Origin of the sequence: Roseburia sp. 499 (assembly GCF_001940225.2) — a bacterium.
GTDB lineage: Bacteria > Bacillota > Clostridia > Lachnospirales > Lachnospiraceae > Petralouisia.
On the sequence record NZ_CP135164.1, the window covers coordinates 2,652,888 to 2,768,230 of the forward strand.

The window sequence follows — 115,343 nt, forward strand, 5'->3', positions numbered from 1 at the left end:
CAACTTTCAAAAAATGTCCAAAATATAAGGAATCCTATTCCTTTTTGATGTAAAATTAAGTCACCACAACAAAACTGTACTAAACAAAAAAAGAGGAGGATTCCCTCAATGTCATTAAGTTAGCATTGGTAATAGGCCGACTCTTTAGAAAAGAGGCTGGAGAATTTTTTCTTCGGTCTTTTTTCACATATTGGAGCCAACACAAATAGACAGATTTTCATCTGTCTCAAAAAACTATATTCACTTGCTCAAAACTATGCTACTCTATATTGGAAACCACGAAAAATCTTAACGGTTAATTTCGTTTCTGATGTCGTTCGGGACGTATAGGAACAAGATTCTTCGCAATAATGGTTTCTAAATCAGGTGATGTTGTTTTTTCACGATAGAATAATCTGCACATATGTGTTGCAACTGAGAAGTTGACCTTATATGTATATTTCCTTTGCTTTTTTTCAATGACTACGTGCGAGGTAATCATTTCTGCAAAGTTATATATTATCAGATGTGCATAGATTTCTTATTGGATACACATCACCTTTTTTGAATGTAAATTTAGCATTCCAATAGTGTATTTTAAATCTCTAAAAGATGTTTCAATTCCCCATCTTGAGGCATAAAGTTGTTTTAACTTTTCGGCTGAGTATTGTTCTTTATCAAGGTTCGTGAGAACGGTCTCATAGGTATCCTCTGATATTTGGAATCTTACAATTCTAAAAAGTAACTCATAAAATGAAGCTGGATTTTTATGATTACTTTTAGCTGATAAATAATCAAAGTTTGCGTTTGTAGGAAGAAATCTGTAATGATTTTTATCTTTTATGAGTTCCTTCCCTAAAATTCTAAACTATCTGCATTAAGAAGAAAATATTTCATCCCCATGATTACGAATCCTTCCTCATTTCTCCACGGCCTTATTGTTCCATTTACTATAACAATCTTCTTGAACGAATCCGGAATATTTCTTAATGAATTAAACTCTTGTGTTTGCTTTTCTTCTGAAGTCATATCATATGCCACTTGAATGTAATATCTTTGGCTACCTTGATTTACTACAAAATCGACCTCCAACTGCTTATGAACTCTTTTTCCTTCGTTGTTTTTTGCATACACATCTACAACGCCAACATCTACATTGTACCCCCGCACAAGTAATTCATTATATACGATGTTTTCCATGATATGGGTGGGCTCCTGCTGTCTGAAATTCAATCTTGCATTTCTCAGTCCTACATCCATGAAATAATACTTTAGGTTTGCGCCCACATATTTTCTGCCTTTAATATCATACCGGTTCGCTTTGGATATCAAAAATGCTTCTGCCAAATAATCAATATGATTCGATATGGTTTTGTTGCTGTAACTACTTCCCCTTTCACTGGCAAATGTGTTGGCAATTTTAGTGGGATTTGTTGGTGCACCTATGACAGATGCAAGAATATCTACTAAAATTCCAATCTCATCCACGTTTTGAATCTTGTTTCTTTCTACTACATCCTTGATATAAACATTCGCAAAAATATTTTTTAAGTATTCTGCTTTCTGACGTTCACTGGAAAATTGTGCAACCTGCGGAAGTCCACCATATATCATATATTCATTCCAAGCATCATCATAATCTCCGTCATAGGCAGAATAAAATTCCGCAAAAGATAACGGATATATTCTGACTTCATCTCCTCTACCTCTAAATTCCGTTACAATATCACTTGATAAAAATTTAGAGTTACTACCCGTTACATATACGTCAATATTACTTATGCGGAGTAGACTGTTAAGCACTTCTTCAAAGCGTGGCATAAACTGTACTTCATCCAAAAGCAGATAATATTTCTGTTCATCTTTCAACGCAGTTTTGATATGCTGATAACACTTTTGAGGATCTCTCAACTCCTCATTTTCAATACCATCCAACGCAATCTCAATGATGTGTTCACTATCTACTCCATTTTCCAATAAATACTTTTTAAACAACACAAATAGCAGAAATCCAATCATTACGCAATCAAACTGTATCATAACGAGAAACCGTGAAGCTGTAAACTACATATTTCAAAAAGAGTCTCCACTCTATAATTGATTTTCAAAACAACTATGAAGCGAGACTCTTCTTTATGTACTCTATAATTAGTATGTAAGTAACTTTGCTATATAATCCTTCTTAATACTATATCCATAATTCTTTGCTGTCGCCCAGCCCTTTCCATAAGGATTTTCATTAACTCCAAGCCACTCTACATAAGGTGCGGTTCCTCTTGTCACAAGCCCAAACCTTGGATCTACACATGCATTATTTAATGATGCTGTAGATGCATATGCCTTTAAATGCTGTACCTGAGCTCGAATTCCTTCCCGCACACTAGAAAATGTAGCATATGCCGTTTCATCACTATCTATCGCACCCATTCCTCCGAAATTATATGCTGTAATCGGTACTCTTCCTGTGAATCGAAGAAATCCGGTTTCCTTCATTGCCTGGCAAAAAGCAACTTCTGCCCGCACTCCTTCTGCATTACATTCCTCCATATAAATCTGACAGAACGCTTCTATCGTAGGTGCATCTGAAGACTGATAAAAAGATGGATATGCCTGGTTTGCATTATAATACCTCACCATCTGTTCTACTGTAGTATTACTTGTGCCCATGATTCCATATCTGGAATCTATGGAATAACCAATACATTTATCAGCAACAACTCCTTCATTGGTTACTGCCTGCACATATATCCAATAGGAACCTGTTTCCGGATACCAGGTAACCCAATTTGCTCCTGTCCATCCGGAAATATCATTCCATCCTCCGTTCTTCAAATCATATATGCTATATTTGAAATTCACACCAGATGCCTTTGTCTCATAAGCAACGCCAATATTGATACCTATCGGTTCTTCCACTACACAAATACCGGTAATATCCAGACTCTTCTTAGAATAATCTTTTCCTACTGCGAAGCAAACGGTATAATCCTTCACAATACCACTTGGAGTTCTTCCTTCTACATGCAACCAATAATTTCCCGGTTCCGGATACCAGTTTGTCCAATTTGCTCCACTCCAACTACTAACTTCCGCCCAATATCCTGCATCCAGATTATATGCCATCCAACGGAACTCTGCTCCTGCCTCAGTGCCCGTGTATGCTACTCCGATATCAATCTGATCCTTTTGCAAAACATAAGCAATTCCATCAATACTTAACGGCTCTGTAATATAATTCCTGTCGTTTCTGAAACATATTGTATAAGTTTCTATCTGATTAAGCGAATTTTTCACCTGAACCTGCAACCAATAGTTTCCGGTTTTCGCCTTCCATGTTGCCCAATTTCCACCATTCCAGTTCGCAATCTGTTCCCATTGCTGTGTATCCAGATTATATGCAAGCCATTGAAATTGCAAATTCTTGTCATTACTATCATATCCAACACCAATATCAACTCCTTTGTCCTGATATTGATAACAAATTCCAGATATCATTACTGCATATGGATCATAATTTTTATCCGAATGAAAACAGATTGTCTGACTCGCAGAATAACCTTCATCCGTTAATGCCTGAACTTGCAACCAGTAATTTCCCTTTTTCGGTTGCCATGTCGCCCAGTTTCCATTATACCAATCTGAAATTCCTTCCCATTGCTGAGTATCCAGATTATATGCCATCCACTTGAATCGAATATTACTTCCTCTCGTACTATAATCTACGCCAATATCGATTCCGTTATCTTTATATATGTAACAAATTCCCTTTAAATCTAAATTACTCTTACTTAATCCAAAATATTCTGCAATGGCAGTTGCATCTGCCACACCTAACTTTTTCAGTTTATCGTCGCTGTTTAAGAAATTATTTACATCATTGCTATTATTGATAAAAGCATGTTCCACAATAATAGCAGGAATTCCAGCTTCTTTGCTTCTTCGGATAACACCATAATAATCTGCCAAAGAACCATCCGGATATGTAGTACCATCTCCCGAATTTCTTATCGTAATTCCTCGCCGGTTTAAGCCCAATTCCACCAGCTTATTCTCAATTTTCTCTGCAAGTTGCCGTCCTTGTTCCCCCAAATCCGGTCTATAATTACTATTCGGATAATAAACCTGTGCACCATTAGCACTGGTCGAAGAACTAGACGTCGAGTTAATATGAATACTTACATAAACATTAGCCCCTACACTTTGCGCAAATGCCACTCGGTTTGCATTGCAGTTTGTACTAGTAGTTCCAGGATGTGGACAAGCTCCACTATCATCTCTTGTCATATACACGGTAACACCTTGGTACTGCTGTAACTCTTCTCTACAATACTGCGCAATCTTCAAATTCAATGTTTCCTCGCGAAGCCCATTTCCACCAGCTCCACCATGTGTATTATCATGTCCCGGGTCAAGAACAACAACTATATTGCCATTTGCGCCTTTCGTATCTTTCTTTAATTGTGTATCCGCATCTGACGCTGCTTCTGCCAATGCATCTTCAATGGAATCCTGTGATGTGGTATTTCCATTTTCATCGATAGTTACAATATCAAAATCAGCTGAACTATCTGTTTCCGCTTCCTCATCCACAATAACACCGTCTGGATTCGTCTCTACTTCCTTATTTACCCCATATCGAACATCGAATCCAGCTTCAGCCAAACTCTTTGTTACCTCTACACCATTACTAATATATGTAATACTTTCCAAACGATAAGTTCCGGTTTCCTCTTCCGACATGTACTGTTTGGTAAATAAAAGTGCTTCACTATCCTGACTGCTTACCGGAATCTGAAATACTGCTCCATCTTCCTCTCGTACTACATTCAGCACCGGACTCTGAATATCCATACCTTCCTGGCCAAGTCCGACCAAAATATTCTGTGTTCCATTTAATTCTATGTATGATTCTGTTACTACAACGTAACTGATTACAGCATCTTCTGTTAAAATATCTTCTGCGTCAGAACTCTCTTGTTCCACTTCCGGCTCCACAGTTGTCTCCTGTTGAATTTCCTCTGGCTCCGCAATTGACTCTTGCTGCGTCTCCTCTGATTCTGCCAGCAACTCTTGTTGCATTTCCCCTAACTCCGCAGTTGACTCTTGCTGCATTTCCTCTGATTCTACAGTCACTTCTTGCTGTGATTCCTCTGGTTCTACGCCTACTTCTTGCTGCATTTTCTCCGGTTCTGCTGCCATAACCGACTGTACCGGAATCGTCGTTGTAACAACCAACGCAGCCAACATTATTGATAGTAACTTCTTTGCTCTTCTCTTCATGCTTACTTACTTCCTTCTCTACCCTTCTCTCGCTTATTAGGTTCATATCATTATTAAAAAATTACTACATTAGTATACCATTCCTTTTTTTTACATTCAACCAACTTCCATAAATTTACAATTTTCTTACAAAAAAATAAGATTTCCAACGATTTTTAACCGTCAGAAACCTTATTGTCAAATGTTTTTTGTTTAATTTACCGGAAAACTTCCCAAATAATGTCCATCTGTCGTATCCATGCTATAATACCACACACCATCTGTGATAAGTCCGCGGGCTACCATTCCATTCCAGTGATAGAATACTACTCTTCCCCATGGATCATAAGAGAAACCACCTGTATTCAGGCTTCCATCCCAATTTGCAAATCCGAAGTCCATGCCGTTTGCAAACTGGAACCATCCGCTATTCTGCATCCTACCAGTTGCATCTAAGTAATATACCTTGTCATTGTAGAATGTAATCACATCCTTATAGATATATCCCTGAGAATCAAAGTAGCAAGTATATCCTACGCTTGGGCAATATTGGAATGCATTAAATACTTCGTGTCCATTACTATCTAAGTAGATAATATGTACTCCATCCGGATGATAAGTTAATCTATCTGTCATCGGAGTTCCATCTGCCTGCATAAAATAAGTGTAGGAACCATCAAATACAAACTGATTCACCACTAAGTTTCCATTTTGATCATAACATCTTACCTGCTCATCCTCTTCACGCTTAAATGTATTACCATTGTATTGTGCAATTGTACCAAGATAGTCAGAATAACATCCTGGTCTGTAGGCTGTCAGATAAGCTTCTACCTCATGATATCCTTCGTTTATTGCTGACTCAGACTTACAAAAATAATTATAATCCCAAGAATTTGGTGTATCTGAATCATCCCAAGTACAGTCAACTACATACCAACTGCCACTTAAATATACCTGATTCCACTCATGATCTTCACTTGTTACACAAATTGTCTGAACTCCTGAAGCATTACACAACAAAGCGTACAACTGAGCATATCCTGCACATACTGTGCTACCATTAAATACAGCTGTGGCACTACTTTGATGTGGAGTCCGATCGCCATAATCATATGCAACATTGGCACATACAATATCATGTGCAGCCTTCGCCTTCTTATATGCAGTAGGTTGTGTATTTATCGTACTTATCCATCCATTTACTTTATTTGCAAACTGTGATGTACAGTTTGCACGTGTTGCACCGGAAATATAATCATTATACACCACCAAGGCAACGTGTGTGATATTATCATATGAATCTTTTACCGTCAATGCTGTCGTTCCACGCAAAAAATAGAACTGTGGATTTGATATCGTGAATAAATTTGCCACCTTCATCACGTCTTCCTCGGACATTCCTGCACAATCCAAACGATTTGTACGAGCATATGTATTCCCTTGCACAACAGATGTTTTTAGATCCAGCTGTGTAGTCAAAATTGTCATACACTCACTATACATACTATCATATAATAATCTTTCCTGTGTTGACAACATATTATAGTAATATCTGGATTCATAATCAGACCATAATACACCATAATCTTTGGTCTCGACTGACTGTTGATCCTCTAAATCCTGTTCATCCTCTAAATCCTGCTCGGTAATTTCCTCTTCCACAAGTTCAAGCGGCATATATCCTGTCTTCTCTGCCAAATTTTCTACTGGCTCAGTTGCAAATACTTTCATTGGAAATACCTGAATAAACATAGACATTACCAACATGATTAAAAAACTGTTTCTAATTCTTTTTTTCATTCCCTTTATTCTCCTCTTTTATTTATAGTAGCTTTTGTACCATGCTACAAATTTTTCAAGCCCTTCTTCAATCGAAGTACTAGGCTTAAAATCAAAATCCTCTATCAGATCTGTTACATCCGCATAGGTCTGATATACATCTCCCGGCTGCATCGGATAAAATTCCTTTTTTGCTTCTTTTCCCAAACACTTTTCCAATGTTTCTACAAAATGCATTAATTTCTCCGGTTGATTGTTTCCAATATTATATATTTTGTATCTAACCCCATTCTCATTCTCTCTTGGTGGATTATTGAGCATATTTTCAATTCCCTTCACAATGTCATCCACATAGGTGAAGTCACGATACATATCACCATTGTTAAAAATCTTAATGGGTTCTCCTGCCATAATCTTCTGTGTAAAAGAGAAATATGCCATATCCGGTCTTCCATAAGGACCATACACGGTAAAGAAACGCAATCCCGTGGTTGGTATTCCATAAAGCTTGCTATAACAATGTGCCATAAGCTCATTTGACTTCTTGGTTGCAGCATAAAGACTTACCGGATTATCCACCTTATCTTCCGTAGAAAAAGGTACTTTCTTATTCGCACCATATACCGAACTGGATGAAGCATATACTAGATGTTTTACGGGATAATGGCGGCAACATTCCAGAATATTAAAAAATCCTATCATATTAGACTGCATATACGCGTCCGGATTCTCAATACTATAACGAACTCCCGCCTGTGCACCAAGATTTACTACTACATCCGGTCTTTCCTGCTCAAACAAAGCACATAAAGCTTCCTTATCTGCTAAATCACCTTTCACAAAATGAAACTTCTCAAACTCTTTTAAAATCTCAAGGCGATCGTACTTCAACTGAACGTCATAATATTCATTCAAATTATCGAAGCCGATAATACTGCATCCTTCTTCCAACAATTTTCTACTCAGATGAAATCCAATAAATCCAGCCCCACCGGTAATTAAAATCTTCTGCTCTGTATCTAACGGCTTATAATTTTCTAACATATCTTTTCTCCACTACACAAACATTATTGATACTATTTTACCAATTGTTGTATTAACTTTCAACATCTTTTTATTTTTGATTTTCTCTATGGTCCTAAATATGTAATATATGCATTCCATGTAGTCAATAGCTGTCCTTCAGACACTCTTACAGTTACACATTCACCGGTATAATCAAAATAATAACTGTCTGCCACATCGCTCAAAAAGGAAGCATCAGTCCATAATTCGTAATATGCATTTCCACTGTAATAAGAACCGGCTGACATTATCTGATATACCCCCGGCTGTAAATGCACTCCTATTTTGGCATTCAACCACCGCTGCGTCGTATCCACCTGTTGTGACGCTAAATCAGCCGTTGCAATCCCATCATTAATATATAATATTTGACCTTCTGATACTGTGAAAATCAGATTCTGTCCCCCTCTATCTTCTCTTATCTTCTTTCCATTCTCCGCGAAAATTGCAAACTCTACACCTTCACCATTGTTGAAAAGAAAATACTCGCCCACCGGAATATTCACACCCACAATATATGTATTGGGTCCATATAGCGGATTCGGATTTCCCGTTGGAAACTTTCCCAGATAATGACCATCATTAATATCAAAACTATAATAGTCATTACCATCCGTAATTAATCCACGCGCCACCATTCCATTCCAATGATAATATACTATTCTCCCCCATGTATCCCAACTAAATCCATTACTCTCTAATACTCCATTCCAATTTGCAAAACCGTAATCTCTACCATTCGCAAATTGGAACCAACCTGACTGCTCCATTGCACCATTCGCATTCAAATAATACACTTTATCATCAACAAATGTAATCTGATCCTTATAGATATATCCCTGACAATCAAAATAACAAGTATATTCTACCTCAGAACAATACTGAAAATATGAAAATACTTCATGTCCATACTCATCAAAATAAATAATGTGTTCCCCATCCGGATGATAAGTCAATCTATCCTTCATTGGCGTTCCATCTGCCTGTGCATAATAGGTATAAGTTCCATCAAACACAAAATCATTGATAACCTTCTGTCCATCTGAATACAAATACTGCTTACCATCTTCCTCCACTAGTTGTCCTGTTGTATGCGCTTCTGCTGACAACTTTGTGGCAAAACACAAGGCAAGAACCACCCCGAAGAACGTAATTGTCTGCATTACTTGTTTTTTCATAATTCCCTCTCCTTATTCATACCACTTAATATACCGGAAAAGATCCCAGATAATGTCCATCTGTTTGGTCCATACTATAATAATACTTACCATCTGAAATCAGACCACGTGCCACCATTCCATTCCAATGATAAAAGACCACTCTGCCATATGGATCATATCCCCATCCATCATCCATCAAAGTACCATCGGCATTGGCATAACCAAAATCCCTGCCATTCATATACTGAAACCAGCCATTCTGCTCCATCGCTCCATTGCCATTCAAATAGTAAGTTTTATCTCCTACAAAAGTAATCATATCTTTATACAAATATCCCTGTGAATCAAAATAACAGATATATCCTACACTTGGACAATACTGGAATGCATTAAACACCTCATGTCCATTGCTATCCAGATAAATAATATGTTCCCCATCCGGATGATAAGTCAATCTATCCTTCATTGGTGTTCCATCTGCCTGCAAATAGTAAGTATAAGCACCATCAAAGGCAAACTGATTCTTCACCGTATTTCCATTACTATCTAAAAGCCGCAGTTCCCCGTCTGTTCCTTTCACCCAACCATTGCCAACATAATCATAATTTGAAACAGGAATTACCCCCACAAGACTTTTATATGCGGTATGATTCTGATACAATGTGTTGTCCGAAATGCAGAAATAATCATACCGTACCGGTGGATATCCCCCATCCGGATCATCCCATGTAACATCTACGTTATACCAGACGTTGTCAATTAATACCTTGTTCCATGCATGCGACATACCACTTGGGCTTACAGTGCCTTCTATTCTGATACACTCTAGTCCGGCAGCATTACATAACAGTGTAAAAGTATGTGCATATCCTGAACATACCGTTCTTCGGTCCCCAGTCATAGCACTCACACACTGCTGATCCCATCCGTTATCCAAACTTGTACTGTACTCAATCTTATTGCACATCAGGTCATGCATTACTTTTACTTTATCATAATCTCGGCTCACACCTGCTACTGCATTTAAATACTCATCCAATTCATTCGATAATTGAGCTGTATATCCTGCTCTTTGTGTTCCACTTGCAAACTCATCATATACTTGTATAGAAACAATATAGGTAGTCCCCGTAATAGAATCCACAATTTGACTCCGATCTACGGACTTCAAAAAATAATATTGCGGATTTTCCCATTTAAAATATGTTGCTACCTTGCTTACTTCATCCGATGTCAGTCCATTCCCATCCAGTTCATCAGCAATATAACTACAATTAAGATAATTCTCAATAACAGCATCTTCTGTTGAGGTCAAAAAACGATTACACACACCATCCAGTTCATCATATAATTCCTTTTCTCTTTCTGATAACTGATTATAGTAATACCGTGTTTCTCCACACTCTGACCAGTCTCTGGTCTGCCATTTTTCTGCTGCCCGGACATGCATTTTCCCACAAAAGCATAACATTAACAGAAATACCCCAAACAATAATATCCCTTTTCTAACGCCTATGCTTTTCCTCATATGTTTTCTCCTATATTCTCTATCTACTAATGAACATCTGCACCCAGTGTTTTTTATACATACTATCCGCCTTATAGTAATATCCTATTCCCATCTCAGTATAGCTTTTCTTTAAAATATTCGCTTTATGTCCCGGTGAATTCATCCATGCATTCATTACCTCTTGCGGGGATGCCTGTCCTGCTGCAATATTCTCTCCGGCACCCCAATATCCATCTGTTACATATTCATCCAATGCACTAAAACAACTTCTTCCATCCGGACGTGTATGGCTAAAATAACTGCATATTTCCACCGCTCTCACCTGTGCCGCCTGCTGTACTTGTGTGTTTAACTTAAGAGGCGCAATATTTCTGCTAAGCCGTTCCTCATTCACTAAATCCAAAACCTGCAATTCATAAGTATCAGAACTTGCTACTCCTGCTGCCTTAAAACGTCCCAGATAATGTCCGTCTCCCGTATCAAGACTGTAATACCACAAACCATCCGATATTAAACCTCTCGCCACCATACCATTCCAGTGGTAATATACCACTCTTCCTGAGGCATCATAATCAAACCGACTATTCTTCAAGGTCCCATCCTCATTCGCATAACCATAGTCTACACCATTGGCAAACTGAAACCAACCGGAATCCTCCACTTTACCATTCGCATTCAGATATACTACATCTCCATCAACAAATGTAATCTGATCCTTGTAGATATATCCCTGTGAATCAAAGTAACAGGTATATCCTACGCTTTCACAATACTGAAATGCACTAAATACCTCATGTCCATACTCATCAAAATAAATAATGTGTTCCCCATCCGGATGATAAGTCAAACGGTCCTTCATTGGCGTTCCATCTGCTTGCGCATAATACGTATATTCACCATCAAATACAAAATCATTGATAACTAAGTTTCCATTTGCATCATACAAATGATACGCTCCATCTCTCCATTGCAAACTTCCCGTAGTATGCGCCTCTGCCGGCATTTTCACTCCTAAGGAAAGTGCAACTATCATTCCCAGAATCCCAATTGCATGTAAAAAACCCTTCTTCATAACCTACCTCCTATATCTCTTCTCAAATAATAAATTATTTATCTTCCAACAGAATAATATTCCACTCCTGCTTCTATCATTTCCTCCGGACGATATATATTTCTTCCGTCATATACAAGTGGTGTACGCATCAGTTCTGCATATTTTCGAGGTTCTACCATCTTTATCTCATTCCACTCTGTAAAAATAAAGCACACATTTGCCTCTTTCAATGCTTTCTCCGGAGTACTTACATATGTAATTCCATCCGGAAAACGCTTTTTAAAATTATCTACTCCCACCGGATCATATGCATAAATATCTGCTCCTGCCTGCAATAAAAGAGGAATATTTTCTAATGACGGTGCTTCTCGCAAATCATCGGTTCCAGGCTTAAATGTCAGTCCAAGCACTGCTACCTTTAATCCCTGAAAGGTAATCAAACGCTTCATTGCCTTATGCAAAAGCAATGTCTTTTGCGCCTTATTGACTTCAATTGCCGCCTTTACCGTACGCAATTCATATCCGTTCTGTCTTGCAAGATATTCCAACGCCTTGGTATCCTTCGGGAAACAACTTCCGCCATAGCCTATTCCTGCGTTTAAGAATTTCTCTCCAATTCTCTCATCATAGGACATTCCCTTTGCCACATCTTCAATATCTGCACCTACCAACTCACACAAATTCGCAATGTCATTCATATAAGAAATTTTTAATGCCAAAAAGTCATTACTTGCATACTTAATCATTTCTGCACTTCTACGATTTACAGATACGATTGGAATATCAAATGGCTCATAAATCTCCATCAACTTCTTCTCTGCCTCTTTCGATTCTGTTCCAATAATAATTCTGGCTGCATGCAGCGTATCTCTTACCGCTGTTCCCTGAGCTAAAAACTCCGGATTACTTGCCACTTCAATCTTAATCTCCTTATTTTTCTGGAAATCATGAATAAACTGCTCTACCTTATCATTCGTTCCTACCGGAACCGTAGACTTAACTACTACTAAGCAGTCCCGTTCCACATTCTCAGCAATCTGTCTTGCTACGGTTGCTATATAAGAAAGGTTAGCTGAACCATCCGGCTGCTCCGGAGTACCTACTCCGATAAAAATTGCTTCTGCATCCCGATAAGCTGCCTGATAATCTGTGGTATAGTCCAATCGTCCTTCTTTATAATTCTTCTGCATTAGTTCTTCCAAATCCTGTTCATAAATTGGACTAATGCCAGACTTCATTATTTCTACCTTTTTTTCATCTACATCGACACACATTACATCATGTCCCTTTTCGGCAAAGCACACCCCTGCTACTAAGCCTACATATCCCGTTCCTGCTACTGCTATTCTCATTTGTTATCTCCTTTGTAAATTTTATCCTACTTAATACTATAACATTAATACTTTTAAATGAAAAGCAACAAATGATAGTAAAATCAAGGGAAACCACGAATGGTCTCCCTTGATTTCATCTACCTACTCTGCATTTGTAAACCCATAACACTGCTGATCTATCAGATTTCCGGATGCGTCATATAAATTAAATAATGTCCAATAATATCCCGGTACCGGCTTCCATGTTGTCCACAAGGTCGTATCCTGTGCTCCACACTTTCCGGTTGTGTAAATCCATGCATCTAATCCCTGTACATACAAGTTACAATCTAAAATCTGCATCTCGTAATAATATCCCGGATTATTAAAACTCTGAATACCAATCAAATATCCGTTTCCATTTGGATCCGGCATCTGGCAGATTGCCTTGATTGCATGACGGTAGTTCACTCCTACCGTTGTATTGACTGTTCTGCCTGCATTATCCCTTACCTCACAGTAAACTAAATAGTCACCACTGGTACTCGGTCTATAATGAATTCCATAATCTCCTGACCAGTCACTTGCCTGAATCCACTGTCCATTTTTCACATCATACACTAGCCAGCGATAAGATAATCCTGAAGTATCTACACCATCATTTACAACAGCTCCTCCTTCAATCAAACCATTCTCATACTGCCAGAGATAAATTCCTACGGAAGACAGTGTTGATACTGTTCCATACTGATATCCCGTTGCTGCAGTAAGTATAGAGCTTGGGTTTCCTGCCACACGAACTTCACCTTGTACAAGATAATTCCCCTGTTTTGCCGGATACCAGTTTAAAATATTCTGGTTTAACTGCCAACCGCTCACAACTTCCCATACACAGGTACTCTGGTCATATACCAACCATCTGTATTCCAAATCTGTACTGCTGGACGTTGTAGCACTCATGGCCATCTGAACACACGGTCCGGTCTGTCCATCCGGAATATAAAGCTGTGCTGATGTCAACGTAGCACTTGTCGGTGTTGCCTTCCAGATAATATCATCCGTCCAACTTGTAATCGGTGTCCCACTATCATTTGGCGTAATATAACGCATATATGGGTCTACCACGGAAGCTGCCTGTGGCGTATCCATGTATTTGAATACATTATATGCCTGTCGTCCGGTACCATCTGCATTCACCAATCCCTGATAAAGTCCCGCACCGGTAGCTCCCAGGTTATCCTTGTACTGAACATACATCATGGCATCTACCATATCATTTCTTGCTGCTGCATAATACAGATATGCCAGGCTGGCTGCCTGTGCTTCCTCTCCAAGAGTTGCTGAATCAAATCCCTGTTCAGAAAGAATGATACGATGTGAGCTTCCATATGTATTCTTGATATAATCTGTCAGAACCTCTAAATTAGCAGCACACACAAAGTTGGAAGTTATATCATGTGACATATCTGCTGCTGCGTCTTTACTCCACATGGTCTTATCCATCTTTCTAGGATACGCATGATATGCAATATTCCAGTTCTTTCCCTGCTCTCTTGCTGCAAATCCATCAATAAATGTTTTCGTTGGAATACCTGTTCCTACTAAATTATCATACCAGTTATGTGTCGGACAAACATATGCCTTTGAATAAGGACTGTTGTCCTGGATTGCATTATACAAAAGATCAAAAGATTTTACCGCTATATCAATATTCGTATTAACATCATATGTTCCACAATAATTATAATGCTGTGGTGCTGTAATCTCATTTCCTAAAATCCAATTCTGAATAAAACAGTCAGACTGTCCAAAAACATCTGTTAAATAATGAAATGTTGCATTTAATGTTTCAACCGCTTCCGCATCCTGAACATTTAACGCATAATAGAAATGTCCAGCTTCTCGTCCGCCAGGATAAATCAATTTCTGTAACTGTGGGTCTTCCGTCCACCCCATCAATATTTCAGCCGTAATGACTTTTCCTGCCGCACGTAATTCTCTAATTCTCCACTCAAAAATTTTTACATAATTTTCATAATTGAAATAGTATGTTTTTCCGTTGTATACATATGGAGTTCCGGTTCCATCTGTATTGATGATACTGGTAAGTTCTAAATTCATGTAAACATGCGTTACAGAATTTTTGAATTCCGTATCACTGCTATCCGTCCAAAACTCAGTGCCTTGAATGCCTTTCTTATTTGTAGATGTAGCCGCTACCACATCAGCTGCTGTTGCTCTTGTTCCCATTAATCCTGTTGCTGCCTTTGCCTGCATTGGAACCAATAATGGAAAAATCAGAAGAAATGAAAGTAAAAAAGCTCCAAAGCATCTCAACATACGACTAGAAACTAAATTTTTTTTCATAGAATTCCTCCTTCGCATTTTGTGAAACATTTCTTATATGTTTTATATTATAGCATATCGCTTTGGTTGGATTCAACAAAAACATTGTATAGAATTCTTTTCTCCTAATTCTTCAAACTACGCTTCTTTCTTATTCTCTGCATGCTTGTAAGTATTACCCATACAAGCATCACCACTACCGAAACAACAAACTTATCCTTCCAAAAATTCTTCTGATAAATGGCCTCCATCTGATGTGTTCCCGCTGGCAGATATAGGCCTGTAAAAGCCATGTTCACTCTTTCCTTCCGTACCTCCTCTCCGTCCAGATAATATTTAAAATTAGCACTGTACGGAATGGAAAGAAATAACAGTTGGTCCTTTTCACTCTCAATTGTACCGCAAATATATTCATCCGAATATTCCTGAATATCTAAAACATTTCTCTTTCTTGCACTAACATCATTTTCAAACTCTTCATAATATTCTGCCGATGAAAAAATACTAATCTTAACCTTATCTATATTTTCCACTGTGTTATCCATATTATCATATATAGTAATATACTTTATTCCATCCTGCCCACTGAATTCTGTCTTAGTCTTACCATTTTTTTCATAACAGCTGGCATATTGATAACCATTCCTTCCATCATTTGTCGCCCAGCAGACATGAACACTTGCCTCCTCCTCATTTTGTAATTCCACTACTATTGTCTCATCTGATGTAATTTCTACTGGCAACTCAATCACTGAACCCACTGCATAGTCTGCCACTTCATCTTTATATATCGACTTCATTTCCTTTTGTTCTTCCTTCAAGCCAGTATTCCATTTCTTAAACTCCTCATTTTTATCCTCTACTACGGCATATTTCAGAAGACTCTCTGCTCTCTCCAATGGATCCATTTCTTCAAACATACTACTTGAAATCACCTTATCATAACAGAATCCAAGCGGCAATGAATTGTTATTCTGATACAAATACTTATTGTCAAGCGTATTCTCCAAATAAAATCCATAGTTTGAACAATTATCACTGCCTGAAATCAACTTATCCACCGAGAACATTGACTCAAGATAGATATTTCCAGTTATCCCCAAACACCATCCCGGCATTTTTCTTAACGTTGGAATAGAAGTTGCCGTCACCAAATCCGTGAATTCACTATTTCCAACCCCACCAATATAATACGAGGTTCCATTATATCCCTGCACAGGTGCATCATTCATCTGAACACTCAAATATGTTTTATCCACTCGTTCAAATATTTCTTTCTCATTCGTCTGTTCCAATATTTCCGTTGTTCCGTCATTGTAATATCCGGTAATCCAATCATCTTTCTTAACAGCATCATCATTATTTATGAACTTATAATTAAATGAAACGGCTTCTATCATTGTCAAAATTATAAATCCACATTGCAGAACTTTCTCATTTATAATTTTTTTTCTATTGTATAAACATAATCCCAAAACTTCCAACATGGAAATAAGCAGATACATAAAAATGTCATAGTAATAAATACGTTCTCGTAACTTGAAACATACAATTCCTATCGCTATTACTGTTATCCCCCAGGTTATCAGAAGGCGTTTTTCCTTAATTCTCCTTTTCTTCGTTATTATCTCATTGAACGCAGTGGCGCTTGTCATCAGCATAATTATAATTACCCACACCCTGGATAACTTATAGATGTCATTAGCAAATCCATTAATAAGTAAACGAAAAACCGGACAAGTGGCAATCATACCACAAATTGTCAATTCTGTTGCAACCACAATATTTCTTTTTTGGGTATCACGATGAAAAACTTGCGGAATTAGCAAAAGAGCTAAAATTCCACAATAATATGAACCATCTCCTATATACCAACCTGTATCTCTTCCATAATATTCATTTGCTCCCGGAATCCCCATTACATTTGGTGCAAGAGTCCTCATCATCATAGTGGCAATTATCTTTATATTTTCATAGGAAAAAGTCTTCTTCCATTCTGTTCCAAAGCTTTGCACTCCTGTTTGAAAACGATAACTATGAAAAATGTCAGTTAACTCTTGATATAATATTCCTGCAACCACAACAAGGAATACAATGCTACAGATAACAATTACTTTTTTCTGAATGGTCGAAAAATGTTTTTTCGATTTATATCCACTCTGATAAACTTCTGCTATAACATATAATAGTAAAAATACCGCTAACATTAACTGAAAGTATAAACTAAGGCATAATATAGATAAAACAACTCCAATTGCAAAAAGTAGCAAACTCCTCTTCTTTTTCCACCTTTCAATTGCCCATAAAAATATTGCTGCAATCATTGCCACTTCGGCCTGTGTTTTCCAACATCCTCCCCCAATTACCTGAATAGAGAATGCATAACAGCAACCAAATACAATGCAGGTTACTCTTTCCATTCCCTTTTCTCTTAAAAAAGCATAAAAAACATAGCCGGAAAGCGCACATTTTATCATCATAACTATGCCCATCATATATGCCACATGTCTACTTCCAAATATACCTATTAGTATGACAAAAGGATCATAATTCGAACTGGCACTTCCCCAAGAAGATGAAAAAGAAAACGAATTTCCTATACCATTCTGAGCCTTTTGGTAATATTCCGGGTAAAACTGCACCACACCATCCTCAACTACATTGGAAAACAAAAAATACTTTTCTCCCCAAATATAGTTATGAAATAATATAATAAGCACAATTCCAATAATTCCACAAAACAGTGTTGTATCAATAATCCTTTTCCGCATTTAAACTCCTTTTACTTTTTTCGATAATAAAATTCTACTGCCTTTCACCATTTTTAACTTAGTTCAAATCAAATATATCAGTTTACTTACTCTGTATACAACAGATTCCTCATATAATGATTTATCCATTGCAAACACCTCAGTATACTACCGTAATGTGAATCAAAATAATTATTCTTACCCCTCTTTTTTCGGCATTATTTCATCTACCTTTTCCTCGCTATTGCACTACGTTTCTTTTTTCTGTATCTATACATTTCTACTACAATTTCCGCAAATACATATCCCAAAAAAGCGCCACATGAATAAAGGATATACGGGTCGTCTTTTTCAAAACGTATTTCTACATCATGTTCTCCCTTCGGGATACGGCATCCTATAAATGCTATGTTCAACTTTTCGACCATTACCTCTCGCCCATCTACATAAATATGCCAATCTTCGTCGTAAGGAATAGAAAGAAATAAAACATCTGAACTTGTATTAGTAATTTTCCCCTTAATCCTGTCCCCTTCCATTTCTACTATTTCTAACACATCTTTTCTTCTATCCTGACAATTTTGTTCATAAGAAGCATAAACACTATCATCCATATAGGTAGTGGATAAATTATCTACTTCAAACTCAACAGCCCTTTCTGTTCGAATCACAATTTGACTCAAATTTTCCATATCTATATCAAGTCGAACATGATTTTTACCTATCTGCAAATAAAGAATTCTTGTAATATCTTCATAAGAACCATCTTCCATTTTATACCGATAAGTAACATATGTGTTACTTCTTGTAGAGCAATTAACATCTGTAAAAATAATCAAATTTCCACTTTCTGTATCCTCTACGTCAAAAACTGCTTTCCCTTGATGTGGAATCTGAAGTATCTTATTCTCAAATAAATTTGCATATGATTCTGTATCATTAAATTTTAATACATTGGAACTCCTATCTGCAATTGTTTCATATTCATTATAGCTCGATATTTTTTCTATTCCACTAGTTTCCAACCAATCACTATCATTTTTCACTACTACACTATTCAGCAAAACCTCTCTGCGGTCATAAACATTCAGTTCATAATAATTTTCTTCTGATATTACAGAATCATACCCGAACCCCAATGGCAAGCTGTTCTTATTCTCTGAAAGCCACAAATGACCTTCATTCTTAACCATTTCATATCCATATGGTTGTTTTTCATCCCGCGCTAAATTATATTTAACTCCGAGCATGGTATTAACAGAATTCAATCCATCAAACCCTAGCAAATATGAAGTTGAGGAATACATATTTTTTACGCCAATTGATTCAGTAAAATCCAGCAAATCATTTGAATGCGTAGTCCCGCCCAAATAAGACCTAGTTCCTGAATAGTTCTGATACAAAGCATCATTTAATCCTACCGACTGGTATGTTTTATTCACTCTGTAAAAACTATTATCATTTATTTCACTTAGCAGCTCTGTTGTTCCATCTTCATAGGCATTGTTCAACTCATCTTTTGTAACAACATATCTGTCATTTACAGCAGGATACGAAATTAAAACAATCTCAAAAGCACTCAAACAAATAATTAATCCATTTGCCGTTTTCTGATTTATCCATTTATGTAAAAAACAAAGTAATACACTTGTTAATAACAAAAGGAATATAACTGCTTTTATACATTCTTTTTGGGCATCAACACTACCTAATTTCCATGCACTCAAAATAAGAAATACACTTTCCATTACCATTGTTAGTATAAGAAGCCACTCTACACATTTTTTCTCCCTTATGATGTGATTCAATGTATGGACTCCAATATAAATTAATACAACATTTATCCAAAAGGAACTCATTCTTGAATTATACCTATCAGAAAATGCATTTACAATACTTCTAATAGTAGGAAAGCAAATATAATATACACATATTAAGTACAGAACAAGATTCCATTTTTTCTCCTTTTTTGTTCCTATTACCAATGCTTGTGGTGCCAACAATATTGTAAACAAACCACTATATAATGGTATATCTGCCAGATAATTTTGAACTCCCCTATAATTGTTCACCCCCAAAATATTATTGGAAAATGCACGCAATACAGATTTTGCAATTTCACGCCACGTATAGGGAATAAAATATTGAATCATATTGCTTTCTGTTCCACCTATACTACTTACCATAGAATGTACCCTGTTACTATTTACCATTTCCAAAATTGCAGGAATTAATTTATATCCTGCAATCAGGCCTCCTACTCCAATAAATATAGCCCAAATCCCAATACTTTTCCCAATTTCAGAAACGCAAGTTCCATTCTGTAATGACCTTCTCATAATATAGTATCCGCAACCCACCACTATCCAAATTATCGTTACAAAAATACCACTATAGCAAAACAGCAGCGCATATGCGAGTGGTATCCATTGCCACTTGCTATCCTTTGCCCACTTTTCAATTGCAAAAATAAGAAAAGCAACAAATATTACCTCCTTTGAGTATCCAAACCACCCACTTCTTACAATCATGTGTCCACAAAATGCATATGACATAGCCGCAACATATTTCAGACTATTTGAAATATCCAACAAACGTGTATATTGAAAGAAAATCATTCCCGCTAAAATACACTTTAAAACAGTTGCTGCTCCTAACATATATAATACATTTTTGCTTCCAAAAACAGTTATCATATAATTAAATATATCACATTGTGCCTCTCCACCTAATCCATATTCAAATGACCAGGGACACACTTCTCCTATATTTTCCAGTTCTCTTGCCTGTTGCATTGTTATTGGCACAATCTGATTAATTGAATCACTTGCTATATCCGACATTGTAAACGCAAAATACTTCTCTCCTGTCAAATATGAGAAAAAAATCAGACCACTTACTACAACTAACAGTCCTAACATAACTATGTTCGGATTTAGACATTTTTTTTGAGTCGTCCACATACCTGCTCTCTTATTTATCTCAATTATCAGTACACTAATAAAACATACAATAACCAGAAGTTGAAACGCTTTCATTCCTTGTATTATATGTATCATTTTTAACTCTTGTCCGTAATTTCTCCATAGCAAAATTGGAGCACTCTCTCCGGCATTCTCCAAAGTAATGTTTTTCTCTGATAATTCTGCTACTTTCGCATTTTCCAGTCCAAATTCTCTTGTAACCTCTTCTCCTGCAATTTCACTTATCTTAATCTGGTTATAATAAAGAGAAATATTATTAATTTTAACTTTTTCAGTTATAGGGTTTAAATAAATATTTACATTTAAATCCTCATCAAATCCTAATGGAAACTTTTCTCTTACACTCTTCTCATATATTCCCCCACTCTTTTCTTCCCTATAATTCGTAACCCCATCATACGCTATAATACTATAGCTATCACTTTTTTCGCTTCTCTCACAGCTTTCAAAATTTATAGCCAGATACATATTCTGTCCGTACAAAATATATAAAAAAAAGGTAAACCAAAGACAAGTTATTATTATCCCACATTTTATCATCTGGCTCTTCTTCAGCTGCATATTCTCATTCTCCCGTTCTTCCTATTTATATTAAAATCCACTTTTCATCATTTAACTCCGAATCATATCTGTCATTAATCCATTTCTTCGGTGAAATTACTACCTTCTCCACATTATCACTAAGGTACTGGGCCCACCAAGAAAAGGTACTGTTAGATAAAACAAAGTGTTTGCATGAGTACATCAATCTTAATTTCTCCCATACCGGATCATTCCCCGTTTCAAAATAAACCGGATACTTAAATTCAATGTTATTCCTTACCCATTCGATATCATCCGAAAAAATAATAAAGATAGGATTTTCAACTTTCTGTGCCATAATATCCATCGCCGTTAAAAAGTATGAATCTTCATACACATGAAAATACTTTCTGGTCTCAGCTACTTTTACATGATCCCCTTTTCGGATTGAAATACAAACTGAATTATTTTCGTTAATTATCTTATATAATTCCTCATTCTCCACTCTCGGTGGCTCAATTGGTGTAAATTCTTTCTTTAATAAGTTTCTAATATCATCAAAAAACTTCGGATTCTCAAAATTTCCTTTTACAATTGCACCTTTCTTGAAATAGTTATAATCATACTGGTAAAAACCCTTATTCATCCAACAGATTCCTGCTTTATTCAATAACGGCTGTTTTTTTATCTGATACCGTCTTACGTCCTCATAATCTTTACACATTTTTTTATAATAAAAAAAATAACTATAACCAACTACTTTCTGCCAAAGACTTGTATCTTTTAATAATACATTATGCTTATTTCCTAAATCAACAAATGGAACTATCTGAAAAAATCTCAGATCGTTTTCCCCCCAATTATCTTTTGCTACTGTATATGAACTAATAGCAATTTCATCGCCTGTCTCAACCTGTATCCGTCTTGCCATGGCATATTGAAACATCTGATTTCCTAACCTACCACACATATCAACATATATCATTCTCTTTTCTCCTATTTTTGTACTTTTTGAATATAACAAGATTACTTCTAAACGTTAAAACTGCATACGGAATTACCGATACGATTGTTGCAATTGTCGCTCCTACGGAGTTCCACCTAGGAATTAATGTAAAATTCAAAACAAAATTAATAACTATAGTAATCCAAAAATAATAGCTTCTTTCCTTTGCCATACTCTGAAAATCCATAATACTTGCAAAAAAATGTGATAATGCTGTAATAATATAATATGGCATCAACATCAGTAATAACACAGATGCATATTGATACTCTAATCCATACATATAAGTAATTAAAACAGGTCCCAACACTATCATTCCAATTGTTATTATTAACGTCAACAACGTATTTTCTTTAATCAGTTTTTTATATTCTCTTTCTTTTTCCAAAACATTTTCTGGCGTAATAACTGCAAAAGTTACTATAACTCCTGCACAAAACGCGTCATTTACACTAACCGCTTTACTTACAATCTTCTTCGCTATCGAATAAAGTGCAATATCCTCCTTGTCTCCAAGCATACCTATCATGAGCGTATCCATTTCCAGCAAAATCAATGCACCAAAGCTGATGATTAAAATAGGAAGTGCATACTTAATTACTTCTTTTGCCTTTTTCCTTGCTTCCAATTTATCAATGGCAACTTCCCTATCATACTCATCTCTTAACATGAAATTTCCAATTACGCTCGACATAATAAGTGCTACCAGATATCCCAACGCAACTCCTAATGAATTTCTAAAAATTAAAATTCCAATATAACTAAATAGAACATACCCACCATATTCAGCTACTGCCAAAACCGTAATTTTCTTGAATTTATTTAATCCCAAAAACTGCTCTTTATAATACTCATTCATTGAATTTGCAAACGTTAAAAAGCATCCAATAAATAGCAATGACTTTAAATTTATGTATTTTTGTGGATACCCAAGTTGCAATGCCAACGGTGAAGTTATTAGCAAAAATATTAGAAAAAAAATACTTGATACAAATACTCTCACTTTTAGCGTCACTTTAATATACTTCGAACGCAACTTTTCATTTTCTCCACATTTTGCTACATAAATTTTAGATGAAATATTTAATCCAAACCACGCAATCCAAAATAAAATACTTATAATAGAGTAGAAGAAAGCCCACTCTCCATACTCACTTAAACTCAACATTCTTGCAATAAGAATGTCTCCTATAAAATACAGTATCGTAATAATAGCTTTAGAAAGCATACTCCAGAAAATATTACGATATTTGTTTTGTGACATTAAATCTAACACTTTCTTTTTCATTTTCCTTTTCAATTCCATAAATCCTCAACATACTCCTGATACCACTTTTGAAACACATAAAAAACAAAGTACCGAATTGTAGACCGATTTATTTGATTTTTCTTTTAACAAATCTTCTCCCCCCTTGATTTCCACTTTATACTTCTTGCTAATACAGATTAATTCCACAAATCCTCAACATACTCCTGATACCATTTCTGAAATACATAAAATGACCAAAGAACTGAATTATAAACAGACTTATTCGACTTTGAAACCATATTAATAAATTTCCATATTTCTTCACTCCTAAAAATTCCTTGTTTTTCTAATTTTTCTGGTTCAGCATATCTGCATAAGTCTTCATATAAAATTGTTCTCATCCATAAAGCAAGCGGAACACCAAATCCTTGTTTTGGTCTATCTAATAATTCCTTTGGCACATAATCATATGTAATATCCTTTAATATATATTTCTTACACCCACTCTTGTATTTAAACTCATGTGGTATACGAAAAGAATATTCTACTAAACGATAGTCTACAAGTGGTACACGCGCTTCCAGTGAATATTTCATAGATGCTCTATCCGTCTTACATAAAATTTCATCTGGCAAATAAGTTTTCATATCTATCAACATACGTCGAATTTGCCAATCAGATTCCGTCATTTTCTCCTCAAAATTGTATTTAGCAGATTCGCTTATTCCTTCCACTATATTTCTTGTATATCTCTGTCGTACATCAGTAAATAATTGTGCTTTATATTTTGCATCTCTATTTTTCACCAAAGCATATAGTTTGTCTGGCATCATATTAATCATCTTTTCGCCACACATATGATATGCAATATTGCCAAACACATCTAATTTTTGTGCCCAATGTGCCCAATCATACATTTTGTAACCACAAAACAACTCATCACCACCATCACCTGCCAATGTAACAGTAACATCTTGACGTGCAAGCTTAGAAACCAACATTGTCGGAATCTGTGACGAATCAGCAAATGGTTCATCAAAATATTTAGGCATCTCTTCTAACATATCTATTAAATCTTTTTGAGTGATATATAGTTCTGTATGGTCTGTCCCTATATGTTTTGCAATTTCCTTTGCATATATAGCCTCATTCTCCTCTTTTGTTTCAAAACCAATAGTATATGTCCTTATTTTACTCCCTTTGATTTCCTGCGCCATTGCAGTAATTAAAGTGGAGTCAATTCCGCCACTCAAAAAAGTTCCAACAGGAACATCAGCATTCATTCTCAATTTTACAGAATCATATATAAGTTCTTTCACACCTTTTCTGACTTCAAAATAGTCTTCAATTAAATTAGTGGAATTCTCCTCATACTTTTCTATAATGTCCCAGTATTTTCTCTTTTCAATTTTCCCATCATGATAAATAATATACTGTCCTGGTTCTAGTTTATATGTATCTTCAAATATAGTATCAGGAGAACAAATAAATTTGTGGCACAAATATTTTGAAATAATATCTCTTCGGACTTCTTTATGAAAGTCTGGGTGAGTCATAATAGGTTTCAATTCTGATCCCCATATCATTGTTTTACCATTCCAATAATAATATAATGGTTTCTCTCCAATTCTATCTCTTGCCAAAATCACAAGATTATTTTTCTTATCATAAAGAGAAAACGCAAACATTCCATTAAGCTTATCCAGCATAGATATTCCATATTCTTCATATGCTTGTAATAATACCTCTGTGTCACATTTAGAAATAAATTTTCTGCCATTTTTTTCTAATTCTTCTCGAATATCCATAAAATTATATATTTCACCATTATATGCAATAACAACATCTTTATTAGTGCCATACATAGGCTGGTGTCCATTTTCACTTAAGTCGATAATTGACAATCTTCTTTGACCTAATCCAATATATGCACCATCACTCATTCTTTCAATAATTTCACCACTATCATTAGGTCCTCTATGTACCATAGTGTCATTCATCTTTTTTAATATTTTAATTGGATACTCATGTTTTGATATATATCCACAAATACCACACATTTTTCAGCACCACCTTCCTAATCTATACATGTACTATCCGTTCTATTGCTACAATTAACTACATTATACAACCAAAAGATTATCTACATCTATACCAAGACTTTCTTCCAGTCTTCAATACACTTTTCTATTGAAAAACGCTCTACACACTCTTTCAATTTATCTTTTTCATACTTATTATCATTACTATTTTTCAAAAAATTTATCATTGCACTAGCCATTAACTCTTCTTCTTTTTCTAATGGTTCTTGCCATGTATAATGTTTTCCAGAACAAACTGGAATCAAAATGCCATATTCAGCCTCTATAATAGAATCCTTATTCTCTTCAGTGATATCCAACGATGGCGCTAAAATTTCCCTGGCGCCATATCTAAAATCACTCGCAATAACAGGCAAACCTGCAATCAAGGCTTCAATTAATGAATTCCCAAATCCCTCAAATAATGATGGAAATACAAAGCAATCTGCTTTTTCAAGTTCACTTTGTGGATTCTTTATAAATCCTTCTAACAAAACTATATCTTCCAACTGATAGCCCTTTATAAGTTCTTTCAAATAATCTTCAAGATTTCCCTGCCCAAGAATTTTCAATCTTGCATTCGGGTATTCCTTTACCACCTGACTAAAAGCCCTTATCAGATGCCACTGTCCTTTCTGTTCTACATTTCTTCCCATAGTAATAAATGTGAACTCTGCTTTGTCACTTTCTTTACTTTTGTGTCCCATCTTAGAAATATCATAACCATTATAGATAGTAATATTTTTCTTTGGATTCAACTTTAAGTTTTCTGTCAAATCCTTTTCTACTCCTTTTGATAGCGAAACCACCTTATCTGCACGATTATACAATAGCCTTACAATTAAATTTATAATATGTCGGTAGCTTGTATTATTTTCTTGCGAAATAACATTTCGAACAGATACGATGGTCTTACACTTCTTGTTCTTTGTCAAAATATTTACTATATTAGCACTTTCCAAAAAGCTAATCACTGCACAATACTGACCACTTTTCTTCAATTTTTTTAACTTCCAAAATCTCAACCACATTGCCTTCAATTGATAACTAAAGCTTTTTGTTACTTGCGGTTTCATTCCTAATTCTATGATTTTCCCATCAAATCTATAATCTTTCTCAGAACACGAATTCAATAACACATCCGTTGATATCTCCTCCGGAAAATACTGAGAAAGGGTAGAAACTACCCTTTCTGCTCCCCCTCCAGTTAGTGTTGGAATTACAAATAAAACTTTCTGCATTACGCTCTCCTATCATATACCAGCCGCATTGTTATAACTTTCTTTTGCTTTTTTCAAAATTTCTTCATATTGAGGAATAATATTGTTCCAACTATATTTATCCAAATTATGCTGAAATTCCACTATTCCCATGTTCATTCTTTTCATTAATTTCGTTGCTAAATCATTTGCATCATTCGTATCAAAAAAGAATCTATCTTCTTCTATCAACTGTCTATGTGCCGGAATATCAGATAAAATTGGATAACATCCAGACAATGTTGCCTCTATAACCGACATTGGGCAATTTTCAAATTGACTGGCAGATACATAGATTGAAGCTTCTTTTAAAAACTCAAATTGTTCTTGACTATTATTTCGAATCCATCCATGAAATGCTACAACATCTGCAATTCCTAATGTTTCAGTCAATTCTTCCAATTGCTGACGATATGGTCCATCACCAATAACTTCCACCCGCCAATCTCCCATATCTATTTTTGAAATTGCTTCTAATATAGTTTGGACATTTTTGAATCTCTGCAAACGTCCCATAACCAGAATCTTTTTCTTTTTGCTTTCTATATCATTTAATTCCGTGTATTTTTGTATTTCAATTCCATTTGGAATCATCACATAATTTCCCTCACTATTATTTCTTTCCATAAGCTTTTTCAAATAAATAGATGGTGAGACCACACGATATGAGTTGTTAACGATTCTTTTCCATGAATTTCTTAATATTCTATGCATAATAATCATTGATTTTTTCTTATTATGCCCTTCTACATCACTTCCATGTGCAGTAATGATATATGGAATATTATATTTTCTAGAAATATAATAAGCCACTTCTCCTGTAGGGATTACAAAATGAGTATGACATACATCATACTCTTGCAATTCTGGATGTCTTTTCATAAATTTACGAACCGCTAACAAATATGATAATTGCTCCCATGGTTGACATGCATCCGACCTTTTTCTTATACACTTTAATCGATATATCTCAACACCGTTTTCTACTTCATACTCTGGTAAATCCTTAAATCCCATTGTAAGTAATGTTACCCTATGTCCATGTGCTTTTAACTGTGCTGCAATATCTCTAGACACTGGCGCCGCCCCTCCACCTAATGGTGGATACTCATAATTAAGTACAAGTATTTTCATAACCCTCTACTCTTCTTCCTTATTCTCAACCACTTCTTTTATACTATAAGAACTATCAATCCCACAACCATAATATGTCTTACTCATCATATCACTCATTAGACCAAAAATAAACATCAGTAATCCTGTAATGATAAAGAATACAGTTAACAATGGCGGCATAAGATTATCAGACATTTTTCTTCCCATCGCAAAAAGAACGATAGACCAGACACCGCAAGCACCACCTAAAAAGATACTGAACATTCCTCCAGTTCCTAAAATATGTAATGGTCTGACTGCATATTTACTCCAGAACCACAAAGATATCATATCGACGAATCCTTTGAAAGTACGTTTCCAGTTATATTTTGTTACACCAGCAGTACGCGGTCTATGATTTACTACCACTTCACCTACTCGAAATCCTTTGATTTTTAATAATGCCGGAATAAAACGATGCATTTCGCCATATAAATTAATATGATTAAAGCATTCCTTCCGATATATTTTTAAAGAACATCCACTATCATGAATATTATCTTTTACAATAATTCCACGAAGAAAATTCGCTACTCTTGAAGTAAACTTTTTCATCACAGTGTCTTTTCGATTCTTTCTCCAACCGGAAACAATATCCAAATCATTTTCTTCCAGATAATTTACCAGTTTTGGAATATCTGCCGGATCATTCTGTCTGTCTCCATCCATTGTCACAATATAATCATACTTTGCAGCTTTAATTCCCGCATCCATAGCAGCTGTCTGTCCGAAATTCTTGCGCATACGGATATACTTTAGCGGATACAACTCCTTACACAATTCTGGCGTTTTATCCCTAGAGCCATCATCCACAAATATAATTTCAAAATTATATTTTTCTCTTGTGCACACTTCATAAATCTCTCTGTGAAGTTCTTTTACACTTCCCTCTTCATTAAAAACCGGTACTACTACTGAAATTCCCTCCATACGCTCTTCCTTCCTTTGTACTTAATACAAACTATACTTCTTCTTTCATTATTTTCTCAACACTCTCGCTTTTATGCTTCTATACTTAGATAATAGTTTCCAACTTCTGCTTCCTTTAATTTCCTGTAGTTCATTCTCTAAATTTATTATCTTGTTTTGCACCTCTTCTTTCGTGCTCTGCAACTCCTCTTTTATATTCTTTAACTCTTCTTCTGTGTTCTCTAACTCTTCTTTTTTGCTTCTCAGCTCTTCTCTCACATTCTGAACATCCTGCTCTTTTTGTTTTTTCTCTTCCTCTTGTTCTTGATATGCATAAGTTAGATGATGTACAGCATTTGCCAATTCTCCCTTCTCCTGAAAAATCTTATCCATTTCATCTTTCAGTCCATTTTCACTCCAAAAGATAGACATATAATCAATAGTAATTGTCAATTTCTCAATATTAGAAAAATCGCCTTCCAAAATATATTGTGGGTCTTTTGTCAAGAATAAATCTTCTTTTCCAAAATGAATACCATTTATGTTATGAATTTTCACGCCATCCAAATCTGTCTTTATTTCAGAGCAAACACACATGAACTTTTCGCAAGGATCAAATCTGATATACTTACATCCCTTTGGAATTTCTATCTCAAACTCTATCTTTTCTTTCTTACCAATTTTCAATATATACTCTATTGTATATACCTTTGACACATCAAATCCTTTGCCAATATCATAGTACACTTCACATTTCAACTTCATAATGGGTTGAAAATATTGTACTTTATTAGGCATTACTGCCCCATATCCCAAAATATTATTTGCCACCATTTCATGTTCCATACAGTAGCCCGGCAAATAACCCTGACTTTGTATATACAAAGATAATAAATAGCAAATAAACTGTGAATCAAATTCTTCACATTTAAGTTCTTCAAATCCTCTTATAGCACTAGTTCGAATAATTGCACATCCGCCTTCTGATATTATTGGTGCTTTTCTTTCATCAGTACTTACATTAAGCTGATTTTCCCCTACTGCCTTTACCACCTTAGTATAGTAGTCTTCCCATCCTAAATAATCTTCCCCATTGCATACTTTTACATAATCTATAACAGGCACTAACATTCCTTCGTACCGAGACTGTTCCAGAATATCAATTTCACGTTCTAAATAAGAAATATTCTTTAATACACTCTTCAAATAATAGGTCTGGCGTTGTAATCGAACACTTTGAGCTTCTCTGGTACTTTCTTTAAACGGATTAATCATAACTACATAATCATAATCATAAAAATTTGCTGAAATATCAATTCCCAGATTATGCAATGATTCACTGCTCTGATTTCCAACAAATATTTCTGCTACTGTCTCAAATTTCCGACACTCTGCTAATACTTTTTCCGGTTCCATTATGTTCTGGGTATTTATGAATATTGCTATTCTTCTATCACGAATCAACATGCTTCATCTCCTATACAATGTGAAACAACAAAAAATTCTCTACTAAATCCCTCTGGTTGCAAGTACGAATCAAATTGCAGTATATCATAGAAGTGTCATAGGAAGTTTCCTGTTCCAAAAAATCTAAAAACTCTTTTGCCATCGGTACTGATTGTTCATAATCCAGTTTCGTGGTAAAAAATGTTCTTCTTTTAAAGAAGGGAGATCGTCTCTTTTTTACCACTTCCAGCGGTGCCACAATTAACGGACAAGATGTAAAACTTTTCTCATCCATATCATCATAGTTTGTGTAACAATCCCATTGAAAACCATTTTCTTCAAAATATTTCGTAATAAACTGTTCATGTTTTCCACCTGATTCATGGTATGTTTTTATCATTGGCATCTCATCCCAGTATTTTTGAAACACCGTGGATGATACAATACTTCTTCGAAATGACATAAAGCTAGACTGGATATGCTGTGGAATATGTCCATAGGGACACTGCCATAATTCTTGTGCAATAGCTGAATCTAAACTAAAACTTTTTGTAATTCCCCAAAAATCTAATTCTGTTCTCTGATCCATGGTATCGAACATTTCCTGCAATGGATAGACCGGTCCCATTATAGTATAATTCATTAGAATCACTTCATCATAGGTGACCAATTTGTCCCATCCCTCACTATCCAGTGCCGTTTTATATGCCCATACATCAAATCCTTTATTTTCTCTTACAATAATATCTGATGTATATTTTTCGAATAACTTTCTTCCTTCTTCATTCAATTCACCATTACATACAACAATCAGCTTTTCTACATGCTGGTGAAAATCCTGCAATACATAATCTACATATCTATCTACAATTCCTTGTTTATCAAAGAAAAAATAAATTCCTAATCTCTTCATTATCTGCTCAATCCCCATTTCTCATTCGGACACTATTACGCTTCCCTTTTCCGAAACCTATTCACCAACATAGATGTACCTTTTCTAATTCTGTTATCAATAAAATATATCAGCATAGATACCGGAATAATTACAGCTACACAAATCCCAAACACACCATAACTTCCTGCGGTAGAAATCGACTGAAAATCTACTCTTTCCGCAACCCTATAAATAATAAAATGGTGTGTCAGAAAAATTGCATAAGAATATTTGCTTAGGAAACTACATATTGCCTTAACCCAGCCGAACTCTATAAACTTTGCTATATAGGTCAATACTAAAAATGCCATAATACCTACATAAGTGGTCTGAATATTGCTATTAAATGCTGGTGCAAATACCGTATTCAAAACCAACACTGCCAATGCCAATAATGCTGCTTTCCAATTTGTTTTCTTAAAATACTTTATATAAAGCATTCCAAAAAAGAATTCCGGAATTCTCGTCGCAACAAGAACCGACTTATCTAATGGCGTAGAATAACAAAAAATTGCCAATAAATACACTAACGCAATTACTGCTGTAAAATACCCCGGATGCTTATTCACTCCCCAGCGCAACAGCGGGAATATAATGTAAATTAAAATAATACATCCCAAGAACCATTCCCCAATCAAATAAAAAGTCGGCATAATTCCGGAATAATAACTGTCAAATCCTAAGACTGTCAGAACAAAATTTTCTTTAGGAATTCCGGAAAAATCTACATGATAGACCATTTTTTGAATCAAAAAAGCTATTATGTAAGTAAGCCAGAACATAGGATAAATAGAAATTAAACGTTTTTTATAAAATTTGAAAAGTTCACACTTCTGCTCATACACATACATAAGAGCTGCACCTGAAATAATAAAGAACAATGACACTCCAAAATCTCCAATATATATATTGCAGACTCTAAGCGTAATCACCACTTTATCCAACAACTTCGGCTCCATAAACCAAAACAATGCATTATAGTGAGTCAGCAGAATTGCGACGACTGCAAATGCCCTTATAAAATCCAGGTAAAAGATTCTTTCTTTTTTCATAACTATTTTCTTATTTTTCCTTCCGCTTTTTATGATTTCCGTTCTGTTCCTTTAAGTCAAGGTACGCAACCCGCATTTTGTTCAATTCCTCTAAGTTCTCTTTGTACAAATTAATGTATTTCTGGTTTTCTTCCTGTAACTGTTCCAGTCTTTCCGAATTTTCGTCATAAAATGCTTTATAATGCTGTAACTCTTCGTCAAGTTCTGTAGCATGTTTCTGCAATTCTTTCAAATAATTCTCCGTTGAGGCTATATATTCCTGCAATCCTGTCACATTTTCTTGCAGACTTTTTTCTTTTTCCTCAGAAGCTTTCATCTGACTCTGCATGGAAGAAAGTAACTGTTGTATACTATTCTGCGCTTCACCGTTCTTTGTACTATATTCGCAGTATGCCTCAACTCCTATTTCTTGAGCCACTTTTCCCACGCTGATATACTCACGGTAGCACATAATCGCTTCCATCTGTTGTTCGATTCCTTTCAAACGTTCCAACATCCACTGCTCTAGCTTATCATTTTTCTGAATCACTAACAAATATTCTCTATCCCAACTATTCTCCAGATTAGCACTGATATCTTCCATAACTTCTTCCGGGATTTCCCACACAACATCTTCCGCGTTTTCCTTCACAAGAGAAGCATATTCCTTCGAAGCTATGATGTGTCCTCCTGTACTCCGGTACACTTCTACCATATGCAAAAATTCTTCTTTATATTTTGCCTCTTTATTTGTATCAATTTCAATAAAAAATGAAATATACATATTTCTACCTCAACTCTTTAACGAAAAATCTTATTTACAACTCTTTTGAAAATATTTCTTTTTCTCATTTTCTTATAGATATGTTCTGCTTTTTCCATTGTAATATGGTCAACAATATCTGCTTCTACTATAATTTTCTTCACCGGAAGAATTTCCTTCCACTTAAAGTACAACTGTGGATCTGGTCCTAAAAATACCAATTCATTATCTAGGAAAATTCCATTGTGAACAGCATCTTTCAAGGATAACTCCAATTCACTTTCATTTTGAAGTATCACTTTCATGCTCAAATCACGAATGATGACTCCCGCTTTTTCTCCCGGATCCCACCGTACTTCATTGATGTCTCCATATTTCTCTAATCCTTCATATGCATAAAGGTTCTCATCTGACTCATTTGCTACAACAACACTATTCTCTTCCGAATACTCCATATCCTTTTTCAGATATAATTTGGCATTGATAATGCTTCCTTCTGTATATCCTAACGCAGAACGACACATTCTCCATTCAATGAAGGACTTTTTGGTATTTCGAACAACTTCTTCATATTTTCCAGCTCCAGGTCCTGCATTAAATACTTCATTATTGAGACCTCGCAGCATATAATTCAGGTTGGTAATCTCCATTGCTGCTCCGTGTGATGAGAATACCCATCCCGGATAATAGCCTTCCTGCTGAACAACATAGCTGTAAATCCGCTCTACTGCATGCAAAAGTGTTCCATCAATATTGTTTGGTTCCGGCGGGAAATCCTTATATTCCCAATCCTGATCAAATAACAACTTCATTGCATTTGGACGGAACCAGAACATAGTTCCAAGTGGAGCAATCGGTTCCTTTTCCCTAGAAATTGGCACTGTAATATCCAACTTCTCTGCCAATTCCTTTGTCACCTCGTAATTCATTCCCCACTCTAATCCAAGTGTAATATAGTAATCTCCATGACATGGTGGTGGAGGAGTTAAAAGCCCGATTCGTGGATTTCTTTCAAATGTATCTATTACATTTTCTACAAATTCCTTGGTAGGCAATAAGTTTTCAAAACATTTATACGAAAAACTTGCTCCAACTGTTTCCGGTTTGAGCTGAGTTACTTTCTTATCATGCACAAAGCACACATAATCATAATCCATAATGAATTCTTTGGTTCCAACTAATAATGCACTCACATCACGTCCACGGTTTTCAATTAAAATTACAGTTACTTTGTTCGGAAGAACTGAGAATTTTTCTTCAACCAGTTTCTTCTTTTTCTCACTTCCCACTGTTACATAAATATCTGCTTCCTTTGGCATTGATTTCATATAATGCAAACAGTAATCCGCTAAATCTTCAAAATAAAAATGTAGAACTAATGCTATTTTTCTTTTCGAAAGGATACCCGAAATATCCTTTCCGTTCGCCTCATCCATCACATAATTCAACTGCATATTTTTCTTGATGTCAGCCTGATTTTCCAATCTTAGGATGTTGTCCCAAATCATATTGGCATCATAATCCGTACATTCGTCGATATACTTATATGTCTCAAATGCATTTTCACCCATGGTATCATTGATAATATTGGTATAATCCTGGAAAAAGGAACGTCTCTTAAATATCGGGCAACGTTTTTCCTCCAGCATTTGTTTTGTTGCACACAAAATAGGATGGTTATTATACCCTTCTCCCATATCTGCATAAACATCCCAGGCAAATCCTGCTTCCGAGAACTTCTTGGTGAAAATTGCCTCATGACATCCCACTGCTTCCCGGTAGTCCTTAATTTCCTGCATATTATTCCAATATTCTTGAAATTCAATACTCTTTAGCATTCTACTGCGCACAGCAATAAAATGCGACTGAATATGTTCCGGGATATATCCATATTCAATGGTTCCAAAAGGATCTCCGTCCTTATATTCATGGTATTTTGTAATTCCCCAGAAGTCTAAGTCCTTTTTATCCATCGTTTCGAACATTTCCTGTAACGGATAAACAGGACCCATGATGGTAAAATTCATCATAATTACTTCATCGTAAGTACAAAGTTTCTCCCAGCCGTAATAATCTAATACCGTTTTATACGCCCAAACATCCAGACCTTTGTTCTCCCTTACAATAATGACCGGAGTTATTTTCTCTAATTTCTTTCTTCCTTCAACATTGAGCTTTCCATTACATACTACTGCTATTTCTGTAGAATTTTTCTTTAATTCTTCCAACATATACGGAATATAATCATCTATAATACCGTCCTTATCAAAAACAAAATATATAATTAAACGCTTTACATTATTACTCTGTAATACCATGTATTCTCTCCTTATAACCTTGTATATAAATCGCAGACTTCATCCACGTTACCTTCTATAAGCATGTTTCCTTTGTACAATAACACTGCTTTGTCACATACTCTTCGCACCTGTTCCGTACTATGGGAAACCAGTAAAAGTGTTGTTCCTTTTCCCAACATTTCCTGAATTCTTTCTTCACACTTGTTTTGGAATTTAAAATCTCCCACGGATAATATCTCATCCACAATCAGAATATCCGGTTGATAAATTGTTGCAATGGAAAATCCTAATCTGGTTACCATACCGGAAGAAAAATTCTTAACCGGAACATCTATAAAGTCTTCCAACTCTGCAAACTCAATAATATTGTGTACATTTTCCTCAAGCATCTCTCTCGGATATCCCAGAATTGCACCATTCAAAAAAATATTTTCCCTAGCTGTCAGGTCAAAGTCAAATCCGGCCCCTAATTCAATCATAGGTGCTATGGTTCCTGCAATCCTTACATTTCCCATCGTAGGTTTCAAAACTCCGGCAATTACCTTAAGCATGGTACTTTTCCCGGATCCATTTCTTCCTACCAATCCAACAGCTTCTCCCTTTTTCACCTGAAAGCTTACGTTCTTTAATGCCCAAAAGTTATCATATTCTAATTCTCTTTTTATTTTTTTTATTGCAAATTCCTTAAGACTGTCCACTTTCTCCTTGTACAGTCGAAATTGCATAGAGACATCATTTACCTCAATTACATTTTCCGCCATCTAACTTTCCTTCCTATAACTTAAGTATAAAGGTATCTTGCTTCTTCTTGAATAACCCAAATCCGAGAACTACAACAATGCCACATATAATCCAACATTTGAAATGCATGATAAATGGTGGGACCTTATTATACAACACGGTCATTCTCATCATATCCACAAAAATAGTAAGTGGATTCTTCTGTATAATTGCTGCGAGATTTGGCGGCAACATACTCATCGGATAAAAAATAGGTGTTAAATACATCCATGCCGTAATGATAACACCATACAAATGCTTAATATCACGAAATGATACTGTTAACACTGATAATATCATACCGGCTCCAAGGGAAAAAAGCAGTGTGTAAAAAATTGGAAATACTGACAAGAAAATTGTCCAATTAATCGTTGTTCTTGTAATCAAAATTACTATCAGCAATGCCACAAAAGATGTTATCACATTAATTAACGCAGAACATACACGCGATACCGGAAATAAATACTTTGGCAAATATACTTTTTTTATCAATGCTGCATTATCCACAATGGAATTCATCGCCATATTACTTGCTTCATTATAAAAATTAAAAACAAGCTGACCACACATTAAATACACTGGGAAGTTATCTATGCTCTGTTGGAATACCGTAGAAAAGACTACGGTAAGTACCAACATCATTCCCAGTGGATTTAAAACTGTCCATAAAAATCCCAAAGCAGAACGCCTGTATTTTGTTTTTAAATCTCTACTTACCAATTCCTGAAGTAATGGAAGATATTTTTTAAAATTTTGAATATACTGCATGCCTACTCCTATTTTTTCAGGGAACTAATTCCTGGCCAAACCTTGTCCTTATCAGATAAAATTAAATCTGCTTCTGTAAATCCTTCCGGCATTGGCCATTCTACACCGATTTCCGGGTCTTTCCATAATAATCCGCCTTCATCGTTTGGATGATAGAAGTCTGTTACTTTATAACAGAACTCTGCGTAATCGGATAATACAACAAATCCATGTGCAAATCCCTTTGGAATAAAGAACTGCTTTTTATTCTCAGCAGATAAAGTCACACCAAACCATTTTCCGTAAGTTTCAGAACCTTCTCTTAAGTCAACTGCAACGTCGAAAACTTCTCCATTTACTACACGAACAAGCTTGTCCTGTGGAAAATTAATCTGGAAATGAAGTCCACGTAAAACACCCTTTTTAGATGCAGACTGGTTGTCCTGGACGAATTCACAGTCAATTCCTGCTTCTTTAAAGTCATTATAGTTATATGTCTCCATAAAATATCCACGCTCATCACCAAATACAGATGGCTCGATGACCTTTAATCCTTCGATTCCGTTACAATTATCTGTTACTTTAATCTTTCCCATTTTTCTTTCTCCATTCTATTTATTTATAATTCTTCATAATTTCGTTAATTTCTGCTGCATCTCCCCATACTCCCGGTGAGTCGTATGGTCTATCCGGAAATGCACCATATTCCGGTCGAATCTTATAATGATTTTCCTTAATAAATTCTTCTACCTTTTCTGCAAGAGAAACCGGATTTCCGGTACAGCAATTAATAATTCCCTTCACTTCTGTCTGGCAGGCTGTCTTTGCAATCTGTTCTGCCAATACATCCACTGAAATAAAATCAAACTTATTCTTACCACTGGTAAACGGAAATGTTTCTTTCCCTTCGCTTTCCATCTTTACAATTTTAGAGAAAATAGAATTGTTTTTCAAGTCATCACCTAAAATGTAGTAAGCTCGTACCCACTGCACACAAACATTTTCAATTTCAGGCATAGAAAATATAGCTTGTCGCAATGCATTCTTAGAAATACCATATAATGACTTTGGATTACATGGAGTATCAGCAGTAATTGCTCCTTCCCAATATCCAACTTCATGCATGCTTCCCATAACTACAATTTGTTTCAATCCGCCTTCTATCATATTTTTGACGAATTCAAAATGCTGTGGCAAATCTTCAATATGAGAGTCTGCATTATGCACAAATCCATTCCGCCATGCCATATGAATACAAACATCCGGCTCACCCAGTTTCTGAAACAACTTTTCATCCTTCTCAAAAATTGGAACTGTTACTCTTGTAGCTCTTTCGTCTACGCCATCAAAGTTAAAATCTGAAGCATACACTTCACATCCCAAATCAAGTAGTTTTTCAACTACATGTCTTCCTATATACCCATTCGCCCCAGTCACTAACACTCTTTTCATTCTTGTTCCTCCATATTTATAATCCGTTGGCAATATCCATCAGATACTGACCATATGCGGTCTTCATCAATGGCTCGGCCAGTTTCTTCAACTGTTCTGCATCAATAAATCCTCTCTTGTATGCAATTTCTTCAATACAAGAAATATACAATCCCTGACGTTTCTGAAATGCAGATACGAAATCTGCCGCTGCCAAAAGCATATCGTGATTTCCGGTATCCAGCCATGCAAATCCACGTCCTAGTGTCTCTACTTTCAGATTACCCCTCTTCAAGTATTCGTTATTTACACTGGTAATTTCAATTTCACCACGCGCAGATGGCTTTACATTCTTCGCAATTTCTACCACATCATTATCGTAGAAGTATAATCCAGGCACAGCATAGTTTGACTTTGGTTCCGCCGGTTTTTCTTCAATAGAAATAGCAGTTCCTTCTTCATCAAACTCTACTACTCCATATTCTCTTGGATCCTTTACATAATAACCGAAAATAGTTGCTCCCGGCTGACTTTCTGTTCTATCCGCAGCTCTTTTCAACACTTTTGAAAAGCTCTGACCATAAAAGATATTATCGCCTAATACCAACGCTACTGCATCTTTTCCAATGAATTTTTCTCCAATGATAAAAGCATCTGCCAGTCCTCTCGGTTCCTCCTGTACTGCATATTCCAAATGCATTCCCAACTGGCTTCCATCACCTAACAATTCCTGAAACACCGGCAAATCTCTTGGAGTGGAAATAATCAGTATTTCACGAATTCCTGCCAGCATTAATGTGGATAACGGATAATAAATCATCGGTTTATCATATACCGGCATAATCTGTTTGGAAATTGCCTTTGTTAATGGATACAGTCTTGTTCCGGAACCCCCGGCTAATATAATACCTTTCATCGTAAATCCTCCTAATTATACACGCTTATACATAATCGTCTTATTTTACCACTTTTCTTCTAAATATTCAAGTTTTGCTCCGCTTAGCTGCCTTTCTTAAGAAAAAACTAAGAAAAGGAAGACATTTGCCTTCCTTTTCTCATATGCACATTTCTATATTTCTTACGATATTATTTATTCTTATACATATCCTCGTAATACTTCTGATAATCTCCGCTGGTTACATTCTTCATCCAGTCTTCATGCTCAAAGAACCATGCGATTGTCTTCTTAATTCCTTCTGCAAACATGGTTTCCGGCTCCCAGCCAATTTCTTCCTTAATTTTATCCGGAGCAATTGCATAACGTCTGTCATGACCTTTTCTATCCTCTACATAAGTAATCAGGTCTTTGCTTACATTTGCTCTTCTTGGATCATTTTCCGGAAGCATTTCCAATAAAGTATCGATGATAATATTGATAATTTCAATATTACGTTTCTCATTATGTCCACCGATATTGTAAGTTTCGCCAAGACGTCCCTTTTCCTGTACCATATCGATTCCCTTCGCATGGTCATCTACATATAACCAGTCACGAATGTTCATACCATCACCGTATACCGGTAATTTCTTTCCCTGTAATGCATTGTTAATAATCAATGGAATCAATTTCTCTGGGAACTGATAAGGTCCATAGTTATTAGAACAGTTTGTAATATTTGCAGGGAAATGGTAAGTATCAATATATGCTTTTACTAAAAAGTCTGAACTTGCCTTACTTGCAGAGTATGGGCTATGTGGGGAATATGGGGTTGTCTCATAGAAATAGCTTGTTCCATCATCCTCTAAAGAACCATACACTTCATCTGTAGATACATGAAGGAATTTCTTTCCTTCCTTGAAGCTTCCGTCCGGTAATTCCCATGCATCCTTTGCACAGTTCAGCATAACTGCTGTTCCAAGTACGTTTGTCTGAACAAATACTTCCGGATTCTTAATACTTCTGTCTACATGACTTTCTGCCGCAAAGTGTACGACACGGTCAATATCATTTTCTGCAAAAATCTTTGCAATAGCGTCTTTATCACAGATATCTGCTTTTACGAATGTGTAATTTTCTCTGTTCTCAACATCTTTTAAGTTTTCCAGATTACCTGCATAAGTCAGTTTGTCCACATTGATAATTCTGATTTCGTTATCATATTTGCGGAACATATAGTGAATATAGTTAGAACCGATGAATCCGGCTCCTCCAGTTACTAAATAGGTTCTCATTGTAAGAGTTCCTCCTTTACATACGTTATCATTTTACTTAAAATCGATTTATTATAGCACTTTTTCCGTTATAATGCAAATCATAGATTATTTCTTTAAGCATTGAAAGGTAAATTTGTTTTATAGCCTACCATTTCCGTAAAATGCTTATCTTCGACATTTCGTGTGAAAATGTCTTAAGTTATCCACATTGCATACTTACACAAATTCCTGTCAAAAAAAATTGTGAATAAATTTTGCATTTTCCTCTTGGCAGGCATCACCTTCTTTGCTACAATTAATTCAGTTTTGAACTGAGTTATTCAGTTGAACTGGTATATCTTCTGTTTCTGTTAGTTGCCGTCCAAAGCTGGCTAACAATTCAGGAGATATATTTTTTTGCAGCTTTTTTATTCCATTTTTTTCAAGATAGAAATACTCATATAGCTGCTTCACAAAATCCGCTATCTGTTCCATCAGATAGTGATTCTTCTGTGCCCGCTCATTCCAACTACATGCGTGCTCTATATCTCCCTGCCAATGCTTCTGGCGGTTAAATCCCTGATTTTCTATTTTCCATCTGTTACGTCCGGCACGTACGATTTTTTTTGCATTACTTTTCGTAATCTCGATGCTTGTAATCCAGGCAAACTCTCTTTCTTTCTCTTCACCTTTTACAATCCACCTTTCCCGATAATAGATTAGATTCACGTCAAAGTCATTGAACATGATTTTATTCTGATACTCTATATCAGTTCCAATTGTTTCTTTTTCCGGAAGTGCACGGTATTCTTTAGCTATTGATGAAGCGCAGCCTTCTTTATATCGGATAATGTAATCCCAATGATAATCTTTACATATCTGTAAAACTGTTTTTGTAACATACAGTCCATCTGCCGTAATGATAATTGGCAGCCTCGGGAATTTCTGTTTGATTTTGGCAGCAAGTCTTACAAAAGCTTTACTTTCGCAATCCTGTTTTACTGCTTCATCACTTTGATTTATATATTTCTCCGAATTTTCTATTGTTTCTGATGCAATACTGCATACAAGATTTTCTCCAAAGTATATTTTTGCCTCAAGTATGCTTCTGTGATACTTAATGTACTCTTTATCTGAGCCTCTGTTGTAACACCGGCTCAGATAATGCTCATTCTTCTTTTGGTATCCTTCGTCCAATTCGGTTGCATCTACAATAATCTGCCATTTCTTTAACACCTTGGCATTATCAAAGGTCTTTCGACGAATCATGGAATATACGATATTCTGCTGAACATTCTCTAACTCCCTTGGATCTAATCTTTCCAGAAATTCATTTTCTGTCACACCATGGGGCATATAATCTTTTACTTCTTCTCCCATGAATCTGTATAAATTTCTGCAGATTTTCTCATCATTAAAGGTTCTTGTCATTTCCTGCATGCTCGAAATCCCTGCAATACTTTTATAGTACATAGTTCCAAGCATGACTCTTGAAGAATAATCAATGTAACTCTGATTACGGGGATCTTTTACTCTGCCGAACATCGAAAATAGTTCCGGACAAAATCTGTTCTGAATCTTATTACATTCAGCAATGGGATTGTTTTCAAGTTTCTTTCTGATTCTTTCCTGCTCTCAGCTCATTTTGCACCTCTGCGATAAAGTTTTTCTTCTATTTTACCTTATTACAGAGAAAACCACAGTAATTTCATATGATTTAGTGCGAATTATTTTTACCTTTCAATGCTGTATTTCTTTCCACTAATCCATTTTACCCTTCCTTATTAAAATCTTTTTTAAGACACTCCTTGATTTCAAATCCGGATCCTTCCTTTGGCATATAAAAAGCTTCTTGTATCAGTTGTTCCCTTTTTTCTTTCAAATCATCCTGTCCTTTTTCCAACTTAACAAGAACTTCTTCCATCTCCTGCCAATCCTTTACCCAATAAAATCCTTTTGCTATTCTCCTTGCAAACTCATTAAGATGGGTCTCTTTATATGTAAATATCACAGGCTTTCCTGTCAAAAAATATTCCGGAATAATAGAGGATTCATCTGTAATCAACACATCAGAAGAATAAAAGCTCGGAAGATATTCTCTCTGGGGATCCATAAACGCATTTTCCATACTCTCATATCTCTGTTTATAGCTTTCTACTTCTGCTTCCGTCATTTCTTTCTTTTCAACAAATTCTGCAAATGCCTGTGGGTGCGGACGGAATAAAAATTCTATTTCTTTTTTGTTTTCTATATAATCCAACAACTTATCTTTAAATTCAAAGAAAGTACAATTATTCTCGCCGGTACTCCATCTTGGAGTCCACATAATACGAAATCTTCTGTCTGCTCCCTGAAAATGCCATGATTTACTTTCACAACCTATATACTTTTCTACTCCATCTAGTTTGGGATATCCGGTCAGAACCACACGCTCATGCTTGTGCACTGAATTTTCTGCCACTCTATCAACATAAAACTTCTGCATTTCCTGAAACTCTGCAAAATGAAAATAGGTATGCTTCAAAAAGTTACGTGGAAAAGATTCTTCTGCAATATAACCATCCATAAACGGCATTCCATAATGTACATAACAAAGTTTTGTATACAAAGAAACTACATCACTCTTGTATTGTGGTGGACGACACACATCATAAGGTGTCTGAAAAAACAAATAATCCGGCTGTAAATTTCTCAAATCCAGCCACTCTCTCTTCTCGTAGTCATAGCCTTGGACTACTTGGCATGGATATCCACTAAAAAATTCTTCTGCCCCTTCCGAAGCATATTCTTCATGATTCAATCCCAGCTTGGGTAATTGCTTTTTATTTGGTATCGTCACAATTGTTACATCAAATTGTTCATCCGCAATGCATGCTTCACATACACTTTTCAAGGCATCCCACACTTGTGCTCTATGACATACAAACACCACGCGAATTTTTTCCTGTCTCAATAGTTTTATCTGTCGCTTTACTTCTATGTTTTCCTGTGCCTGAAGTAATATTTTTTCTTCATACTGCTCATCAATATAAGATTTCAAAAATTTATTAAATAATTTTTTTCCTATGTCCATAACGAACCTCCGGTCGTCTTTATGCTCTTATTTCCAAATCAAAATTGTTTTTCCAAAAGATTTCTGAATGTCTAGTTCAAAAGCTTTTTTCATATCTTCAATTGCCTGTACCGGAACTATATTTGTTACAAGGTTCCCCAGATAAGTAATTACCTCCGGATTTTTTCTGTACACTTCTACTGTCTGAAGAAAATCTTCTCTCCCACTTCTACTGCTTCCAAACAATCGAAGTCCCTTTTCTAGTACCATTCTTGTATTGATAGGAACAGGATATTCTGATACTCCTAACAATGCAATGGTTCCCTCCGGACTAATATAATCTATCATCTGATTTATGGCTTTCTGGGAACCTTCCCCGCCGACACATTCAAAAGCATGATCTATTTGGAAATCCTGCGGAATATCCTTTACATTAATTACTTCGTCTGCAAAAGTAAAATCCTCAAGTTTATCATCGTTAACTCCCAATACATATACCGTACTTTCCGGGATCATGAACTTAAGCAACATTGCCGTAATATAGCCAAGGTTTCCATCTCCCCAGATTCCAATCCGATTCCGACGTTTATGGGCAAATTTTTCAAATCTGCTAATAGCATGAACACTCACACTGATTATTTCCGTAAAAGCACCAATCTCATCACTAATCTCGTCTGGAAGTGAAATAAGCCTGTCCTGTTTAAGTGCAACATATTCCTGCATAAATCCATCAAAACCACTGGCTCGGAATTTACTGCTACGCAGATAATTCTCTTTTACAATCTCATCCTGCTCTACCGGAGTATTCGGAATCATAATAACACGTTCACCTTCATGAAAAGTTCCCATTGGATCAAATACAACTTTTCCAATTCCTTCATGAATCAGTGCCATTGGCAGCTTCTGTGCTAATACCTTTGCATCTCTTTTTCCCTGATAGTAACGCTGGTCTGCATGGCAAATAGACAAATGTGTAGGCCTTACTAATACATCACCGCCCGCCAAGTCAATATCCTGAAACATTATTTCGAATTTTCTTGGAGCGACCAGCCGGTATACTGTATTTAACATATTTCACACCCACCAATCAAAGTTTCTGCTACTTTCAAATCATATGGATAAGTAATTTTGATATTGAATACCTCACCGTCTACAAGATATACCTTTTCTCCCCTGAGCACAAATATCTTTGCGGCATCTGTCAGAATATTTTTTTCCTCTTCTGTCAGAGAATAATACAATTCCTTCAATTTCTTAACATTAAAAGACTGTGGAGTCTGTCCCTGATAAATTCTGCTTCTGTCCGGAATCTCGCTTATTACTGTCTTGTCTTCGCTCTTCACAATCGTATCGGTTGCCTGTATTACAGTATCACATGCTCCATATTTCTGCGCCATTTGAATGTTGTCTTCAATAATCCTGTGAGTTACAAACGGTCTTACTGCATCATGTGTCACAATGACCGTATCATCCTCCACCTGATATTCTGATTCTATATAAGAAACTGCATTCATAATAGTCTCATTTCTAGTACTGCCCCCTTCCAGAACAATTACTTTTTCCAACTCATCCCTGATATATTTCTTCACAAGATTTTTCGTATGCATTACCCATTCCTTTGGACATAACACTAATATCTTTTCAAATTTACTATTGACATAAAATTTCTCAATTGTATGTACGATAATAGGTTTATTCCCAAGCTGCATATACTGCTTGGGTTTCTCCGTACTGCCCATTCTACTTCCAATTCCACCTGCTAATATTACACCAAAAATCATTTTCTTACCTCCATTTCCATATTGATATAACTTTCCAACATTTCACTACCAAAAATCTACATGTCTGCCAAGCAAGCCAAAGTGTCATTTTACAACGTTCACTCCAACTACTCTTATCATAGTTCAACCACTTTTTACTTTCTATAAGTTGGTCTTTTTCCACCTGCTTCTCATACTTTTCCAAAATCTCCTCTGGTATCTTTCCTGCATACCTCCAAACAAATAGCAAGGAATATATATGGCGTATCAATGATGCCTGTCTCATATCCGGATTGATTTGTTCTTCAATATCTAAATCCAACAAATTAATAATATTTTTTTCATAATCTGTCACTGTATTCCATGATGAATTTTCTAGTTGCCTGTAATTCACCATGGCATCCGGCATATAATAAATTTTTCCATATTCTAACAAACTAAAAACAATAATATTATCATCAAAATAATCCTGATTAATTACTTCCGGAAAACCCTTTCGAAAAACATTTCGAAACATTACTGTATCACTGTGAAAATATTTTCCATATTCCCAGTATTTTTTTCCACTAATCTTAAACGTACCGGTTTCTTTGTTTAGCAGATATTTCTTTTCCTCATCCCAATACACAAATATATTATGGGCACATGCTACACAATCTGAATTTTGGGGATTATCTAATATCTCTACCTGTTTTTGGAGCTTCTTTTCATCAATATAAACATCATCTCCATCCAAAAAAATCACATACTCTCCTGTCGCATGATGTAATAAATTAATTCGGTTTCTAGATGCTCTGGCAATCCGGTTATATTTTCGATTTTGTTCCCTATCCATTACAAACAACTTTATGCTCTCCGGATACTTCTTCTGCCATTTTTCCACTATCTGAATAGTTCCATCAGAAGATCCATCATCACCTACAAGAATCTCAAAGGCGAAATCTATTTTCTGGTTTAAGACACTTTGTAGCGTTTCCTCAATATAATCTTTCAGGTTGTAAGTAGTAATCAATACGCTTAATTTCATGTTACCTTCCACCTATACTTTCTTTTCCTTCATTTGTTGGAATTTTTCCAAAATCACTTTATGTTTCCAAAGGAAAATAACTATCATAACAATTGCAATACTATATCTAATCAGAATCTTATCATAGACCATATTTACCACTAAAGTCATTGCAAACATAACTCCAGCTAGTAACAGAATCCATCGCTCATCATAAACGTGATGCTTCTCCATACACTTTCTACATATAATCCGGTAAAAGAAATAATGTCCTACTGCATAGGAAAAATAACAGAACAGTGTTGTGTATCCTGCTGCATAATATCCATATTGTGGAATAAAAATGCGGTTTAATGCCACATTTAAAATTGCTGCAACCACAGACGCAATCATAACAAAAATATTTTTCCCATAATAAAACTCTACCGTTGAAAACAGTTCATATAGGAACATAAAAAATACACTTAATGCAATTGGGGGGATTACATATACTGCATCTGCATATTTATCTCCTGCAAAAAGATAAATGATTTCAGGAACAAACATCATAGCCATAAAAATAAGACCTGCCATCAATACCATAAGCAGATTTGACATTTTTCTGATATCTCCATACTTCTTCTGTTTCAGGCATTCATAAGACCATGGTAAAAAGGAAGCACTGACAGCTGACATGACCATCTGCATCAGCATAACGATACTATATGCAATACTATAATTGGCCGTTGCCGTATTTCCATCATACTTTGATATCATAATTCGATCCGACTGGTTCAGTATCATTTCAGATAAGTAATGTGGAATCAATGGAATGTTAAATGCCAATGCATATTTCCAGAATTTCGGAATACATATCTTTCTTCCTTTAATAAAATGATATACCAGAAAAAATCCGCAAAATACAACATTTACAAACACACCGGAAGCAATTCTTGCTACATCCTTATGCTCGCTAACAAGAACCGCTCCTATTCCTGCCGCAATGTTTGCAACTGTCATCAAAATTGTTACTACAACTAACCATTTATATTTAAACTCATATCGTTGTCTGCCGCTCCAGAATAAAAGAGCTGGATAACATAACAAATCTAAAAACAGCAACAATACCACCGTTGTGGGCATTTCCAACATTTGGTTCCACCACTCTCTGGTACATAAATAGAACACAAAAAACGCACCGGTAATCAAACAATATAACCCCTGCATGCTGGAAACATATTGATCCCTTGTCTTGCTATCCTCGTACCGAACCATGGCATTGTTAAATACTCCATAAGACAGATTTAATGAAGTAAAAATCATCAAAATACTCCGCCATGAAATATACGTATTCACTACTCCATACTCTTCTGTACTCATAATACGCGTAAATATTGGTGTAGAAATTACATTTAACCCCATTTGCAATATGTTGCAAAACAAAAACCAGATAGAAGCCTTCGCTGGTGTAGATAAACTATTATAAATATCTAATAATCTTGCTACTAATTTCTTCATATTTTGCTCCATTTTTTACAATACACAATAATATGTCAGATTGTTACAGTAAGAACTTCCAAAGTCCTCTTTGCTGGTAATCAATCCCATGTTCAGCACTCTTCCTAAATCTTCGGTTGCTGTTCCCCATGAAATATTCTTATATCCTCTTTCTTTCATTTCTACAATCATAGAATAATACATAAATGTCATCGGACTCAGCTTGTTATATGCCTGCTTTGCTGCCAGATACTGAGTATGTGCACATCCGACTTTATCAAAATAAAACATCATGGAACCTGCTATCATCTCTTCCTGCATATAAACACCAAAAAATCCGCATTCTTTTGTCAGACGTTCGTTCTTAAATTCCAATAATTCTTCTAATGTGTGCACCGGCTTGGTATCATACTTTTCCAGATTCTCGCAAAGGATTGCATAAAACTCTCCTATCTGTGTGTCCTCTGTCAGTTCCTTTACTACCAGTCCCTCTTTCATGCAATTATGCACATTGGTCCGCTTTCCCTGTGCAAAATTAGAGAGAATCTCTTCCTTATAGGATGCATAATTTACATAGGTGCTCAGTTCCTTAAATTCCTGAAAACCATTGTACTGAAATGCATATTGAAATAAATCGCTTTCCACGCTGGAAAAAATATCCGAGGTCATCTTAAGATATGCTTCAGCATATCCTGCTTCCTTCAAATACTCCTTCAGTTTCTGAATCAAAGCAGTGATATACTTCGCATTATGATGCTTCTTATCTACAACGATTCCTCCAAAAGTAGTTCCTTTGTGAGAGAAAAATGTTCTCTTTCCCTCGTTGACAATCTCACAGGCAGGACAGAGTCCTGCCAGATTATTCTTTGCATTATAGATTAATAGAGAGCAATCCTTAAAACGTCCCTCCGGATGATAATTCAAAAATCTTCTGCTCTGCAAAAATGTACCATTTACGGATTTTTCTTCTATAAACTTGTCCCATTCTGCCTCATGCTCGCTACTATATAACTCAAATCGAAACATAATATCCTCCTATTTCCATTGGTTAATGGCATCAATCACATAGGAAATCTCATCCTCTGTCATACCATAATACATTGGAATACTCAACTGGGTAGCAGAAATTTCTTCTGCAATTGGCAATGCCCCCTTAGAAATCTGTAATTCTTCATAAGCTCCCTGCAAATGCATTGGAATAGGATAATGCTTATTGGTTCCGATTCCCTTGTCATTCAGATATTTCTCTAATTCATCTCGTTTGTCACAACGAATTCCAAAAATATGGTACACATGAGTACAATTTTTCTCAATAGTTGGGAGAATCACTCGTGGATTGTCAATCTCTGTCAGATAACGATTTGCAATACGAACACGTTCCTTATTCCATTTTTCTAACTGACGCAACTTAATTCTTAAGAAAGCTGCCTGCACTTCATCCAATCTGGAGTTATTTCCCTGATAAATATGGTGATACTTATAATCAGAACCATAGTTACCAAGGGCTCTTACCTTGTCTGCCAATTCTTTATCGTTTGTCACCATAGCTCCTGCATCTCCCAGAGCTCCCAGATTCTTTCCCGGATAAAAACTAAACCCTGCTGCATCAGCTAACCCTCCAGTTCTTTTTCCCTTATAGGTTGCTCCATGAGCCTGTGCTGAGTCTTCTATTACTTTCAGATCATACTTCTTGGCAATTTCAAGAATAGGCTCCATCTCAGCCGGCTGTCCATATAAATGCACTGCCATGATTGCCTTTGTCTTACTCGTAATCTTCTTCTCTATTTCTTCCGGATTAATATTAAAAGTACTTATTTTCGGTTCAACAAATACAGGTGTTGCACCTGTATAAGATACTGCCAATGCTGTGGCGATATAAGTATTAGAAGGAACAATTACTTCATCCTCAGACTTGATCCCATATGCTTTTAATGGCAAAAATAACGCATCCAGGCCATTTCCACAGCCTACACAATATTTTACACCACAATATTCTGCATATTCCTCTTCAAACTTCTTTACTTCTTCTCCCTGAATGAACCAGTTCTTCTCATATACTTCCTTAAACTTTTCTAAAATCTCCGCTTCAATTTCTTTATGCATTACCTCAAACGACACAAATGGTATATTCACTTCTATCTCTCCTTTGCCTCTTCATTTTGCTCTTTTACATATTTCAAAAACTCATCATAATTTCTTATGTAATCCTCTTCCTTATAGTAATCGGAAGCCAGCACCATAAGCACGGCATCTGGTGAAAAATCAAACATTTCTCTCCACATACTGTTAGATACATATAAGCCTTCATATGGTGATTCTAAAGATACAATTTTCTTTTCTGTTCCATTATCCAGCAAAATCTTGCAGGAACCATGAATACAAATCAAAATCTGTTCTAGAGATTTATGTGCATGAAATCCCCTGCGTACCCCTTCTTTCGTATCGTACATATAATACACCCTTTTTATTTCAAAAGGAATATCCTTAAATTCTTCTAATGCCACTAACTGTCCACGGTCATCTCCGTGCTGCTGGAATGCATACTTAATCACCTGCATAATCTTCTCTCCTTATATCGCTTTCCAAAATTCCGGCTGTTCTAAAAATCCCTTTACTTCCGTTTCTTTTGTATGGGATCCTCTCTTTCTTTGAAGCATGGAACTGCACAGATATGGTATTGCATCCGGATTCACAAAAAACCTCAATATTGTCCTGATATATAAGTTCTTGATCTTATAAAAAACAGAAAGCTGCTTTCTCTTCTTTATATACTTGTTATCGCCATACCGGTCATACAACATATTGTAAAAACGCTCCACATCCTGACGCAGCAGTTCTTCAAATTTCGTATGCTTTTTGGTCGAAACACCATCTCCTACCTCATACCATACCATATACTCGTCAAATAAATGCAGTCTTCTTCCTTCCGCTGCCGCTAATACCTGAAAAATATCTTCTTCATAAACAACATAATCCTTGATTTTCTCCAGATATTCCAGATAAAATTCCCTTCTATAACAAGTCGCAGCTCCTGACACATTGTCACTGTACAGAGCCAAATTCTTCAAGATACGCTTGTCTGATTCTTTTGTGCGATAAGCTTCAATATCAAAAGGATGATAATATCCCTTCACTTCTACTTCTCCTGATTGGTTCAGGCTGTATGCCCGAATCAAACCAAAACAGCCCTCATATTGATTTTCTTCCATAAAATCATATAAATGCTGCATGGTATCTTCTGCAAAAAAAGTATCTCCCGGTCCAAAATCCCTGACATATTTTCCTGTGGCATACTGCAATCCTACAATCAGATTCTTTACCGTTCCCTGATTTTTCTCGTTTGCAATCAATTTATAGTTTATAAAACCCTTTTTCTTAAAATATTCTTCTATCTCTTTAAAATGATTGTCCTCTGAACCATCATCTGAAATCACAATTTCAAAATCCTCAAATCGCTGTCTTAAGATTGACTCCAGAGTAATCAATACTTTCTCTATTTCCGAATTATATGTTACTACTAATATTGAAAACTTCATAAGATGTCTCCTTTTATATCCACTCATATAACAATTTCATTCTATTCTATCATATAGAAAAAGAAAAGTCCATGTAGACTTTCCCCTTTCTTTCTCCGATACATTATGCTCGCTTTTTCCATATTGCCCAAAGTTTTTCCACGCACTTTGTAATTGCCAACAGTGCTGCTAAATCCAACAGTGGATATGCTGCACTTAAATACATATAACTAATTGCCGGACAATTTTCCAGATGTGTCACTGCCACACCAAAATAAAGAACCAGTAAACTCAATAAAATACCGGTAATAACCAGCCATGCATTGACATTTTCATAATGTTTATTTTTCCATTCCCAGACAAATAATATGGTAGCTATTACATAGGCAATAATTCCTGCCCATACGAGAACTTTTCCCAGAGTTTCATAAATGGAAGCTACTGTATTACATCTTTTCACCACTTTTTCTGCCATACTATATTTTGCAGTCTGATCTGCCTGTGACAGAAATCCATCAATAGAACCGATGCACTCTTCTTCTGTAGTATCCTGTAATCCAAGAGAAGTAATCCTTGCCCTAACAACCTGACGCCCTTCGCTATACGCGACAATATAAAATTCCGGTTCTTCCGCCTCTCCATCATAATCCCATTCTGCTACAAAACGACATTTATCCGTGCCTTTGACATTTTCATACGCCGCCTTCACATCTTCACTTTCTTTAAATTTTATTTGTTTCAGCTGATTTCCTTGAAAATCCTCAATATACACCTGTAATTTGTCTAAATCATATTGTGGATACGCCACCCATCCTACACAGTAGTAATCCTTTTCGAACAAATCATAAATAGCCTTCTCGTTGGTTATCATTTCAAAACTCTGACTCCCCGGAATATTATCTCCAGATGCGATGTAAAGTTCTGATTTCAAGTCATAATGGCTAGCTACATAATTCCAAATCTGTCCCACTGTTCTCATCAATTCTTTTCGCTTTTCTGCCGTGTCCATATGGTATGCTCCTAGTGTTGAAGATTCTACCCGTTTAATCTCACCAGCGGCATATGCGGCTTCCAATTCTTCATATACTTTTTTATAGAACTCATTTGCTGTCTGACAATCTTCATAATACCCAGCCTCATCAAATGCTCCTATCAGTACCCAACCAATCCATCCATCCTCTACATTTCCATCTGACGGATTGGTATCATAGGCATTATATAACTCCATTTGCTCCTCAACTTCCTCTTTGGCTGTTGCAAGTGTAGGCGATAATTCGCATAGTCTTTGAAACGTATCCAGGGAAAGACTAATGCTTTCAGTCCGCTCCTCTGAATCAACACTAGTGAGCGCTGACATAGCAGCTCCATAATATTCCACATTTTTGTAACCATAAGTATGAATATTCGCCAGTTCTACTGCCTTTGATACAAACACAATCCCAACCATCGGAAGAATCAGTACAATCAGTCTAGGAACTACCTTTATTTCTCTTCGCTTTTTCATCACAACAACGGCAGCAACCAACAAAACTACAACTGTAAAGGGTAAAAGCCATATGGTATCACTCTTTGTCTCCCATAGAACTCCCAGACTTCCTGCTGCAAGGATTGCCCAGATACAATTCCTCTTCCATGATTTTTCTGTGATTTCAAAGTATAGGTTCAACAAGCAGCCAAATACCCAGATTGTCAATGCGACAGCAAAACTATTACGATATACACGCTGTCCGGTCTGAAGAGCCGTCATAATTGGATTAAATAACATGACAACATAAATCACACATAAAACCCATTTTTTCTTAACTATATGACTGATTGCATATAGGAGAACCAGACATCCCACCATGTATAACACATTAGTGGTAAGTATATAAGGCAAATGCAACCGATAAAGTACAGCTAGGTAAAAGGCAAATCCCACTTCCTTTATAAACGTATAGCAATTAAAGGCTCCTGTCCAATTACCGGCAGCTATCTCCATTGCCCAATGTTCCAACAATCCATCATCACATGCTGCTGTTGGTATTGGATAGATAACCAACCCTTTTACTATAAAAATTTTTATTATGGAGATAGCAGCCAAAACCAGTAAAAACCAGTTTGCCTGCTTGATTCCTTTTATTTTATTCATTTTTCTCCCCTTTAGTTGTGCTTAATATGTAAGATACCAATAAAGAAACTTCCAAAAATCACCTCAATACCAATTACAATTAACAACATTGCAGGTATCGTAATCCGCATCATCTCTTCCGGTGCCAGACCTCCAAAACCGCCATGTCCCCAGATACAGAAAGCCACAATTGTAGCTATAATTCCTGCAAGGAATAGTAATAGTCCAATTACAACACCCTTTTCTGTAGAGGTTTCTTCCAACCATTTATCCAACTTTCCCTCCGTTGGAATAAATCCTGTCACGCTTGCATAAGATCTTGTAAACAACGAAAACATTACAAGGTTAACACCTACCATCATAGCAGCAGCTGAATACATCAATGTATGCACTCCAAGTCCTACAGAACCAATATGAATATTTCCGAAACTCAATACCACGGTCAAAATAAGTCCTATAAAGAAAAGGATTAATCCCGGATACATAAATAACCAGTTTGGACTATGCATCAACAAAAACTTCAGATGTCTCCATCCATCAGACCAACTTCTCAAATGAGGTGCATGAGAACGTCCATCTTTTTTCAATGTAGTTGGAACTTCTGCAATTTTTAAATGGTTTAAAGTTGCTTTTACAACCATTTCACTTGCATATTCCATTCCTGTTGTTACCAGACCAAGCTTTAAAATAGATTCTCTATTATATCCTCTTAATCCGCAATGGTAATCTCCAATTTTACATGGGAAAAATAATCTTGCAATGAATGAAAGTACAGGATTTCCTAAATATCTATGTAATGGTGGCATAGCGCCCTTTTCAATTCCGCCCTTGAATCGGTTTCCCATAACCAAATCATAGCCTTCTCGAAGTTTTTCTATAAAAGGCATCAGATGCAGGAAATCATAACTGTCATCTGCATCTCCCATAATAACATATTTACCAAGAGCTCCATTACATCCACCGATCAAAGCTGCTCCGTATCCTTTTTCCGGAACATTCACTACTCTAGCTCCGTTTTCTATCGCAATCTGTTGAGACCCATCGGTACTACCATTATCTGCAACAACGATTTCTCCGTTGACACCACTCTCATCCAAAAAGGTTCTTGCCTTTTTTATACATGTTGCTAGTGTTTCTGCCTCATTAAGACATGGCATCAATATCGTAAGTTCATACTGTTCGTTCATATACAGTCTCCTTTTCCTCATATATTTCTATTTAACTTCGTTTAATTTCTCGCTTTTGATATAAAAGTGCATAATAAATCTTGCAATACATTTTGGCCAGAACTTCAAAAACATAGTATAATCTTCTTTTGCCCGGATATTTCCATTATTAATTGTGTTTGATGTTTCTGAACCTTCATGTACTCGATGATAAGTAAGCCGCTTTGGTGAATAGACAAATTCTCCCTTTTCTTTAGACAGTTTTTCCCATTCTTCCCAATCCAGATTGCTTCGAAACTCTGACTCAAAAACTGTTTGCGGAAGATTTTCTTTGATATACGCCACTGACCAACAAGATACCGGATTTCCCAAAGCTAACACGCATCTCTTAAAAAATTTTATACCGTGAAACTTTTGAATCTTCAGTGGAAACAACATCAACCTTTTTATTTTTAACATGGTACTCTGCTCTACAACTTGTCCATTACGCAATTCATTATATCCTGTAAAATAAATAAGTGGATGTTTCGCTTTATTCACCTGTTGTAACATATCTGCCACATATTCGGGATGATAGCGGTCATCCTGATGTGCCAAGGTAACTAATTTTGTCTTAGCACAGTGATATCCAAAATTCCAATCATTCGCAATTCCTCCCTCTCCTGTATTAACAAAAAGAGGAAGTCCATATTCTTCTGAAATCGCACGAATATATGCATTATCCGTGGATGTTGTCATAATAATATTGGTTTCAACCGTTTGCTTTAAAAGTGACTCCACACATTCTCTTAAATAAGGACTTTCTTTATATGCACACACTGCAAATGTATGATCTTTCGCTTCAAATTTCATTTTCTAATCCTTTTTATTTTTCTGTTAATTCTTTTAAATACACATCTAACGCATCATGCCAATCCGCCATACGATAATCACTAGTCAAACGCAACATGTAATTATCTAAAATACCATAGGCCGGACGGTTTGCAGATGCAGGATTCATTTCTTTATACTGTGCACTGGTCACATGATTTACCTTTGTGTTCTTGCCAGTCTTCTTAAAAATCTCTTCTGTAAAATCTGCCCAGTTGGTATCACCTTCACAAGTAGCATGGAACAATCCATAATTTTCTGTTCTTTCTAAATAATGAATCATCTTTGCAAGTTCTGCTGCACTGGTAGGAGAACCAAGTTGATCACACACTACGCTCACCTCATCATGATTTTCCGAAAGCTTAAGCATTGTCTTTACAAAGTTCTTTCCATCTCCATAAAGCCAAGCAGTTCTCAAAATAAAATGCTTTGGTGCAAATTCTTTTACAAATTTCTCACCTTCTAATTTTGTCTTTCCATATGCACTTACCGGATTAGGCTCATCAAACTCTGTATAAGGTCTTGTTTCGTTCCCTTCAAATACATAATCTGTAGATACATGTATCATTTTAGCATCTAGTTCTCTTGCTGCAATACTTAAATTCCTTGGTCCTAACGCATTGATTTTATAGGCAAGATCCCACTGTTCCTCACATTTATCTACGTTGGTATGGGCTGCGCAGTTAATGATGACATCCGGTTTTTTCTCTCTTGCCAAATTCAATACTGCATCTACATCTGTAATATCCAGAGAAACAACTCCTTCCCCTTCTACTACATCTGTGTTTATAAATTCTACATTTTCACCTGCATATTCTTTACGAATTGCTCTTCCCAATTGACCATTGCATCCGGTTACTAATACTTTCTTCATATTTGCCTCCATGAATCATAACATTCTATTTATCAAAAACAAAATTCGTGTTATAAGATTATCTAGTTTTTCTTGCCGATAAAAAGTACGTCCAAACACCACTTTTGCCTTAGCAGGCATTTTTTCTGATGACAGCAAAAGTTGTACTAGATTATCTTTTTCACTATCCTGTCGATATAGTTGTGCAAAATCTCCCAACTGTCCCTTTAATTTCCCTTTATTTTTTTTTACATATTCTGCCTTTGCGCAAATTGTTCCAAATAAAGTTGGACTTGCACCTATCACATTACCACCATGTTGACGATACCATATATATGAATTATCGTCAAATATGACCTTTCCCAGATAGGATGCCACTAAATAACACCACCAGTCATGAATAATCGCTCTCTTTGGGATATGTTCTTTTATATTCTCCGCAAGAGAACGATTCATCATGCTAGTACAGCCGGTACATATACACTCAACAACTGCATTTTCAAATCCGGGTATTAATTTTTTATGATTATTTTCTGCAATTATATTAAGCTCACTGTCTACCAGTATCTTATTACTACAATACAATGCCGGTTCTTCTAATATCTTAAGTTTCTCTACAGCTTTTTCCACTTTTTCTTCTAACCAAACATCATCCTGATCTGAAAAAGCAATATAATCTGCATCACTCTTTTTCAATAATTCGAAAAAACTTTTCGTAACACCTACGTTATCTTCCAGATATACATGCACGTTAGAATACTTTTTTTCATATTCCCTTAAGATTTCACAAGTACCATCTTTCGACCCATCATCTCGCACGAGTATCTCAAGATTTTGGTACGTCTGCCGAAGCAAACTTTCCAGCTGTTCTTTCAGAAATTTTTCTCCATTATAGGTAGACATCAGAATCTGTACTTTTCCCTTTTCCATACAGCCTACTTCTATTCTCCTAACCCACTTTCCACAGCTTCTACCACTGCTTTCAGTGCTTCTTTCTCATCTTCTCCCTCACATACAAATTCTATTGTATCACCAGACTTAATGCATGCACCAAGCACACTCAGTACACTCTTTGCATTTGCGGTACCACCTTTAAAAGCAAAGGTGATTGATGATTGATATTTTACAGCTTCTTTACACAATTCTCCCGCAGGTCTTAAGTGAAGCCCTGTAGGATTCTTAACAACTACTTTTTGGCTTACCATATACTTTCCTCCAATATATCTCTAACACTCTTTCCTAGAGTATTGTTTTCATAATCAAATCTGCCAATTGTTCTGCTTCACGCTCAATTACAGACTGGTCTTTTCCTTCTATCATAACACGTACCAATGGTTCTGTACCAGATGGACGTATCAACACTCTTCCTTCTCCTGCAAAACGTTTTTCCAACGCTTCTACTGCCAGCGCAATTTCCGGATAATCCATGAAATTTTCCTTTTTATGATTTGGCACTTTGGCATTTACCAATGCCTGTGGCAATACTTCCATTACCTCAGCCAACTCAGACAGCTTCTTTTGTGTTTTTACCATTACCTCTAACAAATGTAATGCACTAAGCAGTCCATCTCCTGTGGTATTTTCATCCAAAAAGATAATATGACCAGATTGTTCTCCTCCGATATTATAACCGTTTTCTCTCATATTTTCCAGTACATATCGGTCTCCCACCTTGGTCTGCTCTATATGAATTCCATTTTTCTGTCCCATGATAGTAAATCCAAGATTACTCATAACAGTGCCTACAATGGTATTTTTCCTAAGAGTTCCATTCTCTTTCATGTAATTTCCGATAATTGCCATTACCTGATCGCCATCTATTACATTTCCTTTTTCATCTACTGCAAGCATACGGTCCGCATCTCCATCAAATGCAAGCCCCACATCCGCCTTTTCATATACGACTCTTGCTCGTAATTCATCCATATGGGTAGAACCACAATTAGCATTGATATTCGTACCATCCGGCTCTACATGAATTGCTATCAGATTAGCTCCCAATCCCTTCAGCGTTTCTACCGCAGTATAATGAGACGCTCCTTCTGCACAATCAACTACTATTTTCAATCCACTCAAATCAATTGGAACCGTCTGCTTCATAAAAGAAATGTATTCTTCTCTGGCATCAAAACGATAAGAAACTCTTCCTATTCCGGAACCAATTGGCATTGTCACATCTTTCATATCATTTTTTATGAGACTTTCAATTTCATCTTCTAATGCATCAGAAAGTTTATATCCTTCTCCATTAAAAAACTTAATTCCATTAAATTCCATTGGATTATGAGAAGCAGAAATTACAACTCCCGCATCCACCTTATGTTTTCTAGTCAAATATGCAATTGCAGGGGTAGGAATCACTCCCATATATACGGCATTTGCTCCAACAGAACAAATCCCTGCCATTAATGCATTTGCCAACATTCCTCCTGAGATTCTGGTATCACACCCCACAATAATTGTAGGCTGATGTTCCTTTTCCTTTGTAAGAACATAGGCTCCCGCCTGCCCAAGCTTCATTGCCAATTCAATGGTCAATTCTGCTCCTGCCACACCGCGTACTCCATCTGTTCCAAACATTCTTGCCATGTCATTTACCTCTTCTATTACCTTCCACTTGTGGAATTATTTCTATCATTTTCTTCGCTATCTGAAATGTTCCCATTTTCAGAATTCGAGTTATCTGCTTCATTCTGACTTTCCGCTTCTTTATCTTTTATATTAATTTGTACACTGACATTCTCTACCACTTCGTACTTATCATTATTGATGGTAATTTCCACCTGAACGGTATGAAGTCCCGGTTCTAGATTCTTCACATCAATCGAAGCCTGAACACTTCCAATATCAAAAGCATCGATATCCTCCTGAGATGCACGTATGGTAAGAGGAAGCGCTGTTACATTCGCGTTATACGTAAGTTCATAACTGTCACGCAATCCCTCGACGTTTATATTGGCTACAGGGAAATTGAATACTCGGCTCTGCTTTTGCACAATTAACGCCTTTACAGCAACCTGGTTTCCCTCTTCATCCACCAATGAAACTCCCTCCGGCAGATATTGCTCAATGTATATGGTATTCTCAACATTCCCCGTCGCTCCGGTAATGTTAATTACCTCTGACGGAATCGTAATTGCATTCATGGTATTAAGGACTTCCGGTTCTCCCTTTACCGTTATCGTCTGAGGCGCATATTCCAGACCTTTATACTCATATCCATCTGCCGGTTCTCCTGTAACATCGCAGTGTATCGTCAAGCTCTTAGTTCCTAAAATATTCGCCTTGATATTCACCATAGACTGATTCATCTCAAGCAAATCAGAAGAAATCACATTTCCCTCTTCATCATATAGTACCGGTACTACGCTATCTGTTACATCACCGGAAATTCCATTTACATTGATTGTTGCTGTTACCTTACTGATTTTAGACACAATAGATTCCGGTCCGGAAACAGCAAGAAGATTCGGTGTTACTTCCACTTCTCCAATCGCACAGCCTTCTGCCGGTGTTCCTGTTGTAACCGGAGATATTACAAAATTCTTTTCTGCCAATTCTTCCAATGTTATTTGCATATTTACCGTCTTCTGATGCACTGTAATATACTTATCATTTTTCTTCGGAGTAACTTCAATACGAACCAATTTTTTTTCATCTGCATTTGTCAAATCTACCTGACTTAAGTCTGCTGTCACATTAAAATCATCTGCGTCCATATCCTCGACATAGTTTCTAGGTCCCGTAATATAGAACGAAGCAATATCCGTATCTCCTACTACATCCGGTACTTTTCCCATCTCTTCAATAACCTCTTTGTTTTGGATAGTGACCGGAATAGAAAAGTTCTTTGTTGCCTCTGGATTCGCTATATTTACTACTACCAACCATAGCATAACGGAAAACAAAACGGACAAAAGCTTCAAGCCTAAATTATTTGTCAGATGCTTCATTAGTTTCTTGAACATTCTTCATCCTCCTTTTCCATATTCTAAATCGCGCCACATCCATGGAACCTTTTCGGATAAAATTCAACTTTCCTCTTAGATAGTCTGCATCTATATTGCGATACAATTCTCCACCAATGGCAATTGATACATTTCCCGTTTCTTCTGAAACTACAATTGTCAACGCGTCACTTACTTCACTAATTCCAACCGCTGCACGATGTCTTGTTCCAAGTTCCTTGCTCAATCCCATATTATCAGAAAGAGGCAAATAACAAGTCGCAGAAACAATTCTTTCTCCACGTATGATAATAGCACCATCATGCAATGGTGTGTTATGTTCAAATATATTAATTAGTAACTGGCTAGACACCACGGAATCCAAACGTATCCCGGTTCGTTCATACTCTGACAGTACTACATCCTGTTCGATTACAATCAATGCTCCCGTTTTTACCTTTGCCATCTCATAGGAAGCCTTTACAATCTCATTTACAGTTCGTTCACTAAAACGATCCTGATTCTTCTGTGAATCAAAAGAAAACAGAGAGGTAAGAAAATTCTTCTGTCCAAGCTGTTCCAATGCCCTGCGCAATTCCGGTTGAAATACTATAACAACAGCAATTACCGCTACATTAATAATTCTACTAACAATCCATAAAATTGTATTCATTTGGAACATAGCTGCAAGTAGAATAAATACTATTACAACAATAATTCCCTTCAACAAATTCCATGCACGGGTTTTCTTGAACCATACTAAAATATTGTACACCAGGAATGAAATAATGATTATCTCTGCAATATCCGTCATTCCAATCTGCGGACTATCAATCCAAAACAGATATTTTGATGCAAATGTATTCAAAGCTGCAAATAAATTATCTATCATACTTTCATCCCCTTTCTCTGTCATCTCTTTAAAATATTTTTAGTCTAACAAGTCTTGATCGATATCTAATTCTTCTGCTAATTCCCTTCGAGTAAAAGTATCTTTTTTCGGTGTAATTTGTTTCACCCTTTTATTTTTTTCCGCCATATATATCTTTGGTACTGCTTTCACATAATAATAGTATTCATCATCTTCGAACTGTACCCGTTCCACTCTGGAATAATCCAAATTATATAAGAAAAATTCCAACAATAATGCCACAATTATAGATACCGCAATTCCTCCAATAGCCCATGGAATCTCTTCATTATTCCCTAACATGACATAACCTATCACCAGAATCGCCAATTCTATTCCATTTCCTACCAATCCGGCAATTCTCCATGCATGATTAATATTCATTCGACGTATCACATACACCACCAATGCAGTAACACACATCGCCACAATTACCAGAAACATCTCATAATTCTTAACCAATAACTCTAGTGCCATTGTCACCTTGGATACTTTTTCATCCTCAAATACTGCTGCAAAATTTGTAATATTCTCTTGCACCCCTTTTACATAATAAAAGGTGATTACTCCACAAACCATAGACAAATAAGAAGCTGGTTCTTTCAACAATCCCATAGAAACCGGCATCACCTGAGGTATTTTTAAAGCGCACATAATCGGTGTTGCCACAGTACAGTATCCGTTTTTTGGCGCAAACTTATAATACATAAAGAACATCAAAATGAACAACGCCAGTGCCACTACACATACCTCTATAGCCACTGACCATAAATGAAGTAAAATCAGCAATGCTCCCAACAATGCACTTGCATTGATAGGTAAAAAAGCACACAAAAGCGCCAGCAGCAATGAAACTGCCGGATTGTCCAACCTCTCCATATATCCCATTCCGCTATTGATTAACCAAAATGCAATAAATGCCAATACAAATTTTACTCCGGTAACTACATACACCTCATATTTTCCATAAAACTCTCGTAATTTTTCGCGTAATTCTAAAATACTTGTCATTTTTAGTCCTCCGACAGCTGTAATTTTTCTTCCTTCTCCTGAAGTTTCATTATTTTCTTTATATCAGCATGGTATTTTTTCACGCCTGCTGTTGCCTTAGTATATTTACGATTGTATACAATTACAGCAATCACCTGATATATCACAACAAAAATAGCATACTTAATCAATATAGAGATTCCAAACTGAATCAAATCCATTTTTGCCAGCTGTTCCATTATTGTTTCCATGCGGTACATTCCCCAGAACAAAAATAAAATACCAAAGGATATCGTAGATGATATAAAAGTCCTTATCATCTGATAGCTCACATAATCCCTTCGGTAATACTGTTTCACCGGCATATCTTCTCTTCCTTCGCCAGTTTCATAGGATGCCATTCTGGTCATAATCCGAATACGTTCTTCATCTAACATTGGTCTCACCGTCCATCTTTTTGAAGTCACTCTTTTTTATTATAGCACACATTACTATATTAGGAAAGCAAATTTCATATGATATGAAAAAACTGCCGTTGCTACGGCAGTTTTCCTTAGTTGTCAAGAAATCTCATTCTTTCACGTTCTCGTGTTGGTTTCTGAGGCTCTATTTTCTTTGGACGATTAATTGCTCCGCTGAAATCATTCTGTAAAGCCGCTCTACACTTATCGCAGAATCTTCCGGTAAGAATAGATGCCCCGCAGTTCTCACAATCCAAGGTAATCTGTGATTCTTCTGTAAAAGTCAAACGTTCTTCTCTTACCCACTGTTTTATCTGCTTTACACTTACCTCATTATCCTCCGCAATCTTAGTTAATGGAGCCTTAGGATTCTCACGCAGATATTCCTTCACCTGCTGAAACTTATTTTCCAAATCAGCCACACATGCCGGACATAATGGCGGTCCCTGCAAATAGTTAAAAAGTCTTCCGCACCCTTTACAATTTTTTACTTCCATATCTCTTCCTCCTAATATCCTCTTCCGATACAGACACTAATACAATATACGCGTTCTATACCAGCTTTCTGTAATTCTAATGCAGCTTCGTTCATCGTACTGCCTGTGGTATATATATCATCCACCAATAATATCTGACTTAATTGTACCTTATTTTCCTTTGTTTTAAAAGCCTTTTTCAAATTATTTTTACGTTCTGCATCATCTAGATTTTTCTGCGCCTTTGTTTTCCTTACTCGCTTTAGCAAATCAGGATATATCGGAAGGTTCATTTGCTTCCCAATTTCTCGTGCCAGCAACTCTGCCTGATTATATCCACGCTGACGCTTTCGTGTTCGGTGAAGCGGGATTGGAATAATTGCTTCTATCTGATTTCTCTGTATCCATGTTCCATACACTCGCACAATTTCACTGCCGTAATAACGAGCGTATTCCCGACGATTCTGATATTTAAATCGATACATGGATTGTTTCACTTTTCCCTTATACAGCCACAACGCCTTTCCCTGCACAAAATTTCTAGGATGTTTCTGACAATCATAGCAGTATTCTTCCCGTTCATTCTCAATAGGCTTTCCACACTTTTTACATACAGGTTCCTGTACATACTCCGGTATACTTCTGCAAGTCGGACAGCACAACTCTGTTTTCAAAAATATGGAAGAAAACATTGCCCGGTCACAAACGGGACATCTTCGAGGAAATAGTAAATGTCCAATATTCTCTTTTTCAAATTTCATGCTTTTTCCAAAGCTCTCTCAAACATTTTTCATACTAGCACATTTTTTTGTGATATTCTATAAAATTTTTCTTAAGATTTCTTATTTTTCCTGCAATCGCATTTTTAATCCTGTATATCGCTTCTGCTCACTAATATTTCCAATCATCTCTTGAAATGTCACATCATTTCCTACCAGCGTAACACACTTTTTTGCACGGGTCACTGCTGTATACAACAAATTTCGATTCATTAGCATTCGCGGTCCACTCAAAAGCGGAATAACTACTGCCGGATACTCGCTTCCTTGAGACTTATGTATGGTAATAGCATACGCCAATTCTAACTCATCTAGCTGTTTAAAGGAATATTCCACCATTCTTCCTTCATCAAATTCAATGGTCATGTTTTCCTGATAGCTGTTGATGCTGCGAATAACTCCCATATCACCATTAAAAATTCCAAGTCCCTTATCTATCGCCAAACCATACTTACTACGTATTTCCCATTCAATCTGATAATTATTTTTTACTTGCATGACTTTGTCTCCCTCTCGGAAAACAATACCACCATGCTCTTTTTCCTTCTTTTTCCCATCTGCCGGATTGAGGTACTGTTGCAAAATCCCATTTAAGCGTTCTACGCCCAGCAGTCCCTTTCGCATAGGAGTAAGTACCTGTATGTCATAAGGAGTCGCATCCACAAACTTTGGTAGTTTCTGCTGAATCAACTGAATTACCACACTAATAATTACATTAGCGTCATATCTTTTCAAGAAAAAGAAATCCATACTCTTGTTATCCAGTACTACTTCCTCACCTCTGTTTATCTTATGTGCATTGACAATAATATCGCTCTGAGCTGCCTGACGGAAAATTTTATTCAAGCGCACCACATGAAACCGTTTAGATTCAATAATATCTTTCAGAACACTTCCGGGTCCTACACTTGGGAGCTGGTTCACATCTCCAACCAAAACCAAACGTGTTCCGGCCGCCACTGCTTTCAGCAGCGCGCACATCAATGTTATGTCAACCATAGACATTTCATCAATAATAATAACATCTGTTTCTAATGGATTCTGCTCATTTCGCTCAAATCCGGCATTTCCTTCCATACCACCATTCAATTCCAGCATCCGGTGAATGGTTCTTGCTTCGAATCCAGTCGTCTCACTCATTCGTTTTGCAGCTCTTCCGGTAGGTGCAGCCAGAAAAATATCCATACCTTCCATCTCAAAATATCGAATAATAGTATTGATTGTGGTTGTTTTTCCGGTTCCCGGTCCTCCGGTAATCACCACCAAGCCATTTCTTACCGCTTCTTTTACCGCCTCTACCTGCAGTTCATCTAATTCCATTCCTGTACTTTGTTCTATTTTCCGTATCCTGTCATTAATTTCAATTTCAGGAACATCATAAGAAATGTCCAATTGTTCCAACATAGAAGCTGTATTGGCCTCCATATAATAATAGGTCGCTGCATAGACGTATTGTTGTCCTTCCGTCTCCTTAATCACCAACTTTTTATCTATGGCAAGATTCATATAATGTTTTTCAATATGCTCAGGCTCCACATCTAACAATTCACTGGCACGAATTGTTAGTTCGCGTGTGGGCAGACAAGTATGCCCTTCCGCTGCTGCCTGTAATAAAGTATAGAGGATACCACTTCGGATACGGAAGTCGGAATCTGTATGAATTCCTACTCTGGATGCAATTTCGTCTGCAATTCGAAATCCTACTCCTTGAATATCATCTGCCAGACGATATGGATTCTCCTTCAAAACCCCATACAGTTCCTGCCCATAAGTCTGATATATTTTAACTGCCAGGGTTTGAGAAATTCCATACTGTTGCAGGAAAATCATTGCCTGACGCAGTTCTCTCTTTTCCTCTACCTGTTCTGCAATTTCCATTGCCTTTCGTTCACTAATTCCCTTAACTTCCACCAGACGTTCCGGTTCTTCTTCAATAATGCGAAAAGTATCTTCCTTAAATCTTCGTACAATTCTGGCTGCCAAGGCAACACCTACCCCTTTTATTGCGCCAGATCCTAAATACCGTTCAATAGACATCAAATCTTCCGGTGCTTTCACCTCAAAAGATTCCATTTTTAACTGCACTCCATAGGAAGGATGGGTAGTATATTCTCCCTTTACTTCTATACTTTCTCCTTCTGAAATTCCATGAAAAATTCCCACACATGTAATTTCACCATCTTCACATGCCAGATTCAACACGGTATAGCCATTATCCTTATTCTGATATACAATATGTTCCACATATCCCGTTAATACTTCCAAAGTATAATCTCCATTTCATAAAAAAAGAATCCCGCATGCGGAATTCTTTTTCTCATATTTTATTCCAATCCATAATTACGTTTCATCTGCTCATACAGTATCTGGGCAATTCCAAGCCCCTCACCTTCCGCTGAAGTCTCTGCCATGGACTGAACCATCATGTCTGTATAATAATCTTTCATCTGCTTTGTGTAAGAAGAAGTATCATCATCAGACTCTGGCACCATTTTCTGCATTGCTTTGAACATCTGCTCTGTAAAATAAGATTCAAAGTCTTTGCACACTTCCATCAATTCATCCTCTGTCGCACTATTTAAATCTGACTTCAGTGTTTCTTCCAGCTTATTGGTATTTTCAGAAACATTATTGGTATTATATAACGCACTTATATTATCTATTGTAAGACTCATATGTACCATTTCCTTTCAGTTACGCCAAATTATCGTTTTAACTGATTTGCCTGACCTAGCATATCATCTGCTGCCTGAATCGCTTTGGAATTCATTTCATATGCTCGCTGCGCCACAATCAAATTTACCATCTCGTCCGCAACCTGTACGTTAGAACCTTCTAAATACCCTGCAATAACATTACTTTTCTTGATATTGACTGCTGTTGCCTCATTAATTGCTACTCCAGACGCATCTGTAACTGCCAGCAAACTACTGGACAACTTCTCAAGTCCTGCCGGGTTATTAAACTGAAATACTCCTAACTGCTGATTCAAAGAAATATAATTTCCTTCTGCATCCTGATAACCAAACTGTCCATCGGTAGAAACAACCAATTTGCTGGTATTTACACCTGCCGGGATATTAATCGGATTACCGTTAGTGTCTAACACAGCATATCCATCTGAAGTTACAAGCGTTACTGAATTATCTGCATTTACACTTAATTTAAAATCTCCATTACGAGTATAATATGTTTCTCCATCCGCACCTCTTACTGCAAAAAATCCGTCTCCGTCAATTGCAAAGGCAGTATCACTTTGACTTTCCTGCCTTGAACCTTGCTTGAAACTAGAGGTAATCGATGCAATTCTGGTTCCAAGTCCTACCTGTGCCGGAATTGGCTTTTCCTCTCCATTTGCAGATGTTGTTCTCGTCTGAAGTGTTTGATACAACAAGGACTTAAATTCTGCCTTCTCACTCTTATACCCCGTAGTATTTACATTTGCAAGATTATTTGCGATAGTATCTACTGCTGTCTGTTGGGAAATCATTCCGGATGCTGCAGACCATAATGATCTCATCATATTACTTCAACCCCTTTCTATATCTTACCAATACTATTTGCTGCTTTTTCTAGTGTTCCATCAATCGTCTGAATAATCTTCTGATTACTTTCATATGCTCTGGATATGGTTATCATTTCTACCATTTCAGAAACCACATTTACATTAGACATTTCCAGAGAACCCTGTACTACCTTCGCTTCAGATGGCTGTATCTGTCCGCCTTCCTCTAAATCGTACATATTCTCACCATATTTCTTTAAATAGTCATAATCTGCAACGTCTACTACACCAAGCTGACCAAGCTGTATACCATTCTGATATAGATTTCCTGCTTCATCAATCACAAGTTCCACATTTGGGTCTACCTGAATATATCCTGCCTGTCCAGGATTTCCGGCATTAGCTGCCGCCTGATTCAAAACAAAATCTCCATCCTTTGTTACCAGATATCCCTCTTTGTTTACAGTAAAAGCTCCATCTCTGGTATACTTTACAGATGTTTCTCCATTCTTGTTGGTAAAGGAAATAGCAAAAAATCCATCTCCATCTAATGCTACGTCATATACATTATCGGTCACTCGGAAAGAACCTTGATTATAATCCGTATAATTTTCTCCGATTTTTACTCCCATACTAATTTCTCCTAATTTCTTAGGTAAATTGTAATCAGAAGTATCCTTAATCTTAATTGCCAATGTGTCCGCAAAAGACTGCGATGTCGTTCCCTCTTTTTTGTACCCATTTGTCGCAGAATTCGCCAGATTATTTGTCAATACATCTAATCTGTTCTGCTGATTTATCATTCCTGTGTACGCTGTGTATAACCCTTTTACCATTTGAAACTCCTTTCTCCTTGAAAAAGATATTTATTCGTCTCTTTTGCCTGATAAAAACTCTACATATTTACCTGTTCCAATTGCAACACATGTCATTGGTTCTTCTGCAGTCATTGTATTAATTCCAGTCTTATCTTCAATTAATTCTTCCAGTCCGCGAAGCAATGCTCCTCCTCCTGTCAATACAATTCCTCTGTCTGCAACGTCTGCCGCCAACTCTGGTGGAGTCTTTTCCAATACGCTATGAACTGCTTCTACAATCTGAAGTGTTGCCTCTCTCAATGCTTCTTCTGTTTCCTCGGAAGACACTGTTACGGTTTTCGGAAGACCTGTAACCAGATTACGGCCTCTTACATCCATAGTATCATTCTGTGCAAGCGGAAAACAGGTTCCAATTTTTATCTTAATATCTTCTGCAGTTCTTTCACCAATCAGAAGATTATGTTTCTTTCTCATATAACGTACAATTGCTTCATCAAAATCATCACCGGCAATTTTAATGGAAGTACTTACAACTGTTCCTCCCAAAGAGATGACTGCAATATCAGCAGTACCTCCTCCGATATCTACTATCATATTTCCACAAGGCTTTGCAATATCAATACCTGCACCAATTGCTGCTGCAATCGGTTCTTCAATAATCTCTACTTCTCTTGCACCTGCCTGGAATGTTGCATCTTCTACCGCTTTCTTCTCAACTTCTGTTACTCCACTTGGAACACAAACGCTGATACGTGGCTTACGAAAACTTCTCTTTCCCAGAGCCTTCTGAATGAAATATCTCAGCATCTGCTCTGTCACTCTATAATCGGAAATAACACCTTGACGCAGTGGTCTTACCGCTACAATATTTCCAGGTGTTCTTCCTAACATTAATCTTGCTTCTTCACCAATTGCCTTAATCTTATTGGTGTCTCTATCAAACGCTACAACTGACGGTTCTTTCAATACAACGCCTTTGCCTTTTATATATACAAGGATACTTGCTGTACCTAAGTCAATTCCAATATCTGTCGAAATCATGATGGTTCCCCTTTCATCTCTATCTGAACATAATAATTCTATTTTTCCATATATAACTACATTATATACAATAACAGGAAATTTTTAAAGCATTTTTTTCTAAAATGTAAAAAAACGTCTATTTTTAAATTTTAGGAAATAAAACCTTAAAAAAATTTATGGTTTTTTTATACTTTTTCTAATTTTTTTTCTGTTTTTTCACACATACGTCACATTCATCATTTATACTAATAACCGTACTAGCTAATAAGCTAATATAATTTTTCATAACTCATGCTTCCTGGGTTCGTTAGAATCCAGGAGGTACTCCCCGAAAATAAGGCTGTCCGCTCGGACAGCCATTTTTTAAGGGTGCGTTTCTGTCAACGCACCCTTTCTTTGATTAAACGATTATTCCAAATACTTTTTAATATATTTTCCGGTATAAGACTCCGGTACTTTTGCTACCTCTTCCGGTGTTCCCTTAGCTACAACGGTTCCACCACCATCTCCACCTTCCGGCCCCATATCAATAATATAATCTGCCGTCTTAATCACATCCAGATTATGTTCAATTACTACTACGGTATTTCCTCCCTCTGCCAGACGCTGTAAAATTTCTGTCAATTTGTGAACATCCGCAAAATGAAGTCCCGTAGTTGGTTCATCCAGAATGTAGATGGTCTTCCCTGTACTGCGCTTACTCAGCTCTGTTGCCAGCTTAATACGCTGTGCCTCTCCTCCTGATAATTCTGTAGAAGGTTGTCCCAGTCTGATATAGCCCAATCCAACATCATTCAATGTTTCTATTTTTCTTCGTATGGACGGAACGTTTTCAAAAAATATCATCGCTTCTTCCACCGTCATGTTCAACACGTCATAAATACTCTTTCCCTTATACTTCACTTCCAAAGTTTCCCGGTTATACCGCTGTCCATGACACACTTCACAAGGTACATACACATCCGGCAGAAAATGCATCTCAATCTTTAGAATTCCGTCTCCGGAACATGCTTCACATCGTCCACCTTTTACATTAAAACTAAATCTACCCTTGGCATATCCTTTCGCCTTAGCGTCCGGTGTTGCTGCAAATAAATCACGAATCTGGTCGAATACACCTGTATAAGTCGCCGGATTGGAACGAGGAGTTCTACCAATTGGTGACTGGTCAATATCAATGACTTTATCCAACTGTTCTAATCCTTCTATCGACTTATGTTTTCCCGGAATAGTTCTTGCACGGTTTAAATCTCTCGCCAATCGTTTATACAAAATCTCATTAGTGAGAGAAGATTTTCCGGAACCGGATACTCCGGTAATACAAGTCATAACTCCCAATGGAATATTCACATTAACATTTTTTAGATTATTTTCCTGCGCTCCCTTTATCTTTAACCAACCGGTTGGCTTTCTTCTCTTCTCCGGAACTGGAATCTTGATTCTTCCACTCAGATAAGCACCGGTAATCGAATCCGGATTCTTCATAATCTCTTCTGCCGTTCCCTGTGCCACTAGTTGTCCACCATGTTCTCCTGCTCCCGGTCCGATATCCACAATGTAATCTGCTTCACGCATGGTATCTTCATCGTGTTCTACCACAATCAAGGTATTTCCTAAATCTCGAAGATTCTTCAACGCCCCCAGCAACTTATCGTTATCCCGCTGATGTAATCCAATACTTGGTTCATCCAAAATATAGGCAACTCCAACTAATCCGGAGCCAATCTGTGTTGCCAGACGGATTCTCTGCGCTTCTCCCCCGGACAATGTTCCGGTTGCCCGGGATAACGTCAGATATTCCAGACCCACTTCTGCCAAAAACCCTACTCTTGCCTTGATTTCTTTTAGTATCTGGTCTCCGATTAAGTGCTGCTGTTTTGTCAGTTCCATATTTTCCAAAAATACCTTAAGATTCTTAATGGACATAGAAGTCACTTCATGAATATTTTTTCCCGAAACAGTTACTGCCAGAGACTCCTTTTTCAAACGCTGTCCTCCGCAATCCGGACATGGCGTAATCCGCATAAAAGTCTCATATTCCTGTTTTATGGTATCGGAACTGGTTTCACGATATTTTCTCTGCACATTGCGAATCAGTCCTTCAAACGCCACATCATAGACGCCTTCTCCACGTTGTCCCTTATAATGCACCTTTACTACTTTTCCATTGGTTCCGTGAATCAGCATATGACGTATTTTCTCCGGTAAGTCCTGATAAGGTGTATTCAAGTCAAACTTATATTCCTCGGACAACGCTTTCAGCGTTGCATAGGTGTAACTGGATGGGTCTGTACAGGATTGCCAGCCCATAACCTGAATAGCTCCTCCTGCAATACTTAATGACTTGTCCGGTATCATCAGCTCTTCGTCAAATTCCATCCTATATCCTAAGCCAAAACATTCCGGACAGGCACCAAAAGGATTGTTGAAGGAAAAGCTTCTTGGCTCAATTTCATCAATACTAATACCACAATCCGGACAGGAAAAGCTCTGTGAAAAATGGATTGGCTCTCCATCTATGACATCCACTGTCATAAGTCCTTCTGCCAGTTCTAGTACACTTTCAATAGAATCTGTCAGACGTTTTTCAATTCCTTCCTTTATTACCAGACGGTCTACTACAATATCAATATTGTGCTTGATATTTTTCTCCAACGGAATCTCTTCTGTCAACTCATAAGTATTTCCATCTACCTGCACCCGGACGTAACCACTGCGTTTTGCCTGCTCTAAAAGTTTCTGATGAGTTCCCTTTCTTCCCCGTACCACAGGGGCAAGTAACTGAATCTTTGTACGCTCCGGTAATGTCATAATCTGGTCTACCATCTGGTCTACGGTCTGCCGCTTTATCTCTTTTCCACAATTCGGACAATGTGGAATTCCTACTCTTGCATACAACAAACGAAAATAGTCGTATATCTCCGTTACGGTTCCTACCGTCGAACGTGGATTACGATTGGTAGACTTCTGATCAATGGAAATTGCCGGAGATAATCCTTCGATTTTCTCCACATTAGGCTTTTCCATCTGTCCCAAGAACTGTCTTGCATAGGAAGACAAAGATTCCATGTAACGTCTCTGACCTTCCGCATATATGGTATCAAATGCCAGGGAAGACTTACCGGAACCGCTCAAGCCGGTCAACACCACCAACTCATTTCTTGGAATATCTACATCTATATTTTTCAGATTATGTTCATTGGCTCCTCGTATCTTAATATATTTTCTTTCTGCCATCTTGCAACTCCTTCTTTTCTATGATATCCGGTAATTCTTCTTACATATCACGCAGATTCTTTTTTAATTCCACCATTTTGTCACGCAATTCTGCAGCTGCCTCGAAATTCAATTCTGCGGCTGCCGCCTGCATCTTCTTCTGAACCTCCGCAATCAACTTCTCTAATTCCTTCTTGCTCATGGATTCCGGATCCTTCTTAAGCTCATATTCTTCCTTGGCAACCTTCTTAGATATACTAATCAAATCTCTCACAGACTTTTGAATCGTCTTCGGCGTAATGCCATGTTCTTCATTATATTTTTGCTGAATACTACGACGTCGGTTGGTCTCGTCGATTGCCACACGCATAGAATCTGTAATGGAATCCGCATACATAATAACATGTCCCTCAGAATTTCGCGCCGCACGCCCAATGGTCTGTATCAAAGATGTCTCAGAACGTAAAAATCCTTCTTTGTCCGCATCCAAAATAGCCACCAAAGTAATCTCCGGAATGTCCAGGCCTTCTCGCAAAAGGTTGATTCCTACCAACACATCAAAAACATCCAGACGCAAATCTCGGATAATCTCTGCACGTTCCAGCGTATCGATATCGGAATGAAGATACTTTACCCGAATTCCTACTTCACGCATATAATCGGTCAAATCCTCTGCCATCTTCTTGGTAAGAGTAGTAATAAGCACCTTGTGTTTCTTCGCAATCTCCTTATTCACTTCCCCAATCAAATCATCAATCTGACCTTCTACCGGTCTGACATCAACTTCCGGGTCGAGCAGCCCCGTAGGACGAATAATCTGTTCTGCCCTCAACAACTCGTGTTCTTTCTCATAAACATTTGGTGTAGCAGATACAAACAGCATCTGGTCTATTTTGCTCTCAAATTCTTCAAAATTCAAAGGACGATTATCCTTTGCGGAAGGCAGACGGAATCCATAGTCTACCAATGTATTCTTTCTGGATTGGTCTCCCGCATACATTCCGCGTATCTGTGGAATTGTGATATGCGACTCATCTACAATAATAAGAAATTCCTCCGGGAAATAATCCAACAGCGTATTTGGCGGAGTTCCCGGTGCAAGTCCTGCCAAATGTCTGGAATAGTTTTCAATTCCGCTACAAAATCCTGTCTCCTTCAACATTTCTATATCAAAATTGGTACGTTCTGCAATTCGTTGTGCTTCCAACAGCTTATCTTCGCTTTTAAAATACTTTACACGCTCTTCTAATTCTTTTTCAATTTCAACGGCTGCCTGATTGATTTTCTCCTGTGGCACCACATAATGAGATGCCGGAAAAATACTGATATGCTCCAATCGGTTCTTTACGTCTCCGGTCAACACATCAATCTCCGTAATCCGGTCAATCTCATCTCCGAAAAATTCCACGCGGATAGCAGTCTCTCCACGGTCTGCCGGGAAAATCTCTAATACATCCCCTCTTACCCGGAAGGTTCCTCGCTGGAAGTCCATGTCATTTCTGGTATACTGTGTATCTATCAACGCTCTTATCACTTCGTCGCGATCCTTTTCCATTCCCGGTCGCAAAGATACCATCATTTTTTCAAAGTTCTCCGGCTCTCCTAAACCATAAATACATGATACACTGGATATGATAATTACATCCTTACGCTCTATCAATGCTGCTGTCGCCGAAAGACGCAGCTTATCAATCTCTTCATTCACAGAGGAGTCCTTAGCTATATAGGTGTCACTGGAAGGTACATATGCCTCCGGTTGATAATAATCGTAATAGGACACAAAATACTCTACTGCATTTTCGGGGAAAAACTCCTTAAATTCTGAGTATAATTGTCCTGCGAGGGTCTTATTATGAGCAATGATAAGTGTTGGCTTATTAAGCTGTGCTATCACATTAGCCATTGTAAAGGTCTTGCCCGAACCTGTAACTCCTAGTAAAGTCTGGAATTGATTGCCTTCCTTAAAGCCTTTTACAAGCTCCTCAATTGCCTGTGGCTGGTCTCCAGTCGGTTGGTATTTTGAATGTAATTTAAACTCCATCTCTGCCTCTTTTCTCTTAGTCTTTATGCTCTTCTATATTCGCAAATAATATGCACAAAAATAGACAATCGGATCACATTTCATTTATAAAATCTTCTGCAAATTATTGCATATTTTATCATGAAATGTTCCGATTGTCCATAGATTTTAGAACATTTGTTCTATTTGTTATACGCACTAATTTCCTACACAGTAAAAAGCGGCTGCAATTCCCCTACTAATGGATACCGCAGCCGTTTTACCTTAGCAGTATTTATTTTTGTTTGATTCTAAATACCTTTAGTCCCTCAGAAAGTTCTGCTGAAATCTGTGCAAGCTCACTGATTTCTTCTTTCACACGATACATCATATCACTCTGCTCATTTACCGCATCAGATATGTTTTCTGTATTCTCACTCACCTCACCAGCTATCTCCTCAATGTTTTCTATAGCTGCCTGCAATGAATCAACTCCATCAGAGGTTTCCTGTACGACATCAGCAATACTTCTAATCTCATTAGAAATCTCATTAATTTTCTCATTGATGCCCTCAAAGTTTACCATTGTATCCTCAGCCAAATCTACACCTTCCTGAGCTGAGTCAACACCTTCCTCCATAAGAGAAACACATGCCTTTATGCATTCCTGAATCTCACGAATCATGTCAGCTATCTTCTCTGCAGACTCACTTGACTGAACTGCAAGTGCACCAACTTCTGTTGCAACCACTGCAAAGCCTTTACCTTGCTCGCCAGCACGCGCTGCCTCAATTGATGCATTAAGAGAAAGAAGATTTGTCTGTGATGCTATATCAGCAATCATCTTAATAACACTTTCAATCTCACTTGACATGCTCTCAAGCTCGCCAATCTGTTTTCTCGTCTCATGTACATTTGCACCAATTTTCTGAACCTGATTAACTACGTTGTTCAGCTTCTCTGCTCCCAACTCTGCTGCTGATGCCGTTTCCTGAGCCGCAAGACTAATATTTGAAATATTATCAGATACGCCTTTCACGCCTTCACTTATATCCTTTGCACGATTCATGTTATCAGCTGACAAAGACTTCTGCTCTGCTGTATGCCCCACAGCATTATCTGTAATTGAAACAATAAATGATGACTTATTTCTAGTATCATCAATTCTCTCTGTAAGATTTTTCTGCATCTGGGAGAGAACCTCAACCTCTTTGTTGGTTCTTCCAATAAGTCTCGCCAGATTTTCTTTCATATTCTCTGCTGATTTTGCAATTATACCAATTTCATCATTGCGCTCTACATACTTTGGGTCTATTTCTACAGTAAAATCTCCCTCTCCCATAATATCAAAAACAGCTGCTAGCTTGCCAAAATCCTTCAACTCACGTTTTAACACTATTACCAGCAAAGCACCTACTATAAGTGATAAAACCACTGCAGAAATTATCTCTGTCTTTTTTACTTCAGATGAAACATCACTCACTGTATTATCGTATATTCCAATATCCATAGATGCAACAAGCTCTCCATTTTGATAAATAGGATACATTACATCATATGTCCACGCCTGCTGTACATCTGCCCAGAATTCACTTGTCTTTACTTCCCCCTGTGTAGCCGCCGGTACCGTATATGATGTGTCATCAGAATAATTTTTCCCAATTTTTTCAGTATCAGAATGAGCAATCGCAGTAACTGTAGTATCTATCACAACTGCATAAGCAATATTTTGATTCTTCTGTGTAAGATTTTGTACAAAAGTTTGTAGCTCCTCTGTTCCGCCTCCCTTTTCCAAAATAATTTCTGCTTGTGCAGCAATTTGCTTGTCCTCTTCTACAAATTGCTTTATCATCGAATGTTTGATTCCAGATTCCATAGTTTTGACTGAACTCATTACTAATAATAAGATCCCAATCCAAAAAATCACAAGCGATATTATGATTATTCTTGTTTTCATTGCCAGTTTCTTCATGTAATACCCTCCAAAATCATTGTAATTTTCCCTTTAAACCAATTTGATGTCTAGTTAGCAACCACCACTTCAAGTGGTGGTTTATTATTAGCCCTCCAAAGGGCTATGTTACTGCTCGCCCTAAAGGGCGGTATCGCAAGCACTTTTACTGGTCCGCTATAAAGCGGTACTTCGAGAATCTTCTTTTCTTGACTCTTCTGCTTGCTCTTTTATATATATCTGTACGGCTTCATCGGTAACATTACCAATTGTTTCAACATAATATCCTCGCGCCCAAAATGCTTTATCCCATTTACTTTGCAGCTCGGGATGTCTATCATAAATCATCAATGTACTTTTTCCCTTTAAGTATCCCATAAAATTCGAAATACTCAACTTTGTTGGAATCGCCACACTTAAATGCACATGGTCTATGCAAACTGCTCCAGCTATAATCTCCACATCCTTATACTTGCAGAGTACACTGATTATCTCTCTTACATCATCTCGTACTTTCCCATACAATACCTTTTTGCGGTACTTCGGAATAAATACGATATGATATTGGCATTTCCATCGAGTATGTGATATGCTTCTATTGTCCATTAGGACCACCTCCTATGTTTGAGTTTGGCTTGCGACACCATTCTCAATATAACATAGGAGGTTTTTTATTGATATCCTCACCGTTTCCACTTACACTATTCTCCCCAGCATAGCTGGGGGATTAGACTTTTCATTTAGTATTATATTACTATCACCTTATACAGTCAATACCACTATTCTTATTTTATTGCACACACAATTTTCCTTATTCTCTATAATTAATCTCAAAAACGTTTCAGTGATTGTAAAAAAATACGCATGATACATGGAACACCTTCCCACGAAAATTGATAACAAGGCTATAATTCCATAACGCAAAACCTCACCACATAAAGTGAGAAGGTCTTCGATAATCTACTATTTAATTAAACTTTCCACAGCACTGCTTGTACTTCTTTCCTGATCCACATGGACATGGCTCATTTGGAAATACCTTTTTGCTTGCTCGTTTTTTAGGTGCATTTGCTGCTGACTCATCCTTATTGGTTCCTGTAACCTTTGCTACCTGCTCACGCTCAACCTTCTGCTGAACCTGTACATGATAGAGAAGTCTGATTGTGTCTTCCTGAATTGCAGAAATCATTGCGTCAAACATGTCAAATCCAGCCATCTTATATTCTACAAGAAGATCTCTCTGTCCATATGCCTGCAGACCAATTCCCTGACGAAGCTGTGTCATATCATCGATATCCTTTGCATGAATTTTCTCAAGTGGAATAATTGGGTCACCAGCGAAATACTGTCTATATAGTCCGTATAGTCTGTGAGAGTATTACGGACACAATATATAGATTAAAAAACCGCACTTTCCCCAATATTTTGTGGTACATATTTTCTAAGCATAATAGGACACAAAATATTCCACCGCATTTTCCGGAAAAAACTCTTTGAACTCCCCATAAAGCTGTGCCGCCAAAGTCTTATTATGCGCAATAATCAAAGTTGGTTTATTTAATTGTTGAATCACATTTGCCATAGTAAAGGTCTTACCGGAACCGGTAACACCCAGCAATGTCTCAAACTGATTTCCTTCTTTGAATCCCTTTACCAACTGTTCGATTGCCTGTGGCTGATCACCGGTAGGCTGGTACTGGGAATGTAATTTGAAATGATCCATGAAAGTTCCTCCTTTATGAATTCATTTTCCTTTATACTTAGTTTGCCTTATCTGTTCCCCATTATAACAGAAGACAAATAAAAAGTACAGAACAAATCGAATGTTTGTTCTGTACTTTTTCATCTTATTTTCTTCCACAACACTGTTTGTACTTTTTACCACTTCCACATGGGCAAGGATCGTTCGGATATACCTTTGCTGCCTCACGCTTCTTCGGTCCACGTTGTGTAGATTCATCACGGTTGGTTCCTGTTACCTTAGCAACCTGTTCTCTTTCAACCTTCTGCTCAATTCTTACATGGAACAGTAATCGCACGGTATCTTCCTGAATATTGGAAATCATGTCATCAAACATGTCATAACCTGCCATCTTGTATTCTACCAATGGATCTCTCTGTCCGTATGCCTGCAATCCGATTCCCTGACGAAGCTGATCCATATCATCAATATGATCCATCCACTTACGGTCAATCACTTTTAGCAGAACTACACGTTCTAACTCTCGTACTGCTTCCGGTTCCGGAAATTCTGATTCCTTTGCCTCATACAGTTTTACTGCCTGCTCTTTCAAACGATGTTTCAGTTCATTTGCCTTGATACCCTTTACGTCCTCCGGTGTTACCGGTTTCAAAGGTACAATCGGAATTAACAATTCATTTAGTTCATGTAAATCCCATTCGTTGCTTTCCTGATCTGCTGAAATACAGGTATCTACTGTATTTTCTACTCGATCTGTAATCATCTTGTAGATAACATCGCGCATACTTTCACCATCTAATACCCGACGTCTTTCTGCATAGATAATCTCTCTTTGTTCATTCATAACTTGGTCATATTCCAACAGGTTTTTACGAATTCCAAAGTTATTGCTCTCTATCTTCATCTGCGCTTTTTCAATAGCATTTGTCAGCATCTTGTGCTGAATCTGCTCATTTTCCGGAACACCCAGAGCATCAAACATACTCATAAGCTTTTCGGAACCAAACAAACGAAGTAAATCATCTTCCAAAGAAATGAAGAACTGTGACTGTCCCGGGTCTCCCTGACGTCCGGAACGTCCACGCAACTGATTGTCAATACGTCTGGATTCATGACGCTCTGTACCTATAATCTTAAGACCACCGGCTGCTTTGGCATCATCATCCAACTTAATATCTGTACCACGTCCTGCCATATTCGTTGCAATTGTAACTGCGCCATGACGTCCTGCTTCTGCTACAATTTCAGCTTCCAATTCATGGAACTTCGCATTCAAAACTTTATGAGGAATACCACGTTTTTTCAACATACCACTGATAAGTTCAGAAGTTTCAATGGTAATCGTACCAACCAATACCGGTTGTCCCTTTGCGTGTGCTTCTTCAATTTCCTGTATTACTGCATGGAATTTTTCCTTCTTGGTCTTATATACTGCATCCTGTAAGTCCTGACGAAGCACTGGTTTATTGGTAGGAATCTCAATAACGTCCATTCCATAGATATCACGAAATTCCTTTTCTTCTGTCAATGCGGTACCGGTCATACCACATTTTTTAGCATATTTATTAAAGAAGTTCTGGAAGGTAATGTTTGCCAGAGTCTTGCTCTCACGTTTTACCTTTACATGCTCTTTTGCTTCAATTGCCTGATGCAAACCATCGGAGTAACGACGTCCCGGCATAATACGTCCGGTAAATTCGTCTACGATCATAACCTTGTCATCCTGAACCACATAGTCCTGATCACGGAACATCAAATTGTGTGCACGCAATGCCAGAATAACATTATGCTGAATCTCCAAGTTTTCAGCATCGGCAAGGTTTTCAATCTTAAAGAACTGCTCTACTTTTTTAACACCCTGTTCTGTCAGGTTTACTACCTTATCCTTTTCATTTACAACAAAATCTCCGGTCTCTTCGTGTTCGATACCCATGATAGCATCCATTTTGGAAAACTCCGGCATATCCTCACCACGTTCCATCTGTCTTGCCAAAACGTCACACGCCTCATAAAGACTGGTAGATTTTCCACTCTGTCCGGAAATAATAAGCGGTGTTCTTGCTTCATCGATTAAAACAGAGTCAACTTCGTCGATGATTGCATAGTGCAAATCACGCTGTACCAACTGCTCTTTATAAATAACCATATTATCACGCAGATAATCGAAACCAAGTTCGTTGTTAGTAACATAGGTAATATCACATGCATATGCTTCTCTACGTTCCTTATTGTCCATAGAATTCAAAACAACACCTACGGTAAGTCCTAAAAACTCATGTACTTTTCCCATCCACTCAGCATCACGCTGTGCCAAATAATCATTTACCGTTACGACATGCACGCCTTTTCCTTCCAACGCGTTTAAGTATGCCGGCAATGTAGATACCAATGTCTTACCTTCACCAGTCCTCATTTCAGAAATACGTCCCTGATGCAGGATAACACCACCTATCAACTGTACACGATAGTGTTCCATTCCTATGGCTCTTCTTGCTGCTTCGCGCACGGTAGCATAAGCTTCCGGTAGCAACTGATCCAGAGTTTCTCCTTCTTCCAGTCTCTTCTTATATTCTTTCGTCTTGTCTCTCAACTGCTCATCAGTCAACTCCACCATGGACGGACGTAAAGCCTCTATCTTATCTACAATAGGATAGACCCTCTTCAACTCCCTTTCACTATGTGTTCCGAACATCTTACTTACAATACCCATATATTCGCTCCTATTTCTATCCGGTAAAACTTATCACCGCTCTATTCTGCCCATAAGGGCAACTTCGTTTATTGTACCACTTTATCCCAGTAGAAACAATACTTAATCCAATGAACGAATTGTGAATTTTTTATTAATTGCCCTTTTCTGTTTGTACTTTTTGTGCTATAATGCCAATCTAGAAAACATTTTTCTTTATGTATACATATCAGAAAGGAGATTGTACATGAGTTACTTATATAAAACAAAAGGCACTTGCTCCACTCTTATTGAAGTAGAGTTGGATGGCAATATCGTAAAAAATGTAAAGTTTACCGGTGGTTGCAACGGCAATCTTCAGGCAATCCCAAAGCTGGTAGAAGGTCTTACTGTAGAACAAGTAGAACAAAAGATTGGAGGCATCCGCTGCAATGGCAGACCAACCTCCTGTGGCGATCAGCTGGCAAAAGCCTGTCGTGAAGCATATGAAGCACAGAATTAACGAAAAGCAGGAAAGCGATAAAAATCGCTTTTTCCTGCTTTTTCATTCGTTGCTTTCTATTTTATTCCATGATCTAACAAGAACTCTCTCCAGACTTCAATATATTTTGCCTGCAAATGTACCCCATCAAAGGAATACTCTTCTTTCAGCATTCCGGTTCCCGGCTCATCCATAACTTCATTTTCATCAATATAAAATACTGTCTGGTTATCTGCCAACTCCTTTAACTTTTCATTCCTTGCATTAATTTCCTGATTATTAATATAAGTATTCTCCGCATCCTTGCTCTGAGTCACATGCATAATTGACTCTACAAAAATAACAGCATTGGGTTGAAACTGCCGCACCTGTTCCACTACGCTCCCAAACTGCGCTGCAAAGCTTTCCGGTGTTCCAACCCCAAGTTCATTGATTCCAAGCATAATGTATATTTTTCCATACTGCTTGCTCGTCAGCATCTGTTCCAGTGTAACTCCATCCATATCATTCTCCCACACATCCCAGACCATTTGACCATATTTTACAAAAAAATCCGTATTCTCCCATCCTGCATATTCATACAAAGTAGAAGTACGAGAATCTCCAATAAACAATGCATCATCCAAATAATCCATTTCTACTCGCTGGAACTCGCGCTTTTCCGGTATCGTCTGCATTTCCACCGGTATTTCTGTTGGCTCCACTGCTTCTGCTGCTGGCACCACTTCTTCCGGAGACATATCGGGAATTGCACTTTCCTGTGGCACATTCTCTTTCTCTGTTTTTTGTACTGTTTTTATTTCTTTTTTTCCTTCCATAGCCGCATTTTCCTTCGACACCTGACTTACAAATACATTCTGCGGTTCCGGCTCCTTCTCCGCTCCCAGTAACTGACTTCCACCATATATCAGACTACTTATCACTATCATAAAAAAGAAAGGATATTTTCTCCACTGTTTCATACATTTACTCTCCAACCAAAATTTGTTAAAACCTAAAATACAGAAATGGGTTGCTTTCCGCTGTCACTATCTGGTAAACACTTGCCCAGAAGATTCCCAGTAACATAATCGAAAACCAGATACGATTCTGATACTTTTTATATATTTTCTCTGGGAAATAAGTAGACAATAAAATTGCCGCCAAGAAAAATATTCCGTATCTTTGTAACGCGTCTACCGTAACATGCCAATTCAAAGTCCATGCATGCTCTGTTCCCATCCAGCAAAACATCTTTTTCAGACATATCCCGATACTTCCCATATCTTCCAACGAAAATATTACCCAACCGGCTACCACTAATATCATGGTATATACTCTACCGATTCCATGATGTTTTTCCAAAAATTTTCCCAAAATTACTTTTTCCAATACTAATAAGAGAAAATAGTAAATTCCCCACATTGCAAAATTCCAGCCTGCTCCATGCCAGATTCCAGTCAATGCCCATACGATAAACAAGTTACAAATCGTACGATATTTTCCCTTTCGATTTCCTCCCAGAGGAATATATAAATAATCTCGAAACCAGGTACTTAAAGTAATATGCCATCTACGCCAAAAATCTGTTATGGACACTGCAATATATGGGTGATTAAAGTTTCTTGGGATAGAAAATCCCAACATTTTTCCGAGTCCCATTGCCATCAAAGAATATCCGTTAAAATCAAAATACAACTGCAAAGAATACGCAAAAGCTCCCAGCCACGCCATGCTGGTGGAAACACTTTCGATGCCTACCACGCGAACCTCGTTCCACAGCCGCCCCAATACATTGGCAATCAACATCTTGTAAGCAAGTCCTACCGTGAATATCTTCAGTCCTTCTTCCAGCCCCTGCAGATTTACTTGCCGTTTTTTTATTTGAGCCGCTACATCTCGAAATAACACAATCGGACCGGCAATCAACTGTGGGAACATACACAAATAAGTTCCCAAACCTACGAAATCCTTCTCATATTCCTCTGGTCTGCGGTATACATCAATCGCATAAGCTGCTATCTGAAAGGTGTAAAAACTAATTCCCAAAGGAAGCGTCAACTTTATGTTTTCTTCCCCCGCCAAAAAGGGCAGATATTTAAACACAAACAGACTTCCGAAATCATATATCAATAGCAGAATCAATATTCCCTTTCGCTGCTTCTTTCCCCTTCCTTGCATACAAGAAGTTCCAAGAAAATGCATCACTAAAGAAACAATGATCAGAAAAAACCAGGTACGTTCTCCTACAAAATAAAACCAAAGGCTCCCCAGAAACAGTACCAGATTTCTCCATCGTTCCGGGGTAATATAATAAACCAGCATAAACACCGGCAAAAATACAAATATAAATGCTTCACTACAAAATAACATCTTTCGTTCCTTTTCTTACTTCTCTCCGTCTTACGCCGCTCATTGGCCGCTCGCCTATTATATCACTCTTTTTCTTTTTAGATGAAACAAAATCCCTAAATCTTGTTACATTTTGATTACATTAATATAAACTTTCTTTTTCGCTATTTATTATTTTCAGAATATTCTAATGCTTATACTTTTTATTTCAGTTATAAGCATTGCTAATCTATTTTTTTCAAAATAATTGTTGACATTTATTATTTTGTCGTATATAATTAAATCATCAAAAGAAAACAAAAACAAAGAAAGAGAGGTACAGTCCACCAGAAACTTAATTTTATCTCCCTAAAAGACTCAACAAATGATTGAGCACTTAGGTACAAGAAAAAGAACATCCAGATTTTTATAAAAGATTTGGAAAACAGAAGAAATCAAAAAGATTTTCCGTAGAAGCCTTGAATCGAAGAATAAAAAGAAAAATAGTGTGATAATCCAGCTGCTATATTCAGATATGGATACATACTAACAGAATTCAAAGGTAGCAAAATTTCAAAAGAAAAGAATTGAGATTTCGAAAACTCAAGAAAGTTGAGGTAATGGTCCAATGGACAACATAGTTTAGAAGGCGACATCAGATAAGTAAATCGGATGTCGCCTTCTTTGTTATTTATTTTATTATTTTCTTTAATATGCTTTTCCCCAATATACCAGTTTATGTGCAGGCTTTCCACAGCAAACACATACATCTGAAATTGGTTCCTGATCCTCTAACGGTATGCAACGAGAGGTTGCTGTTGTATCTTCTTTTATCTTATCCTCACATGCCATATCGCCACACCACATTGCACGAATGAATCCCGGTTTATTCTCAACCGCATCCTTAAATGCAGGATATGATTTTGCATCTGTAATATGAGAATCTCTATGTGCTTTCGCGCGTTCAAACATATTCTTTTGAATTGCTTCTAACAACTCCGGTACAACCTTTGTCACATCTTCAAGAGCACATTCTGTCTTCTCTCCGGTGTCACGACGTACCAATACACATTTTCCTGCCTCAATATCCTTCGGTCCTAATTCTACACGAACTGGAATACCACGCATTTCCTGTTCTGAGAACTTCCATCCCGGACTCTTATCACTTTCATCTGTCTTTACACGGATTCCAGCCTTAGCCAATGCCTCTTTCACTTCTGCTGCTTTTTCCAAAACGCCTTCTTTATGCTGCTGAATTGGAATTACCATAACCTGTACCGGTGCAATTTTCGGTGGCAGTACCAATCCGGAATCATCACCATGTACCATAATGATTGCTCCAATCAGACGTGTGGTCATTCCCCAGGAAGTCTGGTGTACATATTGAAGTTTATTATCCTTGTCTGTATACTGAATACCAAATGCTTTTGCAAATCCATCTCCAAAGTTGTGACTGGTACCGGACTGCAATGCTTTTCCGTCATGCATTAAGGCTTCAATGGTATAAGTTGCTTCTGCCCCTGCAAATTTCTCTTTTTCTGTCTTTCTACCACGAATTACAGGCATTGCCAGAACTTCTTCACAGAAATCTGCATACAGATTCAACATCTGAAGTGTTCTTGCTTCTGACTCTTCCGCCGTAGCATGAGCAGTATGTCCTTCCTGCCACAAAAATTCTCTGGAACGTAAGAAAGGTCTTGTCTCCTTTTCCCAACGTACGACAGAGCACCACTGATTATAACATTTTGGCAAATCACGATATGACTGCACTTCATTTGCATAGAAATCACAGAATAATGTCTCAGAAGTTGGTCTGACACAAAGTTTTTCCTGCAATTCATTTAATCCACCCTGGGTTACCCATGCAACTTCCGGTGCAAATCCTTCTACATGATCCTTTTCTTTTTCCAAGAGGCTTTCCGGTATAAACATTGGCATATATACATTTTCCACACCGGTTTCCTTAAATCTTGCATCCAACTCTTTCTGAATATTTTCCCAGATCGCATATCCTGCCGGCTTAATTATCATACAACCTTTCACGCTAGAATAAGCAATCAATTCTGCTTTCTTTACTACATCTGTATACCACTGTGCAAAGTCAGTATCCATAGATGTAATGGCTTCTACTAATTTTTTGTCCTTTGCCATTTTATTTTCTCCTTTTCTTAAAATATAAAAAGTGTTTCCTATGATATCAAAAAACGCCAGAGCTCCAATCCCTACTAGGGACCGGAATTCCGGCGGTACCACCCTGATTAAGTGATGCAAAGCATTACTTCTCTCATTCTCTTTATCGCAGAGATACGGCATACTTTCATATGCAGCTCCAAGGTAGGTTCTAGATGTTCTCATGAGGAATCTTCCACCAACCGATTCCCTCTCTGTACATGTTCCAATCTGTACTAATCCTCTTCTTCACTTTTACTTATCTATCAGTAACAGTTATTCTATTCCAATTCCATTCACTTGTCAAGAACTTACCCTAAAGAACGGAAACCTCTTTCCATATAATACTGTCTTATATTGCCCGCTACTCTTGTTCTAGCATGACATTCTCCATCCATATAAACACAAGCTCTTCCGCTTTCTTTTGCTTCATAAAGAGCCTCATCTGCCTTTTTTCGCATTTGTTCAAAGTCAGCACTCCGTCTTGCATATCCACAAACTACACCCACGCTTACCGATACAAAAGGCAAGAAATTTTCTTCAGCCTGTGGAATATTCAAACTCTCTACATTTTCTTTCAATTTAATTGCCCAGTTCAGTGCCTCTCCCTTTTCCATTCCAGGGAGACAGACTACAAATTCTTCACCGCCTACTCTGGCAGCAAGGTCTGACTTTTTGCCCGTCATCTTATGAATTTCCGCAGTAACTCTACGAATACAAGTGTCTCCCTCTAAATGTCCGAAATGATCATTATATTTTTTAAAATTATCAATATCAATCATAATAACCGCAACCATCCTATTGTTGCGTACGCATCCTGTCCAAACTCGCTCGAGACTACGCTCCAACCCCCTCCGGTTCAACAGATTCGTCATTGGGTCTGTCTCCGATAAGGTCTTTGCTGTATCAATCGCAGTAGCATCCGCTGCTCGCTGAAGAAAATTATAATATCCCTGCCTGGAAATAACACAACACATCAGCTGATTCGCCGATAAATAAATAACGTTCTCTATACCAAGTTTCTGATAGAAAATTAGAAACAAAAGAGCTGCTATCTGAATGCCCTGGCTCACTAAAAACTCCTTATTATTCCACAACGGAACAACAGCCAATACTGTTGTCATAATCCAATATACTGACAATTTGAAAAAGGTACGTTCAGACATGAAAGTTGCTGTAAGCATCAGCGTTGCAAAAATCAGCCAAAACAAATAAAGTTGTAAACGCATATCCCACTTTTTCCGACTAGAAAGCCACCGATAGGATCTTAGGATATATACTCCTGCGTACAACTCCGCCAGCACCATAAACGGTGCCATAATATAAGGTTTTATTGTTCCTGCTGTCTGAATTTGCAGAACAAGGGAATTCACGAAAAAAAGTATAAAAAAGCAGACCGATGCTATCAACATCCGCCGAACGTTTTCCTTTTGTACTCGCCTTGTATAAACAAAACGTCCTTTTTTCTCCCTCTCCTGTCCTTTCACGTTTCCACCTGCACTTTTCTGATTAGCACATTTTACCACATTTTTCCTTACTATTATATCAATATTCACGAAAACTTACAACAATAAATTTCTCTTATCAAAATGTAAGAAAAAGGTCCTAATGCAAATCCCCAAATTCCGTACAGATTTAATCCCACATAAATACTAGCAATGACTAGCAACGGATGCATTCCCAGCTTATCACCTACCAGTTTGGGTTCCAGACTCTCTCTCAAAAGGCTGCATATAGCATAAATAGCCGCACAAATGGCTGCCATCATATATTTCCCCTGAACAATCTCAAATATCGCCCAAGGAATCAGTATCGTCCCTGTCCCCAGAAATGGCATAGCATCACACAATCCAATTCCGCACCCTATCAACAGTGCATATCTATTTTTCGCAAAATATAATCCTACCACACAAGCAGTGGAAACAATCAGCATAATAACCAGTTGCGCCCGAATGTAAGCTCCTCCTGCTTCATAGGTCCGACGGCACACCTTAAGCCCCACCTTTCCCACCGGATGTTCCTCCAAGCCCTTTCTGATTTTATGATAATCCCGCAAAATCAGTATCGTACTTATAATTACGATGAAACAAACTCCACTCACCACTAATAAATTCTTAGCATAACCAAAAGTACCATCCATGAGAGACGGAAGAATCTTTTCTTCTACCTGCCTCTGAAACTTTGGAATATAAACATCCACATTTCTTTGTAATTCCTCTGCCCGAATCCCGGTAATTGCCTCCATTTGTCCACAACAATTCTCCCATATCATACCTGCTTTCCTTTGGTAGTACTCCAGATTGGAAATTATATGCCGTACCTGTTCCAGAAGACTCCACAAAAACATCACCAAGACCGAACCTATAAGTACTACCAGACTTCCTACAATAACAACAGAAGCTATTCCACGCTTTATTTTCATTTTCTGATTTAGTTTTTCTACCACTGGATTCAGCAGCTTTGCAAAAAGAAACGCAATAAAAAAAGGAACCACCAACGGCAGTAACCAGCGGACACACGCATATACTGCAATGGTAATTCCCAATATTCTGCCAATTCTACACATACTTTTTCTCATTTCATCTTTCATATTTTTAGTATGTGTCAGATGACATTTTTTATTCTTAATTTTTAAACAGGCTACCCTGAGGCTCCACTTCAAATTCCATCTGCTTACCGGTAACCGGATGCACAAATGCTGTTTTCACCGAGCACAGTCCAACCGGTTGATATCCCGCCGAACAATTAGAATTATACTTTTTATCACCCACTAGTGGATGTCCCGCATACGCCATTTGTACTCGTATTTGATGATGTCTGCCTGTATCTAATTGGACTTTCACCAGGGAATTATCTTCCATTTCCCGTTCTACCTTATAAGTAAGTCTTGCACGCTTAGCCCCCTTTGTTCCTTCCATTACTACCTTAGAAGTGTTCGTTCTGCCATCACGCAACAAATAATTCTCCAGTACGCCAGACTTTTCCTTCCATTTTCCTTCTACCACCGCAAGATACTGCTTGTCCATCTGTCTTTCTTGTACCTGACGGTTTAAATTTGCCGCCGCTTCTTTTGTCCTCGCAAATACCATAACCCCTTCCACCGGCTGATCCAACCGATGCACAATAAATATCTGATTATTCTCTTTTTTTCTAGTGTAATAATTCCGCAGTAAACTCACCATATCCTGTTGTCCCACTTTGGGAGTTTGAACCGGAATTCCCGGCAGTTTATGACACACTACAACTGTCTCATCCTCATATATAATCTGTATTTGTTCCTTCATAATCACACCTTGAACCGATATCCTACACCCCAGATTGTCTCGATATATTGTGGTTTTGCTGTATTAAACTCGATTTTTTCACGAATCTTTTTTATATGCACTGTAACTGTTGCAATGTCTCCTACCGATTCCAAATCCCATATTTCGCTAAATAATTCTTCTTTCGTAAACACTCTGTTGGGATTCTGCGCCAAAAAGGCCAACAAATCAAATTCTTTGGTCGTAAACTGCTTCTCTTCCTCATTGACCCACACTCTTCTTGCCGTTTTATCAATCTTCAGGCCACGAATCTCAATGATATCATTATCCTTTACATTGCTATTAATTAATCTTTCATACCGTGAAAGATGTGCCTTCACTCTTGCCACCAGCTCACTTGGCGAAAATGGTTTGGTAATATAGTCATCTGCCCCTAATCCCAGACCGCGTATCTTATCTATATCATCCTTTTTGGCTGATACCATAAGAATTGGTGTATTTTTGGCCTCGCGAATTCTCTTGCATATCTCAAACCCATCCACGCCCGGTAACATCAAATCCAAAATATACATATCGAATTCTTCGCTTAATGCTCTTGCAAGTCCTCTGTTTCCATCGTTTTCGATTTCAACCTCAAACCCACTCAATTCCAGATAATCTTTTTCCAAGTCTGCAATTGCCACTTCATCTTCAATAATCAATACTTTACTCAATTTATAACCTCCTGATATTTTCGTATTACAAAGTACATAATCGTTCCAGAGCCTTCCTTACTGTTCGCCCATATTTTGCCCCCATGATCCTCTATAATCTTCCTTACAATAGAAAGGCCGATTCCACTGCCACCGGTGGCAGAATTACGCGAAGCGTCTGTCCGATAAAATCGGTCAAAAATATACGGTAAATCCTTTGCTGCGATGCCTTTTCCGTTATCCTCTAATTCTACCTGGATAAAATCACCTACATCTCGAATGCGAATATTAATAAAACCTTGTCGCTTGTCCAAATATTTAACAGAATTACTAATAATATTGTTGATTACTCTGCGCAACTGCTCCGGATCTGCAATAATCTGTACATCCGCATCTACATAATCGATATAAGTAAGCTTGATGTTTTCTGCTTCCAGTTCCACCCCTACTTCTTCTACACAGTCATTAAAATAATCCGCCACATTAATCCGCTTAAAATTATAAGGAATCTTATTTGCATCTATCTTAGAATACAAGGTCAACTCATTGATTAATGTATCCATCTCGTTTGCCTTATTATATATAGTCCGAATATACTTGTCCTGTTTTTCCGGTGTATCCGCTACCCCATCGATAATTCCTTCTACATATCCCTTAATAGCAGTAATCGGAGTCTTCAAATCATGGGAAATATTGCTAATTAATACTTTACTCTCTTTTTCACTGGCAATCTTCTCCTCCGCAGACTCTTTCAGCCGCAAACGCATATCCTCAAAGTTACGGCATAACTCTCCAATCTCATCATTTCCCTCTGCCTCAATCGTAAAATCCAGATTCCCCGCCTTAATATTCTGTGCTGCACCTTGGAGCTTCCGAATCGGATTAATAATTCCCCGATAAATCCAGATTGTCAACATTCCACCGGTAAATATCAGAATCAAAATAACCGATATTCCCATATCAATTACCATCTTCTTCACTTCGGGAACAATCTTCTCCATACTGGTAACAATGAATGCCGTTCCTTCACTGTCATCGGAATAGGTAAAATCAATCTGTTTTAGCAGTACCTGGGCTTCTCCCTCTATATAGATCCCAGATGCACTTTCTGCTGATTCATTGGCATATTCCGGCAACTTTTCCGATACCTCCGGATTTATATCTTTCCCATATATGATATTGTCTTCTTTCCGAACAATCAGATAAGAATACTTTCCTGCAAGTTCCTGATTTATTTTTTCCAGATACGCCTGCTCCTCCAGCTTCTCCGGTTCTTCCTTCGCAACCTTCTGCAACGCTTCATAATCTGCTTTTGTAAAATGACTTAATACCTTAATGGAATTTGTCAGATACTCATACGCGCCGCCATCTATATTATATGCCTGCCGGACTGTTCGCATCTGAAACTCTCCAAACCCCCAGATAGTAGCTCCTGCCAATAACACAGGCACAAATATGATAATGCAAAAAGAAATGATCAATCTGGTTCTAAGTTTCATAAAAAATCCTTTCTTTCCATTTTTGTATTTTAATATCATTATATCAATGTTTTCGATAAAATCCTATGCAATTTTTCTAAACTTTTATAAAAAATGTATAAACTGCCAAAATATAAACTTTTTATAAACAATGTAGAAAAAGCATCCTTTTTGTCATTCAAATATGCTATACTGTGAATATATATACCAACAGGAGGATGAACCTATGAATCTAAAAAATTCCAGATTTGAATGGGTGTGTAAAAAAACAGAATCTACCGGCCAGAAATTTCTACGCCTTGTTGCTCAATGGGGCTGTATCCTTTTTGGTTTTCTGACTCTGCTTTTTATGTATTATATTCCTTTTCTTATTGTTACAGTTATCTGTGCGATTGCCTGGTTTGTATTATTCCGCAATCGCAAAACAGAATACGAATTTGATTATTTATCCGGAGACCTGGCTATTTTCAAAATATCTAACGGTATTCGCAGAAAAAAGAAATTCACTTGTAACTTGGATAACATTCAGTATATAAAAAAGGGAATCGATAATCAAAATTCTGTCAAAAAATTCTACTTTGACCCGGAACTCGTATATAGTGTGCAGGTATCTATTCCAGACGGAACCTATACACTGCTCATCGAAACAGACGAACGCTTTCTTCAAATACTGGACCAAGAACAAAAATTACGTAAATAATACAGAAGCCTTATGACATCAATCAACTGTCATAAGGCTTTTATATTTTCAATATTATATAATCTTTGTGATAGAAAGGTCGGTATGCTGTGTTAAATCCATAATCTTTCCATCATCCATCTGAATCATCGGTTGTGTCAAATGACTCGAATTAATCATAACAATTGTGCCACTCTGCCCATTACTTAACAATACTCTGTTGTGCTGATAAGAGTTGGCTATATGACTCAAAAATGTAAGAATATACTGCGGATGATACTTCTGCAATCCTTCCTTTTCAAACGCGTCAATTACCTGGAACGGACACAACGGTGCACGATAGGAACGTGCTGCTGTCATAGCATCATATACATCTGCAATCGCTATAATCTGTGCAAAAGAATCAATCTCATCATCTTTCAATCCCTGAGGATAACCACTTCCGTCGCAACGTTCATGGTGCTGCAATGCCGCACGTTTTACACGAACATCTAAAGGAAGATCTTTTAATATCTTATATCCCAGTAATGTATGCTGTTGCACTCTTGCATACTCTTCATCTGTATATTTTCCCGGTTTATTCAATAATTCCGCAGGCAATACTGTTTTGCCAATATCATGCAAAATTCCACACAGTGTAATCATTTCCAGGTCTTCTTTTGAAAAATGCAACCATTCTCCCAATGTTCTGGCTATCAATGCTACATTCATACTGTGGGCATAAATACTATCATCAATCTGGCGCATATTATGCAACATATCCAATAATCCCATGGTAGTAGATGCCTTGGACAGCAATTCTGAAGCTCCTGCTAAAAGTCCATCTGTATTTACTGTCCCATCCGACTGACAGATAGTAGCAAAAGAATCCTTTACCATCCCCAGATTCTTAGTATAATCAATCTGAAAGTTCATAAATTCCGGTCGACGTTTCACCTGCTGTGAATAAGAGGTTCTTGGAATAAATACCTGTTCTTCCGATGACTTCTCTTCTGTCGTTTTTTCTTCTTCTACTCCTGCTGATGTAATACCGTAAAAAAATAATCGTGATATCAATGCTGTTGTTAACATCGTTCCTTCTTCTATAATAAGTTGTCCACGATTACTATACACCGGCTTTGCTGTTTTCATTCCCGGACGCAGGTCCTCCACGGCGTATGTTTTCATTCTCCAATTCCCCCTATCACGCAGTCTAAAACTGCATAATAACTACTCAATATACATTTTAGTATAAAAATAAAAGTTATCTTTGTCAATAGTTTCCAGTATTTTACCCTTGACTTTGTATATCAAACGTAGTATGTTATCTATAGAAGATTTGAAAATTCCATATTGTATAAATTTCTCTTATTCAGAGTGGTGGAGGTACATAGGACCTGTGAAGCCACGGCAACCCCTATTCGGAAGGTGCCAACCTGAGCGAGCAATCGAACAATAAGAGGATTTGATTATCTTTATTAACTATCGAGTCCGCTTATTTTAAGCGGATTTTTTTATATCATAGGAAAGACCTTGTTGCATTAAAGTACGAAAGAATATGACTTCCTTATGATATAAAAAACGTTCTTATACAAAAAGGAGGAAACAACAAATGGAAAAAAGATTATTTACATCTGAATCCGTAACAGAAGGACATCCTGACAAAGTCTGCGATGCAGTATCCGATGCAATCTTAGACGCGTTAATGGAACAAGACCCTATGAGCCGTGTGGCATGTGAAACTGCTGCCTGCACCGGTTTCGTATTAGTAACAGGTGAAATTACTACCAGCGCTTATGTAGATATTCCTAAAATTGTGCGTGACACCGTAAAGGAAATCGGCTATGACCGTTCCGAATATGGATTTGACGGAAATACATGTGCTGTATTTACTGCTATTGACGAACAATCTTCCGATATCGCAATGGGTGTAGACAAGGCTCTGGAAGCAAAGGAAAACAAAATGTCTGATGCAGAACTGGAAGCTATTGGTGCCGGAGACCAGGGTATGATGTTCGGTTATGCAACCAACGAAACACCGGAACTGATGCCATACCCAATTTCTCTGGCTCACAAATTATCACGCCAGCTGACTAAAGTTCGCAAAGACGGTACTTTAAAATATTTAAGACCAGATGGAAAAACTCAGGTTTCCGTAGAATATGATGAAAATGATAAGCCAATCCGCTTAGAAGCAGTTGTATTATCTACTCAGCATGACCCGGATGTAACCCAGGAACAGATTCACGCTGACATCAAAAAATATGTATTTGACCCAATTCTTCCAGCTGAACTGATTGACGATAATACCAAGTTCTTCATCAATCCAACCGGACGTTTTGTAATTGGTGGACCTCACGGAGATGCAGGTCTTACCGGACGTAAGATTATCGTAGATACATACGGCGGATATGCACGTCACGGCGGCGGAGCTTTTTCCGGAAAAGACTGCACTAAGGTAGACCGTTCCGCAGCTTACGCAGCACGTTATGTTGCTAAAAATATCGTTGCTGCCGGACTTGCTGATAAGTGTGAAATTCAGCTTTCTTATGCAATCGGTGTTGCACAGCCTACCTCCATCATGGTTGATACCTTTGGAACAGGCAAAGTTTCTGACGAGAAGTTAGTAGACATCATCCGCGAAAACTTTGATTTGCGTCCAGCCGGAATTATCAAGATGTTAGACTTAAGAAGACCAATTTACAAGCAGACTGCTGCTTATGGTCACTTTGGACGTAATGATTTAAATCTTCCATGGGAAGCAACAGATAAAGTAGATTTGTTGAAAAAATACTTATAAAATAATTCTTTTAGATTATCAACAGAGGCAGTTGCTAAAGCAACTGCCTCTGTTCTATACATTCGATATACGATTCTAACCTACCTTCAGTTGAAACTTCTGAATCTCCTTCTCAGAACTTACACGTTCCATCTGTGCTCCCAGACTTGCAAGCTTTTCTTCAAAGGCTTCATAGCCACGCTGAATATAATGAATATCATCTACTACGGTAATTCCTTCTGCGGAAAGTCCTGCAATTACCAATGCTGCTCCCGCTCTCAAATCCGGTGCACTTACTCTCGCTCCGGTATATCCTTCTACACCATTAATAATGGCAATATTACTCTCCACTTTAATATCTGCTCCCATACGGGTCAATTCATCTACATATTTAAAACGATTTTCAAAAATACTTTCTGTTACCGTACTGGTTCCCTGTGCAATACCTAATACCACGGACATCTGCGGCTGCATATCTGTTGGGAATCCCGGATATGGAAGTGTCGTAACCTGTGTATGGCGCAATGGTTTAGATGCCACTACACGTACTGCATCATCAAATTCTTCAACTTCACATCCTATTTCCAACAACTTAGCAGTAGTTGCTTCCAAATGCTTTGGAATTACATTTTTAACTGTAACATCACCCTTTGTCGCTGCTGCCGCAAACATAAAGGTTCCTGCCTCAATCTGATCCGGAATAATGGAGTATTCTGTTTTATGAAGCTTCTCTACTCCGGAAATACGAATCACATCTGTTCCTGCACCACGAATATTAGCTCCCATGCTGTTAAGGAAGTTGGCTACGTCTACGACATGTGGCTCTTTTGCTGCATTTTCAATAATCGTTTTTCCTTCTGCCATGGACGCTGCCATCATAATATTAATAGTAGCACCTACGGATACCTTATCCAAATAAATATGGCTTCCTACCAATTTTTCTGCCTCTGCCGCTACCGCACCATTACGAATCTCTACATTGGCTCCCAAAGCACGGAATCCCTTAATATGCAAGTCCATAGGACGACTTCCAATATTACAGCCACCAGGAAGTGTTACTTCCGCCCTCTTATATTTACCAAGTAAAGATCCTAGCAAATAATAGGATGCACGTATCTTCTTCATGGAATCATAATCCACCGGTACATCCTTTACAAAAGCTCCATTAATCTTTACTGTATGCGCATCTATTCTATCTATCTTCGCTCCAATGTCCCCCATTGCCTGAAGCAAAGCATTTATATCCCGTACATCGGGTAAATTATCTATTGTCACGGTCTCATCCGTCATAATTGCCGCTGCAAGAATTGCCAACGCAGCATTCTTCGCTCCGCCAATTTCCACTTCTCCAACTAACGGATTGCCTCCCTTAATAACATATTGTTCCATATCGCACCTCTATGCTTCATTTTTCGTACAAAAAGTTATTATAGTAATACGGTCCTTTCCTGTCAAGGACTTGCCAAAAAATCTTTATGTATTATTATAACATACTTTGCCAATTTGTAAATGCTTGCTTTCCTATGCTTTTAAGGCCTCTATTTGTCTTTATTGTATGCCAAAATTCTCTTTCGGTGTATGTCCTACCGTTTCTCCGGAAAGCACTTGTTTATTAGTATAAGCTTTTTTCTTCAAATCATTCTGCTTTTTTTAACTCTTCTACTATTCTCTGAATTGTTTCTTCCACATTTAAATCTGTTTCATCCACAATCACATCTGCATATTTTTCGTACAGAACTACCCTTTCTTCATACAAATCATGTAGGGTTTGTCCATCTCTTAACACCACGCCACGTCCCTGAATATTATGAAGACGCTTTTCCAACTGTTCATAGGGAAGTTTCAGGTAAACCACGGTTCCAATCTCTTTTAAATGCTCCATGGCCTCCTTTCCATATACTACACTTCCTCCTGTTGCTATAACAGACTGTTCTACATCAATACTTGCATTGACACGATTTTCTATTTCAATAAATCCATCTGTTCCTTCGTCTCTGATAATTTCATGCAAGAGGCGTTTTTCTTCCTCCTGAATCACGAGATCTGCATCAAGGAACTGATATCCCAATACTTTTGCAAGAATAACGCCTGCCGTGCTCTTTCCTACACCAGGCATTCCGATTAAAACAATATTTTTCATAATTGCTCCTATTATCCTCTAAATTACTACAAGCAAAAGCACCTCACAAAAACCATATGGTTTCTGAGGTGCTTTGCACACTTTTTTTATTTTATCATACTTTTTTCATCATGCCTACTATTTTTTCTTTAAATCTTTGTATTTCCTTTAATTTCCAGCACTTTCATATACACTCAGTCCCTTTTGAAACAAAGCATACGCAATTACCCAGAATACTGCTGCAATTCCACATTCGATTCCAATGACTGCCGCTGTACTTCCACTAATAAGAAAATACTTCGCCGGTAGATATGCCACAAAGGCAAATGGTATTACCCAGGTAATAACGAAACGAATTCCTTTTGCATAGATTTCAGTCGGATATTTCGCAAAATCCGCCATTTCATAAGCAGCCTGAAGAAATGGTCCACTTATTTTCACCCAAAAAGCAATGGATGCAAAAAATAGCTTAATCGATGTATAAATCACAGCTCCCGCCAATATGGAAACCACAAACATCAGAACATGAAATCCATCTACCGCAACTACTCCCTTAGAAATAGAATAAACCACCAAAATACTTCCCACCAGAAGTTCTCCTACGGCATCCGGCTGTAATTTCTCGCTGATGACTTGAAAGAAAACATTCATAGGGCGCAACATATAACGGTCAAATTCTCCATTTACCACAGTATGCCATGCTACCATCCAGATATTATCTGTAAACAAATGGTCAATTCCCCTTGGAATCTGAGCAAATCCGTAAATAAAAATTAACTGGTTCAGCGTCCACCCATTCAAGCTTGGAATCTGCTGAAATACCAAAAACAAAAATACGATTCCAAATATCTGGGTAAGAAAAAATCCCAACAATCCCATAAAAAAGTCTACTTTTGACTGTAGAATCACTTTAAAAAACTGTGATATTAGTATGCGGTACAACCGCAGATATCTTTTTATTGTCTTCATATTATCCTCCCAATACTACCAGACGACTAGTAACTTTCTTCCATATCAGACTTCCCAAAGCATACAACAGAACTACCCAGACTGCCTGACGTAACAACACAAATCCCAACTCACTTCCGGAATATTTTCCCAGATATATCATAACGGGTGTATATATCATAGAAGAAAATGGTAGAAAATCAAACACCTTCTGCACTCCTGCCGGAAAGAAACTGAGCGGAATCAACTGTCCCGTTAGAAAACTTAACAGTGCTTCCTTCGCCATTAACATACCAAATATGTAAGTAGTAAAAAATGCTATCATACCAAAGCAAAAATCAAACAGCACAAAAATCAAAAAACTCATTGCCGCGCTTATGATATAAGTCAGAATGGTAAGAATTCCCGTTACCTTCATTCCAAGCACTTGTACCTTATATATTTCCAGCCCGATCCATATGATGACACCCGGAAATAGAAAACGATAAATCATATCTCCCATTGCCCTTGCAATCAGACTCATGCGGTAATCAATAGGCTTGATTAAATTCATAGATACCGTACCTTTTACAATATCTTCACTAACCCAATCCGAAATCGAAATGGTAACAATAGTGCTTGTTACATAGGTCATAAAGATATAAACTACCATTTCATTTTGCGTCAATCCTCCCAGCACTGCGCTTTCAGAACTTCCATACACCGCCATCCACAGATAGTAACTAATAAAAGAACCAAAGGTGCTGATAAGGATAAACAGATAAAACGCTCCTTTATATGCCATCTGCCGTTTCAATTCATTGATGGAAAAAGGCGCATAAATCTTTATCGCTTTTCTCATTTGTTTTCCTCCCCATTTTCGTGACGGTAAATCGCTTTTACTATCTCCGCCAGTTCTGTTTCCTGTATCTGCACATCCTTGACCTCTGTAAGCTCCATAATACGGGATAATATCTGTGGAACCTGTATCTGATGCTTGTCAAACATTACCAGACAGGTGTTATTTTCTCGATCAAGTTCCAGACTACACTGTTCCGTTGTAGTGCCAAATTCCTGTGCCAGATTTAACTCCTGCAATTTTTCTACAGATTTTACTTCCATAGTAACCGTCCGCATCGTTCCATATTCTTCTTTTAAATCTATGAGGGAACCATCGTAAATCTTCTTTCCTTCATCAATAATGATAATTCTACTGCATAATTCTTCAATATCCTCAATATCATGAGTCGTCAAAATAACCGTTGTATTATACTTCTGATTAATCTCACGGATTGCATCCCTGATATTATCCTTTACTACCAGATCCAATCCAATCGTTGGCTCATCTAAGTAAAGTACCTTAGGATTATGCAATAATGCTGCCCCCAAATCGGCACGCATACGCTGTCCCAAGGACAATGTACGAACCGGTGAATGAAAAAACTTATCAAGCTCCAATACACGGTTCAAAAATTCCATTCGTTCCTGATAATCCTCATCTGAGACATTATAAATCTCCTTCAAAATAGCAAAAGACTCACTTAACGGTAAATCCCACCACAACTGGGTTCGCTGCCCAAATACAACTCCGATATTCTGTGCATTTGCTTTTCGATTCTTACTGGGATTCACTCCATTTACCAAACATTCCCCATCGGTTGGATTCAGAATTCCCGTCATCATTTTAATGGTGGTTGACTTCCCTGCCCCATTACTCCCTATGTACCCTACAATTTCTCCATCTGCAATAGAAAAGGAAATTCCTTTCACTGCATTCTTTACTACTTTTTCATTTGAAAATAATCCCTTTATCGCACCCTTAAGTCCCGGATACTTTTTGGCAGACACAAAGTCCTTTGAAATATTTTTTACCTCAATCATATACTTCTCCTTCTCTTATACATTACTGCTCTCTATACTATCATACTTATTCTTATAGTGCAAACATTTGTTCTTTTTTTGTTGTCGTTTTTCTGCAAGCTGATTTCGGGCCGCCCTCATCCGATTTTCTTTTTCCAGCTTTTGATAACGAATCCAACGTTTTTTATCAAGACTTCCATCTTCTAATGCCGCATGCACTGCGCATCCCGGCTCATTCCCATGGCTGCAATTCGAAAAACGACACCTCGAAATCAACTCTTCAATTTCTGAAAAAGCCTGACTCATCCCATCCTGGGCTTCCCAAATTCCAAGTTCCCGCATTCCGGGTGTATCAATGATTATCGCTCCCTGTGGTAATTCTATCATTTGCCTGTGAGTAGTGGTATGTTTTCCCTTATCATCCGCCAGACGAATCTCGCCCGTTTCCATAACTTCTTCTCCGGCTAAAACATTAACCAAGGTGGACTTTCCAACTCCTGAAGAACCTAGAAGCACAACACTTTTTCCCACTTTTAAATATGCCTGTACCTCTTCCATCCCTTTTCCTGTAACAGAACTCACTGCGTGAATATCAACCCCAGGTGCTATTTTTTCCACCTGCATCATTTTTTCCTGCAAATCTTCACACAAATCTGCCTTTGTAAGAATCACTACCGGAGTTCCTCCACTTTGCCATGCTTGCGCCAGATAACGCTCCAATCTATCCAGATTAAAATTCTGATTAAGCGACATAACCAGAAAAACATAATCAAAATTTGCAGCAACTACCTGTTCTCCCATACCAACATCAGGGTCCTGTCTGGAAAAATATGATTTACGCTCCAGTGTTTTCGTTATCATACTATCTCCATTTGGATAAAATTGAAGTTCTACTCTATCTCCTACTGTTGGAAATTTTTCTGTTCCCTGATTATAATAAACTCCACTTTTTAACCTTGCATATAATTTTTGTTCTTCTGTTTTTACTTCGTACCGTTCTCTATGTACTGCAATTACAATCCCGTTCATTCATTTCTCCTTTAAAATCGGGCATAAAAATACCATAGCATGCAGCCTGAATGACAGATGCTATGGTATTTTCTAAAAAAGGGTACAAAAAAAGACACACCCAATGCGTCTTGCTTCAATCAAAAATATAGCATGATTCATAAAGGATACAAAACCGGCACCTACGCCCATTATTTAGTTATCAGTTACCTCTCTTCTATTAACGAACATACGCATTTCCTCCTTTACAAATATTTAGAGCAGATAAGTCTAATACTCATCCGCTCCACTAGTTTAACATTGAGACTATAGATGTGTCAACACTAAATTATCTTAAAATTGTTTTAATTGTTTTAAAATTGTTTTAAAATTTCTTCCACTTCCGCTTTGGTTGCCAAACGTTCTGAAAATGCACTTGCACTTCCCGTTGCTATTCCCATACGGAAAGCTTCTTCGTATTCTCCCGTAGTAAGGAATCCCGCAAGAAATCCTGCCACCATGGAATCTCCTGCTCCCACAGAATTCACTACCTTTCCCTTTGGTGCCGGACTTTGTCTTACTTCTCCATCTTCAGATATCAGAATCGCCCCATCTCCCGCCAAGGAAATCAATACATTTCGAGCCCCCATTTCTTGTAACTTCCTTGCATAAATAATAATGGTGTCATTACCATCCATAGGGACATGAAAAATTTCTTCCAACTCATGGTTATTGGGCTTAATCAAAAACGGGTGATATTTCAATACGTTTAACAGTAAATCTCCCGTAGCATCCACTGCCACTTTCATTTTCTTTTTCGCTACCCGTTCCATAATCAATTCATAACCGGAAGTCGGCATACTGCCCGGAATACTTCCAGCCAATACCAATACATCCTCAGATGTCATAGCATCCAATTTTTGGTACAGTTGTTCCAATGCTTCCTTGGAAATCTCAGGCCCCTGCCCGTTAATCTCTGTTTCCTCCTTGGCCCGAAGTTTTATATTAATACGAGACGTTCCATCCGGAATCCTTATAAAATCCGTATGACATCCCCAGCGCTGTAATGCCTGCTCAATTTCCATTCCGGTAAATCCTGCCGTAAATCCAAGAGCCGTACTTTCCATCCCAAGATTTTTAAGCACCAGAGAAACATTGATTCCCTTTCCGCCTGGGTATATCAATTCCTTTGAAGTTCGATTTACCTTTCCCAAAATAAAATCATCTACACTTACGATATAATCCAAAGATGGATTAAATGTAACAGTATATATCATCTCTATCTCCTCGTTTTTCTCTAGTCAATTCCCTTTAGTTCCTGATACAGGCGTTTCGCATAACTATCTGTCATACCACAAATATGATCTGTCACCAATAACAACCGCAGATACAGTTTTTCCTCTTCACTTACATCTTGAGAAAAATGACGATAAATTGCAATATAATTATCGGAAACTAACGCCATCATTTTTTGCTGTACATCTGTCAGTTCCCGTTCCGTATCAAAATAAATTGCCGCATCTGTAAATTTGTCTAATAAGAAATCAAAAATAGACTGTGCTGCTATCTCCAATTTCAGAATAGGCTTCGTCTGAAAAGCATAGCGGAATGCAATATCTCCCAGCGCTTTCATCATATATTCCCCGTCTGTACCGAAAAACAAATCTTCTCCGCTCGCACCATACGTTCCATTCATAATTTCCTCATAATGTTCTATGAAACAATTGGTTGCAGCATTTATCATCCATCCCTGCACAAATATAATCCAGTTCTGAACTGCATTACTTTTCGCATTCTGAAGTCCACGTTTCTGTGCTCGATCATACTTGGATTTTAAGCTTTCCACCATTTTATGAAAAGCCTCTTTTCGGCTGTCTTCTGTTATTTTTTCTTCTGCAAGCCCTAATTCTTCTACTAATTGTTCATATGTAATACATCCCTTTTTCACAGCATCTTCAATATCTGCTGTTTTATAAGCAATATCGTCTGCTGCTTCCAACACAAAAGCCAATGGATGACGATTTCCATTGGTTCCAAGGCTTTGCTGCAAATCTTCGAATAATTCCCGTTCTGCATAATAATAGCCCATTTTTTTGTTTTTAATGTGAGGTGTGGCTTTTATCTCCAAAGAAGATACCGGATATTTTATAATTGTCCCCAGCAATGCTTTTGTAAGATTCATACCATTCTCATCCACAAGATAATGAAGTTTCGTTACCAGCCGTAGCGCTTGCGTATTTCCTTCAAAATGATAAAAATCCTGCTTCATCTGCTCTTTTAACATCTCGCTTACCGGCACCGGTCTTTCCATTTCCGGTAATTGAAACATTTTCTTAGGGAGATTTTCTCGAAACCAGTCACGAATCGCAGTTTCCCCAAAATGTCCAAATGGCGGATTGCCAATATCGTGCAAAAGCCCGGCACACTGCAAAATATCACAGATGTACCCTTGATATTCCGGCAAAAATCCTTCATCCTTCTGCTCTTTTAAAATCCGCTGGCTGATATTCTGTCCCAAAGACTTTCCGAAGGAGGATACTTCCATGGAATGTGTCAATCTGGTTCGAATAAAATCACTCTTATCCAGCGGAAACACCTGCGTCTTATCCTGAAGTCTACGAAAAGACGCACTTCCAATAATGCGATGATAATCCTTTTCATATTCAGAACGCAAATCATTCGATCCATTCTTCTTAAAACTGCGCATACGTTCCTCACAAAGCAGTTGTTTCCATTCCATGCTTATTCCCCCTTCCCATGCATTTTTTCATGTTCCTCTTTGATTTCTTTGAAAAGCTGTACCGGATTCCAATGCTGATTGGTTGGTGTCATAGACGCCTTATATGGAATACTTCCCGCACCACTTCTTCGAAGTGCCTTTAATACCATATCGATTCTGGCACTGGTAAGTCCTGCCATTACCAACATTTCACCTTCTAACTCTTCTCCCTCATATTCCCCTTCGGAAGGAGAAATCTCTTTATTTCCTGCCAGATATCCAATGGGCTGCAGGTAATCCTTTTTCTCTATTTCTTTTATCTTTAACTTCAAAGGGAATAAGGCCCTTGTGACCTTATTCCGCTTCTCTCTGTCTGTAAAATTGAACAACAGTACAGTTTCTCTCATATCTGCCTCTTTCTTTAAATGTAATAGATTTCCAGTGCTCCAAAGGACACATCTCCATTTATCATCAATACATTTTCATCACTCATGGAACAAGTTCCATGTTCTTTACAGCCACCAAAGGAACTATCCAAATTCATAACTACCTTCCAAGACTTTGGAATATATAACTTCATATCTCCAAAAGAAACATCTACACTTACAGCTGCTCTTCCTCCGTCTAAGATTGCATTATCAAAATATACCATTAAGCTACCAAAACTACTCTCTAAATCTGCTTTTTTAAAGTTCGTGCTATTAATATACTTGGTTGCAGAACTAAAACTTACCTCACAGCGTACCCATTCATCACTTTCTTCATCTATAATATCTTTGTATGTCTCGTTGTCCCATTCGAAGTGTTTCTCACATTTCCAATTTCTTTTTTTTTCCTTAAAAATCATGTTAAGTCCAATGGTTCCACATAATGCTGCTGCTAATACAGGCCATGGAGTCAGATTTTCAATTCCTAATGGCTCATCATAAAGAATACATAAGAATGCTAAACTGAACAAAATTCCTCCAAAGCTTCTGTGAAAAATGCCGTCAATCAATGCCCCTGCTATTATAATTGTAAAAATTACTGTAACAATACTGATTCCTTCAAAATATCCTAACTTATTTACAAGAATAAATACTGCACCAAGGATAAATAATAGTCCCCAAAAAATATTTTTTCCTTTTCTCATAACTTTTTCCTCTTTTCTGCCAGTCTTTCCACCAGCGGTTTATAGTAATTTCTGGATACATAAATCTGTTTGTGGCTGTGCACAAATTCCACAACACTGGATGCGGTCAGATTCCGGGTAATAGAATAAATCGGTTCAAGATTAACAATTGCAGACTTTGAAATTCGCATAAAGGAACCGGGAAGTAATTCTTCTAATTCGTACAACTTATATTCCGTTTCCAGCATCTTGTCTCTGGTATGGGCAAATACCGTTTTATTTTCCGTTTCAAAAAATAGAATTTCTTCTAAAGGCAGATAATATTCGGTATCACCATTTTTCAAAGCTATTTGTTGTTTTCCTCTGGTCTGTTCCATGATTGCAGCCTGTATTTTTAAAATCTGTTCATCCATTCTGCTACATCGGATTACAACCTCTTCTTCCTGCAATTCTTCTTCAATCTCGATTCTGACTTTCATCACTCGTTCCTCCCATGAGACCATTATAGCAAGCCCTTAAAAGATGTAAATAGAAAAATACCAAGTGGTTTGTTTTCCAAACCAACAGGTAAATTTTTCATCCCAAAATTTCACTATTCTGTTTCCATTGCATATTATGTTAAGAACCACGCAGTTTGGAGGAACCCTATGTCAATATCGCAGATTACCATTTTGGGCGGTGACCTTCGTCAAGCCTATGCTGCAGAGTATCTCTCTCTTTGCGGTTATCAGATTACTTGCTTTCAAACACCGGATTTCCCTTATAACAGTAACATATACCTTGGAGAATCTTTGAAACAAGCCCTAGATACCCAGGTTCTCTTCCTGCCCACACCTTTTTCCCAGGATGGCGTTCATCTGTTTCAGAAAAATTCATCCTCTCCCCCTATTACAATCGAAAAATTGTTTCAACAAATTTCCCAGCATATGATCGTTTTTCACAATGGTATCCCTCTCCCCCTTCAGGAACAGTTGAAGGCACGGGACTGTAGACTGTATTCTCTTTCCGACTCCTCAGAATTTACGGAAATAAATGCACGGCTCACTGCAGAAGGACTTCTTTCAGAGGTTATCCGTTACACGCCTTTTTCTCTGCAAAACACCGCTACTTTGTTATTGGGATATGGCAAATGCGGAAACGCCATTGGTCCACTGTTTTCTGCCTTGGGCACGCGTGTTTACGTACTGGAACGTGAAGTCGCAAAACAGCTACAAGCTGAAGAAAATGGGTTATTAGCGCTTTCTGATTCTGAAAAAACTACAATCCTTCCACACTGTGACCTGGTCATCAATACCATCCCGCAACAAGTACTAAGTGAACAGGAATTGAAACTTTTACCCGGAGACTGCCATATCTTCGACATTGCTTCCGCCCCATTCGGCTTCTCTGCAGATATTACTGTTACATTCTCTCTGCCCTGTTTTCGCCTGCCGGGACTTCCCGGAAAGTTCCATCCAAAGACAGCAGGTATTACAGCCGGCAAAGCCATAGAAAGGATGATACATCATGATTTATAATTTTCAAGGCAAATCCATCGGAATTGGATTTACCGGTTCTTTCTGTACTTACGAAAAAGTTTTTCACGCGTTAGAAGAACTAAAACAAACAGGAGCCAGCCTTCTTCCGGTATTTTCGGTTCATGCTGCTACATTAGATTCACGCTTTGGAACCAGTCTTGAATTTCTGGAGCGCGCACGAAAATTAACAGGAAAAGACCCTATTACTACGATTCCACAAGCAGAACCTATCGGCCCAAAAGGTCTTATGGATATTATGGTCATTGCTCCTTGCACCGGAAACACTCTTTCCAAGTTAGCAAACGGTATCTCCGATACCCCTGTGCTAATGGCCGCCAAATCACACCTTCGAAATAATCGTCCTCTGGTTATCTCTCTTTCCACCAATGACGCTCTGGGCATGAACCTGAAAAATATCGGTATTCTCCTAAATACAAAAAATATCTATTTTGTTCCCTTTGGACAGGACAATTTTAAGGCAAAACCGAACTCCATGACCGCCTTTACGGAACTTCTGCCGGAAACCATTGCACATGCCTTGAATCATCAACAGATTCAGCCCGTTATCCGAAGTCCGCACTAGTCTTTGGGAAACCAGATATTAAGGTCTACATTCCCCTCGATTCCATCTACCTGCCCTGTTTCTGTGTACTGCCACATTTCAAAGGTATATGGATACAGGGGATTTTCCTGATAATCTGCATACCATATGGAATAATCGCCAAGACGCTCTAACTGTAATTTAGTCGTAAGCCATTTTGCATTGGCATAAATCATTGGTTCATATCCGTATTCCTTAATCTTTTCGCAAAAGGCAATGGTAATATCTGTAAGCTCCTCCGGCTTTATATTGTCCGTTCTTGCCGCATCTCCTTTTATTTTTTCCGTGTCAAAAGCAACAGGACAAGTCAACTCATATTCCTTACACTCTTGATATACAAAGTCTGCTTCTTCCCTTGCCTCTTCTTCACTTACTGCCTGGGAAAAGAAATAAACGCCCGTGTCCAGCCCTGCTGCCTGTGCTTCCTGTATGTACTGGTGAAACTTTTCATCCACCACAAGTTTTCCTTCTTCACTGTAGCCACGGAATCCCAAACGAAGCATAACAAAATCAATTCCAGAGTTTTTTACTTTTGCCCAATCAATATCACCCTGAAAATAAGATACATCTATACCAATTCGTGATACCTTCCCTTCTCCATCAATATAGTATTTGTATCCATCCTTTTCATGAAGATTATTCCAATCGTAAATATGATTGGGAACATTTGCAAGATAAGGAACCTGCATATAGCCATCTTCAATATCATAAATCAACAACGGACTTGCTGTTCCTGCCTCTTTCTGTTTCTCCGTTTTCTCTACCGATTCTCCACCTGTTTTTACAGATTCCTCTGCGGAAGAAACATTTGTTTCTTCTCTCTTTTCTCCCTCTTCTTTCGTAAAAATTTCCTTCCCCATAAAGATTCCGGTTACCAATGCAAATAACGCTATTCCGGACATTAACATTGCATATTTTTTCCTCATAGACACCCTCTGATTCTATTCTCCCTGCTTCACTTCTTTTGCCAGCGAAACAATATCTGCAATCTCTTCCTCCGGAATCTTGGTATATTCGGCAAGCTGACGAATGGACGGTTCTGTTCCAAGCTCTTTTGCCAACGCTTCCTTTGCCTCATGCACCAAGCTTACCTTAGCAAGAATAGAATTCTCCTGCTCTCCTTCTCCGCTTTCTCCGTCTACATATTCTTCAATGGATTTTTTTACTAACTGTTCTAATGCATTTTTCGGATCTGACTCTTTCTTTCCCAAAAGAGATTGTAATCCCATCAAAAGACCAATATTTCCCTCCTGTACCATATCATCCAACAGTACATCATCTACATTATATTCTGAAGCAATCTCTACTACCTTTTTCAACCACTGGTTAGAAATCTCTGCTATTACCTGTTCTTCACCGTTTGCTAGTCTTTCATACAGTACAGCCTCCTGCGCTTCGCTTATCTTTGGTATATCACCAAGCTCATCTAAATACATCTGAAAACGAGGAGAAACCTGTTTTTCCTCTGAGGAATCTTCCTTCTTGGATTCTTCTACTACTTCCGGTTCTGTTTCTTCAGTGGAGCTATTTTCCTCCTGCGGGTGCAATAAATACTGGTATACCATTTCTTCCTGTTCCTTGGTCAACTCCATATCCTTGAAGTAAGTCTGTATCTCTTCCTTTGATAAAGGCGTAAGAGAGGTTCTTGCCACCTCCTGTACGGAATGAAGTGTTTCCATAAATGCTATTTTGTCTAACATAAATCTATTTCCTTTTCTTTCTATTTTTGCATAAACGCTCTTTATTATTATATTTCATCTTGTTTGAAAACATGTCCTAATTCTATCATAAAAAGGGGGATTTTTCCATAAAAAGCTAGTCACAACCCAAACATATAAAATCTATTTTAAAAAGAAGGTAACAAATTACACATATTCGTTACCTTCCACTTTAGCAATAAAATTTTATTTCATCTACCAAGAAGAATTTTTTCCACTCTGAACAAATCAAAAAAAACTGTGCTGCCACAAAATCCAACAATTCATTTAACTCTTTCGTTGGAATATTACTTCCGTTATTAGCCAATATACAACCACCAGCTTTTGTGAGCCAGACCTTTGTTCCATTGGAAGCAGGCTTTCCCTTGGTTATATGAACATGAATTGGTTCTCCATTTTCATTTGACCAAAAATATATTTTATATCCTGCAACAGTAAATAAATTAGGCAATATTGATTCCTCCATTTGCTGCATATTTATATAACAGATGTGCATTGTTTTGTAATAGTTGTTCAAAAACATGTATCTCTTCGTCAGAGTAACCTTCTCTAAAAATCCATTTATAATCAGGAAGTTCACACCTAGCAGAATCAAATCCATTCTCTGTTGGACGCTCAAAATTTACTACTACCTTTTGTCTGCCATCCTCTTCAATAATTTGGGAATGCACAATCTCCGTTTCATCGGCTAAAGTCATATATGGGTACATCATAACACATTACCTCCTCATTTACTTTCTTTCTATTCTTATTATACTATCCTTTCCTCTAAAAAAAAATCATATTTTTTAATGTCTATTATCTTTCTTTAACTAATGAATTTTTCTAAATTTTCTCCAAAAACATATCTACTTCGCTTTATCGTTCCTTTCCCATGCTGCACTGCCTGCCTTGGGCAACTATGGATACACTTTAAACAAAAAGAACAATTCTCTTTCCACACCGGTTTATTATTTTCCATAACAATAGCCTGACACGGACAATTTTTCTCGCAATATCCACATCCTGTACATTCTTCTGTTACATAAAATTTTTTTCTATGATCTGTACATTTATATGCCTTATGAACAATTGGTTTTATAGTTGTTCCAATTATATCTCCTATTTTTGTTTGCTTTTGTTCCTCTATATCATGAATGATTTTTTCTGTCTTTGCTCTTGCTTTTTGACAAATTTCCTCCTGTTTTTCTTTTCCTGCAATATCATAACCCACCACATAATTGTCTACCATCTTGACTTCATAGGTTGCATCCAAATACATATCTTTTTTTAATAAAAGTTTTTCTAAATCCTTAAGACCATTATGCGCTTCCAGTCCATAAGTAGAAACTCCATAAATATAATTGTTATCTTTCACCTTTATCTTCATTTTCCGTACAAACTCTTCCACCAGCATCGGCATCCCCCACCAATAAATTGGAAAAACAAAGCCTAAATTTTCCCCTTCTCTCAATATGTATTCTGTGTTCTTGTTTATTTCAGACTTGGTTATGTTAATTGTTATATCGTTAGTTGCATCCCCAATTGCTTTTGCTACATACTGAGAATTTCCTGTTCCGCTAAAATAAAAAATCATGACTTTTTACCTTTCTTACATATAATGTGTTTAAAACTTATTTTCTCTTTCAACGCGTCCATAAGACTTTTACCCAAAAGTGCTCCGCCTGCATAAAATAAAATCTCACTACTCCCCCACATTACAGCTGTAATTCCCGTAATCACACAAGCAGAAAGTGGTAAACACACATTGAACGGCAATAGGGCAAACAAAACACAAGAAACTATAACCATTCCTAATCCCACTTTTTGGATTCCTGTATATTTTTTATTTTTCATCTTATGTTACTCCTTCTTTTCTTCCATTTTTTCCACTAACATCTGTAATACATTTTCTATAAATTGTTGTTCTTCTTTTGTTTTGCAAAAATTCCCTATCGCTTCTGTTACACCACGATACACCTCCCGATCCCCATTCAGAATATCCTTCCCCTTTTGTGTCAGTGATACAAAATATACCCTCTTGTCCTCTTCTGACTGATTTTTTACAACTAATCCCATATTACACAGCTTTCGTACAATCGCTGTGACTCCCGGCTTTGTAAGATTTAGTGCTGATGCTATCGTGGAAAAATTAGGTTCTCCCAAGGATTCGATTACATACAAATAATAATAATCATTATTGGTAAACTTACTCTGTTCTGTCTCGCCCAGTGTTTTACCCAAATTACGAATGCATTCTCCCCATAGTAAATTAACCAGAAGCGCAAACTTTTCCTCCATACTTTCCGCCTTTCCTTTTCGTTAACTATATTTAATTAAATTATTTTAACTAAATATAGTTAACCATTTTTCTCCAATATTGTCAACATTTTTTTCAAATAGAAAAAAGTGCAATAGAATCACCTTTTCTACTGCACTTCTCTTATATTACATATCTAATTTTCAAAATAATCTCAAATAAATTCCCACCGGGAAAAAGCATCCAAGATACCCTAACGCCGGAACATACTCTGCCACATTCATAAATACCGGACAAAGCAACAAGTTGCCAACCACTAACGTCATAATCCAAGAGGCATATGTCGTTCCATTTCGGAAAAGTTTTCCAACAAAAAGCATCCAAATTCCTAAGACAACTACAAACAACATCATTCCTAAAATCTCTTTTAGAATAAATGCTCCATTTCCTGTTGAAAAAATCAAAATCAGGCAGGCAAGCGCCGGCACCGTAGCTGCCGATACATACCGAAGAAATTCAAAACATATTTCCTCTCTTTTCGTCAAGGCTTTTTCAAACATACAATCCCGCTGTTCAAACTTCTTCCCATGTTCAATCAATATCATTACAAAAATAAGCAATACTGCCATTCCACGAACAGGAAAGGTAGATGATGTATTCTCTGTTCCCTTTGCATTCCCTGCAACTTCTTCAAAGTCAATGCGAAATAGCTCATCACTGTTCAAAAATTCTTGATTTTTTTCTAACAAAGCCTCGGAAATCTCTTCGCTTTCTCTTCCAAAAACCTGTTCTTCCTGCTCTAGCAGAATCTCTTCACTATATCGTTCCAAAAATGCCGCAAACACGGTTTCCCGCGCAACTGCTCCCTTCGTCGTGAGCGGTGTTGTAATTGATGTAATCAGTTTCTTCTTTTTCCCTTTTTTCAGGTCTTGTTCCAGCCCTTTTTCAAAAATGAAGCCACTCTCCAACTTTCCGGTAAGTACCTCCTGCTGCATCTCTTCCTCGTTTTCATAAACTTCGAATTGAAATACGCTTTCCCCATTCTGAAGCTCATCTACGATATCTTGTGCAAATTTCCCATCTTTATTACAAAGACCAATCACCGTATTATTGATGTCCGGAATTCTAATTTGCCCAATCAAAAGCACTACCAACACCATTCCCGCAAGTTGCAACCAGCTACTTTTCCTTTTTTCCCAGGTCTTCAACAAGAGCCGATACCAAGTTATGTATTTTTCCATGACGCTACCGCTCCTATCCCTGTTGCAGCCAGCACAATCACTGCCTGTACCAATAATAATTCTGCATTAATTTGCCCGAAAACTGCTTGAGCAGCATACTGATTCCAAAAGGATAAAGGCAAATATTTTCCTATTTTTCCTGCAATCTCAGGTAGATAGGCTACCGGTATCACAGAACCAGAACACAAAATCATAAAAACATTAACTGCAAAAACAATCACTGCCCCTTGTCCATTTTTACCTGAAACAGCATACAACATATGAAAATATGCCGCAATAGCAAGACACTGCGGAATCAAATATAACAACGTCTGCCCATCAAACAGAAAAAGAGAGACATTCATTTTTTCCGAAATAAAACATGCCACTCCATAAAAGACCACACTAAGCAACCACAAAAGATTTGCCATTATCACAATCTTTATGATAGAAATCTTCCATGGTCCCACACCGGATATTTTCAATTTATCCTCGACAGCCTTGGTCTTTTTCCGATATAAAAAGCTGCAATTCAAACCGGTCATCAGAAGAAATAAGGTAATAGCCGCACTGAAATAGTATTCATGAAGTTCCATTTCCCCCAATGCAGAACACACATTCAAAGCAAAAACGCGTCCACGGTAAAAAGCTTCCTCTATGTATATTTCAGAAATCACATCACCAATTTTACGCTGAGACAATTCTGCCGAATATTCCTTACCTACATGAAGCATGGAGTAAACCCCCGCTTCTGATGTACGAAGCAGTGAAACTCCATCTGTCAGCAATTCCTGAAACACCTTTTGGTTCAACGAAGCCTCTTCTGAAACATATACCGTAACCGGAGTATTATAACCATTATCTACATCTTCATAAAAATCTTCCGGCAAAACAATGGCTGCTGCAAGCTCATTCTGTGCTAAAAGTTTCTTTGCCTCTGTCTCATCCACATACACAAAATCACAGATACTTTCTACGCTCTCCATAGTTGAAACTACTTTGGTAATTATCTTTACCTTTTCGTCTTCTTCATCAACTACCATTCCGACCTTTACCGGCTCAAATATACGGGACTGAAATACAAAATGACTCACTGCACATGTACCGGCAATTATCAGTATTAGCATCATCAAGGTACTGCCGAATGACTTCAACAGTACCTTGATGCTTTTTTTATATTCAAGTAAAAAATAGGTGAAAAATGTTCTCATTTTAGTATAAACTATCTTCAATCTCCTTCATCAAATCAACTACTTCATCTTCAGATGCATTTCCAATGTCAAACTTCTCTCCATCCAACTCCTGGAAATCTGCACCTTTCATCAGAGAAATGCTTCCCTCAAAATCATAAGTGTCATATTCATCGCTGTATTCATCAATAGTAAAAGTAAATCCATTCTTATCAGATTCGATGCTTCCGCTTAAGCTGAATTCTTCACTAGAAAGACTAAGTTCACCACTCTTGCTATCATAAACAAGGCTCAAAACACTCTCTCCGATTACCAAGAACTCAATTGTTTCTTCTGAACCGTCAGTCTCTCCTACCACCTCAAAGATTGCATTTCCTTCTTCATCTACAATACGCATATTCTGCGCTCTTCTGTCTCCACCTAAGAACTGAATCTGAATAGCTTCCTCTCCCTTAGGCTGCAATTCAATACATGCTAATTTATTATCATACAGATAGAATGTGGTTGCCATATCCGGCATTTCCTCTAATATTTCTCTTAATTCATCAAATGAATCTGCATAACTTCCCATCGTATAAGTAGGATCCAAATCTACCATTAACTCTTCCATTTCGTCTAAGCTGTCACTGGTAGCTTCTTCATATGCATCTATCAAATTCTGCATATTCTCTTTGGTAATAACAGTTTTATATCCTTTACATTCTCTGTCTTTTCCGTCTACTTCAAATTCTTCTTTTCCTGCATCTTCGAATTCCAGGCTCTTATACTCGTCTAATACAGCATCCTTCAGCTTTTCTGTTGCTTTGTCATTAGACTCCGCGCTATACAAATATTCTAATACCTTATTGAACGCTTCTACTTCATCCGACGTCATCTCTTCCATCAGATAACCGGTATTCTCTCCGGTATAGTTATATGTGAAAATTTTATCAGTAATATAAGGAATCTGTACCTGAAGTTCCTCTTCTGTCAGGTTCAATGCAAAATCAATATTTGTAGAGTATGCATTCACATTTCCTGTCAACTGTTTTCCAGATTTTCCAGACAAATAAGAACATTCCATACCCACGCCTTCTGCTTCCATGGAGAATCCCATCGTGTATTCGTTAGACTCAACAATATCGCTGAAATCAAAAGCCTTGGTCAATTCGCCCTTGTCTTCTAAAGTGTTTGTAATTGCTTTTAACACCTTATCAGATTTACTTCCCAATATGCCACAATTAAATGCAACTGCTGTTACTCCACATGCAATCACTGCAATAATCGCAATTGCCAAAACAACCTTAGAAGCTGTACTCTTTAAAAATCCTTTCTTCTTCGGTTTTGCTCCAACCGGCTGTCCTGTCATTGGGTCAAAACTCATTGTCGGTTGCTGCTCTGACATATTGTTAGTCAACACCTGCGTAGGTGCTTCTGTAGCACTCTCTACAACTGGCTCTGTTGATTCTATCGGCGCCTCTGCCACCTGTTCAGTAACTTCTACCGGCGCCTCTGCTACCTGTTCAGTAACTTCTACCGGTGCCTCTGCTGTCTGTGCAGTTGCTTCTACCTCTGGCTCATTGTTAATTGGTTCTCCCGTCATCGGGTCAAAATTTTTCTTAATTGGTTCTCCTGTCATTGGATCAAAATTCATTTTTCTCTCTCCTCTTTCTATTCACAGTATTACTTACAAATGTATGCTTTTACCTTTTCTATGGTTCGCTCCTTTTTCGGTAATTCTGTAATTTTTCCTTCCTTCATTACAAGACATCTGTCACATTCCATAATCTCTTGTTCGTCATGAGTCGTCATAATAATAATGCCATTCATTTTCTGATAGCTTTCCATCCACTTATGTATTCCTTCTTTGTAATACAAGTCCAATGCTGTGGTTGGCTCATCCATCAAAATCACAGGTGGCATATTCATCAATGCGCAGGCAATACTTACTCTACGCTTCATTCCGCCCGAAAGTTTTTCTACAGGTATATGCATCATATCCTGTAATTGCAAAAGTTCTGTCAGCTTTTCCGTTATTTCTCTATTCCCTTTCCCCCACAACCTCAGATTATCCTTTACCGATAATTCTTCAATCAATGGATTC

General features: G+C 37.4%; 96 protein-coding genes, 4 pseudogenes, 1 riboswitch and 1 other annotated feature (1 of these 102 only partly in view). Of the genes and pseudogenes, 5 read left to right on the top strand and 95 right to left on the bottom strand.

The genetic code is table 11. The features are described 5' to 3' along the window. Nucleotides 1-559 precede the first annotated feature (559 nt). The 64 genes and pseudogenes from BIV20_RS16715 to secA all read right to left on the bottom strand — a co-directional run. Nucleotides 560-841, bottom strand: a pseudogene (locus tag BIV20_RS16715) (transposase); the annotation flags it as partial. Further along, nucleotides 835-1,989, bottom strand: a pseudogene (locus tag BIV20_RS13065) (ATP-binding protein); the annotation flags it as partial. The pseudogenes BIV20_RS13065 and BIV20_RS16715, both read right to left, overlap by 7 nt. Before the next feature lie 138 nt (nt 1,990-2,127). After that, nucleotides 2,128-5,259, bottom strand: coding sequence for an N-acetylmuramoyl-L-alanine amidase (locus tag BIV20_RS13070; RefSeq protein ID WP_075721226.1), 3,132 nt, complete (start codon nt 5,257-5,259; stop codon nt 2,128-2,130). A gap of 192 nt (nt 5,260-5,451) precedes the next feature. Continuing rightward, nucleotides 5,452-7,041: a transglutaminase domain-containing protein gene (locus tag BIV20_RS13075; protein ID WP_075721225.1), complete on the bottom strand. Its 1,590-nt coding sequence runs from the start codon at nt 7,039-7,041 to the stop codon at nt 5,452-5,454. 18 nt (nt 7,042-7,059) lie between these two features. After that, on the bottom strand, nt 7,060-8,064 hold the full coding sequence (locus BIV20_RS13080) for an NAD-dependent epimerase (RefSeq protein ID WP_075721224.1): 1,005 nt from the start codon (nt 8,062-8,064) through the stop codon (nt 7,060-7,062). Between the two features lie 86 nt (nt 8,065-8,150). After that, nucleotides 8,151-9,263, bottom strand: coding sequence for a hypothetical protein (locus tag BIV20_RS13085; RefSeq protein ID WP_075721223.1), 1,113 nt, complete (start codon nt 9,261-9,263; stop codon nt 8,151-8,153). 25 nt (nt 9,264-9,288) lie between these two features. Beyond that, entirely contained in the window at nt 9,289-10,773 is a 1,485-nt protein-coding gene (locus BIV20_RS13090; protein ID WP_075721222.1) for a transglutaminase domain-containing protein, read from the bottom strand. 19 nt (nt 10,774-10,792) lie between these two features. Next, nucleotides 10,793-11,827 carry a CAP domain-containing protein gene (locus BIV20_RS13095; RefSeq protein ID WP_075721221.1) on the bottom strand — a complete coding sequence of 345 codons (1,035 nt, stop codon included), beginning with the start codon at nt 11,825-11,827 and terminating at the stop codon, nt 10,793-10,795. A 38-nt stretch (nt 11,828-11,865) separates the two neighbouring features. Continuing rightward, nucleotides 11,866-13,161 (bottom strand): UDP-glucose dehydrogenase family protein, encoded by a 1,296-nt coding sequence (locus BIV20_RS13100; protein ID WP_075721220.1) that lies wholly within the window; start codon nt 13,159-13,161, stop codon nt 11,866-11,868. A gap of 123 nt (nt 13,162-13,284) precedes the next feature. Beyond that, nucleotides 13,285-15,489, bottom strand: coding sequence for a DUF5722 domain-containing protein (locus tag BIV20_RS13105; protein ID WP_075721219.1), 2,205 nt, complete (start codon nt 15,487-15,489; stop codon nt 13,285-13,287). A 104-nt stretch (nt 15,490-15,593) separates the two neighbouring features. Then, entirely contained in the window at nt 15,594-18,239 is a 2,646-nt protein-coding gene (locus BIV20_RS13110; RefSeq protein WP_075721218.1) for a YfhO family protein, read from the bottom strand. Between the two features lie 206 nt (nt 18,240-18,445). After that, nucleotides 18,446-21,763, bottom strand: a complete 3,318-nt coding sequence (locus BIV20_RS13115) for a YfhO family protein (protein WP_075721217.1) — start codon at nt 21,761-21,763, stop codon at nt 18,446-18,448. 25 nt (nt 21,764-21,788) lie between these two features. Further along, nucleotides 21,789-22,709, bottom strand: a complete 921-nt coding sequence (locus BIV20_RS13120) for an alpha-1,2-fucosyltransferase (protein WP_075721216.1) — start codon at nt 22,707-22,709, stop codon at nt 21,789-21,791. After that, on the bottom strand, nt 22,696-24,036 hold the full coding sequence (locus BIV20_RS13125) for a lipopolysaccharide biosynthesis protein (protein ID WP_075721215.1): 1,341 nt from the start codon (nt 24,034-24,036) through the stop codon (nt 22,696-22,698). The genes BIV20_RS13120 and BIV20_RS13125 overlap by 14 nt, the downstream gene beginning before the upstream one ends. Before the next feature lie 140 nt (nt 24,037-24,176). Beyond that, entirely contained in the window at nt 24,177-26,039 is a 1,863-nt protein-coding gene (gene asnB, locus BIV20_RS13130) for an asparagine synthase (glutamine-hydrolyzing) (RefSeq protein ID WP_075721214.1), read from the bottom strand. Nucleotides 26,040-26,128: 89 nt separating this feature from the next. Then, a complete protein-coding gene (locus tag BIV20_RS13135) occupies nt 26,129-27,301 on the bottom strand; it encodes a glycosyltransferase (RefSeq protein WP_075721213.1) in 1,173 nt (390 codons plus the stop codon). Nucleotides 27,302-27,313: 12 nt separating this feature from the next. After that, nucleotides 27,314-28,453, bottom strand: coding sequence for a glycosyltransferase family 4 protein (locus BIV20_RS13140; protein WP_075721212.1), 1,140 nt, complete (start codon nt 28,451-28,453; stop codon nt 27,314-27,316). A gap of 6 nt (nt 28,454-28,459) precedes the next feature. Continuing rightward, nucleotides 28,460-29,404, bottom strand: coding sequence for a glycosyltransferase family 2 protein (locus tag BIV20_RS13145; RefSeq protein ID WP_075721211.1), 945 nt, complete (start codon nt 29,402-29,404; stop codon nt 28,460-28,462). A 48-nt stretch (nt 29,405-29,452) separates the two neighbouring features. Next, nucleotides 29,453-30,850 (bottom strand): hypothetical protein, encoded by a 1,398-nt coding sequence (locus BIV20_RS13150; RefSeq protein WP_075721210.1) that lies wholly within the window; start codon nt 30,848-30,850, stop codon nt 29,453-29,455. Between the two features lie 10 nt (nt 30,851-30,860). Beyond that, the gene (locus BIV20_RS13155; RefSeq protein ID WP_158024941.1) at nt 30,861-31,742 is read right to left on the bottom strand and encodes a rhamnan synthesis F family protein; all 882 of its coding nucleotides are present in this window, start codon (nt 31,740-31,742) and stop codon (nt 30,861-30,863) included. A gap of 35 nt (nt 31,743-31,777) precedes the next feature. Then, the gene (locus BIV20_RS13160; RefSeq protein ID WP_075721208.1) at nt 31,778-32,815 is read right to left on the bottom strand and encodes an acyltransferase family protein; all 1,038 of its coding nucleotides are present in this window, start codon (nt 32,813-32,815) and stop codon (nt 31,778-31,780) included. Between the two features lie 10 nt (nt 32,816-32,825). After that, nucleotides 32,826-33,578, bottom strand: coding sequence for a hypothetical protein (locus tag BIV20_RS13165; protein ID WP_075721207.1), 753 nt, complete (start codon nt 33,576-33,578; stop codon nt 32,826-32,828). Between the two features lie 17 nt (nt 33,579-33,595). After that, nucleotides 33,596-35,875 carry a rhamnan synthesis F family protein gene (locus BIV20_RS13170; protein ID WP_075721206.1) on the bottom strand — a complete coding sequence of 760 codons (2,280 nt, stop codon included), beginning with the start codon at nt 35,873-35,875 and terminating at the stop codon, nt 33,596-33,598. Between the two features lie 11 nt (nt 35,876-35,886). Next, nucleotides 35,887-36,618, bottom strand: coding sequence for an ABC transporter ATP-binding protein (locus tag BIV20_RS13175; protein ID WP_075721205.1), 732 nt, complete (start codon nt 36,616-36,618; stop codon nt 35,887-35,889). Nucleotides 36,619-36,631: 13 nt separating this feature from the next. Next, nucleotides 36,632-37,405, bottom strand: coding sequence for an ABC transporter permease (locus BIV20_RS13180; RefSeq protein ID WP_075721204.1), 774 nt, complete (start codon nt 37,403-37,405; stop codon nt 36,632-36,634). An 8-nt stretch (nt 37,406-37,413) separates the two neighbouring features. Next, on the bottom strand, nt 37,414-37,980 hold the full coding sequence (gene rfbC, locus BIV20_RS13185) for a dTDP-4-dehydrorhamnose 3,5-epimerase (RefSeq protein WP_075721203.1): 567 nt from the start codon (nt 37,978-37,980) through the stop codon (nt 37,414-37,416). A 19-nt stretch (nt 37,981-37,999) separates the two neighbouring features. Further along, nucleotides 38,000-38,836, bottom strand: a complete 837-nt coding sequence (locus BIV20_RS13190; protein ID WP_075721202.1) for an NAD-dependent epimerase/dehydratase family protein — start codon at nt 38,834-38,836, stop codon at nt 38,000-38,002. A gap of 16 nt (nt 38,837-38,852) precedes the next feature. After that, nucleotides 38,853-39,731 carry a glucose-1-phosphate thymidylyltransferase RfbA gene (gene rfbA, locus BIV20_RS13195; protein ID WP_075721201.1) on the bottom strand — a complete coding sequence of 293 codons (879 nt, stop codon included), beginning with the start codon at nt 39,729-39,731 and terminating at the stop codon, nt 38,853-38,855. 170 nt (nt 39,732-39,901) lie between these two features. Then, entirely contained in the window at nt 39,902-40,987 is a 1,086-nt protein-coding gene (gene rfbB / locus BIV20_RS13200; protein WP_075721200.1) for a dTDP-glucose 4,6-dehydratase, read from the bottom strand. A 282-nt stretch (nt 40,988-41,269) separates the two neighbouring features. Next, nucleotides 41,270-42,493, bottom strand: coding sequence for a transposase family protein (locus BIV20_RS13205; RefSeq protein ID WP_075721199.1), 1,224 nt, complete (start codon nt 42,491-42,493; stop codon nt 41,270-41,272). Nucleotides 42,494-42,719: 226 nt separating this feature from the next. Continuing rightward, nucleotides 42,720-44,021, bottom strand: a complete 1,302-nt coding sequence (locus BIV20_RS13210) for a CDP-glycerol glycerophosphotransferase family protein (RefSeq protein WP_083655231.1) — start codon at nt 44,019-44,021, stop codon at nt 42,720-42,722. A gap of 27 nt (nt 44,022-44,048) precedes the next feature. Beyond that, nucleotides 44,049-45,071: a ribitol-5-phosphate dehydrogenase gene (locus tag BIV20_RS13215; RefSeq protein WP_075721198.1), complete on the bottom strand. Its 1,023-nt coding sequence runs from the start codon at nt 45,069-45,071 to the stop codon at nt 44,049-44,051. Continuing rightward, nucleotides 45,065-45,781 carry an IspD/TarI family cytidylyltransferase gene (locus tag BIV20_RS13220; RefSeq protein WP_075721197.1) on the bottom strand — a complete coding sequence of 239 codons (717 nt, stop codon included), beginning with the start codon at nt 45,779-45,781 and terminating at the stop codon, nt 45,065-45,067. Before BIV20_RS13220 ends, BIV20_RS13215 begins: the two co-directional genes overlap by 7 nt. A 4-nt stretch (nt 45,782-45,785) precedes the next feature. Next, on the bottom strand, nt 45,786-46,787 hold the full coding sequence (locus BIV20_RS13225; RefSeq protein WP_075721196.1) for a glycosyltransferase family 2 protein: 1,002 nt from the start codon (nt 46,785-46,787) through the stop codon (nt 45,786-45,788). A 12-nt stretch (nt 46,788-46,799) separates the two neighbouring features. Beyond that, nucleotides 46,800-48,263, bottom strand: a complete 1,464-nt coding sequence (locus BIV20_RS13230; protein ID WP_075721195.1) for a lipopolysaccharide biosynthesis protein — start codon at nt 48,261-48,263, stop codon at nt 46,800-46,802. Between the two features lie 15 nt (nt 48,264-48,278). Continuing rightward, nucleotides 48,279-49,268, bottom strand: a complete 990-nt coding sequence (locus BIV20_RS13235) for a GNAT family N-acetyltransferase (protein WP_075721194.1) — start codon at nt 49,266-49,268, stop codon at nt 48,279-48,281. 9 nt (nt 49,269-49,277) lie between these two features. Further along, a complete protein-coding gene (locus BIV20_RS13240; RefSeq protein ID WP_075721193.1) occupies nt 49,278-50,375 on the bottom strand; it encodes a DegT/DnrJ/EryC1/StrS family aminotransferase in 1,098 nt (365 codons plus the stop codon). Nucleotides 50,376-50,377: 2 nt separating this feature from the next. After that, nucleotides 50,378-50,800 (bottom strand): sugar 3,4-ketoisomerase, encoded by a 423-nt coding sequence (locus tag BIV20_RS13245; RefSeq protein ID WP_075721192.1) that lies wholly within the window; start codon nt 50,798-50,800, stop codon nt 50,378-50,380. Between the two features lie 12 nt (nt 50,801-50,812). Then, entirely contained in the window at nt 50,813-51,778 is a 966-nt protein-coding gene (locus BIV20_RS13250; RefSeq protein WP_075721191.1) for a glycosyltransferase family 2 protein, read from the bottom strand. A gap of 103 nt (nt 51,779-51,881) precedes the next feature. Beyond that, entirely contained in the window at nt 51,882-53,888 is a 2,007-nt protein-coding gene (locus BIV20_RS13255) for a hypothetical protein (protein ID WP_075721190.1), read from the bottom strand. A gap of 11 nt (nt 53,889-53,899) precedes the next feature. Beyond that, nucleotides 53,900-55,054 carry a glycosyltransferase family 2 protein gene (locus tag BIV20_RS13260; RefSeq protein ID WP_075721189.1) on the bottom strand — a complete coding sequence of 385 codons (1,155 nt, stop codon included), beginning with the start codon at nt 55,052-55,054 and terminating at the stop codon, nt 53,900-53,902. 27 nt (nt 55,055-55,081) lie between these two features. Next, the gene (locus BIV20_RS13265) at nt 55,082-55,885 is read right to left on the bottom strand and encodes a glycosyltransferase family 2 protein (RefSeq protein ID WP_075721188.1); all 804 of its coding nucleotides are present in this window, start codon (nt 55,883-55,885) and stop codon (nt 55,082-55,084) included. A gap of 13 nt (nt 55,886-55,898) precedes the next feature. Further along, on the bottom strand, nt 55,899-56,777 hold the full coding sequence (gene rfbD / locus BIV20_RS13270) for a dTDP-4-dehydrorhamnose reductase (protein WP_075721187.1): 879 nt from the start codon (nt 56,775-56,777) through the stop codon (nt 55,899-55,901). A gap of 15 nt (nt 56,778-56,792) precedes the next feature. Further along, entirely contained in the window at nt 56,793-57,686 is an 894-nt protein-coding gene (locus BIV20_RS13275; protein WP_075721186.1) for a glycosyltransferase family 2 protein, read from the bottom strand. A gap of 11 nt (nt 57,687-57,697) precedes the next feature. Continuing rightward, entirely contained in the window at nt 57,698-57,961 is a 264-nt protein-coding gene (locus BIV20_RS13280) for an HPr family phosphocarrier protein (RefSeq protein WP_075721185.1), read from the bottom strand. Nucleotides 57,962-57,995: 34 nt separating this feature from the next. Further along, on the bottom strand, nt 57,996-59,345 hold the full coding sequence (gene glmM, locus BIV20_RS13285; protein ID WP_075721184.1) for a phosphoglucosamine mutase: 1,350 nt from the start codon (nt 59,343-59,345) through the stop codon (nt 57,996-57,998). A gap of 17 nt (nt 59,346-59,362) precedes the next feature. Continuing rightward, the gene (locus tag BIV20_RS13290; protein WP_075721183.1) at nt 59,363-60,724 is read right to left on the bottom strand and encodes a CdaR family protein; all 1,362 of its coding nucleotides are present in this window, start codon (nt 60,722-60,724) and stop codon (nt 59,363-59,365) included. Beyond that, nucleotides 60,690-61,595, bottom strand: coding sequence for a diadenylate cyclase CdaA (gene cdaA / locus BIV20_RS13295; protein ID WP_075721182.1), 906 nt, complete (start codon nt 61,593-61,595; stop codon nt 60,690-60,692). Before cdaA ends, BIV20_RS13290 begins: the two co-directional genes overlap by 35 nt. A 39-nt stretch (nt 61,596-61,634) precedes the next feature. After that, a complete protein-coding gene (locus tag BIV20_RS13300) occupies nt 61,635-62,624 on the bottom strand; it encodes a hypothetical protein (protein WP_075721181.1) in 990 nt (329 codons plus the stop codon). A gap of 2 nt (nt 62,625-62,626) precedes the next feature. Continuing rightward, entirely contained in the window at nt 62,627-63,040 is a 414-nt protein-coding gene (locus BIV20_RS13305) for a hypothetical protein (RefSeq protein ID WP_075721180.1), read from the bottom strand. 116 nt (nt 63,041-63,156) lie between these two features. Beyond that, entirely contained in the window at nt 63,157-63,561 is a 405-nt protein-coding gene (locus BIV20_RS13310; protein WP_192848887.1) for a flagellar protein, read from the bottom strand. Between the two features lie 11 nt (nt 63,562-63,572). Next, nucleotides 63,573-64,301, bottom strand: a complete 729-nt coding sequence (locus BIV20_RS13315; protein ID WP_075721178.1) for a ComF family protein — start codon at nt 64,299-64,301, stop codon at nt 63,573-63,575. Nucleotides 64,302-64,382: 81 nt separating this feature from the next. Then, nucleotides 64,383-66,584, bottom strand: coding sequence for an SF1B family DNA helicase RecD2 (recD2, locus tag BIV20_RS13320; protein ID WP_075721177.1), 2,202 nt, complete (start codon nt 66,582-66,584; stop codon nt 64,383-64,385). Between the two features lie 59 nt (nt 66,585-66,643). Next, nucleotides 66,644-66,994, bottom strand: coding sequence for a rod-binding protein (locus BIV20_RS13325; RefSeq protein WP_075721176.1), 351 nt, complete (start codon nt 66,992-66,994; stop codon nt 66,644-66,646). Nucleotides 66,995-67,023: 29 nt separating this feature from the next. Next, complete coding sequence (locus tag BIV20_RS13330) at nt 67,024-67,842, bottom strand: flagellar hook-basal body protein (protein WP_075721175.1); 819 nt, start codon at nt 67,840-67,842, stop codon at nt 67,024-67,026. A 17-nt stretch (nt 67,843-67,859) separates the two neighbouring features. Then, the gene (locus BIV20_RS13335) at nt 67,860-68,660 is read right to left on the bottom strand and encodes a flagellar hook-basal body protein (RefSeq protein WP_075721174.1); all 801 of its coding nucleotides are present in this window, start codon (nt 68,658-68,660) and stop codon (nt 67,860-67,862) included. Between the two features lie 30 nt (nt 68,661-68,690). Further along, nucleotides 68,691-69,683, bottom strand: a complete 993-nt coding sequence (locus BIV20_RS13340) for a rod shape-determining protein (RefSeq protein ID WP_075721173.1) — start codon at nt 69,681-69,683, stop codon at nt 68,691-68,693. Between the two features lie 390 nt (nt 69,684-70,073). Next, nucleotides 70,074-72,902: an excinuclease ABC subunit UvrA gene (gene uvrA / locus BIV20_RS13345; RefSeq protein ID WP_075721172.1), complete on the bottom strand. Its 2,829-nt coding sequence runs from the start codon at nt 72,900-72,902 to the stop codon at nt 70,074-70,076. 40 nt (nt 72,903-72,942) lie between these two features. Next, a complete protein-coding gene (uvrB, locus tag BIV20_RS13350) occupies nt 72,943-74,922 on the bottom strand; it encodes an excinuclease ABC subunit UvrB (protein ID WP_075721171.1) in 1,980 nt (659 codons plus the stop codon). A 253-nt stretch (nt 74,923-75,175) separates the two neighbouring features. Then, nucleotides 75,176-76,852 carry a methyl-accepting chemotaxis protein gene (locus tag BIV20_RS13355; RefSeq protein WP_075721170.1) on the bottom strand — a complete coding sequence of 559 codons (1,677 nt, stop codon included), beginning with the start codon at nt 76,850-76,852 and terminating at the stop codon, nt 75,176-75,178. A 156-nt stretch (nt 76,853-77,008) separates the two neighbouring features. After that, entirely contained in the window at nt 77,009-77,437 is a 429-nt protein-coding gene (gene tnpA / locus BIV20_RS13360) for an IS200/IS605 family transposase (RefSeq protein WP_075721169.1), read from the bottom strand. A gap of 361 nt (nt 77,438-77,798) precedes the next feature. Continuing rightward, nucleotides 77,799-78,125, bottom strand: a pseudogene (locus BIV20_RS13365) (SEC-C metal-binding domain-containing protein); the annotation flags it as partial. Nucleotides 78,126-78,278: 153 nt separating this feature from the next. Further along, a pseudogene (locus BIV20_RS13370) lies at nt 78,279-78,554 on the bottom strand (DEAD/DEAH box helicase family protein); the annotation flags it as partial. Between the two features lie 124 nt (nt 78,555-78,678). Further along, entirely contained in the window at nt 78,679-81,243 is a 2,565-nt protein-coding gene (gene secA, locus BIV20_RS13375) for a preprotein translocase subunit SecA (RefSeq protein WP_075721167.1), read from the bottom strand. A gap of 226 nt (nt 81,244-81,469) precedes the next feature. Here secA and BIV20_RS13380 point away from each other — a divergent pair, with 226 nt between their 5' ends. Continuing rightward, on the top strand, nt 81,470-81,724 hold the full coding sequence (locus BIV20_RS13380; RefSeq protein ID WP_075721166.1) for a TIGR03905 family TSCPD domain-containing protein: 255 nt from the start codon (nt 81,470-81,472) through the stop codon (nt 81,722-81,724). Nucleotides 81,725-81,780: 56 nt separating this feature from the next. Here the strand turns inward: BIV20_RS13380 and BIV20_RS13385 are convergent, their stop codons facing one another. From BIV20_RS13385 to BIV20_RS13420, 8 genes are all read right to left on the bottom strand, one after another. Next, nucleotides 81,781-82,665 carry a GDSL-type esterase/lipase family protein gene (locus BIV20_RS13385; protein ID WP_075721165.1) on the bottom strand — a complete coding sequence of 295 codons (885 nt, stop codon included), beginning with the start codon at nt 82,663-82,665 and terminating at the stop codon, nt 81,781-81,783. 25 nt (nt 82,666-82,690) lie between these two features. Further along, entirely contained in the window at nt 82,691-84,055 is a 1,365-nt protein-coding gene (locus tag BIV20_RS13390) for an MBOAT family O-acyltransferase (RefSeq protein WP_075721164.1), read from the bottom strand. A 666-nt stretch (nt 84,056-84,721) separates the two neighbouring features. Beyond that, nucleotides 84,722-86,164 carry a proline--tRNA ligase gene (proS, locus tag BIV20_RS13395; RefSeq protein ID WP_075721285.1) on the bottom strand — a complete coding sequence of 481 codons (1,443 nt, stop codon included), beginning with the start codon at nt 86,162-86,164 and terminating at the stop codon, nt 84,722-84,724. Nucleotides 86,165-86,237: 73 nt separating this feature from the next. Further along, nucleotides 86,238-86,441, bottom strand: a binding site (T-box leader). A gap of 52 nt (nt 86,442-86,493) precedes the next feature. Further along, nucleotides 86,494-87,669, bottom strand: coding sequence for a GGDEF domain-containing protein (locus BIV20_RS13400; RefSeq protein WP_143524551.1), 1,176 nt, complete (start codon nt 87,667-87,669; stop codon nt 86,494-86,496). Nucleotides 87,670-87,734: 65 nt separating this feature from the next. Next, nucleotides 87,735-88,760 carry a sporulation integral membrane protein YtvI gene (gene ytvI / locus BIV20_RS13405; protein WP_158024940.1) on the bottom strand — a complete coding sequence of 342 codons (1,026 nt, stop codon included), beginning with the start codon at nt 88,758-88,760 and terminating at the stop codon, nt 87,735-87,737. A gap of 46 nt (nt 88,761-88,806) precedes the next feature. Next, complete coding sequence (locus tag BIV20_RS13410) at nt 88,807-89,466, bottom strand: RluA family pseudouridine synthase (RefSeq protein ID WP_075721161.1); 660 nt, start codon at nt 89,464-89,466, stop codon at nt 88,807-88,809. A 2-nt stretch (nt 89,467-89,468) separates the two neighbouring features. Next, complete coding sequence (locus BIV20_RS13415) at nt 89,469-90,158, bottom strand: response regulator transcription factor (RefSeq protein WP_075721160.1); 690 nt, start codon at nt 90,156-90,158, stop codon at nt 89,469-89,471. Further along, on the bottom strand, nt 90,155-91,636 hold the full coding sequence (locus tag BIV20_RS13420) for a sensor histidine kinase (protein WP_075721284.1): 1,482 nt from the start codon (nt 91,634-91,636) through the stop codon (nt 90,155-90,157). Before BIV20_RS13420 ends, BIV20_RS13415 begins: the two co-directional genes overlap by 4 nt. Before the next feature lie 205 nt (nt 91,637-91,841). Between BIV20_RS13420 and BIV20_RS13425 the strand changes: the two genes are divergently transcribed. Then, nucleotides 91,842-92,315 (top strand): hypothetical protein, encoded by a 474-nt coding sequence (locus tag BIV20_RS13425; protein WP_075721159.1) that lies wholly within the window; start codon nt 91,842-91,844, stop codon nt 92,313-92,315. A 54-nt stretch (nt 92,316-92,369) separates the two neighbouring features. Here BIV20_RS13425 and BIV20_RS13430 read toward each other — a convergent pair whose 3' ends face one another. Further along, on the bottom strand, nt 92,370-93,461 hold the full coding sequence (locus BIV20_RS13430) for an HD-GYP domain-containing protein (RefSeq protein ID WP_075721158.1): 1,092 nt from the start codon (nt 93,459-93,461) through the stop codon (nt 92,370-92,372). Nucleotides 93,462-93,638: 177 nt separating this feature from the next. Further along, nucleotides 93,639-93,735, top strand: a riboswitch (SAM riboswitch). 150 nt (nt 93,736-93,885) lie between these two features. On the opposite strand from BIV20_RS13430, the gene metK reads away from it, so the two are divergent. Continuing rightward, nucleotides 93,886-95,073 carry a methionine adenosyltransferase gene (gene metK / locus BIV20_RS13435; RefSeq protein ID WP_075721157.1) on the top strand — a complete coding sequence of 396 codons (1,188 nt, stop codon included), beginning with the start codon at nt 93,886-93,888 and terminating at the stop codon, nt 95,071-95,073. A gap of 75 nt (nt 95,074-95,148) precedes the next feature. Here the strand turns inward: metK and BIV20_RS13440 are convergent, their stop codons facing one another. The 11 genes from BIV20_RS13440 to BIV20_RS13490 all read right to left on the bottom strand — a co-directional run bounded on the left by BIV20_RS13440 (nt 95,149) and on the right by BIV20_RS13490 (nt 105,254). Continuing rightward, nucleotides 95,149-96,441 carry a UDP-N-acetylglucosamine 1-carboxyvinyltransferase gene (locus BIV20_RS13440; protein ID WP_075721156.1) on the bottom strand — a complete coding sequence of 431 codons (1,293 nt, stop codon included), beginning with the start codon at nt 96,439-96,441 and terminating at the stop codon, nt 95,149-95,151. 247 nt (nt 96,442-96,688) lie between these two features. Next, entirely contained in the window at nt 96,689-97,192 is a 504-nt protein-coding gene (locus BIV20_RS13445; RefSeq protein ID WP_075721155.1) for a shikimate kinase, read from the bottom strand. A 147-nt stretch (nt 97,193-97,339) separates the two neighbouring features. Continuing rightward, nucleotides 97,340-98,140: an ABC transporter permease gene (locus BIV20_RS13450; RefSeq protein ID WP_083655227.1), complete on the bottom strand. Its 801-nt coding sequence runs from the start codon at nt 98,138-98,140 to the stop codon at nt 97,340-97,342. Between the two features lies 1 nt (nt 98,141). Then, nucleotides 98,142-98,960 carry an ABC transporter permease gene (locus tag BIV20_RS13455; protein WP_075721154.1) on the bottom strand — a complete coding sequence of 273 codons (819 nt, stop codon included), beginning with the start codon at nt 98,958-98,960 and terminating at the stop codon, nt 98,142-98,144. After that, on the bottom strand, nt 98,957-99,979 hold the full coding sequence (locus BIV20_RS13460; RefSeq protein WP_075721153.1) for an ABC transporter ATP-binding protein: 1,023 nt from the start codon (nt 99,977-99,979) through the stop codon (nt 98,957-98,959). Before BIV20_RS13460 ends, BIV20_RS13455 begins: the two co-directional genes overlap by 4 nt. 15 nt (nt 99,980-99,994) lie before the next feature. Then, nucleotides 99,995-100,987: a ribosome small subunit-dependent GTPase A gene (gene rsgA / locus BIV20_RS13465; protein WP_075721152.1), complete on the bottom strand. Its 993-nt coding sequence runs from the start codon at nt 100,985-100,987 to the stop codon at nt 99,995-99,997. 332 nt (nt 100,988-101,319) lie between these two features. After that, nucleotides 101,320-102,222, bottom strand: coding sequence for a 1-phosphofructokinase (pfkB, locus tag BIV20_RS13470; RefSeq protein WP_075721151.1), 903 nt, complete (start codon nt 102,220-102,222; stop codon nt 101,320-101,322). Between the two features lie 20 nt (nt 102,223-102,242). Next, on the bottom strand, nt 102,243-103,685 hold the full coding sequence (locus BIV20_RS13475) for a deoxyguanosinetriphosphate triphosphohydrolase (RefSeq protein ID WP_075721150.1): 1,443 nt from the start codon (nt 103,683-103,685) through the stop codon (nt 102,243-102,245). 2 nt (nt 103,686-103,687) lie between these two features. Then, nucleotides 103,688-104,071, bottom strand: a complete 384-nt coding sequence (locus BIV20_RS13480) for a DUF3783 domain-containing protein (protein WP_075721149.1) — start codon at nt 104,069-104,071, stop codon at nt 103,688-103,690. A 14-nt stretch (nt 104,072-104,085) separates the two neighbouring features. Then, nucleotides 104,086-104,796, bottom strand: coding sequence for a LiaF transmembrane domain-containing protein (locus BIV20_RS13485; RefSeq protein WP_075721148.1), 711 nt, complete (start codon nt 104,794-104,796; stop codon nt 104,086-104,088). Then, nucleotides 104,793-105,254 carry a LytTR family DNA-binding domain-containing protein gene (locus tag BIV20_RS13490; RefSeq protein WP_075721147.1) on the bottom strand — a complete coding sequence of 154 codons (462 nt, stop codon included), beginning with the start codon at nt 105,252-105,254 and terminating at the stop codon, nt 104,793-104,795. Before BIV20_RS13490 ends, BIV20_RS13485 begins: the two co-directional genes overlap by 4 nt. Before the next feature lie 168 nt (nt 105,255-105,422). Between BIV20_RS13490 and BIV20_RS13495 the strand changes: the two genes are divergently transcribed. Together BIV20_RS13495 and BIV20_RS13500 are read left to right on the top strand one after the other, a co-directional pair. Next, a complete protein-coding gene (locus BIV20_RS13495) occupies nt 105,423-106,292 on the top strand; it encodes a dipicolinate synthase subunit DpsA (RefSeq protein ID WP_075721146.1) in 870 nt (289 codons plus the stop codon). After that, entirely contained in the window at nt 106,282-106,875 is a 594-nt protein-coding gene (locus BIV20_RS13500) for a dipicolinate synthase subunit B (protein WP_075721145.1), read from the top strand. The genes BIV20_RS13495 and BIV20_RS13500 overlap by 11 nt, the downstream gene beginning before the upstream one ends. Here BIV20_RS13500 and BIV20_RS13505 read toward each other — a convergent pair. The 11 genes from BIV20_RS13505 to ccmA all read right to left on the bottom strand — a co-directional run. Beyond that, a complete protein-coding gene (locus BIV20_RS13505) occupies nt 106,872-107,819 on the bottom strand; it encodes a glycoside hydrolase family 25 protein (protein ID WP_075721144.1) in 948 nt (315 codons plus the stop codon). The two genes, BIV20_RS13500 and BIV20_RS13505, sit on opposite strands and share 4 nt — an antisense overlap. Nucleotides 107,820-107,834: 15 nt before the next feature. Beyond that, complete coding sequence (locus BIV20_RS13510; RefSeq protein WP_075721143.1) at nt 107,835-108,593, bottom strand: hypothetical protein; 759 nt, start codon at nt 108,591-108,593, stop codon at nt 107,835-107,837. A 190-nt stretch (nt 108,594-108,783) separates the two neighbouring features. Further along, nucleotides 108,784-109,062 (bottom strand): DUF4160 domain-containing protein, encoded by a 279-nt coding sequence (locus tag BIV20_RS13515; protein ID WP_075721142.1) that lies wholly within the window; start codon nt 109,060-109,062, stop codon nt 108,784-108,786. Continuing rightward, complete coding sequence (locus BIV20_RS13520; protein ID WP_075721141.1) at nt 109,055-109,324, bottom strand: hypothetical protein; 270 nt, start codon at nt 109,322-109,324, stop codon at nt 109,055-109,057. The genes BIV20_RS13515 and BIV20_RS13520 overlap by 8 nt, the downstream gene beginning before the upstream one ends. 95 nt (nt 109,325-109,419) lie before the next feature. Continuing rightward, a complete protein-coding gene (locus BIV20_RS13525) occupies nt 109,420-110,187 on the bottom strand; it encodes an EFR1 family ferrodoxin (protein ID WP_075721140.1) in 768 nt (255 codons plus the stop codon). Continuing rightward, the gene (locus BIV20_RS13530; protein ID WP_075721139.1) at nt 110,184-110,447 is read right to left on the bottom strand and encodes a transporter suffix domain-containing protein; all 264 of its coding nucleotides are present in this window, start codon (nt 110,445-110,447) and stop codon (nt 110,184-110,186) included. Before BIV20_RS13530 ends, BIV20_RS13525 begins: the two co-directional genes overlap by 4 nt. Nucleotides 110,448-110,453: 6 nt before the next feature. Then, nucleotides 110,454-110,891 (bottom strand): MarR family winged helix-turn-helix transcriptional regulator, encoded by a 438-nt coding sequence (locus BIV20_RS13535; RefSeq protein ID WP_075721138.1) that lies wholly within the window; start codon nt 110,889-110,891, stop codon nt 110,454-110,456. A 162-nt stretch (nt 110,892-111,053) separates the two neighbouring features. Further along, nucleotides 111,054-112,091, bottom strand: coding sequence for an ABC transporter permease (locus BIV20_RS13540; protein WP_075721137.1), 1,038 nt, complete (start codon nt 112,089-112,091; stop codon nt 111,054-111,056). After that, nucleotides 112,076-113,281 (bottom strand): ABC transporter permease, encoded by a 1,206-nt coding sequence (locus tag BIV20_RS13545; RefSeq protein WP_075721136.1) that lies wholly within the window; start codon nt 113,279-113,281, stop codon nt 112,076-112,078. Before BIV20_RS13545 ends, BIV20_RS13540 begins: the two co-directional genes overlap by 16 nt. Nucleotide 113,282: 1 nt before the next feature. After that, nucleotides 113,283-114,893, bottom strand: a complete 1,611-nt coding sequence (locus BIV20_RS13550; protein ID WP_075721135.1) for a hypothetical protein — start codon at nt 114,891-114,893, stop codon at nt 113,283-113,285. Between the two features lie 29 nt (nt 114,894-114,922). Beyond that, on the bottom strand, nt 114,923-115,343 hold the 3' portion of the coding sequence (gene ccmA, locus BIV20_RS13555) for a heme ABC exporter ATP-binding protein CcmA (RefSeq protein ID WP_075721134.1). Its footprint extends 245 nt past the window's final position; 421 of the gene's 666 nt are visible here — the last part of the coding sequence; the start codon falls outside the window, past its right edge; its stop codon occupies nt 114,923-114,925.

Coding starts and splice junctions, on each gene's coding strand:
- BIV20_RS13070 (WP_075721226.1), bottom strand. CDS start 5,259: ATGAAGAGAAGAGCAAAGAAGTTACTATCAATAATGTTGGCTGCGTTG.
- BIV20_RS13075 (WP_075721225.1), bottom strand. CDS start 7,041: ATGAAAAAAAGAATTAGAAACAGTTTTTTAATCATGTTGGTAATGTCT.
- BIV20_RS13080 (WP_075721224.1), bottom strand. CDS start 8,064: ATGTTAGAAAATTATAAGCCGTTAGATACAGAGCAGAAGATTTTAATT.
- BIV20_RS13085 (WP_075721223.1), bottom strand. CDS start 9,263: ATGAAAAAACAAGTAATGCAGACAATTACGTTCTTCGGGGTGGTTCTT.
- BIV20_RS13090 (WP_075721222.1), bottom strand. CDS start 10,773: ATGAGGAAAAGCATAGGCGTTAGAAAAGGGATATTATTGTTTGGGGTA.
- BIV20_RS13095 (WP_075721221.1), bottom strand. CDS start 11,827: ATGAAGAAGGGTTTTTTACATGCAATTGGGATTCTGGGAATGATAGTT.
- BIV20_RS13100 (WP_075721220.1), bottom strand. CDS start 13,161: ATGAGAATAGCAGTAGCAGGAACGGGATATGTAGGCTTAGTAGCAGGG.
- BIV20_RS13105 (WP_075721219.1), bottom strand. CDS start 15,489: ATGAAAAAAAATTTAGTTTCTAGTCGTATGTTGAGATGCTTTGGAGCT.
- BIV20_RS13110 (WP_075721218.1), bottom strand. CDS start 18,239: ATGCGGAAAAGGATTATTGATACAACACTGTTTTGTGGAATTATTGGA.
- BIV20_RS13115 (WP_075721217.1), bottom strand. CDS start 21,763: ATGCAGCTGAAGAAGAGCCAGATGATAAAATGTGGGATAATAATAACT.
- BIV20_RS13120 (WP_075721216.1), bottom strand. CDS start 22,709: ATGATATATGTTGATATGTGTGGTAGGTTAGGAAATCAGATGTTTCAA.
- BIV20_RS13125 (WP_075721215.1), bottom strand. CDS start 24,036: ATGGAATTGAAAAGGAAAATGAAAAAGAAAGTGTTAGATTTAATGTCA.
- asnB (WP_075721214.1), bottom strand. CDS start 26,039: ATGTGTGGTATTTGTGGATATATATCAAAACATGAGTATCCAATTAAA.
- BIV20_RS13135 (WP_075721213.1), bottom strand. CDS start 27,301: ATGCAGAAAGTTTTATTTGTAATTCCAACACTAACTGGAGGGGGAGCA.
- BIV20_RS13140 (WP_075721212.1), bottom strand. CDS start 28,453: ATGAAAATACTTGTACTTAATTATGAGTATCCACCATTAGGTGGAGGG.
- BIV20_RS13145 (WP_075721211.1), bottom strand. CDS start 29,404: ATGGAGGGAATTTCAGTAGTAGTACCGGTTTTTAATGAAGAGGGAAGT.
- BIV20_RS13150 (WP_075721210.1), bottom strand. CDS start 30,850: ATGTTGATTCGTGATAGAAGAATAGCAATATTCATAAATACCCAGAAC.
- BIV20_RS13155 (WP_158024941.1), bottom strand. CDS start 31,742: ATGAAGAGATTAGGAATTTATTTTTTCTTTGATAAACAAGGAATTGTA.
- BIV20_RS13160 (WP_075721208.1), bottom strand. CDS start 32,815: ATGAAAAAAGAAAGAATCTTTTACCTGGATTTTATAAGGGCATTTGCA.
- BIV20_RS13165 (WP_075721207.1), bottom strand. CDS start 33,578: ATGTATATTTCATTTTTTATTGAAATTGATACAAATAAAGAGGCAAAA.
- BIV20_RS13170 (WP_075721206.1), bottom strand. CDS start 35,875: ATGGTATTACAGAGTAATAATGTAAAGCGTTTAATTATATATTTTGTT.
- BIV20_RS13175 (WP_075721205.1), bottom strand. CDS start 36,618: ATGGCGGAAAATGTAATTGAGGTAAATGATGTCTCTATGCAATTTCGA.
- BIV20_RS13180 (WP_075721204.1), bottom strand. CDS start 37,405: ATGCAGTATATTCAAAATTTTAAAAAATATCTTCCATTACTTCAGGAA.
- rfbC (WP_075721203.1), bottom strand. CDS start 37,980: ATGGGAAAGATTAAAGTAACAGATAATTGTAACGGAATCGAAGGATTA.
- BIV20_RS13190 (WP_075721202.1), bottom strand. CDS start 38,836: ATGAAAAGAGTGTTAGTGACTGGGGCGAATGGGTATATAGGAAGACAT.
- rfbA (WP_075721201.1), bottom strand. CDS start 39,731: ATGAAAGGTATTATATTAGCCGGGGGTTCCGGAACAAGACTGTATCCA.
- rfbB (WP_075721200.1), bottom strand. CDS start 40,987: ATGAGAACCTATTTAGTAACTGGAGGAGCCGGATTCATCGGTTCTAAC.
- BIV20_RS13205 (WP_075721199.1), bottom strand. CDS start 42,493: ATGTTCGGCAGAGTAAAAGATCCCCGTAATCAGAGTTACATTGATTAT.
- BIV20_RS13210 (WP_083655231.1), bottom strand. CDS start 44,021: ATGGACATAGGAAAAAAATTATTTAATAAATTTTTGAAATCTTATATT.
- BIV20_RS13215 (WP_075721198.1), bottom strand. CDS start 45,071: ATGTTAAATACAGTATACCGGCTGGTCGCTCCAAGAAAATTCGAAATA.
- BIV20_RS13220 (WP_075721197.1), bottom strand. CDS start 45,781: ATGATTTTTGGTGTAATATTAGCAGGTGGAATTGGAAGTAGAATGGGC.
- BIV20_RS13225 (WP_075721196.1), bottom strand. CDS start 46,787: ATGAAATTAAGCGTATTGATTACTACTTACAACCTGAAAGATTATATT.
- BIV20_RS13230 (WP_075721195.1), bottom strand. CDS start 48,263: ATGAAGAAATTAGTAGCAAGATTATTAGATATTTATAATAGTTTATCT.
- BIV20_RS13235 (WP_075721194.1), bottom strand. CDS start 49,268: ATGTTTCGATTTGAGTTATATAGTAGCGAGCATGAGGCAGAATGGGAC.
- BIV20_RS13245 (WP_075721192.1), bottom strand. CDS start 50,800: ATGCAGGTGATTAAGTATGCATTCCAGCAGCACGGAGATGACCGTGGA.
- BIV20_RS13250 (WP_075721191.1), bottom strand. CDS start 51,778: ATGAAGTTTTCAATATTAGTAGTAACATATAATTCGGAAATAGAGAAA.
- BIV20_RS13255 (WP_075721190.1), bottom strand. CDS start 53,888: ATGAATAAAATAAAAGGAATCAAGCAGGCAAACTGGTTTTTACTGGTT.
- BIV20_RS13260 (WP_075721189.1), bottom strand. CDS start 55,054: ATGAACGAACAGTATGAACTTACGATATTGATGCCATGTCTTAATGAG.
- BIV20_RS13265 (WP_075721188.1), bottom strand. CDS start 55,885: ATGAAATTTGAAGCGAAAGATCATACATTTGCAGTGTGTGCATATAAA.
- rfbD (WP_075721187.1), bottom strand. CDS start 56,777: ATGAAGAAAGTATTAGTAACCGGATGCAATGGTCAATTGGGAAGAGCA.
- BIV20_RS13275 (WP_075721186.1), bottom strand. CDS start 57,686: ATGGAAAAGGGAAAAGTACAGATTCTGATGTCTACCTATAATGGAGAA.
- BIV20_RS13280 (WP_075721185.1), bottom strand. CDS start 57,961: ATGGTAAGCCAAAAAGTAGTTGTTAAGAATCCTACAGGGCTTCACTTA.
- glmM (WP_075721184.1), bottom strand. CDS start 59,345: ATGGCAAGAATGTTTGGAACAGATGGAGTACGCGGTGTGGCAGGAGCA.
- BIV20_RS13290 (WP_075721183.1), bottom strand. CDS start 60,724: ATGTTCAAGAAACTAATGAAGCATCTGACAAATAATTTAGGCTTGAAG.
- cdaA (WP_075721182.1), bottom strand. CDS start 61,595: ATGATAGATAATTTATTTGCAGCTTTGAATACATTTGCATCAAAATAT.
- BIV20_RS13300 (WP_075721181.1), bottom strand. CDS start 62,624: ATGACAAGTATTTTAGAATTACGCGAAAAATTACGAGAGTTTTATGGA.
- BIV20_RS13305 (WP_075721180.1), bottom strand. CDS start 63,040: ATGTTAGATGAAGAACGTATTCGGATTATGACCAGAATGGCATCCTAT.
- BIV20_RS13310 (WP_192848887.1), bottom strand. CDS start 63,561: ATGGAAGTAAAAAATTGTAAAGGGTGCGGAAGACTTTTTAACTATTTG.
- BIV20_RS13315 (WP_075721178.1), bottom strand. CDS start 64,301: ATGAAATTTGAAAAAGAGAATATTGGACATTTACTATTTCCTCGAAGA.
- BIV20_RS13325 (WP_075721176.1), bottom strand. CDS start 66,994: ATGAGTCTTACAATAGATAATATAAGTGCGTTATATAATACCAATAAT.
- BIV20_RS13330 (WP_075721175.1), bottom strand. CDS start 67,842: ATGATGAGATCATTATGGTCTGCAGCATCCGGAATGATTTCCCAACAG.
- BIV20_RS13335 (WP_075721174.1), bottom strand. CDS start 68,660: ATGGTAAAAGGGTTATACACAGCGTACACAGGAATGATAAATCAGCAG.
- BIV20_RS13340 (WP_075721173.1), bottom strand. CDS start 69,683: ATGATTTCGACAGATATTGGAATTGACTTAGGTACAGCAAGTATCCTT.
- uvrA (WP_075721172.1), bottom strand. CDS start 72,902: ATGGCAGAAAGAAAATATATTAAGATACGAGGAGCCAATGAACATAAT.
- uvrB (WP_075721171.1), bottom strand. CDS start 74,922: ATGGAGTTTAAATTACATTCAAAATACCAACCGACTGGAGACCAGCCA.
- BIV20_RS13355 (WP_075721170.1), bottom strand. CDS start 76,852: ATGAAGAAACTGGCAATGAAAACAAGAATAATCATAATATCGCTTGTG.
- tnpA (WP_075721169.1), bottom strand. CDS start 77,437: ATGGACAATAGAAGCATATCACATACTCGATGGAAATGCCAATATCAT.
- secA (WP_075721167.1), bottom strand. CDS start 81,243: ATGGGTATTGTAAGTAAGATGTTCGGAACACATAGTGAAAGGGAGTTG.
- BIV20_RS13380 (WP_075721166.1), top strand. CDS start 81,470: ATGAGTTACTTATATAAAACAAAAGGCACTTGCTCCACTCTTATTGAA.
- BIV20_RS13385 (WP_075721165.1), bottom strand. CDS start 82,665: ATGAAACAGTGGAGAAAATATCCTTTCTTTTTTATGATAGTGATAAGT.
- BIV20_RS13390 (WP_075721164.1), bottom strand. CDS start 84,055: ATGTTATTTTGTAGTGAAGCATTTATATTTGTATTTTTGCCGGTGTTT.
- proS (WP_075721285.1), bottom strand. CDS start 86,164: ATGGCAAAGGACAAAAAATTAGTAGAAGCCATTACATCTATGGATACT.
- ytvI (WP_158024940.1), bottom strand. CDS start 88,760: ATGAGAAAAAGTATGTGTAGAATTGGCAGAATATTGGGAATTACCATT.
- BIV20_RS13410 (WP_075721161.1), bottom strand. CDS start 89,466: ATGAAGGAACAAATACAGATTATATATGAGGATGAGACAGTTGTAGTG.
- BIV20_RS13420 (WP_075721284.1), bottom strand. CDS start 91,636: ATGAAACTTAGAACCAGATTGATCATTTCTTTTTGCATTATCATATTT.
- BIV20_RS13425 (WP_075721159.1), top strand. CDS start 91,842: ATGAATCTAAAAAATTCCAGATTTGAATGGGTGTGTAAAAAAACAGAA.
- BIV20_RS13430 (WP_075721158.1), bottom strand. CDS start 93,461: ATGAAAACATACGCCGTGGAGGACCTGCGTCCGGGAATGAAAACAGCA.
- metK (WP_075721157.1), top strand. CDS start 93,886: ATGGAAAAAAGATTATTTACATCTGAATCCGTAACAGAAGGACATCCT.
- BIV20_RS13440 (WP_075721156.1), bottom strand. CDS start 96,441: ATGGAACAATATGTTATTAAGGGAGGCAATCCGTTAGTTGGAGAAGTG.
- BIV20_RS13445 (WP_075721155.1), bottom strand. CDS start 97,192: ATGAAAAATATTGTTTTAATCGGAATGCCTGGTGTAGGAAAGAGCACG.
- BIV20_RS13450 (WP_083655227.1), bottom strand. CDS start 98,140: ATGAAGACAATAAAAAGATATCTGCGGTTGTACCGCATACTAATATCA.
- BIV20_RS13455 (WP_075721154.1), bottom strand. CDS start 98,960: ATGAGAAAAGCGATAAAGATTTATGCGCCTTTTTCCATCAATGAATTG.
- BIV20_RS13460 (WP_075721153.1), bottom strand. CDS start 99,979: ATGATTGAGGTAAAAAATATTTCAAAGGACTTTGTGTCTGCCAAAAAG.
- rsgA (WP_075721152.1), bottom strand. CDS start 100,987: ATGAACGGGATTGTAATTGCAGTACATAGAGAACGGTACGAAGTAAAA.
- pfkB (WP_075721151.1), bottom strand. CDS start 102,222: ATGATATATACTGTTACATTTAATCCATCTTTGGATTATATCGTAAGT.
- BIV20_RS13475 (WP_075721150.1), bottom strand. CDS start 103,685: ATGGAATGGAAACAACTGCTTTGTGAGGAACGTATGCGCAGTTTTAAG.
- BIV20_RS13480 (WP_075721149.1), bottom strand. CDS start 104,071: ATGAGAGAAACTGTACTGTTGTTCAATTTTACAGACAGAGAGAAGCGG.
- BIV20_RS13485 (WP_075721148.1), bottom strand. CDS start 104,796: ATGAGAAAAGGAAAAAATATTTTTTGGGGACTATTATTTATCCTTGGT.
- BIV20_RS13490 (WP_075721147.1), bottom strand. CDS start 105,254: ATGAAAGTCAGAATCGAGATTGAAGAAGAATTGCAGGAAGAAGAGGTT.
- BIV20_RS13495 (WP_075721146.1), top strand. CDS start 105,423: ATGTCAATATCGCAGATTACCATTTTGGGCGGTGACCTTCGTCAAGCC.
- BIV20_RS13500 (WP_075721145.1), top strand. CDS start 106,282: ATGATTTATAATTTTCAAGGCAAATCCATCGGAATTGGATTTACCGGT.
- BIV20_RS13505 (WP_075721144.1), bottom strand. CDS start 107,819: ATGAGGAAAAAATATGCAATGTTAATGTCCGGAATAGCGTTATTTGCA.
- BIV20_RS13510 (WP_075721143.1), bottom strand. CDS start 108,593: ATGTTAGACAAAATAGCATTTATGGAAACACTTCATTCCGTACAGGAG.
- BIV20_RS13520 (WP_075721141.1), bottom strand. CDS start 109,324: ATGATGTACCCATATATGACTTTAGCCGATGAAACGGAGATTGTGCAT.
- BIV20_RS13525 (WP_075721140.1), bottom strand. CDS start 110,187: ATGATTTTTTATTTTAGCGGAACAGGAAATTCTCAGTATGTAGCAAAA.
- BIV20_RS13530 (WP_075721139.1), bottom strand. CDS start 110,447: ATGAAAAATAAAAAATATACAGGAATCCAAAAAGTGGGATTAGGAATG.
- BIV20_RS13535 (WP_075721138.1), bottom strand. CDS start 110,891: ATGGAGGAAAAGTTTGCGCTTCTGGTTAATTTACTATGGGGAGAATGC.
- BIV20_RS13540 (WP_075721137.1), bottom strand. CDS start 112,091: ATGGAAAAATACATAACTTGGTATCGGCTCTTGTTGAAGACCTGGGAA.
- BIV20_RS13545 (WP_075721136.1), bottom strand. CDS start 113,281: ATGAGAACATTTTTCACCTATTTTTTACTTGAATATAAAAAAAGCATC.
- BIV20_RS13550 (WP_075721135.1), bottom strand. CDS start 114,893: ATGAATTTTGATCCAATGACAGGAGAACCAATTAAGAAAAATTTTGAC.